120 protein-coding genes and 2 pseudogenes (1 of these 122 running past the window's edge) are annotated in these 112,379 nt (G+C 71.2%); 88 read left to right on the top strand and 34 right to left on the bottom strand.

The genetic code is table 11. The annotated features are described in order from the left end of the window. The 3 genes from AC5L35_RS16440 to lipP1 form a co-directional block, all read left to right on the top strand. Positions 1-216 carry the end of a hypothetical protein gene (locus tag AC5L35_RS16440; RefSeq protein ID WP_495060503.1) on the top strand. 678 nt of this gene lie to the left of the window's left edge, so 216 of the gene's 894 nt are visible here — the last part of the coding sequence; its start codon lies beyond the left edge, outside the window; it ends in the stop codon at positions 214-216. A gap of 243 nt (positions 217-459) precedes the next feature. Continuing rightward, complete coding sequence (locus tag AC5L35_RS16435) at positions 460-1,038, top strand: helix-turn-helix transcriptional regulator (protein WP_495060502.1); 579 nt, start codon at positions 460-462, stop codon at positions 1,036-1,038. 15 nt (positions 1,039-1,053) lie between these two features. Continuing rightward, the gene (gene lipP1, locus AC5L35_RS16430) at positions 1,054-1,986 is read left to right on the top strand and encodes a LipP1 family hormone-sensitive lipase (RefSeq protein ID WP_495060501.1); all 933 of its coding nucleotides are present in this window, start codon (positions 1,054-1,056) and stop codon (positions 1,984-1,986) included. Here lipP1 and AC5L35_RS16425 read toward each other — a convergent pair. The 9 genes from AC5L35_RS16425 to AC5L35_RS16385 form a co-directional block, all read right to left on the bottom strand. Further along, entirely contained in the window at positions 1,983-2,645 is a 663-nt protein-coding gene (locus AC5L35_RS16425; RefSeq protein ID WP_495060500.1) for a hypothetical protein, read from the bottom strand. The two genes, lipP1 and AC5L35_RS16425, sit on opposite strands and share 4 nt — an antisense overlap. 101 nt (positions 2,646-2,746) lie before the next feature. After that, positions 2,747-3,484, bottom strand: coding sequence for a thioesterase II family protein (locus tag AC5L35_RS16420; protein WP_495060499.1), 738 nt, complete (start codon positions 3,482-3,484; stop codon positions 2,747-2,749). Then, positions 3,481-4,767, bottom strand: coding sequence for a cation:proton antiporter (locus AC5L35_RS16415; RefSeq protein WP_495060498.1), 1,287 nt, complete (start codon positions 4,765-4,767; stop codon positions 3,481-3,483). Before AC5L35_RS16415 ends, AC5L35_RS16420 begins: the two co-directional genes overlap by 4 nt. Next, positions 4,764-5,567 (bottom strand): PhzF family phenazine biosynthesis protein, encoded by an 804-nt coding sequence (locus tag AC5L35_RS16410; RefSeq protein ID WP_495060497.1) that lies wholly within the window; start codon positions 5,565-5,567, stop codon positions 4,764-4,766. Before AC5L35_RS16410 ends, AC5L35_RS16415 begins: the two co-directional genes overlap by 4 nt. After that, on the bottom strand, positions 5,548-6,666 hold the full coding sequence (locus tag AC5L35_RS16405) for a fatty acid desaturase (protein ID WP_495060496.1): 1,119 nt from the start codon (positions 6,664-6,666) through the stop codon (positions 5,548-5,550). Before AC5L35_RS16405 ends, AC5L35_RS16410 begins: the two co-directional genes overlap by 20 nt. A 22-nt stretch (positions 6,667-6,688) precedes the next feature. After that, positions 6,689-7,363: an iron-containing redox enzyme family protein gene (locus AC5L35_RS16400; RefSeq protein ID WP_495060495.1), complete on the bottom strand. Its 675-nt coding sequence runs from the start codon at positions 7,361-7,363 to the stop codon at positions 6,689-6,691. Between the two features lie 7 nt (positions 7,364-7,370). Further along, positions 7,371-8,237 (bottom strand): aspartyl/asparaginyl beta-hydroxylase domain-containing protein, encoded by an 867-nt coding sequence (locus tag AC5L35_RS16395; RefSeq protein WP_495060494.1) that lies wholly within the window; start codon positions 8,235-8,237, stop codon positions 7,371-7,373. Continuing rightward, on the bottom strand, positions 8,234-9,130 hold the full coding sequence (locus tag AC5L35_RS16390) for a chlorinating enzyme (protein WP_495060493.1): 897 nt from the start codon (positions 9,128-9,130) through the stop codon (positions 8,234-8,236). The genes AC5L35_RS16395 and AC5L35_RS16390 overlap by 4 nt, the downstream gene beginning before the upstream one ends. Beyond that, positions 9,120-11,816, bottom strand: coding sequence for an amino acid adenylation domain-containing protein (locus AC5L35_RS16385; RefSeq protein WP_495060492.1), 2,697 nt, complete (start codon positions 11,814-11,816; stop codon positions 9,120-9,122). The genes AC5L35_RS16390 and AC5L35_RS16385 overlap by 11 nt, the downstream gene beginning before the upstream one ends. 298 nt (positions 11,817-12,114) lie before the next feature. Between AC5L35_RS16385 and AC5L35_RS16380 the strand changes: the two genes are divergently transcribed. Further along, positions 12,115-14,379 (top strand): non-ribosomal peptide synthetase, encoded by a 2,265-nt coding sequence (locus AC5L35_RS16380; protein ID WP_495060491.1) that lies wholly within the window; start codon positions 12,115-12,117, stop codon positions 14,377-14,379. A gap of 25 nt (positions 14,380-14,404) precedes the next feature. Here the strand turns inward: AC5L35_RS16380 and AC5L35_RS16375 are convergent, their stop codons facing one another. The 5 genes from AC5L35_RS16375 to AC5L35_RS16355 are packed head-to-tail and all read right to left on the bottom strand — an operon-like array spanning position 14,405 to position 18,889. After that, the gene (locus AC5L35_RS16375) at positions 14,405-15,082 is read right to left on the bottom strand and encodes a cyclase family protein (RefSeq protein ID WP_495060490.1); all 678 of its coding nucleotides are present in this window, start codon (positions 15,080-15,082) and stop codon (positions 14,405-14,407) included. After that, positions 15,072-16,295 (bottom strand): argininosuccinate synthase domain-containing protein, encoded by a 1,224-nt coding sequence (locus tag AC5L35_RS16370; protein WP_495060489.1) that lies wholly within the window; start codon positions 16,293-16,295, stop codon positions 15,072-15,074. The genes AC5L35_RS16375 and AC5L35_RS16370 overlap by 11 nt, the downstream gene beginning before the upstream one ends. Before the next feature lie 38 nt (positions 16,296-16,333). Beyond that, positions 16,334-17,167, bottom strand: coding sequence for an ABC transporter permease (locus AC5L35_RS16365; RefSeq protein ID WP_495060488.1), 834 nt, complete (start codon positions 17,165-17,167; stop codon positions 16,334-16,336). Positions 17,168-17,177: 10 nt separating this feature from the next. Next, positions 17,178-17,936 carry an ABC transporter permease gene (locus tag AC5L35_RS16360; protein WP_495060487.1) on the bottom strand — a complete coding sequence of 253 codons (759 nt, stop codon included), beginning with the start codon at positions 17,934-17,936 and terminating at the stop codon, positions 17,178-17,180. Between the two features lie 2 nt (positions 17,937-17,938). Beyond that, positions 17,939-18,889, bottom strand: coding sequence for an ABC transporter ATP-binding protein (locus AC5L35_RS16355; RefSeq protein ID WP_495060486.1), 951 nt, complete (start codon positions 18,887-18,889; stop codon positions 17,939-17,941). A gap of 170 nt (positions 18,890-19,059) precedes the next feature. On the opposite strand from AC5L35_RS16355, the gene AC5L35_RS16350 reads away from it, so the two are divergent. The 34 genes and pseudogenes from AC5L35_RS16350 (at position 19,060) to AC5L35_RS16185 (ending at position 42,876) form a co-directional block, all read left to right on the top strand. Beyond that, positions 19,060-20,373: a preATP grasp domain-containing protein gene (locus AC5L35_RS16350; protein ID WP_495060485.1), complete on the top strand. Its 1,314-nt coding sequence runs from the start codon at positions 19,060-19,062 to the stop codon at positions 20,371-20,373. Positions 20,374-20,483: 110 nt separating this feature from the next. Further along, the gene (locus AC5L35_RS16345; protein WP_495060484.1) at positions 20,484-21,395 is read left to right on the top strand and encodes a transglutaminase-like domain-containing protein; all 912 of its coding nucleotides are present in this window, start codon (positions 20,484-20,486) and stop codon (positions 21,393-21,395) included. A 213-nt stretch (positions 21,396-21,608) separates the two neighbouring features. Further along, the gene (locus AC5L35_RS16340; protein WP_495060483.1) at positions 21,609-21,800 is read left to right on the top strand and encodes an MbtH family protein; all 192 of its coding nucleotides are present in this window, start codon (positions 21,609-21,611) and stop codon (positions 21,798-21,800) included. A 621-nt stretch (positions 21,801-22,421) separates the two neighbouring features. After that, positions 22,422-22,756 (top strand): annotated as a pseudogene (locus AC5L35_RS16335) (30S ribosomal protein S12). Continuing rightward, positions 22,756-23,226 (top strand): 30S ribosomal protein S7, encoded by a 471-nt coding sequence (gene rpsG, locus AC5L35_RS16330; protein ID WP_169394223.1) that lies wholly within the window; start codon positions 22,756-22,758, stop codon positions 23,224-23,226. Before AC5L35_RS16335 ends, rpsG begins: the two are co-directional and overlap by 1 nt. Before the next feature lie 45 nt (positions 23,227-23,271). Beyond that, entirely contained in the window at positions 23,272-25,371 is a 2,100-nt protein-coding gene (fusA, locus tag AC5L35_RS16325) for an elongation factor G (RefSeq protein WP_495060482.1), read from the top strand. Positions 25,372-25,477: 106 nt separating this feature from the next. Continuing rightward, positions 25,478-26,671 carry an elongation factor Tu gene (tuf, locus tag AC5L35_RS16320; RefSeq protein WP_169394221.1) on the top strand — a complete coding sequence of 398 codons (1,194 nt, stop codon included), beginning with the start codon at positions 25,478-25,480 and terminating at the stop codon, positions 26,669-26,671. 310 nt (positions 26,672-26,981) lie between these two features. Beyond that, entirely contained in the window at positions 26,982-27,287 is a 306-nt protein-coding gene (rpsJ, locus tag AC5L35_RS16315) for a 30S ribosomal protein S10 (RefSeq protein ID WP_040804197.1), read from the top strand. Between the two features lie 14 nt (positions 27,288-27,301). Continuing rightward, positions 27,302-27,955 carry a 50S ribosomal protein L3 gene (gene rplC / locus AC5L35_RS16310; protein WP_495060481.1) on the top strand — a complete coding sequence of 218 codons (654 nt, stop codon included), beginning with the start codon at positions 27,302-27,304 and terminating at the stop codon, positions 27,953-27,955. Continuing rightward, positions 27,955-28,872 (top strand): 50S ribosomal protein L4, sunset domain variant, encoded by a 918-nt coding sequence (rplD, locus tag AC5L35_RS16305; RefSeq protein WP_495060480.1) that lies wholly within the window; start codon positions 27,955-27,957, stop codon positions 28,870-28,872. The genes rplC and rplD overlap by 1 nt, the downstream gene beginning before the upstream one ends. After that, positions 28,869-29,168, top strand: a complete 300-nt coding sequence (gene rplW, locus AC5L35_RS16300; RefSeq protein WP_169394218.1) for a 50S ribosomal protein L23 — start codon at positions 28,869-28,871, stop codon at positions 29,166-29,168. The genes rplD and rplW overlap by 4 nt, the downstream gene beginning before the upstream one ends. An 11-nt stretch (positions 29,169-29,179) precedes the next feature. Continuing rightward, positions 29,180-30,013, top strand: a complete 834-nt coding sequence (gene rplB / locus AC5L35_RS16295) for a 50S ribosomal protein L2 (RefSeq protein ID WP_169394217.1) — start codon at positions 29,180-29,182, stop codon at positions 30,011-30,013. 15 nt (positions 30,014-30,028) lie between these two features. Beyond that, positions 30,029-30,310, top strand: coding sequence for a 30S ribosomal protein S19 (gene rpsS / locus AC5L35_RS16290; RefSeq protein WP_169394216.1), 282 nt, complete (start codon positions 30,029-30,031; stop codon positions 30,308-30,310). A gap of 36 nt (positions 30,311-30,346) precedes the next feature. Continuing rightward, positions 30,347-30,769, top strand: coding sequence for a 50S ribosomal protein L22 (rplV, locus tag AC5L35_RS16285; RefSeq protein ID WP_495060479.1), 423 nt, complete (start codon positions 30,347-30,349; stop codon positions 30,767-30,769). Further along, the gene (rpsC, locus tag AC5L35_RS16280; protein ID WP_169394214.1) at positions 30,769-31,599 is read left to right on the top strand and encodes a 30S ribosomal protein S3; all 831 of its coding nucleotides are present in this window, start codon (positions 30,769-30,771) and stop codon (positions 31,597-31,599) included. The genes rplV and rpsC overlap by 1 nt, the downstream gene beginning before the upstream one ends. 3 nt (positions 31,600-31,602) lie before the next feature. Continuing rightward, positions 31,603-32,022, top strand: coding sequence for a 50S ribosomal protein L16 (rplP, locus tag AC5L35_RS16275; RefSeq protein ID WP_169394213.1), 420 nt, complete (start codon positions 31,603-31,605; stop codon positions 32,020-32,022). Beyond that, positions 32,022-32,267 (top strand): 50S ribosomal protein L29, encoded by a 246-nt coding sequence (gene rpmC, locus AC5L35_RS16270; protein ID WP_495060478.1) that lies wholly within the window; start codon positions 32,022-32,024, stop codon positions 32,265-32,267. Before rplP ends, rpmC begins: the two co-directional genes overlap by 1 nt. Beyond that, positions 32,264-32,551 carry a 30S ribosomal protein S17 gene (rpsQ, locus tag AC5L35_RS16265; protein ID WP_433275950.1) on the top strand — a complete coding sequence of 96 codons (288 nt, stop codon included), beginning with the start codon at positions 32,264-32,266 and terminating at the stop codon, positions 32,549-32,551. The genes rpmC and rpsQ overlap by 4 nt, the downstream gene beginning before the upstream one ends. After that, complete coding sequence (gene rplN, locus AC5L35_RS16260) at positions 32,548-32,916, top strand: 50S ribosomal protein L14 (protein WP_169394210.1); 369 nt, start codon at positions 32,548-32,550, stop codon at positions 32,914-32,916. The genes rpsQ and rplN overlap by 4 nt, the downstream gene beginning before the upstream one ends. A 1-nt stretch (position 32,917) precedes the next feature. Then, entirely contained in the window at positions 32,918-33,232 is a 315-nt protein-coding gene (rplX, locus tag AC5L35_RS16255; RefSeq protein ID WP_169394209.1) for a 50S ribosomal protein L24, read from the top strand. After that, entirely contained in the window at positions 33,232-33,795 is a 564-nt protein-coding gene (gene rplE / locus AC5L35_RS16250) for a 50S ribosomal protein L5 (RefSeq protein WP_169394208.1), read from the top strand. Before rplX ends, rplE begins: the two co-directional genes overlap by 1 nt. 1 nt (position 33,796) lies before the next feature. Beyond that, positions 33,797-33,982, top strand: coding sequence for a type Z 30S ribosomal protein S14 (locus tag AC5L35_RS16245; RefSeq protein WP_169394207.1), 186 nt, complete (start codon positions 33,797-33,799; stop codon positions 33,980-33,982). A gap of 75 nt (positions 33,983-34,057) precedes the next feature. Then, positions 34,058-34,456, top strand: a complete 399-nt coding sequence (rpsH, locus tag AC5L35_RS16240) for a 30S ribosomal protein S8 (protein ID WP_169394206.1) — start codon at positions 34,058-34,060, stop codon at positions 34,454-34,456. 12 nt (positions 34,457-34,468) lie between these two features. Further along, entirely contained in the window at positions 34,469-35,008 is a 540-nt protein-coding gene (rplF, locus tag AC5L35_RS16235; protein ID WP_495060477.1) for a 50S ribosomal protein L6, read from the top strand. Positions 35,009-35,010: 2 nt separating this feature from the next. Beyond that, positions 35,011-35,415, top strand: coding sequence for a 50S ribosomal protein L18 (gene rplR, locus AC5L35_RS16230; RefSeq protein WP_495060476.1), 405 nt, complete (start codon positions 35,011-35,013; stop codon positions 35,413-35,415). A 64-nt stretch (positions 35,416-35,479) separates the two neighbouring features. Further along, complete coding sequence (gene rpsE / locus AC5L35_RS16225) at positions 35,480-36,127, top strand: 30S ribosomal protein S5 (RefSeq protein WP_169394203.1); 648 nt, start codon at positions 35,480-35,482, stop codon at positions 36,125-36,127. Beyond that, entirely contained in the window at positions 36,127-36,360 is a 234-nt protein-coding gene (rpmD, locus tag AC5L35_RS16220; RefSeq protein ID WP_169394202.1) for a 50S ribosomal protein L30, read from the top strand. Before rpsE ends, rpmD begins: the two co-directional genes overlap by 1 nt. Then, the gene (gene rplO / locus AC5L35_RS16215) at positions 36,360-36,806 is read left to right on the top strand and encodes a 50S ribosomal protein L15 (protein ID WP_433275946.1); all 447 of its coding nucleotides are present in this window, start codon (positions 36,360-36,362) and stop codon (positions 36,804-36,806) included. Before rpmD ends, rplO begins: the two co-directional genes overlap by 1 nt. A 183-nt stretch (positions 36,807-36,989) precedes the next feature. Next, on the top strand, positions 36,990-38,297 hold the full coding sequence (secY, locus tag AC5L35_RS16210; protein ID WP_495060475.1) for a preprotein translocase subunit SecY: 1,308 nt from the start codon (positions 36,990-36,992) through the stop codon (positions 38,295-38,297). Between the two features lie 51 nt (positions 38,298-38,348). Next, entirely contained in the window at positions 38,349-38,897 is a 549-nt protein-coding gene (locus tag AC5L35_RS16205; protein WP_495060474.1) for an adenylate kinase, read from the top strand. A gap of 10 nt (positions 38,898-38,907) precedes the next feature. Continuing rightward, on the top strand, positions 38,908-39,735 hold the full coding sequence (gene map, locus AC5L35_RS16200; RefSeq protein WP_495060473.1) for a type I methionyl aminopeptidase: 828 nt from the start codon (positions 38,908-38,910) through the stop codon (positions 39,733-39,735). Positions 39,736-40,049: 314 nt separating this feature from the next. Continuing rightward, positions 40,050-41,150, top strand: a complete 1,101-nt coding sequence (locus AC5L35_RS16195; protein WP_495060472.1) for an NAD(P) transhydrogenase subunit alpha — start codon at positions 40,050-40,052, stop codon at positions 41,148-41,150. Then, positions 41,150-41,494 carry an NAD(P) transhydrogenase subunit alpha part 2 gene (locus AC5L35_RS16190; protein ID WP_495060471.1) on the top strand — a complete coding sequence of 115 codons (345 nt, stop codon included), beginning with the start codon at positions 41,150-41,152 and terminating at the stop codon, positions 41,492-41,494. Before AC5L35_RS16195 ends, AC5L35_RS16190 begins: the two co-directional genes overlap by 1 nt. Continuing rightward, complete coding sequence (locus AC5L35_RS16185; protein WP_495060470.1) at positions 41,494-42,876, top strand: NAD(P)(+) transhydrogenase (Re/Si-specific) subunit beta; 1,383 nt, start codon at positions 41,494-41,496, stop codon at positions 42,874-42,876. The genes AC5L35_RS16190 and AC5L35_RS16185 overlap by 1 nt, the downstream gene beginning before the upstream one ends. 89 nt (positions 42,877-42,965) lie before the next feature. Here AC5L35_RS16185 and AC5L35_RS16180 read toward each other — a convergent pair whose 3' ends face one another. The 3 genes from AC5L35_RS16180 to AC5L35_RS16170 all read right to left on the bottom strand — a co-directional run bounded on the left by AC5L35_RS16180 (position 42,966) and on the right by AC5L35_RS16170 (position 46,850). Then, on the bottom strand, positions 42,966-43,163 hold the full coding sequence (locus tag AC5L35_RS16180; protein ID WP_495060469.1) for a YbdD/YjiX family protein: 198 nt from the start codon (positions 43,161-43,163) through the stop codon (positions 42,966-42,968). Beyond that, positions 43,160-45,283 carry a carbon starvation CstA family protein gene (locus AC5L35_RS16175; protein WP_495060468.1) on the bottom strand — a complete coding sequence of 708 codons (2,124 nt, stop codon included), beginning with the start codon at positions 45,281-45,283 and terminating at the stop codon, positions 43,160-43,162. The genes AC5L35_RS16180 and AC5L35_RS16175 overlap by 4 nt, the downstream gene beginning before the upstream one ends. A gap of 274 nt (positions 45,284-45,557) precedes the next feature. Beyond that, a complete protein-coding gene (locus AC5L35_RS16170) occupies positions 45,558-46,850 on the bottom strand; it encodes an MFS transporter (RefSeq protein ID WP_495060467.1) in 1,293 nt (430 codons plus the stop codon). 175 nt (positions 46,851-47,025) lie between these two features. Between AC5L35_RS16170 and AC5L35_RS16165 the strand changes: the two genes are divergently transcribed. From AC5L35_RS16165 to truA, 9 genes are all read left to right on the top strand, one after another. Then, on the top strand, positions 47,026-47,490 hold the full coding sequence (locus AC5L35_RS16165; RefSeq protein ID WP_495060466.1) for a DUF1707 SHOCT-like domain-containing protein: 465 nt from the start codon (positions 47,026-47,028) through the stop codon (positions 47,488-47,490). 186 nt (positions 47,491-47,676) lie between these two features. Beyond that, positions 47,677-47,898: a translation initiation factor IF-1 gene (gene infA / locus AC5L35_RS16160; RefSeq protein ID WP_028929190.1), complete on the top strand. Its 222-nt coding sequence runs from the start codon at positions 47,677-47,679 to the stop codon at positions 47,896-47,898. An 84-nt stretch (positions 47,899-47,982) separates the two neighbouring features. After that, complete coding sequence (rpmJ, locus tag AC5L35_RS16155; protein ID WP_169394192.1) at positions 47,983-48,099, top strand: 50S ribosomal protein L36; 117 nt, start codon at positions 47,983-47,985, stop codon at positions 48,097-48,099. 188 nt (positions 48,100-48,287) lie between these two features. Then, positions 48,288-48,668, top strand: a complete 381-nt coding sequence (gene rpsM, locus AC5L35_RS16150; protein ID WP_495060465.1) for a 30S ribosomal protein S13 — start codon at positions 48,288-48,290, stop codon at positions 48,666-48,668. Next, a complete protein-coding gene (rpsK, locus tag AC5L35_RS16145) occupies positions 48,668-49,075 on the top strand; it encodes a 30S ribosomal protein S11 (RefSeq protein ID WP_346280713.1) in 408 nt (135 codons plus the stop codon). The genes rpsM and rpsK overlap by 1 nt, the downstream gene beginning before the upstream one ends. Positions 49,076-49,094: 19 nt before the next feature. Next, entirely contained in the window at positions 49,095-49,700 is a 606-nt protein-coding gene (gene rpsD / locus AC5L35_RS16140) for a 30S ribosomal protein S4 (protein ID WP_495060464.1), read from the top strand. A 102-nt stretch (positions 49,701-49,802) separates the two neighbouring features. Beyond that, a complete protein-coding gene (locus AC5L35_RS16135; RefSeq protein ID WP_495060463.1) occupies positions 49,803-50,846 on the top strand; it encodes a DNA-directed RNA polymerase subunit alpha in 1,044 nt (347 codons plus the stop codon). 2 nt (positions 50,847-50,848) lie between these two features. Further along, on the top strand, positions 50,849-51,577 hold the full coding sequence (gene rplQ / locus AC5L35_RS16130; protein WP_495060462.1) for a 50S ribosomal protein L17, sunset domain variant: 729 nt from the start codon (positions 50,849-50,851) through the stop codon (positions 51,575-51,577). Continuing rightward, positions 51,577-52,503 carry a tRNA pseudouridine(38-40) synthase TruA gene (gene truA / locus AC5L35_RS16125; RefSeq protein WP_495060718.1) on the top strand — a complete coding sequence of 309 codons (927 nt, stop codon included), beginning with the start codon at positions 51,577-51,579 and terminating at the stop codon, positions 52,501-52,503. The genes rplQ and truA overlap by 1 nt, the downstream gene beginning before the upstream one ends. On the opposite strand, the gene AC5L35_RS16120 is transcribed toward truA, so the two are convergent. After that, entirely contained in the window at positions 52,463-53,161 is a 699-nt protein-coding gene (locus AC5L35_RS16120) for an FMN-dependent NADH-azoreductase (protein WP_495060461.1), read from the bottom strand. The two genes, truA and AC5L35_RS16120, sit on opposite strands and share 41 nt — an antisense overlap. A 44-nt stretch (positions 53,162-53,205) precedes the next feature. Between AC5L35_RS16120 and AC5L35_RS16115 the strand changes: the two genes are divergently transcribed. From AC5L35_RS16115 to eccB, 6 genes are all read left to right on the top strand, one after another. Next, on the top strand, positions 53,206-54,144 hold the full coding sequence (locus tag AC5L35_RS16115) for a sigma-70 family RNA polymerase sigma factor (RefSeq protein ID WP_495060460.1): 939 nt from the start codon (positions 53,206-53,208) through the stop codon (positions 54,142-54,144). A 252-nt stretch (positions 54,145-54,396) separates the two neighbouring features. Continuing rightward, positions 54,397-54,678, top strand: a complete 282-nt coding sequence (locus AC5L35_RS16110) for a hypothetical protein (RefSeq protein ID WP_495060459.1) — start codon at positions 54,397-54,399, stop codon at positions 54,676-54,678. Positions 54,679-54,709: 31 nt separating this feature from the next. Further along, complete coding sequence (locus tag AC5L35_RS16105; protein ID WP_495060458.1) at positions 54,710-56,113, top strand: purine-cytosine permease family protein; 1,404 nt, start codon at positions 54,710-54,712, stop codon at positions 56,111-56,113. Between the two features lie 51 nt (positions 56,114-56,164). Continuing rightward, complete coding sequence (locus tag AC5L35_RS16100; protein WP_495060457.1) at positions 56,165-56,638, top strand: nucleoside deaminase; 474 nt, start codon at positions 56,165-56,167, stop codon at positions 56,636-56,638. Beyond that, on the top strand, positions 56,635-57,579 hold the full coding sequence (locus tag AC5L35_RS16095) for an isopenicillin N synthase family dioxygenase (protein ID WP_495060456.1): 945 nt from the start codon (positions 56,635-56,637) through the stop codon (positions 57,577-57,579). Before AC5L35_RS16100 ends, AC5L35_RS16095 begins: the two co-directional genes overlap by 4 nt. A gap of 60 nt (positions 57,580-57,639) precedes the next feature. Then, positions 57,640-59,079, top strand: a complete 1,440-nt coding sequence (gene eccB / locus AC5L35_RS16090; RefSeq protein WP_495060455.1) for a type VII secretion protein EccB — start codon at positions 57,640-57,642, stop codon at positions 59,077-59,079. 7 nt (positions 59,080-59,086) lie between these two features. On the opposite strand, the gene mycP is transcribed toward eccB, so the two are convergent. Next, complete coding sequence (gene mycP, locus AC5L35_RS16085) at positions 59,087-60,361, bottom strand: type VII secretion-associated serine protease mycosin (RefSeq protein ID WP_495060454.1); 1,275 nt, start codon at positions 60,359-60,361, stop codon at positions 59,087-59,089. 17 nt (positions 60,362-60,378) lie between these two features. After that, positions 60,379-61,788 carry a type VII secretion integral membrane protein EccD gene (gene eccD, locus AC5L35_RS16080; RefSeq protein ID WP_495060453.1) on the bottom strand — a complete coding sequence of 470 codons (1,410 nt, stop codon included), beginning with the start codon at positions 61,786-61,788 and terminating at the stop codon, positions 60,379-60,381. 151 nt (positions 61,789-61,939) lie between these two features. Between eccD and eccCa the strand changes: the two genes are divergently transcribed. From eccCa to AC5L35_RS16030, 10 genes are all read left to right on the top strand, one after another. Continuing rightward, positions 61,940-65,893 carry a type VII secretion protein EccCa gene (gene eccCa, locus AC5L35_RS16075; protein ID WP_495060452.1) on the top strand — a complete coding sequence of 1,318 codons (3,954 nt, stop codon included), beginning with the start codon at positions 61,940-61,942 and terminating at the stop codon, positions 65,891-65,893. Between the two features lie 25 nt (positions 65,894-65,918). After that, on the top strand, positions 65,919-67,367 hold the full coding sequence (locus AC5L35_RS16070) for a type VII secretion-associated protein (RefSeq protein ID WP_495060451.1): 1,449 nt from the start codon (positions 65,919-65,921) through the stop codon (positions 67,365-67,367). Between the two features lie 38 nt (positions 67,368-67,405). Continuing rightward, on the top strand, positions 67,406-68,503 hold the full coding sequence (locus AC5L35_RS16065) for an FAD-dependent monooxygenase (protein WP_495060450.1): 1,098 nt from the start codon (positions 67,406-67,408) through the stop codon (positions 68,501-68,503). A gap of 125 nt (positions 68,504-68,628) precedes the next feature. Further along, positions 68,629-68,940: a WXG100 family type VII secretion target gene (locus AC5L35_RS16060; RefSeq protein WP_495060449.1), complete on the top strand. Its 312-nt coding sequence runs from the start codon at positions 68,629-68,631 to the stop codon at positions 68,938-68,940. A 10-nt stretch (positions 68,941-68,950) separates the two neighbouring features. Continuing rightward, on the top strand, positions 68,951-69,238 hold the full coding sequence (locus AC5L35_RS16055) for a WXG100 family type VII secretion target (protein WP_495060448.1): 288 nt from the start codon (positions 68,951-68,953) through the stop codon (positions 69,236-69,238). Positions 69,239-69,467: 229 nt separating this feature from the next. Then, positions 69,468-69,911: a 50S ribosomal protein L13 gene (gene rplM / locus AC5L35_RS16050; protein ID WP_495060447.1), complete on the top strand. Its 444-nt coding sequence runs from the start codon at positions 69,468-69,470 to the stop codon at positions 69,909-69,911. A 29-nt stretch (positions 69,912-69,940) separates the two neighbouring features. After that, positions 69,941-70,546: a 30S ribosomal protein S9 gene (rpsI, locus tag AC5L35_RS16045; protein ID WP_495060446.1), complete on the top strand. Its 606-nt coding sequence runs from the start codon at positions 69,941-69,943 to the stop codon at positions 70,544-70,546. Between the two features lie 41 nt (positions 70,547-70,587). Then, the gene (glmM, locus tag AC5L35_RS16040) at positions 70,588-71,925 is read left to right on the top strand and encodes a phosphoglucosamine mutase (protein ID WP_495060445.1); all 1,338 of its coding nucleotides are present in this window, start codon (positions 70,588-70,590) and stop codon (positions 71,923-71,925) included. A 49-nt stretch (positions 71,926-71,974) separates the two neighbouring features. After that, positions 71,975-72,271, top strand: a complete 297-nt coding sequence (locus AC5L35_RS16035; RefSeq protein WP_495060444.1) for a hypothetical protein — start codon at positions 71,975-71,977, stop codon at positions 72,269-72,271. Next, a complete protein-coding gene (locus AC5L35_RS16030; RefSeq protein ID WP_495060443.1) occupies positions 72,268-72,633 on the top strand; it encodes a hypothetical protein in 366 nt (121 codons plus the stop codon). Before AC5L35_RS16035 ends, AC5L35_RS16030 begins: the two co-directional genes overlap by 4 nt. Before the next feature lie 298 nt (positions 72,634-72,931). On the opposite strand, the gene AC5L35_RS16025 is transcribed toward AC5L35_RS16030, so the two are convergent. After that, positions 72,932-73,759 (bottom strand): dienelactone hydrolase family protein, encoded by an 828-nt coding sequence (locus AC5L35_RS16025; protein ID WP_495060442.1) that lies wholly within the window; start codon positions 73,757-73,759, stop codon positions 72,932-72,934. 182 nt (positions 73,760-73,941) lie between these two features. On the opposite strand from AC5L35_RS16025, the gene AC5L35_RS16020 reads away from it, so the two are divergent. The 9 genes from AC5L35_RS16020 to AC5L35_RS15980 all read left to right on the top strand — a co-directional run bounded on the left by AC5L35_RS16020 (position 73,942) and on the right by AC5L35_RS15980 (position 81,711). Next, complete coding sequence (locus AC5L35_RS16020; protein ID WP_495060441.1) at positions 73,942-75,384, top strand: NAD(P)H-hydrate dehydratase; 1,443 nt, start codon at positions 73,942-73,944, stop codon at positions 75,382-75,384. Positions 75,385-75,480: 96 nt separating this feature from the next. After that, a complete protein-coding gene (gene alr, locus AC5L35_RS16015; RefSeq protein WP_495060440.1) occupies positions 75,481-76,635 on the top strand; it encodes an alanine racemase in 1,155 nt (384 codons plus the stop codon). Further along, complete coding sequence (locus AC5L35_RS16010) at positions 76,632-77,738, top strand: alpha/beta fold hydrolase (protein ID WP_495060717.1); 1,107 nt, start codon at positions 76,632-76,634, stop codon at positions 77,736-77,738. Before alr ends, AC5L35_RS16010 begins: the two co-directional genes overlap by 4 nt. Continuing rightward, complete coding sequence (tsaE, locus tag AC5L35_RS16005) at positions 77,735-78,196, top strand: tRNA (adenosine(37)-N6)-threonylcarbamoyltransferase complex ATPase subunit type 1 TsaE (RefSeq protein ID WP_495060439.1); 462 nt, start codon at positions 77,735-77,737, stop codon at positions 78,194-78,196. Before AC5L35_RS16010 ends, tsaE begins: the two co-directional genes overlap by 4 nt. 168 nt (positions 78,197-78,364) lie before the next feature. Continuing rightward, positions 78,365-78,706 (top strand): HAD family hydrolase, encoded by a 342-nt coding sequence (locus tag AC5L35_RS16000; protein WP_495060438.1) that lies wholly within the window; start codon positions 78,365-78,367, stop codon positions 78,704-78,706. A gap of 47 nt (positions 78,707-78,753) precedes the next feature. After that, positions 78,754-79,449 (top strand): tRNA (adenosine(37)-N6)-threonylcarbamoyltransferase complex dimerization subunit type 1 TsaB, encoded by a 696-nt coding sequence (gene tsaB / locus AC5L35_RS15995; protein ID WP_495060437.1) that lies wholly within the window; start codon positions 78,754-78,756, stop codon positions 79,447-79,449. Next, complete coding sequence (rimI, locus tag AC5L35_RS15990) at positions 79,446-79,910, top strand: ribosomal protein S18-alanine N-acetyltransferase (protein ID WP_495060436.1); 465 nt, start codon at positions 79,446-79,448, stop codon at positions 79,908-79,910. Before tsaB ends, rimI begins: the two co-directional genes overlap by 4 nt. After that, entirely contained in the window at positions 79,907-80,944 is a 1,038-nt protein-coding gene (gene tsaD, locus AC5L35_RS15985; RefSeq protein WP_495060435.1) for a tRNA (adenosine(37)-N6)-threonylcarbamoyltransferase complex transferase subunit TsaD, read from the top strand. Before rimI ends, tsaD begins: the two co-directional genes overlap by 4 nt. A gap of 200 nt (positions 80,945-81,144) precedes the next feature. Further along, entirely contained in the window at positions 81,145-81,711 is a 567-nt protein-coding gene (locus tag AC5L35_RS15980) for a hypothetical protein (RefSeq protein ID WP_495060434.1), read from the top strand. A gap of 50 nt (positions 81,712-81,761) precedes the next feature. Here the strand turns inward: AC5L35_RS15980 and AC5L35_RS15975 are convergent, their stop codons facing one another. After that, the gene (locus tag AC5L35_RS15975) at positions 81,762-82,694 is read right to left on the bottom strand and encodes an aldo/keto reductase (protein WP_495060433.1); all 933 of its coding nucleotides are present in this window, start codon (positions 82,692-82,694) and stop codon (positions 81,762-81,764) included. A gap of 69 nt (positions 82,695-82,763) precedes the next feature. Next, the gene (locus AC5L35_RS15970; RefSeq protein ID WP_495060432.1) at positions 82,764-84,371 is read right to left on the bottom strand and encodes an alkaline phosphatase D family protein; all 1,608 of its coding nucleotides are present in this window, start codon (positions 84,369-84,371) and stop codon (positions 82,764-82,766) included. A 376-nt stretch (positions 84,372-84,747) separates the two neighbouring features. Here AC5L35_RS15970 and groES point away from each other — a divergent pair, with 376 nt between their 5' ends. Together groES and groL are read left to right on the top strand one after the other, a co-directional pair. Beyond that, entirely contained in the window at positions 84,748-85,038 is a 291-nt protein-coding gene (groES, locus tag AC5L35_RS15965; protein ID WP_010225616.1) for a co-chaperone GroES, read from the top strand. A 95-nt stretch (positions 85,039-85,133) separates the two neighbouring features. Then, positions 85,134-86,756 carry a chaperonin GroEL gene (groL, locus tag AC5L35_RS15960; RefSeq protein WP_495060431.1) on the top strand — a complete coding sequence of 541 codons (1,623 nt, stop codon included), beginning with the start codon at positions 85,134-85,136 and terminating at the stop codon, positions 86,754-86,756. 63 nt (positions 86,757-86,819) lie between these two features. On the opposite strand, the gene AC5L35_RS15955 is transcribed toward groL, so the two are convergent. Beyond that, entirely contained in the window at positions 86,820-87,155 is a 336-nt protein-coding gene (locus AC5L35_RS15955; RefSeq protein ID WP_495060430.1) for a WhiB family transcriptional regulator, read from the bottom strand. Positions 87,156-87,284: 129 nt separating this feature from the next. Between AC5L35_RS15955 and AC5L35_RS15950 the strand changes: the two genes are divergently transcribed. From AC5L35_RS15950 to AC5L35_RS15930, 5 genes are all read left to right on the top strand, one after another. Further along, positions 87,285-88,355, top strand: a complete 1,071-nt coding sequence (locus AC5L35_RS15950) for a MerR family transcriptional regulator (protein ID WP_495060429.1) — start codon at positions 87,285-87,287, stop codon at positions 88,353-88,355. Next, positions 88,352-89,338 (top strand): hypothetical protein, encoded by a 987-nt coding sequence (locus AC5L35_RS15945; protein ID WP_495060428.1) that lies wholly within the window; start codon positions 88,352-88,354, stop codon positions 89,336-89,338. Before AC5L35_RS15950 ends, AC5L35_RS15945 begins: the two co-directional genes overlap by 4 nt. A gap of 166 nt (positions 89,339-89,504) precedes the next feature. Next, entirely contained in the window at positions 89,505-90,101 is a 597-nt protein-coding gene (locus AC5L35_RS15940) for a response regulator transcription factor (RefSeq protein ID WP_075942692.1), read from the top strand. Positions 90,102-90,452: 351 nt separating this feature from the next. Further along, positions 90,453-91,025, top strand: coding sequence for a sigma-70 family RNA polymerase sigma factor (locus AC5L35_RS15935; protein ID WP_495060427.1), 573 nt, complete (start codon positions 90,453-90,455; stop codon positions 91,023-91,025). Next, positions 91,026-92,300, top strand: a complete 1,275-nt coding sequence (locus tag AC5L35_RS15930) for an anti-sigma-D factor RsdA (RefSeq protein ID WP_495060426.1) — start codon at positions 91,026-91,028, stop codon at positions 92,298-92,300. A gap of 59 nt (positions 92,301-92,359) precedes the next feature. Here AC5L35_RS15930 and AC5L35_RS15925 read toward each other — a convergent pair whose 3' ends face one another. Then, positions 92,360-92,737 (bottom strand): DUF5319 domain-containing protein, encoded by a 378-nt coding sequence (locus tag AC5L35_RS15925; protein WP_169399143.1) that lies wholly within the window; start codon positions 92,735-92,737, stop codon positions 92,360-92,362. Positions 92,738-92,949: 212 nt separating this feature from the next. Here AC5L35_RS15925 and guaB point away from each other — a divergent pair, with 212 nt between their 5' ends. Together guaB and AC5L35_RS15915 are read left to right on the top strand one after the other, a co-directional pair. Beyond that, a complete protein-coding gene (gene guaB / locus AC5L35_RS15920) occupies positions 92,950-94,464 on the top strand; it encodes an IMP dehydrogenase (RefSeq protein WP_495060425.1) in 1,515 nt (504 codons plus the stop codon). A 36-nt stretch (positions 94,465-94,500) separates the two neighbouring features. Beyond that, positions 94,501-95,625 (top strand): annotated as a pseudogene (locus AC5L35_RS15915) (GuaB3 family IMP dehydrogenase-related protein). Between the two features lie 50 nt (positions 95,626-95,675). Here AC5L35_RS15915 and AC5L35_RS15910 read toward each other — a convergent pair. Beyond that, positions 95,676-96,560 (bottom strand): DUF559 domain-containing protein, encoded by an 885-nt coding sequence (locus AC5L35_RS15910; protein WP_495060424.1) that lies wholly within the window; start codon positions 96,558-96,560, stop codon positions 95,676-95,678. A gap of 113 nt (positions 96,561-96,673) precedes the next feature. Between AC5L35_RS15910 and guaA the strand changes: the two genes are divergently transcribed. Together guaA and AC5L35_RS15900 are read left to right on the top strand one after the other, a co-directional pair. Beyond that, a complete protein-coding gene (gene guaA / locus AC5L35_RS15905) occupies positions 96,674-98,224 on the top strand; it encodes a glutamine-hydrolyzing GMP synthase (protein WP_495060423.1) in 1,551 nt (516 codons plus the stop codon). Continuing rightward, positions 98,215-99,141, top strand: a complete 927-nt coding sequence (locus tag AC5L35_RS15900; RefSeq protein WP_495060422.1) for a methylenetetrahydrofolate reductase — start codon at positions 98,215-98,217, stop codon at positions 99,139-99,141. The genes guaA and AC5L35_RS15900 overlap by 10 nt, the downstream gene beginning before the upstream one ends. Positions 99,142-99,276: 135 nt before the next feature. Here the strand turns inward: AC5L35_RS15900 and AC5L35_RS15895 are convergent, their stop codons facing one another. Then, on the bottom strand, positions 99,277-99,519 hold the full coding sequence (locus AC5L35_RS15895; RefSeq protein ID WP_495060421.1) for a hypothetical protein: 243 nt from the start codon (positions 99,517-99,519) through the stop codon (positions 99,277-99,279). Continuing rightward, the gene (locus AC5L35_RS15890; RefSeq protein WP_495060420.1) at positions 99,512-100,753 is read right to left on the bottom strand and encodes a PspC domain-containing protein; all 1,242 of its coding nucleotides are present in this window, start codon (positions 100,751-100,753) and stop codon (positions 99,512-99,514) included. The genes AC5L35_RS15895 and AC5L35_RS15890 overlap by 8 nt, the downstream gene beginning before the upstream one ends. Positions 100,754-100,812: 59 nt before the next feature. On the opposite strand from AC5L35_RS15890, the gene AC5L35_RS15885 reads away from it, so the two are divergent. Both AC5L35_RS15885 and AC5L35_RS15880 read left to right on the top strand, forming a co-directional pair. Continuing rightward, positions 100,813-102,210: an ATP-binding protein gene (locus AC5L35_RS15885; protein ID WP_495060419.1), complete on the top strand. Its 1,398-nt coding sequence runs from the start codon at positions 100,813-100,815 to the stop codon at positions 102,208-102,210. Continuing rightward, positions 102,207-102,899: a response regulator gene (locus AC5L35_RS15880; protein ID WP_169399010.1), complete on the top strand. Its 693-nt coding sequence runs from the start codon at positions 102,207-102,209 to the stop codon at positions 102,897-102,899. Before AC5L35_RS15885 ends, AC5L35_RS15880 begins: the two co-directional genes overlap by 4 nt. A gap of 26 nt (positions 102,900-102,925) precedes the next feature. Here AC5L35_RS15880 and AC5L35_RS15875 read toward each other — a convergent pair whose 3' ends face one another. The 4 genes from AC5L35_RS15875 to AC5L35_RS15860 all read right to left on the bottom strand — a co-directional run bounded on the left by AC5L35_RS15875 (position 102,926) and on the right by AC5L35_RS15860 (position 105,683). Beyond that, entirely contained in the window at positions 102,926-104,059 is a 1,134-nt protein-coding gene (locus AC5L35_RS15875) for a hypothetical protein (RefSeq protein ID WP_495060418.1), read from the bottom strand. A 135-nt stretch (positions 104,060-104,194) separates the two neighbouring features. Beyond that, a complete protein-coding gene (locus tag AC5L35_RS15870) occupies positions 104,195-104,953 on the bottom strand; it encodes a PIG-L deacetylase family protein (protein WP_495060417.1) in 759 nt (252 codons plus the stop codon). 45 nt (positions 104,954-104,998) lie between these two features. Beyond that, entirely contained in the window at positions 104,999-105,319 is a 321-nt protein-coding gene (locus tag AC5L35_RS15865; RefSeq protein WP_211174953.1) for a hypothetical protein, read from the bottom strand. A 67-nt stretch (positions 105,320-105,386) separates the two neighbouring features. Beyond that, positions 105,387-105,683 (bottom strand): chorismate mutase, encoded by a 297-nt coding sequence (locus AC5L35_RS15860; protein ID WP_495060416.1) that lies wholly within the window; start codon positions 105,681-105,683, stop codon positions 105,387-105,389. 199 nt (positions 105,684-105,882) lie between these two features. Here AC5L35_RS15860 and pcrA point away from each other — a divergent pair, with 199 nt between their 5' ends. Then, positions 105,883-108,216 carry a DNA helicase PcrA gene (gene pcrA, locus AC5L35_RS15855; protein WP_495060415.1) on the top strand — a complete coding sequence of 778 codons (2,334 nt, stop codon included), beginning with the start codon at positions 105,883-105,885 and terminating at the stop codon, positions 108,214-108,216. Positions 108,217-108,265: 49 nt separating this feature from the next. Here the strand turns inward: pcrA and AC5L35_RS15850 are convergent, their stop codons facing one another. Together AC5L35_RS15850 and AC5L35_RS15845 are read right to left on the bottom strand one after the other, a co-directional pair. Then, complete coding sequence (locus AC5L35_RS15850) at positions 108,266-109,006, bottom strand: M23 family metallopeptidase (RefSeq protein ID WP_495060414.1); 741 nt, start codon at positions 109,004-109,006, stop codon at positions 108,266-108,268. A gap of 440 nt (positions 109,007-109,446) precedes the next feature. Next, the gene (locus tag AC5L35_RS15845) at positions 109,447-110,406 is read right to left on the bottom strand and encodes an esterase/lipase family protein (protein ID WP_495060413.1); all 960 of its coding nucleotides are present in this window, start codon (positions 110,404-110,406) and stop codon (positions 109,447-109,449) included. A gap of 225 nt (positions 110,407-110,631) precedes the next feature. Between AC5L35_RS15845 and sucC the strand changes: the two genes are divergently transcribed. Both sucC and AC5L35_RS15835 read left to right on the top strand, forming a co-directional pair. Next, on the top strand, positions 110,632-111,801 hold the full coding sequence (gene sucC, locus AC5L35_RS15840) for an ADP-forming succinate--CoA ligase subunit beta (protein ID WP_495060412.1): 1,170 nt from the start codon (positions 110,632-110,634) through the stop codon (positions 111,799-111,801). A gap of 3 nt (positions 111,802-111,804) precedes the next feature. Then, positions 111,805-112,379, top strand: a 575-nt coding sequence (locus AC5L35_RS15835; RefSeq protein WP_495060411.1) for a CoA-binding protein, incomplete at its 3' end; no start/stop codon positions are given.

Raw genomic sequence — 112,379 nt, 5'->3', positions numbered from 1 at the left:
GTCGATCCCGAACTCGCCGAGGATTTCCCGATCCGGTGGGCCCCCGGAGATCTGCCCTGCACCGGGGTGTGGTCGGAACTCGCCGACGGCCTCGAGCGGTGGACGGCAACGGGACAGCGGGTGGTACTGGTCGATTATGATCCGGTATTACGGTATCTGTCATTCTGTACGGTTGACGTGCCGCGGGGCGAGTCGGACCCGTTGGCAGGGGTGTGACAACCGATGCGGCAGCATCATGCCGTCAGCAGGTCCCGACCGTCCGCGAAATAAGCACGGTCAAGCACCGCGATCGCCTGTTAAATTAATTTTCAGCGACCACAGCGCCGTTCGTCGCCAGGGGCCGAGAATTGTTGACAGGGGACTGCGATGACTGAGGTTTCTATCGAGTACGCCCGCGCCGGAGTGGCCGGCCAGTTGGTGTACGCGCTACTCGCGGAGAACGAGGTTCTGCGCCGGGAGATGGCGGTGGTACTGCGCCGCCTGCCGGCCGTCGACGCCATTCATCAGTGCCCGGACTGGGTCGAGGTGGAGCGGTTGCTGCGCTCCACCAAGATCGATGTCCTGATTCTGACCTCCGCCGAAGGGCATCGGCTGCGGGCGTTGGGGCGTCATGACTTCCGGCCCAAGGTGCTCATGCTCATCGACGAGGAGCAGGCCGCCGATCCCGGCCCGCTGGCGGATCTCCCGGTGGACGGTTTCCTGCTGCGCCAGGAGTTGTCGGCGCGGTCGCTGCACGATGCGTTGCGGCGGATGAGGAGCGGGGAGATCCCGATGCCGACAGTGCTCACGAGGCAGTTGCTCGGACGGGTCGGTGCCCAGTCCGGGAATCTGCGCCCGGTGTCCCTGACCGCCCGGGAGAACGAGACCCTGGCACTGCTCGCCGAGGGACTGAGTAACAAGCAGATCGCGCGCCGGCTCAGGATCTCCGAGCACGGCGTGAAACGTCTGGTGGGCAGTCTGCTGCTGAAGCTGGGTTCACCGAACCGGACAACAGCCGTCGTCACGGCCATGAAGTTCGGAATCATCGACGGCATGTGACCGGAGGAAATGGTCGTGGCACTGCATCCGCAGACGGACGCGGTATTGCAACTGATGACGGCGTCCTATCCCGATATCGGCGCCGGCGTCACCGATGCCGCTGCAGCCCGGCGGATGCTGAACCAGGTCAAGCAGCCACCGGCGCCGCACCTGCCACGGGTGGAGGACCGGGTGATACCCGGTCCGCCCGATATCGCGGTGCGGATCTACTGGCCGGGGACGCAGACCGGGCCGCATCCGGTGATCGTCTACTTCCACGGCGGCGGTTTCGTCCTGTGTGGTCTGGACACCCACGACGGCCTCTGCCGGATTCTGGCGGCCGGTGTCCCGGCGATCGTGATCTCCGTCGACTACCGGCTCTCGCCCGAACACAAGTACCCCGCCGCCGTCGTGGATGCCTACCGCGCGGTGTCCTGGGCTCACAAGCATGCGGTCTCGCTCGGTGGTGATCCGAGCCGGATCATCGCGGCAGGCGACAGCGCGGGCGGGAATCTGGCGGCGGTGACCTGCCTGCGGATCCGCGACAGCGGTGGTCCGCCGGTCGCGTTCCAACTGCTGCTCTACCCGTGGGTGGACTTCCTGGCCGATCTGCCGTCGCGCCGGGACAACGCGGAGGGCTACTACCTGACCGCAGCCCACCTGCGCTGGTTCGAGCAGCAGTATCTGAACGACCCGGTCGAGGCGGCACATCCGCACGTGTCGCCACTGCGCGCGGAGAATCTCGCCGACCTGCCGCCCGCGATGGTGCTCACCGCGGAGTACGACCCGCTCCGGGACGAGGGCGAAGCCTACGGTTCCCGGCTGGCTGAAGCCGGTGTTCCGGTGCAGGTCTACCGGGCCGACGGCCTGTTCCACGCCTTTCTCGCCATGGTGGACTTCCTGCCGGGCGCCCGGGGAGCGGCCGAAGCCGTGTGTGCGGCAGTGCGTTCGGCCGTCGGGCCACGCTAGTTGGTCTGGCGTAGCTGGAGCACCGTCGTGCGGTGCTCCACCGCCGACTCCGGCGCCGGCATCAGCAGTCCCCACCGGCTGGCCAGCGCGATCGCCTCGTGCCGGTTGCGCACACCCATGCGGGCGTACAGGTCGGAGAGCCGGCGGAAGATCTCACGCTGCGAGTACCCCTCGTTGCGGGCGAGGCGGACGACCGATGTGCCCCGGGCGATGGCGCGCAGCCAGCGGATCTCGTCCTCACGGAGGGTCCCGCGCTCGGGGCGTTCGACGGATGACTCGGCCAGCGCCCGGAGGACTGGGGTCGGGAGCAGGGTCTGTCCGGCGATGGCCGCACGCACCACCGCGACGATGTCGTCGGGCTTGGAGTCCCACAGCACTCCGGCATGGGCACCGGCTCGCAGCGCGCCGCAGAAGTCCGCGATCTCCGGCGAGACCAGCACAGCCACCACGATCAGTTCCGGGAAGTCCGCGAGCAGTCCGCGGATGGCGTGCATATCGGCGGTATGGACCGTCACCACCGCAGCGTCGAGCCGGTCGTAGGACGTCCGGAAGTCAGGAGGCTCCGGTTCGGCGACCTCGAAGCCGCCCCGTTCGAGGACGGCTGCCAGCCCGGCGCGAAAGGTCGGGATGCGATCGACGACGGCTACCTTCCCGGTCACGACTTGTCTCCTTCCGAGGATGGGGGGCGTCCAGAGAGGTGGCTGCGGCGTCAGCTGTCATCAACCGCCGCGTACAAGATCTGACCCGTGAGGGACCCGCGTCAGACGCGGCTCTGGATACCCGCACACAGCGTCTCGAGCAGCTCCGGTGGCGCGTCGAGGAACCGCTCGTGGCGGCCGTCGAACAGCTCGAAGGCGGTGTCGCCGCACTTCGACCAGCCGGCCATCCGGTCGGGTCGGACCTCGTCGTCGTCGGTCCAGCCGATGGCCGTGATCGGGCAGGTCACGCGCCGGGGTTCGGGCACGACGTAGCGCCGGTTCAACTCGACGTCGGCGCGCAACATCGCGAGGTAGACGGCCACCAGTTCGCGATGCGGCTCCTTGCCCTGGCCGCGGATCGTGGACTCCAGCTCCGCGGCGAGGTCGGCGTCGTCCATGTCCAGCATCCGTCCGGCCGGACCGTCCTGCGGGGCCACTTGCGACGACACGTACAGATGTGTCGGGGACGGCCCGCCCGCGGCCTCGAGCTGCACGGTCACGTCGTACGCGATCAGCCCCGACCAGCAGTGACCGAAGAAGGCGAACGGGACGTCCAGGTAGGGCCCGAGTCCGTCGATCATGGCGTGGGCCAGTTCACCGAAGGTGCCCGGCATCGGTTCGGTGAAGCGGGTCAGTCGTCCCGGCAGCTCGACCGGCAGGAACTCGACGCCGCGCAACCGGTCGGGCCATGTGCCGAACACCGCGGCGCCGTAGCCGGCGTGGGGGAGACAGAAGACCCGCCCGGCTGCTGCCGGAGATGGTTTCCGGGGAAGCCAGGCGCTCGCGTCGATGACGGTCATGGCAGTGCCTCCGACTCGGCGATGGTGGTCCGGGGCGCCATGTCGGCACGGGCCCGCCATTCGGGGTAGACGACACGGAGCAGGACCCCGGTCATGGCGGTCGTCACCAGAGCCATCACGACCATCAGCGAGTAGAGCCCGGTGTCGATCACGTGCAACTGGAGGCCGACGGTCAGAGCGATGAGCTCGGTGAGTCCCCGGGTATTGAGGAGAATCGCGAGTACGGCCGAGTGGCGCGTCTGCAACCCGCTGAGCCGCGCGCCCGCGAACGCGCCGACCCCCTTGCCGCCGATCGCGACGAGCAGGATCAGCCCCAGGTCGAGGAGCGCGGTCCCGTCGACCTTCGACAGGTCGACGCTGGTTCCCGCGACCATGAAGAAGATCGGGAGCAGGAGCACCGAGCAGATCCGGCCGACCCGCCGCTCCGTCCACGCACGCAGCCGCACGCCATGGTCGCGGGGCATGGCCACGCCGAACAGGAAGGCGCCGAAGATCAGGTGCAGGCCCATCCACTGGGTCGCCTCCGCGGACAGCCACAGTCCGGCGGCCACGACGACCAGGACCCCGGCCCCACCGATCCGGGCGGAGACCGGACGCTGCGTCCACCCGGCCGTCTCCGCCCGGGCGGCCAGCCGGGCCAGGAGCGGCCGAACCACGAGCAGCAGAACCGCGGCATACGGCACGACCAGCAGCACCTGCCACAGACCGGCGGCCGCACCTGCCAGAGCGGTGACCACGGCGAGCAGCGACCAGGCCAGGATGTCGTCGATGGACGCGCAGGCCAGGGCCAGTGCGCCGATCGGAGTCGCGAGCAGGCCCCGGTCGGTCAGGATCCGGGCCAGTACCGGGAAGGCGGTGATCGCCATCGCGGTTCCCAGGAACAGGACGAATGCCGGTTGCTCGGCGCTGGGATGGTGGCCGAGCAGGTACAACGCCAGCGCCGTGCCCAGCGCGAACGGCAGGAGGATGGCGCAGAGCGCCACACCGGACGCGATGCGGCCTTGGCCGCGCAGCAGGTTCCGATCCAGTTCCACGCCGACGAGGAACATGAAGATGGCGACGCCGACGTCGGCGAGCATGGCCAGCCACGGCTGGACCTCGGCCGGGAACAGCGTGCGGGTGAGCGCACCGCCGAACAGGGTGGGCCCCAGCAGGATCCCGCCGAGAATCTCGCCGATCACGGCCGGCTGGCCCAGCCGTCGAGCCAGCAGTCCGAGTATCCGGGCCGCGCCCGCGACCACCACCAGATCCAGGAGGAGGACCGCGGCCGTGTGTGCGGTCACCTGGTCATCCTCGCCGGCTGTGGCGCTCGATCGTCGTGGATCCCGTCGCGAAGTACCGCCGTGCCGAGCACCTGGACCCGCTCGCCTGCGTCGCGCAACTCGAGCCGGCCACCGCGCTCGGACAACTGCACCGCGGTGAGCCGGTCCTTGCCCAGCCGCCGTCCCCAGTAGGGGATGAGCTTGCAGTGCGCAGTGACACATACCTGGTCCTCGTTCACGCCGAGGGCCGGGAAGAAGGTCCGGGAGACGAAGTCCACCCCGTCGTCGCCGCGCGCGGTCACGATGTGGCCGCGGAAGGGCTGTGCGGCCAGTGCCTCGAAGTCCGGGCGCAGGGACGCCACCGCCGTGGGCGACTCGACCTCGATCAGGACGTCGTCACCCGACACCGCGCAGGACACGGCATCCGTGCCGAGTGCGTCGAGCAGGCCGGGCGGCGGGGCGCAGTCGGTCAGCGCCGAGGTGGGCAGGTCGATGGCGATCAGGTCCTCGAGCCGCTCCGCGTGCAGCACGCCGTTGGCGGAGACGAACGTCAACCGGGTCGAGTCGCTGTCGACGAACAGGACCCGTGCACTGGCGATCGTCGCGTGCCCGCACAGGTTGATCTCCTTGTACGGGGTGAACCAGCGCACCCGGTACTCCCCGGCCCGGGCCGGCACCACGAAGGCCGTCGTCGGCAGCCCGATCCGATGTGCGGTCTGCTGCATCTCGGTGCCGGCGGGGAACTCCGAGGTCTGGACGACCGCGGCCGGGTTGCCCGCGCACTGCGTGTCGGCGAAGGTGTCAACGATGTGATGGCGCATTGCCGCGGTCCTCCTCCCGGGTGGCCAGGCTCCGGAACATCAGGTCGATGGCCGCGCCCATGCCCCAGACCTCCCGGTACGGGGGCCCTTCCGGCCCCGTGTCGATGTCCCGCTGGCGCGCGTAGGCGACCGTGGTCCACTCCGGTGTGGAGGGATACCGGTGGTGGTAGTCGTGGTTCGGCAGGTCCCCGACCACGACCAGCAGCCGCGAGGGCACGTGGTAGCAGAGGGTGGTCGCGGCCCACCGCAGACCCGCCAGCGGCCCGTCGCCGCGGGCGGGCACGGCCGACCCGCAGAACCGGGCGGAGGTGTTGGCCGCGGTGTAGAACCGATGGCCCAGGTCGGGATCGCGCGGCGCCAGCCACTCGTGTTCGCCCATCCGATCCAGCAGCGCGCTGAGCTGGGCGAACAGGATCACCGGCACGACGAACGCCAGCAGCAGTACCAGCCCGCCGTTCGGCAGCCAGAACGGCAGCGACAGCCACCACCCGATCCACGCGGCGAACATGAGGAGCCGGACCGGTCCACCCTTGAGGTTGCTGACGAACCGGCCGGCGAAGCCGTTCCAGTAGAAGACCGGCGACAGGAACACCACCCACGCCCGCCGCCACAGAGTGGTCCTGCTCAGTCCCGGCCGGAAGCCGAGGGCTTCCAGGGACTGGAATGGTGGGTCGGCCTCGGTGGCGAAGATCTCGCGCCGGTGATGGTTGTCGAAATGCTCTTCCTTGAAGTCCCGGAAGGTGTGGAACACCGAGAGCACCGTGACGACCTCACCCCAGAACGCGTCCCAGCGCTTGCTGCCCGAGAACCGCCGGTGCAGCGCCTGGTGCGCGATGACCAGAACCATGAGCCGCTCTCCGTGCACCGTGAGCAGCCAGCCCACCAGCAGCACGACGTACCACCACGGGAACATCAGTGCCACGGCGAGCGTGGATACGGTCAGCCCGGTGAGGAATACGGTGAGTGTCATGGCCAGGTAGGTGGCCCAGGTATGCCGGATCAGTGGTTTCTGCCCCGGCAGTGCCCGGCCGGTCTGCCACGTCCAGAAGTGCTGTGTCCAACCGGGAAAACGCAGGTAGCTGGCCCGTACATCGTCCATGACACACCTCGATCAGATCGGATCAGACGCCGACGCCGGTCTCTGTGGCGAGCCGGTCGAAGAACGCCGTCCAGAGCCCCCACATCTCGTCGGCCGTGCGCAGAACGGTGTCCTCCTGCTCGGCACTCATGCCGGTCAGCAGCGCGTGGTTGGCCTGATCGACGTGATCGGGTTCCTGCTGCACGTGGATCGTGACCCACGCGTTGTCGGTGACGCCGGTGGTGCGCTCGACGGCCTTGCCGATGCTGGACACCATGAGCAGGTCGGTGTTCTCGGTGGCGAAGATGAACCCGAGCGCACTCTCCGGCGCCTCCGAGGCCCGGCGATATCCCTCCACCAATGCGGCGGTCTCCGGGTACGGCGCGGTCCCGGTGACCCGGTCGGCGTCGAATCCGCACTTGCGCATCGAGTCGACGTAGATCACCTCGTGCGCCCTGGCCGCCTTGCCACCGCCCGCCTCCTGGTTCAGGATCTTGGTGATCGCGCTCTTGGCGGCGATGTCCGGAAGCACGGATACGCAACGGGCGAGGAACGTCGGGAAGTAGTGCAGCGGGTGCCACCATTGCTCGATGAGAACGGCGGCCTGCTCCTGGCTGAGTTCGGCGCTGTCGACGCCCGCGAAGAACGGGTGTTCGCGGAAGCGCTGGTACACCGGGCTGGCGTCGAGCCGGTCACCCACCGTCAGTGTCGTGGTCATTCTGTTCCTACTCCTTGATGTCGGATCGATCGAGGGTGAAGTAGCTCAGCAGTTCGAGGGCGTGTGACAACACGGCCGGGTCCTTGCTGGCGCGGGCGAGCTCGGTGATGGTGTTCCAGGCGAAGTCCTCGCCGCCGTCCCAGCGAAAGTGCGTCTTGATGACGATGCTGAAGATCTCTCCGAAGTTGTCCATCGTCAGCAGGTCCGCCAATCGCAGCAGTTCTGCGCGATGGGAGTCGGGCAGCGGTGGCCGCGCCACCCGGGACCGGGCCGGGATCCGGTCGTCGGTCTCGGCCTGCGCCACGTTCACCAGCGGCCCGGCACCCGCCCGATCGGCGAAGTCGAGCATGAGATGGATGCGCGGAGTACGGGTCAGCGACACCACCGAATGGATCTGCGCCGCATCGAAGAACCAGACCTCGCCCGTCCGCATCCGGTACACGACGTTGTCCGCGCTGAAGAAACAGCTGTCGTGCGTGACGAGCGGAATGTGCATCCGGTGGGCCGGCTTCGCGTCCTCGGGCACGTCGTCCAGCTCGAGGTAGTCGCGATGCGGCATGATCACGCTGTCGGTGACCTCGACCAGCCGGACGAACTGCAGCCGGTCCAGATCGGCCAGGTCCGAGATGAGCTCCTGGAGATAGGGGAGCTGAGTTCCGTACTCGGTGAAGGTCGGCCGCTGGTCGTAGGTGTATTCGGTGACCAGGCCGCTCCCGATGTCCCCGCCGGCCGCCCACAGGATGGCGTTCTTCCACGGGCCGCCGATGAGGTAGTTGCTGTAGGCCTCGGAGTAACGGAACGACTCCGCCTGCGCGAGGTCCTTCGCCAGTCGCTCCTCGTCGAGCGGAATGTTCGCAACATACTGGGTTTTCATTGGACTACGATTCCCTTTTCCACGGGAGTGAACGGCTCGCCCCAGGCGTTCTCGTGCGCCATCCGGTTGAGCCCGTACCTGTCCTCGCCCGCCACCAGGACACTGCCGTGGCGGTCGAGTTCGAAGTGGTGGCCGAACTCGTCGAACTCGGTCATCCCGCCGTAGACCCGGACATGGGTGGGCACCACGCGGATGGCGAAGCCCATCCGCTGGCGGCGGCTGACGTTGGGGGTGGAGCCGTGGATGCAGCGCGCGGTGAAGATAAAGAACTGACCGGGCCGCATCTCCAGGTAGCGAACGTCCTCCTGCTCCGGATCCCAGTTCTTGTCGATCTTGATGTCGTCGTAGTTGTAGCCGAAGAACGAGTTGTTCTTGGCGGCGTTGTTCCACTTCATGGGCGCGTGCTCGTCGTAGCGCCACTTCCGGTGACTACCGGGGATCACCTTCATGCAGGCGTTCTCCTTCGCCGCCTCGGTGAACGCCACCCAGCAGGTCAGCTCCGTCGGAACGCCGGGCGAATGCTCGGTCGCCTCGAGCATGCCCTGACTGGTCTCGCCGATCGCATAGGTTTCCACCTGATGCCAGCCGGTACCGGCGTCGCCCGGGTTCTTCGGGAAGAACTCGGTGCGCCAGCAGAGGATGTCCGGCCCGATGAGCTCCTGCATCCGCCGGACGATCTCCGGTTCGGTGATGAGCTTGCTCAGCCCGGGGATGTCCAGGTGCCGGTCGTAGTTCACCGGGTTGTCGAAGACCTTGCGTGCGCTGGCCTCCGGGTTGAGCAGCGCCTTGCGCTGTTCCTTCCACCACGCGGTCATCTCGTCGGGCTCGAACAGGGTGAACGGCCCGATGTACCCCTGTTCGGCGAATGTCTTTGCGTTGTCCTCAAGATCCATACCGTGTGCTCCCTTCCGCGCCGACCCGTTCCAGCGCAGCGTCGAGCCGCGCCGCCGCCTCGGCGACGTTTTCTCCCCTGATGAAAGTCGAGTGCTCGCCGGTGATCGGAATGACCGTCAGCGGGCCGGTGCACAGCCCGCGCATGACGGATGTCAACGTCGCGCGGAGTTCCGGCTCGGTGCCTGCGGCATCGAAGAGGTGGACCGGCCCGGAATACGGTTGGGGCTCGTACCGCATCGCCGCGTTCATGCAGGTCCGTGCGGTGTCCAGGACCTTGCGCAGATATGCGCTCGACGCTTTCGCCGTGATGGGCGCGCCCATCAACTGGAGCCAGGTCGGTCCGGACGTCAGTTCGACCAGGTCCTCGTCGGTCGTGGCCGGGTCGTCCAGCCGGGCCGCCACGGTGTCCAGCATGTGCAGGAACGGGGTCTCCGCCATCGGGAGGCCGGTGATCGGATCGACGACCGGGTTGGCATCGAACAGACCGAGGAACTGCACATCGGCCCCCGCGGCGCGCAGTTGCTGCGCCATCTCGTAGGCCAGGACACCACCGAACGACCAGCCGGCCAGCCAGTACGGTCCGTCCGGTTCGACGGTGCGCACCTGCTCGACGTGGGTCCGCGCGAGGTCGGTCAGCGTGCTGCCGAACTTCGGCGGGTCGCCCGTCCAGCCGACCCCGAGCAGCCGGGCGGGCGCGCTGGAGGCGTGGGCCAGCTCCCGATAGCCCAGCAACTCGCCGCCGAGCGGGTGCACGAAGTAGACGCCGCGGCCGGACGGGCCCGGGCGGAGCGTGATGACCTGCGACGACCGGTGCCGTGTCGGCGGTGCGGAGGCGGAGCCGAGCTCTTCGGCCAGCTCGTCGACCGTGGTGTAGTCCAGCAGCAGCGACAGCTCGACCGGACGGCCCAGGAGCTGCCCGAGCTCGGCCACCACCCAGGTGGCCAGCAGCGAGTCGCCGCCGACGTCGAAGAAGTCCTCGTCGCCGGCGAACTCGTCGTGGCCGAGTACCCGGGCCCAGATGTCGGTGATGGTGTCGGTGAGCGAGGCCGCGTCCGCGACCGGCGTGTCCCCCTGTCCGGCAGGCAGTTCCAGCTCGGCCAGGGCGCGCCGATCGACCTTGCCCGTCGTGGTCCGCGGCAGCGCCGCCACGGGGACGTACCGGGCCGGGATCATGTAGGCGGGGAGCAGGCCGCGCAGGTGTTCGGTGATGTCCCGGTGCGCCACCGGGCCATGGGTCTGCACGTATCCGATCAGCACCGAGACGCCGTCGGCGACCTCGCGGAGATCGATCGCGGCCGCGTCGATCCCGGGGTGGCGCAGCAGGGCTTGCTCCACCTCGCCCGGTTCCACGCGGAAACCGCGAACCTTGAGCTGTCCGTCGGCGCGACCGACGAACTCGTAGTGGCCGTCGGCGGCCACCCGGACCAGGTCGCCGGTGCGGTACAGCCGCTCACCGGCGTCGAACGGGCTGGCGATGAACCGTTCCGAGGTGTGGGCCGGGTCGCCCAGGTACCCCTGGGCCAGGCCGGTCCCGCCCACGTACAGCTCCCCGACGCTCCCGTCGGACAGGGCGCGCAACTGCTCGTCCAGCACCCGGCAGACCACTCCGTCCACCGGCGCGCCGATGCTCGGCATCTCCGGCCATCCGGTCGGGTCGGGGGGCAGGGTCAGGCTGGTGACCAGGTGCGCCTCGGTCGGGCCGTAGTGATTGTCCAGCCGGCAGTCGGGCAGGGCGGCGAACAGGTCGCGGATGGCCGGCGTGACGATCAGCCGCTCGCCTGCCGTCACGACGTGTCGCAGCGAGTCCGGGGCCACGCCCCGGCGACCGGCCTCGACGGCCAGTAGCTGCAGGGCGACATACGGCAGGAACAGCCGTTGCACCCGGTGGCGCACGATCGCATCCAGCAGCGCGGCGGGGTCGCGGCGCACGTGCTCCGACGCCACCACGAGGCAGCCGCCCCCGGCCAGGGTCGAGAGCACCTCCTGGAACGTCACGTCGAAGGAGGTCGCGGTGAACTGCAGTGTCCGCAGCCCGGTTTCACCGTCGGCGAGCTGCCAGGAGATCAGCCGGGACAGGCCGCGATGGGTCATCCCGACGCTCTTGGGTACGCCGGTGGATCCCGAGGTGTGCATCACGTACGCGAGCGCGTCCTGGTCCACCGGTGTCGCGGGGAAGGCTTCCGGCGGCCCGGCGGGATCGACGACGGTGACTCCGGCCGGCAGCCGTTCCGCGCCTGCGCGGTCGGCGATCGCCACCCGGCAGCCGAGGCGCTGCACCATCGTCGCCGTGCGCGCGTCGGGGGCGGTGATGTCCAGCGGGCAGTAGGCGCCACCGGCGGTGAGCACCGCCAGCATGGCGACCACCGTGTCGGCCGAGCGCTCGAGAAGCACCGCCACGGGGTCCTGCGGCCCGGTACCGGCGGCGCGTAGCCGTCCCGCCAACGCGTCGACCCGGTCGATCAGCGCGGCGTAGGTCAGCGACTCGCGCTCGTCGACCAACGCCTCGAGGTGCCCGGCGGCTCGGGCCCGCGCACGGATCAGATCGACGGGGAACGAGGTTTCCGGGCTGTCGGTCACCGATCGTGTCACGGTTTCCATGCATCGCCTTCCGATCGGACCCGCTACGGCACATCTGCCAATTGCTCGCCCGACGTTAAATTCCCGGGATTCTGAAACGGCAGTCACGTGATCAGGTGACGTCGCCCTGCGTCGCAGGTCGCCCAGGTGCTGTCCACTGAATGCGGGACAGGAAATTTCGAAGCCGGCAGAGGAATCTGGCAGCGTCGCTTTGTCCGTCGAGGACCAGGAAGCCCGGCCCCTTGGAGCGTTCATGACATCCGACTCCACCACGGCGACAGCATCGCCATCCGTATCGCCATCCGTGCCGACCGGCCCGCGTCTCGAGGGGAATGGCGATGGGAGCGCGACGGCTCCTCCGGAATGTGCCGGTCCGGTCTCGATCCCGGCGGACCTGCCGGGCCGGTTGCACCGCCTGGCCGTCGCCGCACGGACGGAGGACTTCGTAGCGCTGTCGATCGGCGCAACGGTGCTGGCGCAGCGGCTGTCCCGGCTCGGTGCCACCCGCCGGGTCCGGGTGGTCCGGGGACACCGGGAGGCCACCACTCCGGTGCCTGCCGACCTGGACGGCAGCTTCCGTGCGGCGTTGCGCGAGGCCGGTGAACCGCGGAACGCGCCGGCTCCGGCGGAGAGCAGTGACGAGCGCGTCGACGTCACGATCGTGGTCTCGCAGGACGGTACGCGGCTGTACGCGGAGAGCATGGTCAACTCGGCCGACGCCCCGTCCGCCTTGTGCTGGGCGCGGACGTTCGTGCAACTGCTCACCGGCTTGGCGCGTGATCCCGACGCACCGATGGCCACGCACCCGCTGATCGATGCGGTCGAGCGTGAGCGGATCCTGCACGGTCTGAACCCGTATCAGCGGCCCGAGATCCGGCACCGCACGATGGCCGAGCCGTTCGAGGAGCAGGTGGAACGCACCCCCGACGCCGTCGCGCTGCTGGACGAGTCCGGCACCGCTGTCGGCTACCGGGAACTGAACGTGCGCGCGAACCGGCTGGCGCACTTCCTGATCCGCCAGGGCGCGGGGCCCGGCACCCGCGTCGGCATCTGCCTGCGGCCCGGCATCCCGCAGATCGTCGCCATCTATGCGGCGGTGAAAACCGGCGCCACGTACGTGCCGCTGGACACCGAACTGCCCGATGCCCGCCTGGCCTACATACTCGACGACACCGCGCCGACGCACATTCTGACCGATGCCGCCTGCCGGGACCGGGTTCCCGACGGCGCCTGGCACCTCGTCGATGTCGAGCGCGAGCCCGACGATTGCGCCACCACCAACCCGATCGTCGCCGCCTCACCGACAGGGCTGCTTCACATTCTGTACACCTCCGGTACCACCGGCCGTCCGAAAGGTGTCGCATACCCCACCGTGGGCGCGCTCGCCAATCTGGCCTGGATGCAGGGCAAATACCCGTTCGAGCCCGACGACTGCGCGCTGTTCAAGACCTCGGCCGCATTCGACGTTTCCATCTGGGAGATCTTCTGGCCGCTCTACCACGGCGCGTGCCTGGTGATCTGCCGGGACGGCGGGCACCGGGACCCGCGTCATCTCGCGCGGCTGGTCGAGACCTACCCGATATCGATCCTCTTCCTGCCGCCGACCGTGATGAGCCCGTTCCTGGAACAGGTCTCGGGCGAGCGGGCCCGTCTGCGCTGGACACTGTGCGGCGGTGAGCCGGTTACCCCGCGGATCCGCGACACCTTCTACGCCACCCTGCCCGACACCACGCTGCTCAACTGCTACGGGCCGACCGAGGCGAACAGCGTCACCGACATGCCGCTGCCGGACGAGCCGGGAACCCCGGTGCCGCTCGGCCGCCCGGCCGCCAACTTCCGGGTCACGATCCTGGACGAAGACCTCGAACTGGTGCCGGTCGGCATGCCCGGCGAGGCGTACATCGGCGGCGAGATCGGTGTGGCGCAGGCGTACTGGCGAGCACCGGGCCGGACCGCGGAGCGGTTCGTCCCCGATCCGTACGGGCCGCCTGGATCCCGCATGTACCGCACCGGTGATCTGTGCCGCTACCGGATGGACGGCGTACTGGAACACCTCGGCCGGATCGACCGGCAGATCAAGATCCGGGGACTGCGCATCGAGCCAGGGGAGATCGAGTCGGTGCTGGCCAGCCACCCGGCGGTCGCCGACTGCGCAGTCATCGCGCACGACACCCCGGTCCGGCTGCTCGCCTTCGTGGTTCCCGCTGCCGGGACCGCCGTCGACGACCTCGACGTCGGTGCGATCGAGCAGTTCGCGGCCCGGTTCCTGCCCGACCACATGCGGCCCGAGCAGATCGTGCCGATGCCCCGCATCCTGACGGACGTCAACGGCAAGATCGACAATCGGGCACTGGTCGCGGCGTGGCGGGACCGCGCCGACCGCGAACACGGGTTCGTTCCGCCTGCGGACGACCTGGAGGCGGCCGTGGTCGAGATCTATCGCCGGGTCCTGGCGACCGGGTCGGTCAGCGTCCTGGACACCTTCACCCAACTCGGCGGCAACTCCATGCTGGCGTTCATCCTGTTCGACGAATGCCGGCAGACGCTCGGTGCCCAGCCGGGGCCCGTGGAACTGCTCACCGGCACCGTCCGGGAGGTCGCGGAGGCGATCCGGAATGCGCAGTTCTCCGGCGCGTCAGCGAGCGGTTCGCCGGACGTGGCCGGGAGCTGAATCGCTCGACGAGCAGGTACTGCTGCTACCCGCCGTGACCCACCAGCGCGTACGCCCGGATGGGAAAGGTCCCCATCCCGGCGACGGCGATCGGCGCGCCATGGAACCGGAAGTGCCGGTCCGGCAGGCGGTCGAGTGCCGTCAGGTGCTCGATGATGGGGATCCCGGCCGCCAGCAGTCCGGTGTGCGCCGGCCGGGACAGGTCGGCCATGTCATCGATGTTCACCGAGTCGATGCCGACCACGGCGGGCCGGAGCGCGGCAAGGAACTCCGTGGCTTCTGCCGTGAGATACGGATGGCTCGGATCGGCGTACTTCGCGGTGCCCCAGTGCCGGTCCCAGCCGGTGTGCACGAGAACGGCCCGACCGGCGACCACATCTCGGTACGGGGACAGGTCCGCCGGGCCGATGGCCCGGCCTCCGGCCCGGATCACGACTCCGTCGAGATCCACCAGGCCCGACAACGGAACTCCGGCCAGGTCGGCGCCGTCGCCGAAGCGATGAAACGGTGTGTCCAGATAGGTCCCGGTGTTCGCGACCAGCGAGATGCGTCCGATCTGGAACTCGGTGCCGGGGGCGTACCGGCCACGGGAGTCGGCGCGCGACAGGTGATCGGTGATCTCCGGACCCGGCAGGCCCGGATAGGTGGTCATCCCGTCTTCGACGATGTGACTGAGATCGACGACTCCGGTCTCACTGCCCATTGCGACCGCTTCGGACCGCATCCGTGATCGTCGTGTGGGTCAGCCAGGGGCCGTAGGAGTAGTCGCTCATCCACTGATCGAACTTCTCGCGGAAACGCGAGTAGTAGAGCCCGTGCTCGGACCGGAGCCGCAGCACCTGCATCGTGCCCCGCGCCAGGCGCAGCCGGACCGTGCCCGTCAAGGGTTCGTCCAACTTCTCCAGGCACTGCGCCAAGCTCTGCGCCAGATGTCCGTACCAGCCACCGTGCACGACCAGGTTCGTCCATTCCTGGGCGAGCGTCGCGCGGATCGAGTGCTCCCGCATGCCGAACACCGCGTTGGCCAGCGCGCGGTGCGCCGTCGTGATCACCGCGGCCGCGGGCGCCTCGCGCACCTCGTGGTTCTTCACGCCGAACGGGAGGTCCTCCAGACCGGAGAAGCGACCGATGCCGTGCAGCCCGCCGAGTGTGTTCAGCGTCGACACCAGATCGCCCAGCGCCATCGGTTGACCGTCCATCTCGGATGGCAGGCCGCGGTGGAAGGCGATGTCGATCTCGACGCCGTCGTCGGGGCAGTCCTTGATGTCGCGCGTCAAGGTGAAGACGGTCTCGTCGAGGGTGTTCTCCGGGTTCTCCAGGGGGCCGGACTCGATGACACGGGCCCACGGGTTCGCGTCGACGCTGTAGATCCCCGTCTCGAAGGAGATGCCGGCCTCGCTCAGCAACTCCACCTTGATGTCGCGGGGAACCTGGGACCCGAGGAACGGCGCGGCGATGACGACATCCCGGTCGAGAGCGGCGATCGACCCGCTGAGCCGCAGCGAACTGTTCTGCGTGTAGGTGGCCGTGTGCGCCACGGTGTCGCAGCCGAGCCGGCGGGCGGCGTCCACCGCGACCTTGGCCATGAGCGGTCGGGTCAGGGTCGAGCCCACCGGAAACTGACCCTGGTAATAGGCATCCGCATGGATTGCCGCGGGCAGGAAGTCGGCGAAGAACTCACGGGAGGCGTCGACGGCGTGCAGGCTCACCCCGAACTTGGCGGCACGCCACTTCGCGACGTCGGAGTCCACCTCACCGGCATCGCCGAAGCGGACCTGCAGTGCCGTCACCTCGATACTCCGGCGCGCCAGCCAGTGCAGCAGGTAGGTGCCGTCCACGCCCCCTGAGTAGAGCAGCAGCACGTGCCGCGGGGCGCAGCTTTCCAACTCGTCCAGCGAACTGACGAAAGGAAGCATCGGTCCTCCTGTCGGAAGTGGTTTCCACATGTGTGCCGTCATCGGCCGAGATCCCTGCTCAGGCGCCGCACGGAGAACAAGAGCCCGGCCACGACCATGAGGAGGAGGTAGCCGATGGGCACGACCAGGGCGATCCCGTGGTCGCCGATCGTCAGCGCGCGAAGAAGTGCGATCGACTGGTACAGCGGACTGAGCTGGACTATCACCTGCAGCCACGACGGGTACTGCTGGATCGGAAAGAACGTGCCCGAGAACAGGAACAGCACGGTTTGTGCCACGGTGATGATGTCGAAGTCCTGCCACCCTCGCAGCAGGGTGCTGAGGCCGATGCCCACGGCGGCGAAGGCCGCGATGACCAGGATCGTCGCCACGAACGCGACGAGGGCGTTGGCGATGCCGACGACGCCGGCCACCACCATGACCGCGACGAAGATGGCGCTGAGCATCGTGACCCGGATGATCTCCCAGAGCCAGTCCGCGACGACGACCTCGGCCGGGCTGACCGCGGCGGTCGAGATCATCGTGAACATGCCGAGATGCCGGTGCCGGGTGTAGAAACTGAAGATCGATGCCGAGATCGCGCCGGACATGCAGGACACCGCGAGCATGGCGGGGGCCACGAACTGGATGTAGCTCAGCTGATGGCTGTCGACCGGGATCGTGCTGTCGATGAGGCTGCCCACGCCGAGGCCCATGGCCAGCAGGTAGAGAACCGGTTCGGTGACTGCGGTCAGCCAGATGACGCCCAGGAGCGTCAGCGCTTCCCGGGTGCGGAAGCTGTAGGTGAAGAAGTACTCCAGTACGGCGAGCACGCGCGCCGCCGAGACGGGGGACGCGGCCGGTGTCGGAGTCGAGACGTCGGTGGTGACCATGGCTCCAGAATCAATCCGTGAGGCGCCGTCGATAGCTGAGGTTCGCCAGGAACCAGCTGGCGACTATCCACACCAGGAGGTAGGTGAAGTGCAGTGCGCTCGTCGTCAGTGAGGCTGTTCCGAAGGTGAAGTCCCGCATGAGATCGACAGCGTGGGTCAGCGGTGAGAGATACGACAGCGGCTGGATCCATGCGGGGAGTTGGCTGATGGGGAACAGCACGCCGGAGAACAACGTGGCGGGCAGGATGATGAACCGGGCCAGCACCAGGAACCAGTCCTGGTCATTGATCGCGGCGGAGAAGGCCGTTGTCGGTGTCGCGATGGCGAGGGAGACGACACCACAGACGATCGGCGCGGAGATGGCCAGGCCCGGGGAAAGCGCACCGGCCAGCCATGTGACGAGCAGGAAGGCGCCGACCGCCAACTCGGTCGCGATCAGGACATAGATCAGCCATCCCCGGATCATGTCCTGAATGCGCACCGGCGTCGAGCGCATGGCCTTGATTCCGCCCACCCACTCGAACTCGCTCAACACGCCGTAGGTGGACTCGTTCGCGCCGGTCTGGAAGGCCGTGGATGCGATCAGGCCCGGCGCTATCCATTGCAGATAGTCGTGCCCGTCGATCTCATGGATGTAGCCACCGACGCCCAGCCCGATACTGGTGAGGAACAGCACCGGGAGGATGAACAGGGAGAACGCGGACGCCCGCCACAGCCGTTGGTAGAGCAGTACGTGGCGTTCGAGGACCGTGATCGTTGGATTCGCCATGGTTACTCCGCCAGGGTCCGTCCGGTGAGGCGCAGGAACACGTCCTCCAAGGTGCTTCGGCGAATCGTCAGACGCTCCGGCGACAGGCCACGGCGGTGCACCTCTTTCGCCGCTTCCTCACCGTTCGCCACATAGAGCACGATGCGGTCGGCCAATACATCGAACTGCTCGGTGATCCCACTCAGTGGAGCGGCGGTCTCCTCGGTCGGAGTATCGGAGAACCACAGTTCGACGATCTCCTGGCTGACGTTCTCCTTGATGAGCGTCTGCGGGGTGCCCTCGGCCACGATGTGACCGTGATCCATGATGACGATCCGGTCGCAGAGCTGTTCCGCTTCCTCCATGTAATGTGTGGTCACGACCAATGTCGTGCGCCTCTGCTTCAGTTCGAGCAGGCGCTGCCACACCACATGCCGCATCTGGGGGTCCAGGCCCGTTGTCGGTTCGTCCAGGAACACCATTTCGGGGGAGTTGACGAGGGCCCGGGCGATCGCCAGCCGTCGTTGCATGCCGCCCGACAGTTCGCCTGCCTTGCTCACCGCCTTCTGCTCCAGCTGGGCGAACTCCAGCATCTCCGCCGCGCGCCGCCGGCACTCGGCCCTGGAGAATCCGAAGTACCGGGCGTAGGTGGTCAGGTTCTCGACCACCTTGATGTCCAGGTCCAGATTGTTCTCCTGGTGCACGATGCCCAGCCTGGCGCGGATCCTGGCCGCCTCCCGGCGGGGGTCCGTCCCGAGCACGGTGAGCGCTCCGCTGGTCGGCTGCGAGATGCAACTCAGCATCCGCATCGTGGAGGACTTCCCGGCCCCGTTCGGCCCGAGGAGCCCGAAGCACTCGCCCGAATACACGTCGATATTGATCGCGTCGACGGCGGTGAACTCCCCGAAACATTTGGTCAGGTTCCGACCGAGGACGGCCATGTCGTCGAGCGGTGGCCCGAACTCCGTATCCAAGTCACGTCCTCCTTAGCGGTCATGCGGAATCGTCCTCAGGGAGCGCCTAATGCGGAGGATAGGGGCGAGCCGGTCTGTGGGAAAGTCACGGTAACGGAAAGTCCGAACGAATGGCCATGCCCGAGTGCTCAGTTACTCGGGCGGCGGCGTGTCTGGCAGGATTTCATGGCATGTCGGACTCGGTCGATCTCATTGTCCCCAACGTTTCGGAGTTCAACGTTCGGAATTTCTCGACTCGCCCGCGGAAGGAGGTGGAGCGCAGCTTCGTCGCCAACGGGGACATGTTGTCGGACCAGGCGGTCTTCTGGAGCGTCGCACCCCGGGTCCTGATCCTCCCCGGCGGTTTCGATGAGGACTGGTTCGCCGACGTTCACCGGGTACTGGGCGTGGAGCGACCGCCGGTCATCAGCCCGATGCCCCGCACGGGTCGGCTGATAGCGGATCTGCTGGCCGATGACGCCGCATCGGCGCGGTTACGCGCCGTCCTCGGCGAACGTCGAACGCGGATCATGTGTTTCGGCGTCACCCCGGGCGTGTATCAACTGCTGGCTGCGGTGGAGGCCTGGGGCGTCGATGTGGAACTCGAGGGCCCCCCGAAGCAGGACTACTGGTCGAGTCTGTACCTGGACAACAAGCTGAGCTGTCTCGATCTGGCCGGTCGGGTGGCCGGCTTCCGGGTGCCGCCCGGCATCACGGTGACCACGCCGGAGGAACTCGAGGGCGCGTTGCGTGCCGTGCTCGCCCGCGGTGACCGCGCGATCGTGAAGAGCATGCACGGCATCAGCGGTGACGGGTCGATCGTCGTGCATCGCGACGAGGTCGACGCCTTCTGGGGCAACATCTACCACGACCACTTCCTCCATACGTTCCCCCTGTTCGTTCAGCCCTACATCGGGCACGCGGAGGACGCCGGCTGCCCCGCCGTCGACGTCCGGGTCGGCGACGGCGGGGTCGAGACGGTCGTGTCGAGCACGATGACCGTCGACGTGAAGCGTTATCTGTCGGTCTCCGTCGGAGAGCGTTTCGTGCCGCCCGACATCACGGATCGGCTGCGCGCTCTCGGGAACGCCGTCGGCTCGGCGGCTCACGCTCTCGGCTTCCGAGGCTGGTTGTGTGCGGATTGCATCGTCGACCGGAATCGCGAACTGTACGTCACCGAGATCAACGCCCGGCGCAGCGGCGCCATGCATCCCATCGCGCTGCTGGCGCATTTCGGTGGCGAGTCGCGAGGCCTGGTGGCCCACTCCCATGACAGCATTCCCGTGCGTGCGGAGGGCGGCCCCGTTTCTTATGGCGCACACATCCGCCCGCTCTTCGAGGAACTGTGGTCGCAAGAAATCACGGCTCTGCCCACCGCGGTACGCGGGCTGAGCCGGTCGGCTCCGATCTTCGCCGCGACCACGGTGACCGACAGTCCGGAGACGGCTCGGGCCGTCATCACGGATATCGAAGCAAGTGCGTGCGGTGAACGAATGCTCCGATAAGGACGAGCAGTCCGTCGCGGATCCAGGGACTGTGCCGACACCCCGGCGGGTGGGCGCGAATCGCCGGGCTCTCGGTTGACACCCGGCGCCCAATTTCGTAGAACGGCGAGGTGACCGAGACCGCGTCGACGTTCTACACACCCCAGAGCCGTTTCACCGATCCGGGGGCGATGGCGTGGTGGCTCGACGGTGTCCGGTCCGATTTGCCCGGTATCCATGCGGCAGCCGCCCGGCTGGTGTTCCACTACACGGCCCAGGGCGATATCACCCAACATGGTTTCGCCGCGGGGCGCATCGCCGAGATCGATGAGCGATATGCGGATGTCCTGCTCACCAGGCTTCACGAATTGGACCCGGCGCCGCTGGGAAGTGACCGCGAGCCGACCGACCGCGTGGTGGGCTGCTGCCGTGATTCCACCCTGCTGCTGGTCGCGCTGGCCCGGCACCACGGCATACCGGCCCGGGCCCGGGTGGGGTTCTCGATGTACCTCGAGCCGGAGTGGGCGATGGATCATGTGGTCGGCGAGGTGTGGGATCGCGACGAGGCCCGCTGGCGCCTGGTCGACGCCCAGTTTGCGGAGCGCGGTGCGGTCGATGTGCTGGACGTGCCGAGGGAGCTGTTCCTGACCGGACCGGAGGCATGGGCACAGTGCCGCGCCGGCCTGCTGGATCCGGACCGCTTCGTGGTGTCGCCGAACCGGAAGGAGCGGTTCCTGCGGGGCTGGCCACAGCTGACGCACAACCTCGTGCAGGACCTCGCGGCGTTGAACAAGCACGAGATGATCCTCTGGGACGTGTGGGGTCTGCTCGACGACGAAGCCGTCGACGCCGAGGAACTCGCCCCGAAACTCGATGCGCTGGCCGACGTGCTGCAAGAACCGGACCTGACGCTGAAGCGGATCGCCGGCCTGTTCGACGATGCCGACTGGCGAGTGCCGGGGACGGTGATGAGCTCTTCTCCGGCAGGGCTCGGGCCGGCTCCTGTCACCCTGCGCCCCGAGCGGCACGCCATCAGGTCGTAGCCGGTCGGGCGCCGCGTCGCATGTTTCGGCGACTCCATCCCGAGGGGCGCCGCTCCTACCATTCAGGCTGCAGGCGGAGGGCTCGGCCGGAGGTGGCGATGGTCGGCAGCGACGTGCTCGTCGGGGGGCGCCGTGAGGTCTGTGCCGCGGCGACCGGTCCGTTTCGACGCACGCCTGACGTCACCGTTGTCCGATCCCGTTGAGGAGCCGCTCATGAACCCGTTCGACGACCCCGACGGCACGTTCCTGGTGCTCGCCAACCACGAGGACCAGCACTCGCTCTGGCCCGCCCGCATCGCCGTGCCCGGCGGCTGGCGCGTGGTGCACGGCGAGGCCGACCGCCGGTCCTGCCTCGACCACGTCGAGGAGCACTGGACAGACCTGCGTCCGCTCAGCGCGCGGTGACGGCGACGACATGACCCCCGGACTCCGGCGCTGACGCCGCGCCGGATCCGGCGCCCCGCCGCCGTCCCGCCGGTCGGCGGGCTTCCCGGCGATCCCTGACGCCGAGCCGGCCGACGTGCTCGAGCGCTCCGGGGCGCCCGGCGGGAATCTTCGGCCACGTAGTGGCGTTGTACTGGCCGCTACGGGGGGATCTCCAGCGCCGCGCGGTTGCGGCGAGCGGGGGTTTCCCAGCGGCGAGCGGCGCGTCCTCTTGCGGGGCGCGTCACGTTGCGGCACCCTGCTCCTACCGGCAGGGCGCCGACGAGGACCCGTTTTGACCCCCTTCCTGTGGGGCGGGTACTCTGTTGTCTTGCGCTCGACCACGGTCGGGCCGATCTGCGTGCCCTGTGGTCGCCGATCCCGCACTACGTGCGAGAACGGTCCGCGGGGCCCGTGGGCCCCCCGGCCCCTCGTGAGGTCCCCGATCTCATCGCTCGGTGCCCGGGCAGCAGTACGTCCGATCTTGGGACACGCCCGACCTCGGGGGAGGGCGGCCGGTGCGAATCGGCCTCTTCCCGCGAGTGGCACGAGACGCACCACCAGCACCGATAGAGCACACCGACGGGAAGAAGCAGACGGTTCATGCCCACGATCCAGCAGCTGGTCCGCAAGGGCCGTCAGGACAAGGTCGGCAAGACCAAGACCGCAGCGCTCAAGGGAAGCCCCCAGCGCCGCGGGGTGTGCACGCGCGTGTACACCACGACGCCCAAGAAGCCGAACTCCGCGCTGCGCAAGGTCGCGCGCGTGCGGCTCAGCAGCGAGATCGAGGTCACGGGATCGTGCTGGTGCGTGGTGGCCGGGTGAAGGACCTTCCCGGTGTTCGCTACAAGATCATCCGCGGTTCGCTGGACACCCAGGGTGTCCGTAACCGCAAGCAGTCCCGCAGCCGCTACGGCGCGAAGAAGGAGAAGAGCTGATGCCCCGTAAGGGTCCTGCTCCGAAGCGGCCGCTGGTCTCCGACCCGGTCTACAGCTCGCCGCTGGTCACCCAGCTGGTGAACAAGGTCCTCCAGGACGGCAAGCGCTCGCTGGCCGAGCGCATCGTCTACGCCGCGCTGGAGGGCACCCGGGAGAAGACCGGCACCGACCCGGTGGTCACGCTCAAGCGCGCGCTGGACAACGTGAAGCCGGCCCTCGAGGTGCGCAGCCGCCGTGTCGGTGGCGCCACCTACCAGGTGCCGATCGAGGTCCGCGCCGTCCGCCAGACCACGCTGGGCCTGCGCTGGCTGGTGTCCTACGCCGGGCAGCGGCGCGAGAAGACGATGGTCGACCGGCTGATGAACGAGCTGCTCGACGCAAGCAACGGACTGGGCGCCAGCGTGAAGCGGCGCGAGGACATGCACAAGATGGCGGAGTCGAACCGAGCCTTCGCCCACTACCGCTGGTGACGGGCCGATCGTCCGCGCCAACCTGCTGAGGGAAGCGAGCTAACAGTGGCACGGGACGTGCTCACGGACCTGACGAAGGTCCGCAACATCGGCATCATGGCTCACATCGACGCCGGCAAGACCACTACCACCGAGCGGATCCTGTACTACACCGGGATCAACTACAAGATCGGTGAAGTGCACGACGGCGCGGCCACGATGGACTGGATGGAGGAGGAGCAGAAGCGCGGCATCACGATCACCTCCGCCGCCACCACCTGCTTCTGGAAAGACCACCAGATCAACATCATCGACACCCCCGGTCACGTCGACTTCACGGTCGAGGTCGAGCGGAACCTGCGGGTGCTCGACGGCGCTGTTGCGGTCTTCGACGGCAAGGAAGGGGTCGAGCCGCAGTCCGAGCAGGTCTGGCGGCAGGCCTCCAAGTACGACGTCCCGCGCATCTGTTTCGTCAACAAGATGGACAAGCTCGGCGCGGACTTCTACTTCACCGTGCAGACGATCCAGGACCGTCTTGGTGCGAAGCCGCTGCCGCTGCAGCTGCCGATCGGCTCGGAGAACGACTTCATCGGGGTCGTCGACCTGGTCCAGATGCGCGCGCTCACCTGGCGCGGCGAGGTCGCCATCGGCGAGGACTACACCATCGAGGAGATCCCGGCCGATCTGGTCGAGCGCGCGGCCGAGTACCGGCTGCAGCTCGTCGAGGCCGTCGCCGAGACCGACGACGCCCTGATGGAGGCCTACCTCGGCGGCGAGGAGTTCACCACCGAGCAGATCAAGCACGGCATCCGCAAGATCGTGAACGATCGTGCGGCCTACCCGGTGATCTGCGGTTCGGCGTTCAAGAACAAGGGCGTCCAGCCCCTGCTCGACGCGGTGATCGACTACCTGCCGTCGCCGTACGACCTCCCGCCGGTGGAGGGCACGCTGCAGGACGGGGAGACCCCGGCCAGCCGCAAGCCCATGAAGGACGAGCCGTTCTCGGCTCTGGCCTTCAAGATCGCCGCGCACCCGTTCTTCGGCAAGCTGACCTACATCCGGGTCTACTCGGGTCGGGTCGCTGCGGGTTCCCAGGTCATCAACTCGACCAAGGACCGCAAGGAGCGCATCGGGAAGATCTTCCAGATGCACGCCAACAAGGAGAACCCGGTCGACGAGGCCCTGGTCGGGCACATCTACGCCGTCATCGGCCTGAAGGACACGACCACGGGCGAGACGCTCAGCGACCCGCAGGCGCCGATCGTGCTCGAGTCGATGACCTTCCCGGACCCGGTCATCCAGGTCGCGGTGGAGCCGAAGACGAAGGCCGACCAGGAGAAGCTCGGCATCGCCATCCAGAAGCTCGCCGAGGAGGACCCGACGTTCCAGGTCCACCTGGACCAGGACTCGGGCCAGACCATCCTGGCGGGCATGGGCGAGCTGCACCTCGAGGTGCTGGTCAACCGGATGAAGAGCGACTACAAGGTCGAGGCCAACATCGGTAAGCCGCAGGTGGCCTACCGCGAGACGATCCGCCGCACGGTGGACAAGTTCGAGTACACCCACAAGAAGCAGACGGGTGGCTCGGGCCAGTTCGCGCGCGTGATCATCAAGCTGGAGCCGCTCGACACGGCCGACGGTGCGCTGTACGAGTTCGACAACAAGGTCAGCGGCGGTCGCGTGCCGCGGGAGTACATCCCGTCGGTCGACGCGGGCGCCCAGGACGCCATGCAGTACGGCATCCTTGCCGGTTATCCGCTGACCGGTATCAAGCTGACTCTGCTCGACGGCCAGTACCACGAGGTCGACTCGTCCGAGATGGCCTTCAAGGTCGCCGGCTCGATGGCGCTCAAGGAGGCTGCGCGCAAGGCCGACCCGGCCCTGCTCGAGCCCATGATGGCCGTCGAGGTCACCACGCCCGAGGACTACATGGGCGACGTGATCGGCGACCTCAACTCTCGCCGTGGCCAGATCCAGGCCATGGAGGAGCGGGCAGGTGCTCGCGTCGTCAAGGCGCTGGTGCCGCTCTCCGAGATGTTCGGTTACGTCGGCGACCTGCGGTCGCGGACCCAGGGCCGGGCGAACTACACGATGGTCTTCGACTCCTACGCGGAGGTTCCGTCCAACGTGGCCAAGGAGATCATCGCCAAGGCCACGGGCGAGTAAGAGGCGCGTGCCGCGGACGAGTACCGTCCGCGGCTCGTACCGGCACCACCCCACATACCTGCCGTCAGCACGGCGGACAAGTACACCAGTCCAGGAGGATTCCCCAGTGGCGAAGGCGAAGTTCGAGCGGACCAAGCCGCACGTCAACATCGGCACCATCGGTCACATCGACCACGGCAAGACCACGCTGACGGCGGCAATCACCAAGGTTCTGCACGACAAGTACCCGAACCTCAACGAGGCTTCGGCGTTCGACCAGATCGACAAGGCTCCCGAGGAGCGTCAGCGCGGCATCACGATCTCGATCGCGCACGTCGAGTACCAGACCGAGAAGCGCCACTACGCGCACGTCGACTGCCCCGGGCACGCCGACTACATCAAGAACATGATCACCGGTGCGGCGCAGATGGACGGCGCCATCCTGGTGGTCGCGGCCACCGACGGCCCCATGCCGCAGACGCGTGAGCACGTGCTGCTCGCCCGTCAGGTCGGGGTGCCCTACATCGTCGTGGCGCTCAACAAGGCCGACATGGTCGACGACGAGGAGATTCTCGAGCTCGTCGAGCTCGAGGTCCGCGAGCTGCTGTCGTCGCAGGAGTACCCGGGCGACGACCTCCCGATCGTGCGTGTCTCGGCGCTGAAGGCGCTCGAGGGCGACGCCGAGTGGGGCGCCAAGCTGCTCGAGCTCATGGACGCCGTGGACGAGAGCATCCCGGAGCCGGAGCGCGACATCGAGAAGCCGTTCCTCATGCCCGTCGAGGACGTCTTCACGATCACTGGCCGCGGCACCGTGGTCACGGGCCGCATCGAGCGCGGCATCGTCAAGGTGAACGAGGAGGTGGAGATCGTCGGCATCCGCGAGAAGTCGACCAAGACCACCACCACGGGCGTCGAGATGTTCCGCAAGATCCTCGACGAGGGGCGCGCGGGCGAGAACGTCGGCCTGCTGCTCCGCGGCATCAAGCGCGAGGACGTCGAGCGCGGCCAGGTCGTCGTGAAGCCCGGCTCGATCACCCCGCACACGGAGTTCGAGGGCCAGGTCTACATCCTGTCCAAGGACGAGGGTGGCCGGCACACGCCGTTCTTCAACAACTACCGGCCGCAGTTCTACTTCCGCACCACCGACGTGACCGGTGTGGTGACGCTGCCCAGCGGCACCGAGATGGTCATGCCGGGCGACAACACCACCATGAGCGTTTCGCTGATCCAGCCGATCGCCATGGAGGAGGGCCTGCAGTTCGCCATCCGCGAGGGTGGTCGGACCGTCGGCGCCGGTCAGGTCATCAAGATCAACAAGTAGCAACCCCCCGGTCGAGGGTGCCGCACGAGCGTGTGGCATCCTTGACGGGTTGTGCGTAGGGCGTCGGTGCGCGCGGAGATGTATGTCCGTGCGCACCGGCCCCGGACGCCGACCCTCGAGCACAGCGACCCCCCCGGGGTGTCGCGGGTGATCCGGGAACTGGTCTGCGAGTAGGGCGCGACACGCCCGACCTCGTGGACCGGAGCCACGTGGGGTGAGACCCAACCGACGGAGGGCGGGGCTCCTCCACGCGTGCCCCACCCGGAGCGCGCGTACATGAGCGGCAGGAAGAAGAGGACGACCGACGACCATGGCGGGACAAAAGATCCGCATCAGGCTGAAGGCCTATGACCACGAGGCCATCGACGCCTCCGCGCGCAAGATCGTCGAGACGGTCACGCGCACGGGTGCTCGGGTCGTCGGGCCGGTGCCACTGCCGACGGAGAAGAACATCTACTGCGTCATCCGTTCGCCGCACAAGTACAAGGACTCGCGCGAGCACTTCGAGATGCGCACCCACAAGCGGCTGATCGACATCCTCGACCCGACGCCCAAGACGGTCGACGCGCTCATGCGCATCGACCTGCCGGCCAGCGTCGACGTCAACATTCAGTAGGGCTGACCGAGAAGATGACCGAGAGGCAGATCACCGGGATCCTGGGCACCAAGCTCGGGATGACCCAGGTCTTCGACGAGAACAACCGGGTGGTCCCGGTCACCGTGGTCCAGGCGGGCCCGAACGTGGTGACGCAGGTCCGCACCCCTGAGAGCGACGGCTACAAGGCCGTCCAGCTCGCGTACGGGGCGATCGACCCACGCAAGGTCAACAAGCCGCGCACCGGCCACTACAGCAAGGCGGGCACCACGCCGCGCCGGCACCTGGTCGAGCTGCGCACCTCCGATGCTGGCGAGTACACGGTCGGCCAGGAGATCACGGCGGCAGTGTTCGACGCCGGCTCCGTGGTGGACGTCGTGGGCACCAGCAAGGGCAAGGGCACCGCGGGTGTCATGAAGCGCCACGGCTTCAAGGGCCTCGGCGCCAGCCACGGCACCCAGCGCAAGCACCGCTCGCCGGGTTCCATCGGCGGGTGCGCCACCCCGGGCCGGGTCTTCAAGGGCGTCCGGATGGCGGGCCGTATGGGCAACGCGCGCATCACCACGCAGAACCTCACGGTGCACCGTGTCGACACCGACAACGGTCTGCTGCTGATCAAGGGCGCGGTCCCCGGTCCCCGCGGCGGCCTCGTCGTCGTCAAGTCGGCCGCGAAGGGTGGTGCGAAGTAATGACCAGCGTCGAGATCCGTACCCCTGAGGGGAAGGCCGACGGCACCGTCGAGCTCCCCGCGCACGTCTTCGACGTGTCCGCGAACGTGCCGCTGATGCACCAGGTCGTGGTGGGCCAGCTCGCGGCCGCCCGGCAGGGCACCCACGACACGAAGACTCGTGGCGAGGTCCGCGGCGGCGGCAAGAAGCCGTACCGCCAGAAGGGCACCGGTCGGGCCCGTCAGGGCTCCACCCGCGCTCCGCAGTTCGCCGGCGGTGGCGTCGTCCACGGGCCCACGCCGCGTGACTACACGCAGAAGACCCCGAAGAAGATGAAGGCCGCCGCGCTCCGCGGCGCGCTCTCCGACCGGGCCAGGGCCGGCCTGGTGCACGTCGTCACCTCCCTGGTCACCGGGGAGACCCCGTCCACGAAGTCGGCGCGCACCGCGCTGGCCGCAGTGGCCGGCGACGCCGACACCCGCGCCCTCGTGGTCGTCGGGCGCGAGGACGAGGTCACCTGGCTCAGCCTGCGCAACCTCCCCACCGCGCACGTGATCGCGCCCGACCAGCTGAACACCTACGACGTGCTCGTCAACGACGTCGTGGTCTTCACGCAGGAGGCGCTCGACGCCTTCCTCGCCGGTCCCATCGCGGTGCCCACCAGGGCGTCCGGTGCCCGGGCCACGGCCCGCGAGAGCGAGCTCGCCGACATCGACGAGCAGGCACCGTACGGATCGCAGAGCCACGCTCCGCTGGCCGACGGCTCGCAGCCGGAGGGTTTCCCGGTCAAGGGCAACACCGACTCGATGCTCTACCACGTGCCGGGCAGCTCGTTCTACGCCCGCACGGAGGCCGAGGTCTGGTTCGCCTCCGCCGAGGCGGCCGAGGCGGCTGGGTTCCAGCAGCCGTCGTCGCAGCGCAAGGAGGCTGACAAGTGATCCCCGATCCGCGCGACATCCTGCTCGCGCCGGTGGTCTCGGAGAAGAGCTACGGGCTGCTCGACGAGCGGCAGTACACCTTCATCGTCCGACCGGACGCGAACAAGACACAGATCAAGATCGCCGTGGAGAAGGTGTTCGGGGTCAGGGTGCTCAGCGTCAACACGCTGAACCGCCCGGGCAAGCGCAAGCGCTCCCGCACCGGATACGGCAAGCGCAAGGACACGAAGCGCGCGATCGTGACGCTCTCCGAGGAGAGCCGCTCGATCGACGTCTTCGGTGGCCGGGCGAGCTGAGGGGCTGACCGATGGGCATCCGCAAGTACAAGCCGACGACTCCGGGCCGTCGTGGCTCGAGCGTCTCCGACTTCGCCGAGATCACCCGGTCCACGCCGGAGAAGTCGCTGGTCCGGCCGCTGCACAGCAAGGGCGGCCGCAACGTGCACGGGCGGGTCACCACCCGGCACCAGGGCGGCGGGCACAAGCGCGCCTACCGCCTGATCGACTTCCGGCGTAACGACAAGGACGGTGTGCCGGCCACGGTCGCGCACATCGAGTACGACCCGAACCGCACCAGCCGGATCGCGCTGCTCCACTACGCCGACGGCGAGAAGCGCTACATCATCGCGCCGGCGAAGCTCAAGCAGGGCGACAAGGTCGAGGCCGGTCCGCGGGCCGACATCAAGGTCGGCAACAACCTGCCGCTGCGCAACATCCCCACCGGCACCGTGGTGCACGCGATCGAGCTCCGCCCCGGCGGTGGCGCGAAGATCGCTCGCTCGGCCGGTTCGGGCGTGCAGCTCGTCGCCAAGGACGGCCCCTACGCGCAGCTGCGCATGCCGTCCGGCGAGATCCGCAACGTCGACGTGCGCTGCCGCGCCACCGTCGGCGAGGTGGGCAACGCCGAGCACTCCAACATCAACTGGGGCAAGGCAGGCCGCATGCGGTGGAAGGGCAAGCGCCCGACCGTCCGCGGTGTCGCCATGAACCCGGTCGACCACCCGCACGGTGGTGGTGAGGGTAAGACCTCCGGTGGTCGCCACCCGGTCAACCCGGCGGGTAAGCCCGAGGGCCGCACCCGTCACCGCAAGGCAAGTGACGCCATGATCGTCCGTCGCCGTCGCACCGGCAAGAAGCGCTGAGCAGGGAGGTAACCAATGCCGCGCAGCCTGAAGAAGGGCCCGTTCGTGGACGACCACCTGCTCAAGAAGGTGGACGTGCTCAACGAGGCCGGCAAGAAGACCGTCATCCGGACCTGGTCCCGGCGGTCCACCATCATCCCCGACATGATCGGCCACACGATTGCGGTGCACGACGGCCGCAAGCACGTGCCGGTGTTCGTGTCGGACTCGATGGTCGGCCACAAGCTGGGGGAGTTCGCACCTACGCGGACGTTCCGAGGCCATATCAAGGACGACCGTAAGGCGCGCAGGCGCTGAGCGGCTCGAGTAGCGACAAGGGAAGGGTGAGAGGACATGGCTGACACCAGCCAGAGCCCTGCCACCGCGCTCGAGCCGGTTCGGGCGCGCGCGGTGGCGCGGTACGTACACATGTCGCCGACCAAGGTCCGGCGCGTCGTTGCGCTGATCAAGGACCGGTCGGTGCAGGAGGCTCTCGACATTCTGCGGTTCTCGCCGCAGGCCGCCGCCGAGCCGCTGTTCAAGGTGGTCGCAAGCGCTGCTGCCAACGCTGAGAACAATCTCGATCTGGACCGCGACACCCTCGTGGTGGCCGCGGCCTACGCCGACGAGGGGCCGACGCTGAAGCGCATCCGGCCGCGCGCCCAGGGGCGTGCGTACCGCATCCGCAAGCGCACGAGCCACATCACCGTCGAGGTCGAGTCGCAGCCGGCGAAGGCCGGCCGTGGCGCACGCGGTGCGAAGGGGAGGACCCGCTGATGGGTCAGAAAATCAACCCGCATGGGTTCCGGCTCGGCATCACCACCGACTGGAAGTCGCGCTGGTACGCAGACAAGCAGTACGCCGAGTACGTCAAGGAGGACGTCGAGATCCGCAAGATGCTCTCCAAGGGCATGGAGCGGGCCGGCATCTCCAAGGTCGAGATCGAGCGCACCCGGGACCGCGTGCGGGTGGACATCCACACCGCTCGCCCCGGCATCGTCATCGGTCGCCGTGGCGCCGAGGCCGACCGCATCCGCGGCCAGCTCGAGAAGCTGACCAAGAAGCAGGTCCAGCTCAACATCCTCGAGGTCAAGAACGCCGAGTCGGACGCCCAGCTCGTCGCCCAGGGTGTGGCGGAGCAGCTGAGCAACCGCGTCGCCTTCCGGCGCGCGATGCGTAAGGCCATCCAGTCGGCCATGCGCTCGCCGCAGGTCAAGGGCATCCGCGTGCAGTGCTCCGGCCGCCTCGGCGGTGCGGAGATGTCGCGCTCGGAGTTCTACCGCGAGGGTCGCGTCCCGCTGCACACGCTGCGCGCCGACATCGACTACGGCCTGTTCGAGGCCCGCACCACGTTCGGGCGCATCGGCGTCAAGGTGTGGATCTACAAGGGTGACATCGTCGGTGGCCGTCGTGAGGGCGTCGCCGCGGCGGCTCCCAGCGCCGACCGGGCTCCCCGCCGGGAGCGCCCGCAGCGTCGCCGTTCGGGCGCGTCGGGCACCACCGGCACGAGCACCGAGGCCGGGCGCGCCGCGGCCGAGCAGTCGGCCGGTGGCTCCACCGCCACCGCCACGGTCGAGACTCCGGCCGAGACCGGCGGGGAGGGCTGACCCATGCTGATTCCTCGCAAGGTGAAGCACCGCAAGCAGCACCGCCCGCACCGCACCGGCGCTGCCTCCGGCGGCACCAGCGTGACCTTCGGTGACTTCGGTATCCAGGCTCTCGAGCCTGCCTACGTGAGCAACCGGCAGATCGAGTCGGCCCGTATCGCCATCAACCGGCACATCCGCCGTGGTGGCAAGGTCTGGATCAACGTCTTCCCGGACCGCCCCCTCACCAAGAAGCCTGCCGAGACCCGCATGGGTTCCGGCAAGGGTTCGCCGGAGAAGTGGGTGGCCAACGTGAAGCCCGGCCGCGTGCTGTTCGAGATGAGCTACCCCAACGAGCAGACCGCTCGCGAGGCACTGCGCCGCGCGATCCACAAGCTGCCGATGAAGTGCCGGATCGTGACCCGTGAGGGTGGTGACATCTGATGGCCGCCTCGACGACGACTGCCGCCGAGCTCCGCGAGCTCACCGACGAGGAGCTCACGCTTCGCGTGCGGGAGGCCAAGGAGGAGCTGTTCAACCTCCGCTTCCAGATGGCCACCGGGCAGCTGGACAACAACCGGCGGCTGCGTACCGTCCGGCACGACATCGCGCGGATCTACACGATCATGCGCGAGCGCGAGCTGGGCCTCTCTGCCGCCCCGAGTGAAGACAACGAGGGCGCGGCATGAGTGACGCAGGCAAGACGCCGCCGAAGACGGTGGAGCGGGCGGAGCGCAAGGTCCGGGAGGGCCTTGTCGTGTCCGACAAGATGGACAAGACGATCGTGGTGTCCCTCGAGGACCGCGTGAAGCACCCGATGTACGGCAAGGTCATCCGCCGGACGAGCAAGGTCAAGGCGCACGACGAGGCCAACACGGCCGGCGTCGGCGACCGCGTCCGGCTGATGGAGACCCGACCGCTGTCGGCCACCAAGCGCTGGCGGCTGGTCGAGATCCTGGAGAAGGCGAAGTGATCCAGCAGGAGTCGCGGCTGCGCGTCGCCGACAACACCGGTGCCAAGGAGATCCTCTGCATCCGGGTGCTGGGCGGATCGGGTCGGCGCTACGCCGGAATCGGCGATGTCATCGTGGCCACCGTGAAGGACGCGATCCCCGCTGCCGGGGTGAAGCGCGGTGACGTCGTCAAGGCGGTCATCGTGCGCACCGTGAAGGAGCGGCGTCGGCCGGACGGTTCCTACATCCGGTTCGACGAGAACGCCGCCGTGCTGATCAAGCCGGACGGCGAGCCGCGGGGGACCCGCATCTTCGGACCCGTCGGTCGCGAGCTTCGCGACAAGCGGTTCATGAAGATCATCTCCCTCGCGCCGGAGGTGCTCTGACATGAAGATCAAGAAGGGCGACACCGTCCAGGTGATCGCAGGCAAGGACAAGGGCGCGAAGGGCAAGGTCATCCAGGCCTACCCCGACCGCGACCGTGTGCTGGTCGAGGGCGTGAACCGGATCAAGAAGCACACCCGGATCAGCCAGAACCAGCGTGGCGCGCAGTCCGGCGGAATCGTCACCCAGGAGGCGGCGATCCACGTCTCCAACGTGATGTTGGTCGACGGTGACGGCAAGCCGACGCGGGTGGGCAAGAAGACCACCGACGAGGGCAAGCGTGTCCGCGTCTCCCGGCGTTCCGGGAAGGAGATCTGATGACCACGACTGAACGAGTGGCACCGCGTCTCAAGCAGCGCTACTCCGACGAGATCGCCGGTCAGCTCCGCGAGGAGTTCTCCTACGGCAACGTCATGCAGATTCCGGGCCTGGTGAAGGTCGTCGTCAACATGGGTGTCGGCGACGCCGCCCGCGACGCGAAGCTCATCGACGGCGCGGTCCGCGACCTGGCCACGATCACCGGCCAGAAGCCGCAGGTCCGCCGGGCCACCAAGTCCATCGCGCAGTTCAAGCTGCGTGAGGGCATGCCCATCGGGGCGAAGGTGACGCTGCGGAACGACCGCATGTGGGAGTTCCTCGACCGGCTGCTGACCATCGCGCTGCCCCGCATCCGCGACTTCCGCGGTCTGTCGCCCAACCAGTTCGACGGGCGGGGCAATTACACGTTCGGTCTGAACGAGCAGTCGATGTTCCACGAGATCGACCCTGACTCGATCGACCGGCCGCGTGGCATGGACATCACGGTCGTCACAACGGCCACGACCGACGAGGAAGGCCGGGCGCTGCTTCGCCGGCTCGGCTTCCCCTTCAGGGAGGCGTGAGATGGCCAAGAAGGCGCTCATCATCAAGGCGGCGGCCAAGCCGAAGTTCAAGGTCCGTGGCTACACCCGTTGCCAGAGGTGCGGTCGGCCGCGTGCCGTGCTGCGCAAGTTCGGCCTGTGCCGCATCTGCGTGCGCGAGATGGCGCACGCCGGCGAGCTGCCGGGCGTGCACAAGAGCAGCTGGTAGTAGTCGCAAGCACGAAGTGCAACACAATCGCCACAGGCCCTCCGGGGAACCAGGCGGGAAAGTAGTGACGTCACTATGACGATGACCGATCCGATCGCAGACATGCTCACGCGTCTGCGCAACGCCAACTCGGCGTACCACGACCGCGTGGTCATGCCGCATTCCAAGCTCAAGGTGTCGATCGCCGAGATCCTCCAGCGGGAGGGCTACATCGCGTCGCACACCGTCGAGGACGCCGAGGTCGGCAAGTCCCTGGTCATCGAGCTGAAGTACGGGCGCAACCGTGAGCGCAGCATCGCGGGCCTGCGCCGGGTGTCCAAGCCCGGTCTGCGGGTTTACGCGAAGTCCACCAACCTGCCACGGGTCCTGGGTGGCCTCGGCGTCGCGATCATCTCGACGTCGAACGGTCTCCAGACCGAGCGGCAAGCGCACAAGAACGGCGTGGGCGGAGAAGTCCTCGCCTACGTCTGGTGAGGGGTTAACACCATGTCCCGCATCGGGAAGCTGCCCATCGCCGTTCCGTCCGGCGTCGACGTGAACATCGACGGCCGCACGGTGACCGTCAAGGGGCCCAAGGGCACCCTGTCGCACACCGTGATCGAGCCGATCACGATCGAGCGCGACGAGACCGGCACGGTCGTCGTCAAGCGACCGGACGACGAGCGCCGGAACAAGGCCATGCACGGCCTGTCCCGCACTCTCGTCAACAACCTCGTCGTCGGTGTCACCAACGGCTACGAGAAGAAGATGGAGATCTACGGCGTCGGTTACCGCGTGGCGCTGAAGGGCTCCTCGCTGGAGTTCGCGCTCGGGTACAGCCACTCCATCACGATCGAGGCGCCGGAGGGCATCACCTTCAAGGTGGACACCCCCACCCGGTTCTCCGTCTCCGGCATCGACAAGCAGCTGGTCGGCGAGGTCAGCGCCAAAATCCGCAAGTTGCGCAAGCCCGACCCGTACAAGGGCAAGGGCGTGCGTTACGCCGGCGAGGTCATCCGCCGCAAGGTCGGAAAGACGGGTAAGTGACCATGGCCGAGACGATTTCCGCCAACGCCAGGAAGCGCACTGCTTCCCAGGTGTCGAGCAAGCGCCGCACCTCGCGCACGCGTCGGCACGCCCGGCTTCGTAAGAAGGTCGCCGGCAGCGCCGAGCGTCCGCGCCTGGCGGTCAACCGGAGCTCACGCCACATCGTCGTGCAGCTCATCGACGACCTGGCCGGCCACACGCTGGTCTCGGCGTCGACGATGGAGGCCGACGTCAGGGCGCTCGACGGAGACAAGAAGGCCCGCGCGGCCAAGGTCGGCGAGCTGGTGGCCGCCCGTGCCCGCGAGGCCGGCGTCACCGCAGTGGTGTTCGACCGGGGTGGCTACCGCTACCACGGCCGTGTCGCCGCGCTGGCCGACGCCGCTCGCGAAGGCGGGCTCGAGTTCTGATGGATGGAACACAGACGACCTGCTTGCAGGGTCGGACAATCAACACAGCGGAAGGAAACCTCTGATGCCGGGACGCGCACGGCGTGACGGCGGGGGCCCTAGCACCGGGCCCGGTGGCGAGCGCAGCAACAGCGGCGACCGCCGGGACCGCCGCGACGGAGGCCGCGGCGGGGGCGGCCAGGACAAGACCCCGTACATCGAGCGACTGGTCACGATCAACCGCGTGGCCAAGGTCGTCAAGGGTGGTCGGCGCTTCAGCTTCACCGCGCTGATGATCGTCGGCGACGGCGACGGCCTGGTGGGCGTCGGCTACGGCAAGGCCAAGGAGGTGCCGGCCGCGATCGCCAAGGGCGTGGAGGAGGCGAAGAAGAACTTCTTCCGCGTCCCCCGCATCGGCGGCACGATCGTGCACCGCGTGCAGGGCGAGGCCGCTGCCGGCGTCGTGCTGCTGCGTCCGGCCAGCCCCGGTACCGGTGTCATCGCCGGTGGTCCGGTGCGTGCCGTCCTGGAGTGCGCCGGCATCCACGACGTCCTCTCGAAGTCGCTGGGCAGTGACAACGCGATCAACGTCGTGCACGCCACGATCGCCGCGTTGAAGATGATCCAGCGTCCGGAGGAGGTGGCGGCCCGTCGCGGTCTGCCCCTCGAGGACGTGGCGCCTGCCCAGATGCTGCGTGCGCGTGCCGCCGCGGCGCAGGGTGCGAGGTCGTGATGGCTGCGACGTCGAGCGATGCCACCGCGCAGAGCACCCCGACCAGTGACACCAAGCTCGTCGTGACCCAGGTGCGCAGCACCATCGGGGTCAAGGCGAACCAGCGTGCCACGCTCAAGTCGCTGGGGCTGCGCAAGATCCGCCAGTCGGTCGAGCGGGCAGACACCCCGCAGATCCGCGGCATGATCCACACCGTCCGCCACCTGGTGACGGTTGAGGAGGTCGGCTCCTGATGAGCACGATCAAGATCCACCACCTGCGCCCGGCGCCCGGGTCCAAGACCGCGAAGACCCGGGTCGGACGCGGTGAGGGCAGCAAGGGTAAGACCGCGGGCCGCGGCACCAAGGGCAGCAAGGCCCGCAAGAACGTGCCCGTCGGTTTCGAGGGCGGGCAGATGCCGCTGCACATGCGGCTGCCCAAGCTCAAGGGATTCAAGAACCGCTTCCGCGTCGAGTACCAGGTGGTGAACGTGGGCGACCTCGCCCAGCTGTTCCCCTCCGGTGGCACGGTGGGCCCGGACGAGCTGGTCGAGGCCGGCGCTGTCCGGCGCAACCAGCCGGTCAAGGTGCTGGGCAACGGAGACATCGACGGTGTCACGCTCACGGTGAGCGCGCACGCCTTCTCCGGTAGCGCCCGCGACAAGATCACGGCCGCCGGCGGCACCGTCACCGAGCTGTAGTTCGGTGCCCGTTCGGTGCGGACCGGCGCCATTGCGCCGGTCCGCGCCGTGGGGGCGACACGGCCGCTGTTAGAGTCGTCTCCGCCCGGTTCCACTCAGGCCGGGTGCGCGCCACGCTCGCGGGCGCTGTCCGCCCGGGCGGGTCCGCGCCGGAGCGGGCCACCAGTACAGGAGGATCACCGAGTGCTCAGCGCTTTTCGGTCGGCACTGACCACGCCGGATCTCCGCAAGAAGATTCTCTTCACCCTCGGGATCGTGGCTGTGTATCGCCTCGGTGCCACCATTCCGTCGCCCGGGGTGTCCTACCCCAACGTGCAGGAATGCATCCGTCAGGTCGAGGGCAGTGAGAACTCCGGCGTCTACTCCCTGATCAACCTGTTCTCCGGCGGCGCGCTCCTGCAGCTGTCGATCTTCGCGCTCGGCATCATGCCGTACATCACCGCGAGCATCATCGTCCAGCTGCTCACCGTTGTCATCCCGCGGTTCGAGCAGCTGAAGAAGGAAGGGCAGTCGGGTCAGAACAAGCTGACCCAGTACACCCGGTACCTGACGATTGCGCTGGCCGTCCTGCAGGCCACGGGAATCGTCGCACTGGCCGATAGAGGCCAGCTGTTCGCGAACTGCTCCCTGCCGGTCATCCCCGACTCCAGCGTCTACCAACTCTCGATCATCGTCGTCGTCATGACGGCGGGCACCGCGGTCATCATGTGGCTCGGTGAACAGGTCACCGAGCGCGGTGTCGGCAACGGCATGTCGCTCCTCATCTTCGCCTCGATCGCGGCCCGGATCCCCGCTGAGGGCGCCAACATCCTGAACAACGGCGCCCTGGTCTTCATCGGCGTCTGCATCTTCGGCCTCGCGATCATCGCCAGCGTGGTCTTCGTCGAGCAGGGCCAGCGCCGCATTCCCGTGCAGTACGCGAAGCGCATGGTCGGCCGCCGCATGTACGGCGGCACCTCCACGTACCTGCCGCTGAAGGTCAACCAGGCCGGCGTCATCCCGGTGATCTTCGGATCGTCGCTGCTCTACCTCCCCGACCTCGTCTCGCGGTTGGCCGGGAGCACCGGCGGCGGCTTCCAGCAGTTCGTTCAGACGTACCTGGTGGACCAGTCCAGCTGGGTGCACATCGTTCTGTACATCGCACTCATCATCTTCTTCACGTACTTCTACGTCGGCATCACGTTCAACCCCGAAGAGCGGGCCGACGAGATGAAGAAGTTCGGTGGTTTCATTCCCGGCATCCGGCCCGGTCGGCCGACTGCCGAGTACCTGAACTACGTGCTCTCACGCATCACGCTCCCCGGTTCGTTGTACCTGGGCATCATCGCCGTGTTGCCGAACTTCTTCCTCGGCATCACCGGTAGCGGCCAGAACCAGAACTTCCCGTTCGGTGGCACGGCGGTGCTGATCATGGTCGGAGTGGGGCTCGACACGGTCAAACAGATCGAGAGCCAGCTCATGCAGCGTAGGTACGACGGGTTCCTTCGCTAGCGTCGGCGATCGGTTTGTCGTGGTGGGGTTCGAGTTCAGGAGGTCGGTCGCGTGCGTCTCGTTCTGGTTGGTCCGCCGGGAGCGGGGAAGGGCACCCAGGCGGTGCGTCTCGCCGAGCGTCTGGATGTTCCCCATATCTCCACGGGTGATCTCTTTCGGGCGAATCTGAAGGAAGAGACCGACCTCGGGCGCGAGGCGAAGCGGTACATGGACGCCGGCGAGCTCGTCCCGGATGAGGTCACCGTTGCGATGGTGCGCGACCGGCTCACCCACGACGACGCCACCAAGGGGTTCATCCTCGACGGCTTCCCGCGCACCCGGAGCCAGGCGGCATCGCTCGGCGATCTCCTGGAGGAGCGGGGCGAGCAGATCGACGCCGTGGTGGAGTTCCAGGTACCCGAGGACGAGTTGGTGCGCCGGCTGATGGGCCGGGGCCGCGACGACGACACCGAGGACATCATCCGCCGCCGTCAGCAGGTCTACCGCGACGAGACGGCTCCGCTCCTCGACCACTACAGCGACCGGCTCGTCAGTGTCGACGCCGTCGGCACGGTCGAGGAGATCACCGACCGCGTTGCCCAGGCGCTCCGCGCCAGATGAGAGGTTCGCAATGAGCGGGGGACGCAGCGGCGTCCGGGGAATCCTGGACCGCTGGCGGGGCCGGGACATCGAGCTGAAGACCCCGGGCGAGCTGGAGGCCATGCGAGCTGCCGGCGCGCTGGTCGCCGGCACGCTCGCGGCCGTCATCGAGCTGGCCCGGCCGGGTGTCAGCACCGGTGAGCTGGACGCGCTGGCCGAGCAGGCCATCCGCGACGCCGGTGCGGTGCCCTCCTTCCTGGGGTACCACGGCTACCCCGCCTCGATCTGCGCCTCGGTCAACGACCAGATCGTGCACGGCATCCCGTCGGCCACCCAGGTGCTCGCCGACGGCGACCTCGTGTCGGTGGACTGCGGAGCCATCCTCGACGGCTGGCACGGCGACGCGGCGGTGACGATCCGGGTCGGGTCGGTGTCCGACGCGGACCGCGCTCTGTCGGCGGCCTGCGAGGCCGCGCTGTACGCCGGCATCGACGCCGTGCAGCCGGGCGGCAGGCTGTCCGACATCTCGCACGCCGTGCAGGTGGCCTGCGAGCAGGCCGCCAAGCGCGACGGCGTCGACTACGGGATCGTCGCCGAGTACGGCGGCCACGGCATCGGCACCTCGATGCACATGGATCCCTTCCTCCCCAACTTCGGCGACCCGGGGCAGGGCCCCCGCCTGGTGCCGGGGATGGCGCTGGCCGTGGAGCCGATGCTCACGGCAGGCGACCCGGAGACCCGTGAGCTCGAGGACGGCTGGACCGTGGTCACCGCCGACGGCGGCCGGGCCGTGCACTGGGAGCACACCGTCGCCATCACCGACGACGGGCCGCGCATCCTCACGCTCCCGATCGGCTGAGCCACGCTCCCGATCGGCTGAGCCCAGGCGTCTGAGAAGGTCAGTGGGCGGTCCCGTCAGCGGACGGGCCGCCCCTCCTCGCGCTCTCGCGGGCCACGAAATAGGCGGTCGGCCTCACCCCCGAACGGGTGACGTTCGGTGCTTCCGTGGCCCCTGGGTCGGTGCCATCGGCACTGCTCGGGGCATCTGAATCGGTCGATCGACGCGAATCGGCACGGACCCCGTCACAGGTATCTCCTGATTACCCGATCCCTGGGCTAGGCTCCGGTGTTGTGAATACAGAATCCACAGTACCGCGGCGCACGACCGTGGGGGTGCCTCGCGAGTCTGCCGCCGGTGAGCGCCGTGTCGCCCTGGTGCCGAAGGTCGTCGAGAAACTCCGGTCGCGGGGTGTGGAGATCGTCGTCGAGGCCGGTGCCGGTCTGGGCGCGCTGATTCCCGATGAGCTGTACACCGCGGCCGGAGCCACGATCGGTGACCCGTGGTCGGCCGACGCCGTGGTGAAGGTGGCGCCCCCCACGGCCGAGGAGGTGGGGCGGCTACGGCCGGGCACCACCCTGATCGGGTTCCTCGCGCCGCTGACGTCGGCCGAGACGATCGCCTCGCTCAAGGCCGCAGGCGTGCAGGCGTTCGCGATGGAGGCGATCCCGCGGATCTCGCGGGCCCAGTCGATGGACGCGCTGTCCTCGCAGGGGAACGTGGCGGGCTACAAGGCGGTGCTGCTGGCCGCGGAGAAGTCCACCCGGTTCTTCCCGATGCTCACCACAGCGGCGGGCACCGTGAAGCCGGCCACGGCCCTGGTGCTGGGCGTCGGGGTCGCGGGGCTGCAGGCCCTCGCCACGGCGAAGCGCCTCGGCGCGCGGACCACCGGCTACGACGTGCGCCCCGAGGTGGCCGACCAGGTGCGGTCGCTCGGTGCGCAGTGGCTGGACCTCGGCATCGAGGCGGTCGGTGAGGGCGGCTACGCGCGTGAGCTCACCGAGGACGAGCGGGCCGAGCAGCAGAAGCGGCTGGAGGAGGCGATCACCGGATTCGACATCGTGATCACCACCGCCAACGTCCCCGGGCGGAAGGCGCCCACGCTCGTCACGGCCACGGCGGTGCAGGGCATGCGGCCCGGCAGTGTCGTCGTGGACCTGGCCGGGGAGAGCGGCGGCAACTGCGAGCTGACCGAGCCGGGCGAGACCGTCGTCAAGCACGACGTCACCATCGCGTCGCCGCTGAACCTGCCCGCGACGATGCCCGAGCACGCGTCGGAGCTGTACTCCCGCAACGTGTCCGCGTTGCTGGAGCTGATGCTGTCCGGCGACGACGGTGCGGTCGCCCTCGCACCGGACTGGAACGACGAGGTGCTCGCAAAGTCCTGCGTCACCCGTGATGTGGCTGACGCCACCGTGAACGGGGGAGATGCGTGATGGAGACCGGACTACTGGCGAACCTCGCGATCCTGGTGCTGGCCGGCTTCGTCGGCTTCGCCGTGATCTCGAAGGTGCCCAACACGTTGCACACCCCGCTGATGTCGGGCACCAACGCGATCCACGGCATCGTGCTGCTGGGCGGCCTGATCGTGCTCGGCCACCTGGAGAACCCGTCGGTGGTCGACCAGATCCTGCTGGTCATCGCCATCGCGTTCGGCATGATCAACGTCATCGGTGGCTTCCTGGTGACCGACCGGATGCTCGGCATGTTCAAGGCCAAGCCGGAGGCACGGCAGGCGCCTGACGCCGACAAGGTCGCCACGAACGGGAAGGGCCACTGATGGACACGCTCGTCCCGATTCTCTACATCATCGCGTTCGCGCTGTTCATCTACGGCCTGATGGGCCTGACCGGCCCGAAGACGGCGGTGCGCGGCAACCTGATCGCCGCGGTCGGTATGACGCTCGCGGTGGTGGCCACCCTGCTGGAGGTCCGGCACAACTGGGTGCTGATCATCGTCGGCCTCGTGATCGGTGCGGCGCTGGGCATCCCGTCGGCGCGCACGGTCAAGATGACCGCGATGCCGCAGATGGTGGCGCTGTTCAACGGCGTCGGCGGTGGCGCGGTGGCGTTGATCGCCTGGTCGGAGTTCCGCACCTCCACCGGCTTCCTGGACGAGCCCGGCTACGTGGTCGTGGCGTCGATGTTCGCGGCCATCGTCGGGTCGATCTCGTTCTGGGGCTCGCTGATCGCGTTCGGGAAGCTGCAGGAGATCCTGCCGGGCCGCCCGATCGGGCTGGGCAAGGCGCAGCAGTTCGTCAACGGGATCCTGCTGCTGGCCGCCGTGGCGTGCGCCGTGGTTGGCGGGATGGGCGGAGCGCCCCAGATCTGGATCGTCGGGCTGCTGGTGCTCGCGGCCGTGCTCGGCGTGCTGGTGGTGCTGCCGATCGGCGGCGCCGACATGCCGGTGGTGATCTCGCTCCTCAACGCCATGACCGGGCTGTCGGCCGCGGCGGCGGGGCTCGCTCTGAACAACACCGCCATGATCGTGGCCGGCATGATCGTGGGTGCGTCGGGTTCGATCCTCACCAACCTGATGGCCACCGCCATGAACCGGTCGATCCCGGCGATCGTCGCGGGCGGGTTCGGCGGCACCGCCACGCTGCCCGGTGCGGACGACGGCATCGACCGCACCGTCAAGTCCACCAGCGCCGCGGACGCGGCCATCCAGATGGCGTACGCGTCGCAGGTGATCGTCGTGCCCGGTTACGGGATGGCGGTGGCGCAGGCCCAGCACGCCGTGAAGGACATGGCCAAGCTGCTGGAGGCCAAGGGCGTGGAGGTCAAGTACGCCATCCACCCGGTGGCGGGCCGGATGCCGGGGCACATGAACGTGCTGCTCGCCGAGGCCGACGTCTCCTACGACGCGCTCAAGGAGATGGACGACATCAACGGCGAGTTCTCCCGCACCGACGTCACGCTGGTGATCGGGGCCAACGACGTCACCAACCCGGCGGCGCGCACCGACCCGAGCTCGCCGATCCACGGGATGCCGATTCTCAACGTCGACGAGAGCCGCTCGGTCATCGTGCTGAAGCGCTCGATGAGCAGCGGCTTCGCCGGCATCGACAACCCGCTGTTCTACGCCGAGAACACCTCGATGCTCTTCGGTGACGCGAAGAAGAGCGTCGCCGCGGTGACGGAGGAGCTCAAGGCCCTGTAGTCGCGCGAGGCCCCTGGTTGCAGGAAAGCCACGTTCACGCAACGACGTTGCATGAACGTGGCTTTCCTGCAACGGGGGCCCGGGAGCCCTCAGCAGCAGCGGCTGCCCGGGGTGGCGTCCTTCGCGTCGATGCGGCGCCGCTCGAACTCCCGCCGCGACAGTGGGGCCGTGCCCGCGTGCTCCCGCTCGTGCCGCTCGAGGTAGCGCTCGTACTGCGACTCCCCGGTGAGCTCGCGCAGGTACCAGCGCACCCCCTGCCAGATCGCCCCCGGCCCGACCGTGGTCACGTCCGGTCTCCCGCACCGGCGAGTGCGCGCTTCTCGTCGGCCGTGGGGATGAGCCCCGACGGCGCCACGATCTGCGACTGGACGGCGGGCGCCTCCGTGCTGGGCAGCGGCTCGGACGAGGTCAGTGCCCGGTACCAGACGACCAGTGCGTTGGCGATCACGACGATGATCAGGACCGCGAACAGGGCGGCGAGCACGCCGTCGACCGTGGAGTTGGTGACGACGGTCTGCATCTCGCCGATGTTCTTGGCCGGGGCGAGCACCTGCCCCTGCTCCAGCGCCGCGGCGTACTTGTCCCGCTGCGCGAAGAACCCCAGCGTCGGGTCCGGGGAGAACACCTTCTGGTAGCTCGCCGTGAGCGTGACCGCCACGTCCCAGGCGAGCGGGATGCCCGTGACCCAGGCCCACTTCGCGCGCCCGCTCTTGATCAGCAGCGTCGTGCAGACCGTGAGCGCCACGGCGGCCAGCAGCTGGTTGGCGATGCCGAACAGCGGGAAGAGCTGGTTGATCCCGCCGAGCGGGTCGGTGACGCCCGCGTAGAGGAAGTAGCCCCACGCGCCCACGACCACGGCGCTGGTGAACCACATGCCGGGCTTCCAGTTCACGTCGGCCATCGGCTTGTACACGTTGCCGAGGGTGTCCTGGAGCATGTAGCGCCCGACCCGGGTGCCCGCGTCCACCGTGGTGAGGATGAACAGCGCCTCGAACATGATCGCGAAGTGGTACCAGAACGCCTTGAGCGCATCGCCGCCGAACGCGCCGGAGAAGATCTCCGACATCCCGACGGCCAGGGTGGGCGCGCCACCCGTCCTGGCGACCAGGGTGCTCTCCTGCACCGACGCGGCAGCGGCCGCGAGCGCCTCCGGGGTGATCGTGAACCCGAGGTTGTTCACCGCCTGCGACGCCGACTCCACCGTGGTGCCGAGCAGCCCGGCGGGGGCGTTCATCGCGTAGTAGAGACCCGGATCGAGGATGCTCGCCGCGATCAGCGCCATGATCGCCACGAAGGACTCCATGAGCATCGCGCCGTAGCCGATGAGCCGGACCTGCGACTCCTTCTGGATCAGTTTGGGCGTGGTGCCCGAGGCGATGAGCGCGTGGAAGCCGGAGAGCGCGCCACAGGCGATCGTGATGAAGACGAACGGGAAGAGCGACCCGGCGAACACCGGCCCGTTGCCGGCGAGCGCGAACTCGGTGACTGCCGGGTTCTGCAGCACCGGCGCGGTGATGAGCACGCCGAGAGCCAGCAGGACGATCGTGCCGATCTTCATGAACGTCGAGAGGTAGTCGCGCGGCGCGAGCAGCATCCACACCGGCAGCACCGATGCGGCGAAGCCGTAGATCACCAGGCAGATCACCAGGGTGCGCGGGTCGAGGGTGAACGCGTCCGCCCAGGACGAGTCCTGCACCCAGCCGCCCGCGACGATGGCGAGCAGGAGGAGCACGACCCCGATCACGCTGGTCTCGATGACCCGGCCCGGCCGGATCACGCGCATGTAGTAGCCCATGAACAGGGCGATGGGGATCGTCATCGCGATGGAGAACGTGCCCCACGGCGACTTCGCCAGCGCGTTGACGACGACCAGCGCGAGCACGGCGAGCAGGATGATCATGATGGCGAACACGGCGATCAGCGCGGCGATGCCGCCGATCGGGCCGATCTCGTCACGGGCCATCTGGCCCAGGCTCTTGCCGTCGCGGCGCATCGAGAAGAACAGCGTGACCATGTCCTGCACGGCGCCGGCGAAGATGACACCGACGATGATCCAGATCGTGCCGGGCAGATACCCCATCTGAGCCGCGAGCACGGGCCCGACCAGCGGGCCCGCCCCGGCGATCGCCGCGAAGTGGTGCCCGAACAGCACCCGGCGGTCCATGGGCTGGAAGTCGGTGCCGTTGTCCAGCCGCTCGGCGGGTGTCGCCCGGCTGTCGTCGACCCGCAGCACCTTCTTGACGATGAACCGCGCATAGAACCGGTAGGCGATGGCGTAGGACCCCAGCGCGGCCGCCACCAGCCAGATCGCGGAGATCTCCTCCCCGCGGGAGAGGGCCAGCACCCCCCAGGCCACGGCACCGATCAGGGCCACCACGGACCAGATCAGCACCGAGCGGGGATTCATGCGTGATCGCGCTTCCTTGAGCGTCATGCGGCACCTCCCCGGGCCGCCCCGCCACACCGGGTGCTCCTGCTCTGCAGCATCGCGACCATCAGTTCTCCTCGCGCCCTCCGCGGCGTCGTCGCCGCGGTTGTCGATGCAGTAGGTGCCGACGTCCTCCGTTCGGTCGACGTCCGCGCGGGAGATTCTGCGCTGTCTTGCGACTTTTGGACACATCTGGCTGTTCTGTGCCGCTCCGGTTGCGCCGCATGTGTCCGCGGAGCCCCGTGCGGCGTGTTCACGCCGTGACGGTGGGGCTGTCGAGGGGGTGCGCGATCTCGTCGGCAGGCAACCGCCATCCCACGATTGCCGCCACGGCGAGGAACACGGGGATCGCACCGGCCAGCACGAACGTCATCGGGACGCCGAGCCACTCCCCGACCGGCCCGGCGAGCGCCATCGACACCGGCATCAGGGCGAGTGACACGAAGAAGTCGAGGCTGGACACGCGTCCCAGGAGGTGCGGGGGGACCCGGCGCTGCAGCAGCGTGCCCCAGATGACCATCGCCATCGCGCCGGTGAACCCGACCGCGAAGCTCGCCGCAGCCATGACCCACAGATGTGGGGTGATGCCGATCAGCATCAGCGGGGCCGCCCCGGCGCCCCAGAGCAGGATCATCGCCGTCAGGTAGCGGCGGGGGAGCCGCCACGAGGACACGATGATCGATCCGAGTGCCCCGCCGATCCCGAACGCGGCCAGTACGAGCGCGAAGCTGCTCGCGCCACCACCGGTCTGGTCACGCACGGCGAACGGCAGCAGCACCTCGATCGGGCCGATGAGCACCAGCACGTAGAACGAGGCGAAGGCCAGCGAGGCGAAGAGCCACGCGGTGCGGAAGAGGTAGCGGAAGCCCTCGGCCAGATCGGCGAGCACGGAGGTGCGCGCCTCCGTGCTCACGGCGACGGGTGCCACGCGCATGGCGAGCAGCGCGACGAGGGCGAGCGTGTAGATCCCGGCCGCGACCAGTAGCGCCATCCCGGGGAGGAACGCGCCGACCAGCACTCCCGCCAGCGCCGGACCGAGGGCCTGCTGCGCGATCGGCCGCAGGGTGCCCTCCACGCCGTTGGCGGCGAGTAGCTCCTCCGGGGGGAGCAGGGTGGGCAGGATCGCGGAGTAGGCGGGATAGAAGAAGGCCTCGGCCGCACCCATGACGAACGCGATGGCGGCGAGGTGCCACAGCTGCAGCGCGCCGGTGACCGCGAGCGCGCCCGCCCCGCCTGCGGAGACGATCCGGACGACCTCCACCCCGATCATGACGGCCCGCTTGGGCAGCCGGTCGGCGGCCACGCCCCCGATCAGCACGCTGGCCAGCATCCCGACGCTCGACGCGGCGGCGACGACGGACAGCTCGGACGGGCCGCCGCCCATCGAGATGACCTGGTAGACGATCGCGACGAGCCAGAGTCCGCTCGCGAACAGCGAGGCGGCCATCGACGTCACCAGCAGGCGGTACTCGCGGTGGCGGAAGGGGCGCAGCGGGCGGGGCAGTCGGCCGGTCGGGGTGGTGGATCCTGCTGGCTGTTCGGTCATCACCGTTCCAGGGAACAACGTGAACCGGACTTCAGGGCAAGACCGGATCGAAACGGGCGGAATCGAGAACCCTAGCCGGGCGGCTGTGCCCGGAGCGCGCGATTTGCCCGTATCGGTGCGGTACGGGACCGCTCGACCGGTGGCCACAGCGGGCTCGGTGGAGCACCATGAGGACGTGGAGGAGACGGCGGAGCCCGGCTCGCCGCACGTGCGCCCCGAGGACATGCGGGCAGGCGACGCCGACCGTGAGCACGTGCTCGGCCGGCTGCGCGCGGCCCACGCCGAGGGCAGGCTCGATCTCGAGGAGTTCGACGAGCGCATCACCGCCACGCTGGCCGCGCGCACCTACGGGGATCTCCGCGCACTCACCGCCGACCTCCCGGGCGAGCCGCCGTCACCCCCTGTGGTGCTGCCGGCCGCCCCGTTGCCCGCCCTCCGGGATCAGGACGCGATGCTCGACCGGGACGCGCACGGGGCCGTGATCGGCTGGGCGGGCGCGGGCGTCACGACGATCGCGATCTGGGCGATCAGCTGCGTCGCCACCGCGTCGTTCGTGTACCCGTGGTGGATCTGGGTGGTCGGCCCGTGGGGGCTCGTGCTGCTGTCCACCTGGCTGAGGGAGCGGCGTCGGCGCCCCTGAACGGGTGCCGGGCGCGGCACGGCACGTACCCCATGTGCGTGCCCGCGCGCAACGGTCGTACACTGGGAGTTCGGCGCGCCATAGGCGCCGGTTCCGTCGTGCCTCCCGCACCCCACGGTCCCGGAGCAACGACGTGCCTACGCACGGAACCGAGAGTACGCACACCTGTCACGGAACGCGGAGGATATGGCCAAGAAGGACGGGGCGATCGAGGTCGAGGGCCGGGTGGTTGAGCCCTTGCCGAACGCGATGTTTCGCGTGGAGCTCGAGAACGGACACCGGGTTCTTGCCCACATCAGCGGCAAGATGCGCCAGCACTACATCCGAATCCTCCCCGAGGACCGCGTTGTGGTCGAGCTGTCGCCGTACGACCTGACCCGCGGCCGCATCGTCTACCGCTACAAGTGACGGAGCCTGCGCCGTCACGATCGACAGTGACGGAGCTCGTGAAGTCACGTCGAAACAGCACCGACAACTGAGAGAGCGACGGACGTGAAGGTCCAGCCGAGCGTCAAGAAGATCTGCGACAACTGCAAGGTGATCCGCCGTCACGGGCGGGTCATGGTGATCTGCTCCTCGAACCTGCGCCACAAGCAGCGCCAGGGCTGATCACGGGTGTCCGTCGTCGCAGACGACGCGCCACCCGAGCACCACGGCAACACAGAGGAACCCGACGCACCTGCCGGGCCACACGGGCCCGGTCCACCCCCGGAACCAGGCCGGGGCCCGGACGACCAGTGGTCCGGGACGGGCGTCGGGCAGACCTGGCTCAGCACAACAGAGGAGTACCCCGCCGTATGGCACGACTTGCCGGCGTCGACCTTCCCCGCGACAAGCGGATGGAGATCGCGCTCACCTACATCTTCGGGATCGGCCGCACGCGGTCCCTCCAGATCCTCGAGGCCACCGGTATCGACCGCGAGCTGCGGTCGAAGGACCTGACCGACGAGGACCTCACCGCCCTCCGCGAGTACATCGAGACCAACTACCGCGTCGAGGGTGATCTGCGCCGCGAGGTGCAGGCCGACATCCGTCGGAAGATCGAGATCGGCTGCTACCAGGGGATCCGGCACCGCCGGGGCCTGCCGGTGCGTGGCCAGCGCACCAAGACAAATGCCCGCGGCCGCAAGGGACCGAAGAAGACGGTCGCCGGCAAGAAGAAGGCAGGTAAGAAGTAATGCCGCCCCGCACCCGCTCCGCGTCCGGACCGAAGAAGGTCCGCCGCAAGGAGAAGAAGAACGTCGCGCACGGACACGCGCACATCAAGAGCACCTTCAACAACACCATCGTGTCGATCACCGACCCGACCGGTGCCGTGATCGCGTGGGCCTCCGCAGGCCACGTCGGTTTCAAGGGCTCGCGCAAGTCCACGCCGTTCGCCGCGCAGATGGCCGCCGAGAGCGCTGCCCGCAAGGCCGCCGAGCACGGCATGAAGAAGGTCGACGTGTTCGTCAAGGGTCCCGGCTCCGGTCGTGAGACCGCGATCCGTTCACTGCAGGCAGCCGGCCTCGAGGTCGGCACCATCTCCGACGTCACCCCCCAGCCGCACAACGGCTGCCGGCCGCCCAAGCGGCGCCGGGTCTAGGGAAAGGGAGTAACCAGACATGGCTCGTTACACCGGACCCATGACCCGCAAGTCCCGCCGACTGAAGGTCGACCTCGTCGGCGGCGACCAGGCGTTCGAGCGCCGTCCCTACCCGCCCGGCCAGCACGGCCGGATCCGGATCAAGGAGACGGAGTACCTCCTGCAGATGCAGGAGAAGCAGAAGGCCCGCTTCGCCTACGGCGTGCTGGAGAAGCAGTTCCGGCGCTACTACGAAGAGGCCAACCGTCGCCAGGGCAAGACCGGCGACAACCTGCTGCAGATCCTCGAGACGCGTCTCGACAACGTCGTCTACCGGGCCGGGCTCGCCCGCACCCGGCGGATGGCGCGGCAGCTGGTCAACCACGGCCACTTCATCGTCAACGGCCACAAGGTCGACATCCCCAGCTACCGCGTCTCGCAGTACGACGTCATCGACGTCAAGCCGAAGTCGCTGGGCACCGACCCGTTCATCATCGCCAAGGAGCTGGTGGGCGACCGCCCGATCCCTGGCTGGCTGCAGGTCGTTCCCTCGAGCCTGCGCATCCTGGTCCACCAGCTGCCCGAGCGTGCGCAGATCGATACGCAGGTCACCGAGCAGCTGATCGTCGAGCTCTACTCGAAGTAGTCCGCGAGTAGCGGCTCGACACCCCCGGTCCCGTAGGGAGGGGCCGGGGCTTGCTGCGGCATCAAATAGCGGTTGCCGCAGGCCTGAAGGAGGCACACACCCATGCTGATCTCTCAGCGCCCCACCCTGACCGAGGACTCGGTCGTCGACACCCGCTCCCGGTTCGTCATCGAGCCGCTGGAGCCGGGCTTCGGTTACACGCTGGGCAACTCGCTCCGGCGCACCCTGCTCTCCTCCATCCCGGGATCCGCGGTCACCAGCATCCGCATCGACGGCGTGCTGCACGAGTTCACGACCGTGCCCGGGGTGAAGGAGGACGTCACCGACATCATCCTCAACCTCAAGGAGCTCGTCGTGAGCTCCGAGGAGGACGAGCCGGTGACGATGTACCTGCGCAAGCAGGGCCCCGGTCCGGTCACGGCAGGCGACATCGTGCCCCCGGCCGGCGTCACCGTGCACAACCCGGACCTGCACATCGCCACGCTGAACGACAAGGGCCGCCTCGAGGTGGAGCTCGTCGTCGAGCGGGGTCGTGGCTACGTCCCGGCCATGCAGAACAAGGCCACCGGCGCCGAGATCGGCCGCATCCCGGTCGACTCGATCTACTCGCCGGTCCTCAAGGTGACCTACAAGGTCGAGGCCACCCGCGTCGAGCAGCGCACCGACTTCGACAAGCTGGTGCTCGACGTCGAGACCAAGCCCTCGATCACGCCGCGGGACGCGCTGGCCTCGGCCGGCAAGACCCTCGTCGAGCTGTTCGGGCTCGCCCGCGAGCTCAACGTCGACGCCGAGGGCATCGAGATCGGCCCGTCGCCGCAGGAGGCCGACACCATCGCGGCCTTCGCAATGCCGATCGAGGAGCTGGACCTCACGGTCCGCTCGTACAACTGCCTCAAGCGCGAGGGCATCCACACCGTGGGAGAGCTGGTGGGCCGCAGTGAGGCCGACCTGCTCGACATCCGCAACTTCGGTGCGAAGTCCATCGACGAGGTCAAGATGAAGCTCGTCGGCCTCGGGCTCGCGCTCAAGGACAGCCCGCCCGGATTCGACCCGTCGGCTGCGGCCGTCGAGTACGGCTCCGACGGGTTCGACCCCGAGACCTTCGGGGACGACGGCCAGGACTACGCAGAAACGGAGCAGCTGTAGCCATGCCTCAGCCCACCAAGGGGCCCCGTCTCGGCGGGTCGCCGGCGCACCAGCGGCTGATCCTGGCCAACCTGGCCACCGCGCTGTTCGAGCACGGCCGGATCACCACCACCGAGGCCAAGGCACGGCGGCTCCGGCCCTACGCCGAGCGCCTGATCACCAAGGCCAAGCGTGGCGACCTGCACAACCGTCGCGAGATCCAGAAGGTGATCCGCGACAAGACGGTCGTGCACCGGCTCATCGCCGACATCGGCCCGTTCTTCGCCGACCGCGAGGGCGGCTACACCCGGATCACCAAGACACTGCCGCGCAAGGGCGACAACGCCCCCATGGCCGTGATCGAGCTGGTCCAGCAGAAGACGGTCACCGACGAGGCCGAGCGCGCCCGCCGCGTCGCGTCCTCGCAGCAGCGGGCCACCCCGGCCGCGGCTCCGGCCGAGGAGGCCGAGGCCACCACCACGGCCACGGCCACCGACGCGGAGGAGAGCACCTCCACCGCCGACGCGCCGTACGGCGAGGGCAGTCACGCCCCGCTGGACGACGCATCGGAGGCCCCGGAGGGGTTCCCGATCAAGGGCAACGAGAGCTCCAAGCTCTACCACGTGCCCGGGTCCCCGTCGTACGACAGCACGGTGCCCGAGGTCTGGTTCGCCACCCCGGAGGCCGCCGAGGCCGCCGGGTTCGAGCTGCCCCGGTCGCAGCGTGAGGACGACTCCACCGAGGAGTCCTGATAGTTCCGCAGCACCCGCACCACCCCGGCGAGCCCGCCGTCCTCCGTGACGGCGGGCTCGCGGGCGTTCCGGGGGAGCTCGACCCCGAGGAAGGGGCGACTCGCGGGCGGGAGACGGGCGACTCGCGGAGGTTCCGTCTCGACCTCGGGTACGACGGCACCGACTTCTCCGGGTGGGCGATCCAGCCGGGGCGGCGCACCGTGTGCGGTGTGCTCACCGAGGCTCTGTCGACGGTGCTGCGGGAGCCCGTGGCGCTGACCGTCGCGGGCCGCACGGACGCGGGAGTGCACGCCACCGGGCAGGTGGCGCACGCCGACCTCCCGGCCGAGCTCGACGCGGCCTGGCTGGTGCGCAGGCTGGCCCGGCTGCTGCCGCCCGACGTCCGGGTGCGGGCGGTGACGCCCGTGCCGGAGGCCTTCGACGCACGGTTCTCGGCGTTGCGCCGGCACTACCGCTACCGGGTGGCCACCGCCGCCCACGGCGCGGAGCCCCTGCGGGCCCGGGACACCCTGTCCTGGCCGCACCCGCTGGATCTCACCGCGGTGACCGCCGCGTCCGATCTGCTGCTCGGCGAGCACGACTTCGCCGCGTTCTGCAAGCGCCGCGAGGGCGCCACCACGGTCCGGGCGCTGCAGCGGCTGTCCTGGACCCGCGCCGAGGACGGGGTGGTCGAGGCCGCCGTGTCCGCCGATGCGTTCTGCCACTCGATGGTGCGCAGCCTGGTCGGGGCGCTGCTCGACGTCGGGCGCGGGCGCCGGACGGCGAGCTGGCCCGCGCAGCTGCTCACGCGCGGCGAGCGCGCGAGCGAGGTGCCCGTCGCCCCCGCCCACGGTCTCACGCTCGTGGCCGTCGACTATCCGCCCGACACCGAGCTGGCCGCCCGCGTCACCGCCACCCGTCGCCGTCGGGTGCTCGGCGGGCAGTGAGCGCCGGCGTCCGCCCGGCGTGCTCGGCGGCGGTGGCCCTGGCCCGGGCGAGCGCGTCAGCGCGGGACCGCGCGGCCGGCAGCCTCAGCGCGGCCATGGCGGGATCGGTGTCGGCGGCGGTGAGTTCGGCGATGATCAGTGTGACCTCGGCGCCGAACACGTCCCCGAAGATCCGCTCCAGGTACGGGGTGGAGTGGTCCCACCCCTCGCGGGGCGATCCTGGGCCGTATCCGCCACCGCGGGCGATGACCAGAGTCAGCGGGACACCGGCCAGGGACCGGCCGAGCGGCGTGTGCCGGGGGTCGAAGCGGGGATCGGTGATCAGCAGGTCGATCCACGACTTCAGGGCCGCAGGGACGCCGAAGTTGTACAGCGGTGCGCCCACGGTGATGGCGTCGGCAGCGAGCACCTCGTCCGCGGCGCGGCAGACGGCGGCCCTGGCCTCCCGCATGGCCTGGGTCCGCAGGTCCGGGGGAAGGAACCCCTCGTAGGTGGCGAGCTGCCACGTCTCGAGCCGGGCGGGGGTCGCGGCGAGGTCGAGGTGGACGACCTCTGCGTCCGGGTCGGCCGCCAGCCAGGCCTGCTCCACGGCATCGGTCAGCTCACGACTGACCGAGTCCTCGTCGCGGATGCTGGAGTCAACGCGTAGGAAAGTCATCTGCTGTTCCCTGTCCCATCAGGTGCGTCCGTTTCGTCATCCCTATGACGGAGCCCGCCGAGCAGAGGGGACAGATGGACCAGCAGGACCGGCTCGCCCAACGGTTCGAGACGCATCGCGACCACCTGCGGGCTGTCGCGTACCGGATGCTCGGTTCGCTCGGAGAGGCGGACGACGCCGTGCAGGAGGCCTGGATCCGGCTCAGCCGCTCCGACAGCGGCGCGGTCGACAACCTGGCGGGCTGGCTGACCACGGTCACCGCTCGCGTGTGCCTGGACATGCTGCGCTCCCGCTCGGCGAGGCGGGAGCACCTTGTGGGGTCGCGGTTGCCGGAGCCCGCTGACGGCCCGGGGGGCACCGATCCCGCACACGAAGCACAGGTGGCCGACGCGGCCGGCCGTGCGTTGCTGGTGGTCCTGGACAGGCTGGCCCCGGCGGAGCGGGTCGTCGTCGTGCTGCACGACGTGTTCGCCGTGCCGTTCGACGAGATCGCTCCCATCGTGGCGCGCTCGCCGGCGGCAGCCAAGAAGCTCGCAGGCCGGGCCCGCCGCAAGGTCCGCGGCGGAGCCGTCGTCCCGGCTGCCGGGCTCGTCCGGCACCGGCAGGTCGTCGACGCCTTCCTCGCGGCCATCCGTGTCGGCGACATCGACGCGCTGGTGGAGGTGCTCGCCCCCGACGTCGTCCGCCGGGCCGAGCGCGCCGTCCTTCCATCGGGCGTGGCCACCGAGATCCGGGGTGCGAGAAGCGTGGCCGAGGAGGCGCGTCTCCTCTCGCGGGCACGTGCCGCCCTGGCCGAGCCGGTGCTGGTGAACGGCGGCGTCGGAGCCGTGGTGGCCCCGCACGGTCGGTTGGTCGTCGCCCTCACCTTCACGATCGCGAACGAGAAGATCGCCGGGTTCGAGGTGATCGCCAACCCTGCCCGCCTGCATCTGCTGGACCTGGCGCTCTTCGACGATCAGGGAATGTTCGCGGACGGCACATGAGCTCCCCGGCCGCCGGGGCGATCGTCCGGTGGCCTCTTCTGCGCGGGTCTGGCGCTGGCGCTCCTCGGCCGTCACACTGACGGCCCGCCCGGCCCCTGATCGTTCTCCTGTCAACTCTGCGTAACTCCCACGGGGAACCGTCTCCTCGCAATGGGAACGAATCCCCCACGCCCGTACCGTGATCCAGAGGGCGCGGCCGGCACACCGGACGCGCCCTTCACACCCGTGCCTGCTGATCAGAACGGAGATGCCGTGCTCACCTCGCCCCCCACGCGGCTGCCCGACCCCGTCGAGACCCCGGTAGCCGCAGCCCCCGCCGCGGCCGCCGCCCCGCACGCCACGATCACGCTGCCGGTACAGGGAGAACTCACGGCCACGACTGCGGCGGACGCGACGGTGACGAGGATGGTGACCGCGGAACAGGTGCAGCGCGCGGTGCTCCAACTGCGGGAACGACCGGGGAAGACCGCGGTGGAGCAGATGCAGGCGGTGTTGCAGGCACTGGGCCTCACCGTGGCGCCACCGCAACGCTGACCCGGCCCGAGCGCGCATCCGAGGAGCGTCCATGACTGCGGATCCCGTCCGGCCGGTCTCCGCCGACCGTGACTACGGCGAGCGCGTGATCGCCGTCGAGCCGGGCGGGAACGAGCCGATCCCGGCCGCCGAGCGCCACGGCCGCCCGCGGCAGCTCTTCTGGACCTGGACCTCCCCGAACCTCGAGTTCGCCACCGTGTTCGTGGGCGTTCTCTCCGTGCAGGCGTTCGGGCTCACGTTCCCCCAGGCCGTGGCGGCCGTGCTGCTCGGCAACGGGCTGGCGGCGCTCGCGCACGGCGTGCTGTCGGCCCGTGGGCCCGCCGCGGGCGTGCCGCAGATGGTGCTGGGCAGGCTCGCCTTCGGCTACCGGGGCAACGCGCTGCCGGCCGGGCTCATGACGATCACGTCGGGCTTCGGCTGGTTCGCGGTCAACAGCGTCAGCGCGGCGTTCGCCTTGAACTCGCTCACCGGACTGCCGGCGGCGGCCTGGCTCGTGGTGGTCGTACTCGTGCAGATCGGCGTCGCCTTCGTCGGGCACAACCTGGTGCAGGTCTTCGAGCGGTTCGCCTTCCCGGTGCTCGCGGTGGTGTTCGCGATCGCGGCGGTGATCGTGCTGGCTCGCTCCGACCCGTCGGCCGTCCCCGCCGGTGGCGGCACCGGCGGCGTCGGCGGGTTCCTGCTCACCGTCGGCGCCGTGTTCGGCTACACGGCGGGCTGGAGCCCGTACGCGGCCGACTACGCCCGCTACCTGCCTGCCGAGTCCTCGCGGCTGCGCACCGGGCTCGCCGCCGGGCTCGGGCTGTTCGGCTCCACCACCGCGCTCATGGTGGTGGGCGCGGCGTCGGTGAGCGCCACGGCGGCGGCAGGGGTGGGGTCCGACAACCCCACCACCGCGTTCGTCGGGGTGCTCCCCGGCGTGCTCGCGAGCCTCACGCTGCTGGCCATCGCACTGGGCGCGATCGCGGCCAACGTGCTCAACGTCTACTCGGGCGCGATGGCCTTCCTCAGCATGGGCGTGGACGCCCCGTTCCGCTGGGCGCGGGCCGTGGTCGCCGCCGCGTTCGGCGTGGTCGGCTTCCTCATCGCGCTGATCGCACTCCCGGACGCGGCCCACAGCTACGAGGGGTTCCTGCTCGTCATCGTCTACTGGATCGGGCCGTGGCTGGGCGTGGTGCTCACCGACCAGTACCTGCGCCGCGGCAGCCTGCCCACCGAACTGCTCTACGACCGCGGCCACCGCAACCTCGCGGGTGTGGTGGCCCTCCTCGTGGGCATCGTGGTGTCGGTGCCGCTGTTCTCCAACCAGGTGCTGTTCGTCGGGCTGGTGCCGCGGCTCCTCCCCGGCGTGGGCGACGTGACGTTCCTCGTCGGAATCGCGCTCTCGGCCGCGGTGTACGCGCTGCTGTTCCGGCGGCAGGCCGCTCACGCCGGGTGAGACGTCCCGCGGCGCTTGCGGGACGGACGGCTCGCCCCGCAGAGTGAGGACGTGACCACCCTGCCCGACCCGGCGGTGACCGATCCGGCCGTGCTGCTCGACGTCGCGCTGGGCGAGGCGAGGGCCGGCCTGGCCGAGGGAGGCATCCCGATCGGGGCGGCGCTGTTCGCCTCCGACGGCACGTTGCTGGGGCGCGGGCACAACCGCCGCGTCCAGGACGACGACCCCTCCATGCACGCCGAGACGGCCGCCTTCCGCGCGGCCGGGCGGCAACGCGACTACCGCTCGACGATCATGGTGACCACGCTGTCGCCGTGCTGGTACTGCTCCGGGCTGGTACGCCAGTTCGGGATCGGTGCGGTGCTCGTCGGAGAGGCCCGCACCTTCCACGGCGGCCACGACTGGCTCGCGGAGCACGGCGTCTCGGTCACCGTGCTCGACGACGGTCGCTGCGTCGACCTCATGACCGACTTCATCGCCGCCCGCCCGGACCTGTGGCACGAGGACATCGGAGAACCCTCATGATCCCGACCGTCGACCTGGCAGCGTGGCGGGGCGGTGCCGCCGGTATCGGTCCTGCCGTCGACGAGGCACTGCAGCAGGCCGGCTTCCTGCTGGTCACGGGCCACGGGGTGGACGCCGCACTGCGCGCCGAGGTGCGGGCGGCGGCGCGGGCCTTCTTCGCCCTGCCCGCCGAGGTGAAGGCGCGGTACGCCGTGCGGATCGGTGGGCGTGGCTGGCTCGCCCCCGGGGTGGAGGCGAACGGGAACGTCGAGGGCGCGGAGACGCCGCCCGACCTCAAGGAGTCCTTCGCCGTCGGGCCGGACACGCCGACCGGCGACCCCGAGGTCGACGGCGTGTGGTTCCCGCCGAACGTGTGGCCGCCCGAGGTGCCGCAGCTGGAGAACGCCGTGGACCGCTACGCGGCCGCGATGACCGCGGTGTCACGCGAGCTGCTGGAGCTGTGCGCGGACGCGCTCGGCCTGTCCCGGGAGACGCTCACCAGCCTCGCCGGCCACCCGACCTGGACGTTCAACATCAACCGGTACCCGCCGCTCACCGAGGTCGGGCCGCCCGTCCCCGGCCAGTTCCGGATCGGATCGCACACCGACTTCGGGACGGTCACGGTGCTGGACCGCGAGCCGGGCGCCGGTGGCCTGCAGGTCGACATCGAGGGCACCGGCTGGGTCGATGCGCCGTACGACCCGGCCGCGCTCACCGTCAACATCGGTGACCTGCTCGCGCACTGGACGGGCCTGCGCTGGCGCTCCGGGCGGCACCGGGTGCTGCCGCCGCAGCCGGAGGCACCGCACGAGGAGCTCGTCTCGCTGGTGTTCTTCTTCGAGCTGGACCACGACGCTCTGGTCACGCCACTGACCCCGCCGATCGGCCGCCGGAACGACCTCGCGCCGGTGGTCTCCGCGCCGTTCCTGCGGGAGCGGCTGGACGCGATCTCCGTCGAGTAGACCGTCCCCAGTTCTGCCGAACGCCCACGGGGCGGTGACCTGCAGAGCTAGCGTCGGGCCGTGTCGCGACCGAGCGCCGTGCGGGCCCCCGCCACCCGCGACCAGGTGGACGCGTACCGGTTCGGCCTGCGCCGGCTCGAGGCGGCCCTGGTGCGCGGCGACCCGGTGCCCCTGCACGAGCAGATCCGGTCGCAGCGCCGCGCGGCGCTGGCCGGGGTGGTGCTGGGGCTGCTCGGACTCTGCGGCGCGGCGGTGTCCGCAGTGGTGGTGCCCAGGCCCACGTGGAACCAGCAGGCCGTGGTGATCGGCGCCGGATCCGGCGCGATGTACGTGGTGGCGCACGGGCCCGACCGGCTCGTGCCCGTCGCCAACCTCCCCGCCGCCCGGCTGGTGCTGGCGGCGCTGCGCACGGGCGGCAGCACCGGTGCCGACCCGGCCACCGCCACCCCCGTCACGGTGCCGGACGCCGCCCTCGCCACCGCGGCGCGCACTCCCACCGCCGCGGTCCCGGGGGCGGTCGCGGTGCAGCCGGGCGGTCCGGTGCTCCCACCCCGGTGGGCGGTGTGCGACCGGACCACGGCCGACGGCACCATCGTCGGCACCACCGTGGTGGCGGGCGCGGGGGTGCCGGAGCCGATGCCGCCGGGCGACGGGGTGCTCCTCGACGGTCCCGACGGCGTCACCTGGCTGGTCACGGCGGGCCGCCGGCACCGCGTCGACACCGGTGACGGCCGGGTGCTCGCCGCGTTCGGGCTCACCGGCCGGATCCCCCGCGCCGCCGCACCCGACGTGGTGTCACTGGTGCCCGAGGGCGCGGCACTGGCCACTCCGGAGGTCACCGGTCGTGGTGGCACCGCCCCCGCCGGGCTGCCGGGGCGGGTCGGCGACGTACTGGTCACCACCCCGGTGGGCGGAGCGCCCCGGCACTTCGCCGTGCTGGCCGGCGGGCTGCAGGAAGTGCCCGACGTCGTGGCCGAGCTGCTGCGGGTGGCCGCAGGGCAGGCACAGGATCTGCCGGTCGGGGCCTCCGAGCTGGCCGCGGCGGCGCTCGTCGACGACCTGCCGGTCGACGGCTGGCCCGCAGGCGCGCCGCTGCTGCGCGAGCCCGCCGAGTCGCCCGTCGTCTGCTGGACCTGGACGGCGGACGGGGAGCCGTCCGGTGCGGTGTGGGCGGGTGCGGCGGAGCCGCTGCCCACGGCGGCCCCACCGGTGGCACTGGCCCAGGCCGACGGCCCGGGCGCCCGCGTGGACGCCGTGGCCGTGGGGCCCGGCGGCGCGGTGCGGGCCACTGTGCCGGGACGCCCACCGGGCACCGGCCCGTTGTGGCTGGTGGCCGCCACCGGCGTCGGCTACGGGGTCGCCGACGACGCCACGGCCGCCGCCCTGGGGATCACCGCCGCCGAGCCCGCTCCGGAGGCGGCACTGCGCCTGCTGCCGGCCGGTCCGGCCCTGGACCTCGCCGCGGCGGGCCGGGTGGTGGACGTGCTGCCGGCCGGCTGAGCCCGGGTCAGCGCGTCCGGCGGGGGCGGCGGCGCAGCAGGATCGCGGCCGCCGCACCCGCCAGCAGCAGCAGGCCGCCCGCCACGAGGTCGACCGGCAGGCCCGGCGAGGGCGCCACCGGGCGTGGCGCGGTGCCGGGGAGCTCCGCCACCGCGGCCACCGCGGCAGGCGGTTCCGGGGGCGGGTGGAGCACGGCGGGCACCGCGGTGAGCGCGGCGACCGGGTCGATCACGCCATGGCCCACCCGGTCGTCACGGCCGTGGGCAGGTGGGCGGGCCGTGGCGAGGATGCGGTCGGTCACCTGCTTCGCGGTGAGCTCCGGATAGCGTTCCCGCACCAGCGCGGCCAGCCCGGACACCCACGGTGCCGCGAAACTGGTGCCCTCGACGCCGGAGGAGGTCGTGCCGCCTCCGACGGCCAGCGAGCGCAGCCCGGTGCCGGGGGCGGCGACGTCCACCCACGGTCCGGGCACCGTGAAGGCGGCCGGGGCGTCGTCCTGGCCGACGGCGCCCACTGCGAGCAACTGGTCGTCGTACCAGCCGGGGAGCGACACCTGGCCCGCGGCGGGCTCGATGCACGAGCCCGATCCCACGTTGCCCGCCGCCGCGACGACCACGACGTCGGACTGGGCGGCGTAGCGGAGCGCGGCCTGCAGGTCGGCGCCCGCCGTGGCCGCCTGGGCGGCGCTCAGGCACACGGCCTCGGAGATGTTGACCACGTCGGCGCCCTTCCGGACGGCCAGCACGACCGACTCGGCCAGCGTGCGGGTGTCACCGGCCGGACGGGTGGTGCCACCCGGCCCGGGGACCTCGAACGACGGGCTCGACTGGCGGATCGCGAGCAGCCGCGCGCGGGGCGCGATCCCGATGGGCGTGGCGGCCCGGCCGCGAGAGCCCGGTTCCGCTGCCGCGGCGAGCAGGCCCGCGACCGCCGTGCCGTGGCCGTCGCAGTCGTCGAGGCCGTCGCCCCCGGTGAGGTAGTCCCCGGCGCCGCGCACCCGGTCGCCGAGCAGCGGGTGCGGGTACACCCCGGTGTCGATCACCGCGACGAGTTGGCCGCGGCCGGTGGCCAGCCGGTGGAGCTCGGGCAGTCGCAGCCGGGTGGCGATGGGGCCGGCCGCGGGCGCCGCGTCGGCCGCGGGCGGGGTGCAGCGGCTGGGCGCGCGCAGGCCGGGAGTGGATCCGGGCGGGTCACCGGCGGGCGGCGGGACCGCGATCGGGGGCGGCACCGGGTGGGCCATGGCGGGAGCCGCCTGCCCGGTGAGCGCGAGCGCCGTGGCCACCGCGCATGCCGCCCGCCTCACAGGCCCTGGACCAGCCTGAACAGGTCCATCGCCGCGAGTGCCAGCGGGATCGAGGCGGCGACGAGCAGGCCCTCCAGCAGGTCGACCGCCCGCCGGGAGACGGGGGACCCCGCCGGCCGGGTGCGCCCGAGCGCGAGCGAGCCGGCCGCTGCCGCCACGAGCAGGGCAGCCGCGACTCCGAGCCGGGCGCCGGGACCCACCTGCGCGGCGACCAGTACGGCCAGCCCCACACCCGCGGCGATGGCGCTCCCGAGCAGGACACGGGCCGGGCCGCGGTCGGCGAAGCTGCGGGCCCGCAGGGCGAGTACGGCCACGGAGACCGCCGCGAAGGCCGGCCCGGCCCAACCGCCCGCCGCGGCGACCGGGAGCGCGGCGGCGGCCGCGACGACCGCACAGCCGCCGACCAGACCGGCGAGAAAACCTCGCGCGAGGTCCGCCCGCTCCGCGAGCTCGGCAGGCGGCAGCAGGTCGGGGCCGTCGTCGGCGTCCACCAGTTCGGCACCGTCGGCCGGCACGACCGGCTGGGGCAACCCGGCGAGCCGCAGCGCGACCCGCGGCAGCACGGGACCGACGGCGAGCGCGACCACGCCGACGGCGGCCGCCGCGGCAGCCGGGGCGACACCGAACCGCAGGACGACGACCGCGGCCACCCCCACCGGGACCGCGGCCACCACGATGCCGACGAGCACGGGGGCCACCACCCGCAGCGCGATCTGGGCCAGCGCGGCCGCGATGCCCGCTGCCGCCGTGGCCAGCAGCAGCTGCGCCGTCCCGCCTGCGGGCGACAAGGCCGCCCAGCCGGCCGCACCGGCAAGGGGAACGGCCGCCAGCGCCGCCGTGCTCGCCGCCCGCTGCCTGGCCGCCGCGTCGAGGGCCTCGACCCGAACCGCCCCGTCGGGCGCCTCCACCGTGCGGGCCAGCCGGGCGGCGTGCGCCACCGCGGCGACGGCCGCCAGCGCCGCGACCGCAGCCGCCCACGGCGTCCCGGTCGCTCCGGGCCAGCCGGCAAGCAGCGCTGCCGCGGCGACGGCCACGGCGAGCACCGCTCCCGCCCCGAACCGGCGGTCGCCTGCCGCGGCGGTGGCCGCGGTGGCCGCCAGCGCGTCCACGGGGTCGTCGAAGACCGGAGGAACGGGCGCCGGGCCCTGGGGGGCGAGCCGCAACAGCTCGCCGTCGAGCACGCCGAGCTCGCCGAGGGTGGCCTCGGTGGGCAACGGGCCGCCCACGGCGCCGGACAGCCGCCACGGGAGCGGGCGCAGGCCGAACACCGGTTCCCCGACCAGCTCGAGGACCATCGGCACCAGCTCGGCGACCGGCACGTCGGCAGGCAGCGCGACGTCGACCCTGGCGCGGGGGGCGAGCACCGTGAGCCGGCAGTAGGCCGCGTCGGCGGCAGCGGCACGCACGTGGTGTCTCCCTCCGTGAGCGACGGGACGACTTCTCCGGAACGGCCCCGGTAGAGCCCGTCGGCTGCCTAGCATCGCAGCGCCGGGGTCGCGGGCGGGCCGGTTCGGCAGAACTCGTTCGGGGCCGGTTGAACGGCGGGAAGGGGTGCCGGTGGGAACTGTCGGAGTGGTGCGGTCGCGGCGGCTGCCACCGCGGATGCCCGGTGGGGAGCTCACGCTCGAGCCTCCCCCCGAGCCGGAGCGGATCGTTCCCGCGGGGATGCTGGCCCGGCTGCTGCCTGTCGTGATGCTGCTCGGTTCGGTGGGCTTCATCGCCGTGCTCGGCCCGCGCAACCCCACCTCGTGGCTCTTCGGGGGCATGTTCGCGATCTCGACGCTCGCCATGATGATGACCGGCGCCGGGCGCGGGGGCGGCAACCGCTCGGCGAGCCTCGACGAGGACCGCCGCGACTACCTGCGCTACCTGTCGCTGCTGCGCGGCCGGGTCCGCGGCATCGCGGCCGAGCAGCGTGCCGTGCTGGAGTCGCTGCACCCGCACCCGGCGGCGTGGCCGGCGGTGCTCGCGGCGGGCCGGCTCTGGGAACGCAGGCCTGCCGACCCGGACTTCGGTCAGCTGCGCATCGGGCGGGGCGCCCAGCGGCTGGCCACCCGGCTCGTGGCGCCGCAGACCGGGCCCGTCGAGGGCCTGGAACCGGTCACGGCGCTCGCGCTGCGCCGGTTCCTGCTGGGGCACGCCGTCGTTCCTGACCTGCCGGTGGCCCTGTCGCTGCGTGCGAGCTCCACGGTGTGGCTCGAACCGGCCGACCCCGCGGAGGGGCTCGGGCCCGCTCGCGCTCTCGCCCGCGCCATCGTCGCCCAGTACGCGCTCTGGCACAGCCCGGCCGACGCGCTGCTCGCCGTGGTCGCACCGCCCGCGCTCGCCACCGAGTGGGAGTGGGTCAAGTGGCTCCCGCACGTCGCCCACCCCCGCCGGTGCGACGCCATCGGCCCGCTGCGGATGGTCTCCGGCGACGCCGACGACGTCCGCCGCTGGTGGGTGGCCGAGCTGGCGGGCAGACCGGTGGGCCCCGGCACCGGTGAGCCGCACCTGCTCGTCGTCGTCGACGATGTGGCCGAGGGGCCGGGGCCGTGGGCGGGCGTCGCGGGGGTCACGGTGCTGCGCGTGGGGGCACCGCCGGGACGGCGACCAGGTCCGTCGGTCGTGCGGCTGCTCGTGGGTGCGCACGGGCTGCACCGCGTCGGCCCCACCGACCGGCAGCACGGCGACCTCGCTCCCGACGACCAGCAGCCGGCTCCGATCGGGCACCCCGACGGGCTCGACGTGGCCGAGGCGAGAGCACTCGCGCGGCGGCTGGCCCGCTACCGGCCAGGCGGCGCCGCGCCGGGAGGGGACGCGACCCCGCGCCGGGCGCCCGGGTTGCCCGCGCTGCTCGGGCTGGAACCGGACCCGGCCGGGATCGCCGCGCTGCGCGCCCGCTGGACCCGCGCCGACACCGACAGGCTGCGCGTCCCGATCGGCGTCGACGAGCGCGGTGGGCCGGTCGTGCTCGACCTCAAGGAGTCCGCGCAGGGCGGGAGCGGACCGCACGGGCTCTGCGTGGGCGCCACCGGATCGGGCAAGAGCGAGCTGCTGCGCACCCTCGTGCTGGGTCTGGCGGCCACGCACTCACCCGCGGAGCTCAACCTGGTGCTGGTCGACTTCAAGGGCGGCGCCACGTTCCTCGGACTCGCCGGGCTGCCGCACGTCTCGGCCGTGATCACCAACCTCGCCGACGAGCTGACACTGGTGGACCGGATGGCCGACACCCTGGCCGGTGAGGTCACGCGCCGCCAGGAGCTGCTGCGCGCCGCAGGCAACCTGGTGGGCGTCGCCGACTACGCCGCGGCCCGCCGGGCGGGAGCCGACCTGCCGCCGCTGCCCGCGCTGTTCGTCGTGGTCGACGAGTTCTCCGAGCTGCTCGCCCAGCGCCCCGAGCTGATCGAGCTGCTCGTCACCATCGGACGGCTCGGGCGCTCGCTGGGGATCCACCTGCTGCTCGCCTCGCAGCGCCTCGAGGAAGGGCGGCTGCGCGGCCTGGAGTCGCACCTGTCCTACCGGATCGCGCTGCGCACGTTCTCCGCCTCGGAGTCCCGCGCGGTGCTCGGCGTGCCCGACGCCCACCAGCTGCCGTCGGCGCCCGGTTCGGCCTTCCTCGCGACGGGCACCGACGAGCTCGTGCGGTTCCGCGCCGCCTACGTGTCGGGCCCCGGCACCACATCGGCGCCGCGGGCCGGTGCCGCAGCGGGACGGCCCCGTGCGTACCCGTTCCGGGTCGGGCCCGTGCCCGTGGTCGCGCCGTCGGAGCCGGTCACCGCCCCCGAGGCCGAGGGCGCGGACGGCCCCACCGTCCTCGACACCGTGATCGCCGCGATGGCGGGTCAGGGCCCTCCGGCGCACCGGGTCTGGCTGCCACCCCTGGACACTCCACCACCGCTCGACGAGGTGCTCGGCCCCGTCCACGCCGGGCCTGGCCAGGGTCCGCTTGCTGCCCGGGTGGGCCTGCTCCAGGTGCCCGTCGGCCTGATCGACCGGCCCTACCAGCAGCGGCGCGACCCCTTGATGATCGATCTGGGCGGCGGTTCCGGGCATCTGGCCGTGGTGGGCGGCCCGCGGGCCGGCAAGTCCACCGCGCTGGCCACCACCGTGCTGGGCCTCGCCCTCACCCACACCCCGGACGAGCTCGGCGTGCACGTTCTCGACTTCGGTGGCGGCGCGCTCGGCCCGCTGGCCGCGTTGCCGCACGTCGGCACCGTCGCCGGGCGCCAGGAGGTCGACCTCGTCCGGCGCACCGTCGCCGAGCTCATCGCCGTGCTCGCCCGGCGCGAGCGGCTCTTCCGCGAGGCCGGGATCACCTCGGTCGAGGAGTTCCGGGCGCGCCGGGCAGCCGGAGCCCACCCCGGCGAGCCGAGCACCGACCTGCTGCTCGTCGTCGACGGGTACCTCACGCTGCGCAGCGACTTCGACGACCTGGATGCGCGCCTGCTGCCGCTGGCCGCGCAGGGCCTCTCCTACGGGCTGCACCTGGCGATCTCGGCCGGCCGGTGGAGCGAGCTGCGTCCGGCGCTCAAGGACCTGCTCGGTGGCCGCATCGAACTGCGGCTGGGTGAGCCGGCCGAGTCCGAGGTGGACCGCCGCCGGGCTGCGGAAGTGCCGTCCCGGCCCGGCCATGGGCTCGCGCCCGACGGCGCCCCGGCCGTCGTCGCCGCCCCCCGGCTGAGCACCGGCGCCACCGACCAGGCCGCGCTCGTGGCGATGATCGCGGAAGCGTGGCCCGGCGCCGGGCTCCCCCCGGTGCGGCTCCTGCCCGAGCGCATCGACCTCCATCGGCTCCCGGCTGCCGGTCCCGGGTCCACCGGAATCCCGATCGGCGTCGACGAGGAACGGCTCGCCCGCGTGGAGCTCGACCTCGCCGCCGACCCCCACCTGATGTGCTTCGCCGACGCGGAGAGCGGCAAGACCAACCTGCTGCGGCTCGTCGCACGCGGGATCACCGGCCGGCACGGACCGGAAGCCGCCCGGCTCGTGGTCGTCGACCACCGCCGCACGCTGCTGGGCGTGGTCCCGGACACCCACCTGATCGGCTACGCCAGCACGGCCGACGCCACGGCCGAGGCGGCCCGCGAGGTGGCGGCATCGCTGCGCAGGCGACTCCCCGGCCCGGACGTCACGCCGCGGGCTCTGCGCGAGCGCAGCTGGTGGACCGGACCCGAGGTGTACGTGCTCGTCGACGACTACGACCTCGTCGCGCCCGGTGGGGGCGCGCAGCACCCGCTCATGCCGCTGGTGGAGTTCCTCGCGCAGGCCAAGGACGTCGGCCTGCACCTGGTCGTGGCCCGGCGCTGCGGCGGTGCCGGGCGGGCGCTGTTCGACCCGCTGCTCGGGCGGCTGCGCGAGCTGGCCGCACCCGGGCTGGTGATGAACGGCAGCCCCGACGAGGGTGCGCTGGTCGAGTCGGTCAAGCCGGCGTCCCTGCCGCCGGGGCGCGCCTCTCTCGTCGACCGGCGGCGTGGCGCCCGCCGCGTCCAGCTCGCCTGGCTGCCGCCGGACACCGAGGACGACCCGTGACCGGCCGGCACAGCGGGGGAGGACGGTGAGCGGCACACCGGTCCGGGTCGCCGTCCAGCTGGGGGCGGCCACGGCGCGGGTGGCCGCAGCAGGTGCCGACGGTGAGCCGTGGCTGGTGGCGCGGACGCCCGCTCGCGGCGCCACGGTGGCGTCGCTGCTGGCGGAGCTGGCCCCCGGACCGGAGGAGCTGGTGCTGGTCCATCCGCCGGGCTGGCCCGCGCCGCGCACGGCGTCCTGGGTGGGCCGGTGCGCCGGTCTCGCCGGGCGGGTCCGTGCCGTCCCGGCGCCGGTCGCCGCGGCCGGGTGGAGGGACGTGGCCGTGCTCGACGTCGGGCACGGGGCCGCGGAGGCCACCCGGGTGGACTCGGCGGGCAACGTGCTCGCCGTTCGGTCCAGCGCGGTGGCCGGAGCCGCACTGGACGCGGTCCTGGCGGAGCTGCTCGGGCTGCCGTCGGACGACCCGGCGGCCGTTCACGAGGCGCGGCGAGTACGTGAGGCGCTCTCTCTGCTGCCGGCGGTCGCATCCGAGCCGGTGCTGGTGAGGGCGAGCGAGGTTCGCCCGTTGCTGGCGCGGCAGCTCGCCGTCGCGGTCGACGCGTTGCGCGAGGTGCTGCAGCAGACCGGACCTGCCCCGGTGCTGCTCCTCGGCGGTGTGGCACGGACCCCGCTCCTCGCGGAGCTGGTGGACGAGGCGGGCGTCGCGGACGTCGTCGTGGCCCCGCGGCCGGACGTCGCCGCGGTGCTGGGGGCGTTGGTGCTGCCCGACACCGGCGGTCACCCAGGGTCGATGCAGATGGCGGGTGCCGGGTGGACTCCGCGCCGCGGGTCGACCGGCGCGGGGCCGTTCTCGGCTCCCGGCACCGGGCCGGAGCGCAGTGCCGCCCCGGTCGTCCGCAGACTGCCCCCGCCGCCGGTCCGGGCCCGCAGCCTGCCGCGGATCGTCCTGCCGGCCGTCGCGGCTGCTGTGCTCGTCGCTGGCCTCATCGGCCTCGGTGCCATCCTGCCCTCGCAGCGGCCGGCTGCCGCGGTGCCTGCCGGGGTGCTCGTGCAGTACGGCTACCGGCTCGACGTCCCGGCGGGGTGGGAGCACACCGGTGGGTTGCCGGAGCGGCGCCGCACCCTGCTCACCCCGGCCGGGGCGCCGGAGGGCAGCGATCTCATCGCGGTCGAGCGCAGCCCGCTCGGCTACGACACCGGCGCCGAGCCCGAGCGGGCCCGGGCCGAGCTGCGCGCCGAGTTCGAGTCCGCGGTGGCGGCCGGTTCCGCGTTGCGCGGCTACACGACCACCACGCTCGCCGGGCGCGAGGTGGCGACCTACCGCCAGCGCGGGGAGGACGGCCGGACCGTCGTCGACTGGTTCGTGCTCCTCGACGGGGACGCGCAGCTCAGCGTCGGCTGTCGGCACACGGCAGCGGGCAGCACCGCGGTGCGGGCCGCCTGCGATCTGGTCGTCGCCTCGGTGCGACGGGCCTGAGCCCGGCCGTCCGGGCCGCGATCACTACCGTCACGCGCGTGCGCGGAAACGGGATGAAGGTCCTGATCGTCGGTGCGGGCATCGCGGGGCTCGGAGTGGCGCGTGCCCTGCGTGAGTGGGGCGCCGAGATCGACCTCGTGGACCGGGCGGCCGGCCCTGAGCTCGGAGGGACCGGCATCTACCTGCCCGCCAACGCCGTGCGCGCCCTGGGCATGCTCGGGCTCGAGGAGCAGGTCGTCGACCGGGCCTGTCGCATCGACCGGCAACGCGTGGCCAACCAGACCGGGCGCGTGCTCTACGAGGTGGACACCCGCTCGCTGTGGGGCGGGGTCGCCGCCAGTGTCGCGGCGCGCCGCGCCGACCTGCATCGGGTGCTCCTCGGTGGCGTCGACGGGCTGCAGGTCCGCTACGGGCGCAGCCCCCTTGCGGTCGAACCGCGCGACTCGGGTGCCACCGTCGAGTTCGACGACGCCACCCGGGAGCGCTACGACCTGGTCATCGGCGCCGACGGCGTCCGCTCGGCGGTCCGGAGGCTCGTATTCGGCGACGGTGGTCTGCGGCCGTCCGGGCTGCACGCCCGCCGCTTCCTCGGGCCCCGCCACGACGACGCGCCGGTCTGGTCGGCCCTCTTGGGCCGTGGCGTGTCGTTCCTGACGATCCCGCTCGGACCGGACGAGGCGTACTACTACTGCGACACGTCCACGGCCGAGGCCGATCGCGGCCTGACCGACGTGCTGGCCGGATTCGCGACGCCGGCCGGGGAGATCGCCGGAGCCGCGGAGGCGGTGCAGGGCGGGCCCGTCGAGGAGGTGGTGCTCGACGGCTGGAGCCGCGGTCACATTCTCCTGCTGGGCGACGCCGCGCACGCGACACCGCCGAACATGGCACAGGGGGCCGCCATGGCCCTGGAGGACGCACTGGTGCTGGCGCAGACCCTGGACTCGGCCGGCACGGTCGCCGCCGCGCTGCGGGCGTACGAGGCCCGCAGGCGCCCGCGCGTGGAGTGGGCACAGCAGCAGACCCGCAAGCGCGACCGCGCGCGTGCGATGGCCCCGGTCCTGCGTGACGTCGTGATGGGCGCGGCCGGCGAACGGATGTTCCGCGCGAACTACCGGCAGCTGATCCCGGCCCCCTGAGCGGTCCCACAGCCCCTCCGCGTTCGCACCCGCACACGATCCCGCCGGTTCGGCCCCGCACGGGCGCGCTCCCTGCGACGGTGGCCCGACAAGCAGACCGCAGGCACGGGACAGGGGTGATCGGCATGGCCGACGGGTTCGGCACCACCGTCGAGGAGATGCAGCGGGCCGGGCGGCACGTGTTCACGGTGAACGACACCGTGCAGGCCGACCTGGCCACGTTGCGCGGCAGGCTCGCCCCGTTGGCCGGGGCGTGGCGGGGAGAGGCGGCCACGGCGTTCACCGCGTTGATGGCCCGGTGGGATACCGACGCCCGCGCCCTGAGCGAGGCTTTGCGCACCATCGGCGAGGCGATCGAGGGCACGGGCGCGAGCTACCGCGCGCAGGAGGAGCAGCACACCGGCGACCTGTCCGCGATCCGCGCGGCGCTGGGCTGAAGGGGGATCCATGTCTGAGATCAAAGTCACGTTCGGGGCGCTGGAGGCGGCGCGGGCCGACGTCGGGGCCACCGCGGGCCGCATCTCCGGCCAGCTCGAGGAGCTCAAGCGGTTCCTCGCGCCCATGGTCGCCACCTGGGAGGGGCAGGCGGCCACGGAGTACCAGGCCACGCAGCGCAAGTGGGACACGGCCGCAGCCGACCTGGCAGCGGTACTGGCTCAGATCGGGGTGGCGCTGGGCACAGCCAACGACAGCTACCAGCAGGTCGAGCGGGCAAACGCGGCCCGCTGGCGGTAGTTGCCGGGGCTGCGGGCGAGGGCTACCCGGCGGTTGGAGGGGGCGTTTTGACCCTGCTTCGGACCGGCGGGTACCCTCGTTCTTCGACGTGCGGTGGGTGAAGACCCGCGGTCGCTTGACGGCGGCCCGCATGGTCCGTCCGCGGGCCCGGCGCCTTGCTCCCGCACCCGCGCACCGAAGGCAGCTCACGAGTTTCTCGACGAGCACAAGACAGCGACGAGGTAGGTCCGTGCCCACGTATAGCCCCAAGCCCGGCGAGATCACCCGCGCCTGGCACGTGATCGATGCCACGGACGTGGTGCTCGGCCGCCTCGCCACGCATGCAGCCACGCTCTTGCGTGGCAAGCACAAGCCGACGTACGCCCCGCACATGGACACCGGCGACTTCGTCGTCATCGTCAACGCGGAGAAGATCGCCGTCTCGGGCAACAAGCGGACGGACAAGTTCGTCTACCGCCACAGCGGCTTCCCGGGCGGTCTCAAGCAGCGCTCGGTCGGTGAGATGATCGAGAAGCACCCCGACCGTCTCGTCGAGAAGGCGATCAAGGGCATGCTGCCGAAGAACCGTCTCGGCCGGGCGATGAGCAAGAAGCTCAAGGTGTACGCCGGGCCCGACCACCCGCATGCCGCGCAGCAGCCGGCCGCGTTCGAGATCACCCAGGTCGCTCAGTGACCACCCCAGAGAACGAAGAGGGACAGCCCGTGACCACCCCCGAGCCCGGGACCGAGGCTGCCGAGACCGCGGCCGCCGAGATCGAGGCCGTCGAGGAGGCCGCGCTCGAAGCCGACGCCACGGACCTCGCCGACGCCGACACCGAGACCGATGTCGCCGACAGCGACGCCGCCGACGAGTACGACACCGACGTCGATGTCGACATCGACACCGACATCGACGTGTCCGCCGTCCCGGCTGTGTTCTCCGACCGGCCGATCCAGACCGTCGGGCGCCGCAAGGAGGCCGTCGTCCGTGTCCGGCTCATGCCGGGCACCGGATCGTTCCGCCTCAACGGGAAGACTCTCGAGGAGTACTTCCCCAACAAGCTGCACCAGCAGCTGATCCGTGAGCCGCTGGTCACCGTCGAGAAGACCGAGCGCTTCGACATCTTCGCCAACCTCCACGGTGGCGGCACGTCGGGCCAGGCCGGTGCGCTGCGCCTGGCCATTGCGCGCGCGCTGATCGAGGCCGACTCCGAGGACCGCCCGCCGCTCAAGAAGGCCGGCTTCCTCACCCGTGACCCGCGCGTCATCGAGCGCAAGAAGTACGGCCTCAAGAAGGCCCGTAAGGCTCCTCAGTACAGCAAGCGCTGATCTTGGATCTGCCTGCTGGCGACCGTGCAAGCTCGGTCGCAGTGCGACGCCTGTTCGGCACCGACGGCGTTCGCGGACTGGCCAACGGCGAGCTCCTCACTCCGGAGCTCGCCGTAGCCCTTTCCGCGTCCGCCGCTCGTGTGCTCGCGGAACGTGACAGGTCCCGGCGTCCGGTGGCCGTCGTCGGCCGGGACCCGCGGGCGAGCGGGGAGATGCTCGAGGCCGCGGTCGTCGCCGGCCTGACATCGGCCGGGGCCGACGCGGTGCGGGTCGGAGTGCTGCCCACCCCCGCGGTCGCCTATCTGGTCGCGTCGCTCGGTGCCGACTTCGGCGTGATGATCTCCGCATCGCACAACCCGATGCCGGACAACGGCATCAAGCTCTTCGCGGCGGGCGGCCACAAGCTCCCCGACGCGCTCGAGAGTGCGATCGAAGACGGCCTCGGCACCCGTCACGAGCGTTCGACCGGAAAGCGCATCGGCCGGGTCCACGATCTCGTCGACGCCGCCGAGCGCTACCGCGACCACCTGGTCACGGCCACGCCCGGCTCGCTCGCCGGGCTGCGGGTCGTGGTCGACTGTGCCCACGGGGCCGCGTCCGCCGTCGCGCCGGAGGCGTATCGCAGGGCCGGTGCCGAGGTCATCGCGATGCACGCCGACCCCGACGGGCTCAACATCAACGACGGCGTGGGGTCCACCCACCTGGGGCCGCTCCAGAAGGCCGTCCGCGAGCACGGTGCCGATCTCGGCATCGCCCATGACGGCGACGCCGACCGCTGCCTGGCCGTCGACGCCAGCGGCGCGGCGGTCGACGGCGACCAGATCATGGCGGTGCTCGCCCTCGCCATGCTGGAGTCCGGCGAGCTCGCCCACGACACCCTGGTCGCCACCGTGATGAGCAACCTGGGCCTGCACCTGGCGATGCAGGAGGCCGGTATCGCGGTGCGCACCACCCAGGTCGGCGACCGGTACGTGCTCGAGGAGCTGCGGACGGGCGGGTTCAACCTCGGTGGCGAGCAGTCGGGCCACGTCGTGCTCCCGCAGCACTCCACCACCGGCGACGGCCTGCTCACCGCGCTGCAGCTGATGGCCCGGATGACGGCCACCGGTTCGTCTCTCGCCGGGCTGACGTCGGTCATCACGCCGCTGCCGCAGGTGCTCCGCAACGTGCAGGTGGCCGACAAGGCCGCGGTCGCCGGGTCAGTAGCTGTGCGGGAGGCCGTCGAGGCCGCTGAGGCGGAGCTCGGCGCCACCGGTCGCGTGCTCCTGCGCCCGTCCGGCACCGAGCAGTTGGTGCGGGTGATGGTCGAGGCGCCCACCGCCGAGCAGGCGGACACCGTGGCGCTCCGGCTGGCCGAGGTCGTCGCCGCGGCGAGCTGATTCGCCCGTTCCGCCTCGCTCCACCGCCTCCGTACTGCACCATCAGGCCATGCCGCCCGAGCTGCGCCTGCACCCCGATCGGCTCCGCTCCCACGCCGTCACTGCCGCGGGCCTCTCCGAGGACCTCCGGGCAGCCCTCCGGTTCGCGCCCGGCCCCGTGGGCGGCCACGCTCTGGCGGCGGAGCACGACCGGTTGAGTGCTGCCGTGCTCGTCGCGGTCCGCGAACTGGCCGAGCTCAGCGCCGCACTCGCTGATGCCGCCTCGGGAGCGGCGAGCGCAGACGAGACCGTCGCCGGGGTGCTGCGCCGGATCCAGGACGAACTCGCCGGCGAGGAGCACCCGTGACCCGTGCCGATGCCGATGCCGATGCCGAGGCACTGTCCGGTGCGGGGCAGTGGTGGACCGGGCTCGCCGACGCGCTGGCCGAGATCGGGCGGCGGGTCGGCAGGCTGTCGGCGGAGATCACCCAGGACTGGCCGGACGGCCGGGGCCAGGAATGGGTGGAGCGCACCGCGCATCTGGGCCACGATCTCGGCCGCGAGGCCAGGGCCGCCGCTGAGCTGGGCGAGTCATACGCGCGGCAAGCTGCAGACCCGTATCGATGGGACCCACCCCCCGCCCGCCATACCGGCGTCCGCCTGGGCAGCACGGAAGCCCGTCGCACGGACGACGAGCGCGGAATGAGAATCGCCGAACTCCCGGACTGACCCTGCGCCCCCACTATGGAGCCGACTGCTGCTGAAAGACCCCCACAACAGCATTACGGCTCCGAATTGCTGGTTGGTGCAGGGGTGGTCCGCGAGTCGTCCGTTCTGGAGGCGCGAGTCGCCCGTCTTGGGTGTGGCCCACCTGGCTCGGGCGCGGCTCCCGGCCCCCGGCTGCATGACCCGCCGCTCGCGATTCGTGCGCCCGGATCGGGCGACTCGCGCGCCGAAAGCGGGCGACTCGCGGGCGCGAATCGGGCGACTCGCGTACCGGAAGCGGGCGACTCGCGGGTGTGTGTGGCTAGTGGCGGTCGGCGAGGGTGGTGCCGGGGACTTTGCCGTCCACGAGGACGTCGACGCGGTCCTCGTCGCAGAGGTGGTGCAGCAGGAACGCCGTGACGAGGGCGCGGGTGAGGCGGCGGGTCTTCGCGTCGGGGCTGCCGGAGAGCACGAAGTCGCTCCAGTGCACGCCCTCGAGGAACCCGGTGTGGGTGGCCTTGGTCAGCGTCCGCAGCCACACCGGTCCGCCTGCCGACGCGGCGATGGGCTCCGCGTGCCCGGCGGCGGGGGCGACGGTGTCCTTCGCCGCGGCGAGGTGCAGCACGGGCACCGTCAGGGCGCGGGAGGAGTCGACCGCGGACGGCCAGGTCTGGGCGACGGCGATCGTGACCACGGCGCGGAGGCGTGGGCGGTCCTGCGCCGCCAGCAGGGCGATGCCGCCACCGATCCCGTGGCCGGCCAGTGCGGTGCGGCGGGAGTCCACGCTGATCCGGCCGTCCCCGAGTCGGACGCCAGCGCAGACATCGAGTGTGGTGCGCAGGTCGGCGGCGAGGCCGACGTGGCTCGGGAGCGGGCCGCGGTGGCTCGACGGGGCGGCCGCGACGATGCCCCAGGACGCGAGGTGGCGCAGGAGGTCGGCGTAGCGCCCGGCGGGCTGCAGCCAGTCGTGGGCGAACGCGACGGCGGGCAGGCCGAGGCCTTCCTCCGGTGCGAACACGACGCCCGGGATGCCGACCATGCCGAGGTCGCCGCGCAGCACCTGGTGCGGGCCGGGCCGGGAGAGCTGTTCCACAGCGTCCTTGGCGTTGCGCACCTCGGGTGGCCGGGGGAACTGGCGGGTCCGGGTCACAGCGCAGCACCGTAGTCCTTGCGGCGCCGGGCGAGCGAACGCAACGCGGGGCAGACGCCTCGCGGTCGCCGATCATGTCGGGGCGACGAGAACCGCCGGCACGGGTGCCGTCGGCCGCGGGTCGTCCGGCGGTGGGCGCTCCCGGCGCCCTACGCTCCGACGATGGCAGCGAGGGACGGTCGATGAGGGGCGTCTGGACGGCCCAGCAGGTGCGTGACACCGAAGCTGTGCTGCTGGACCGCACTCCCGACGGCGCGCTGATGCGCCGCGCCGCGTTCGGGCTCGCGGTGCACGCGCGCCGGATGCTCGCGGGTGACGGGCGGCAGGTGGCCGGGCGGCGGGCGGTGCTGCTCGTCGGGGCGGGCAACAACGGCGGGGATGCGTTGTGGGCCGGGGTGGAGCTGCGCAGGCGCGGGGTCGGCGTCACGGCGGTGCTGCTGGACGCGGCGCGTGCGCACCCGGCGGGGCTCGCCGCGCTGGGTCGCGCGGGTGGCCGTTTCGTGGACGCGGACGCGGGGCTGGTGGCGGCGTTGGGGGCCGACCTGGTGATCGACGGCATCGTCGGCATCTCCGGGCACGGTGCCCTGCGTGAACCCGCGGCCCGTCTGGTGGCCGCGGTGGACCACGCCGGGGTGCCCGTGCTCGCCGTCGACCTGCCCAGCGGGGTCGACCCCGACACGGGGGCCGTCGACGGTCCCGCCGTCACCGCGGCCGCGACCGTCACGTTCGGCGCGCTCAAGCCCGTGCACGTGCTCGCGGCGCACCGGTGCGGCGAGGTCCACCTGGTCGACATCGGGCTCGGGCCGTTGCTGCCCGATCCGCACGCCGTGGTGCTCGACGTGGCCGACGTGGGTGGGCGCTGGCCGGTGCCGGGGCCGGGGGACGACAAGTACACGCAGGGGGTGGTGGGCATCGCCGCGGGCTCGGCGACGTACCCGGGAGCCGCCGTGCTGGCCGCCGGTGCCGCGACGCTCGCGACCAGCGGCATGGTCCGGTTCGCCGGCAGCGCCGCGGCCGGTGTCCGGGACCACTGGCCGGAGGTGGTCGCCGCCGACTCGATCACGGACGCCGGTAAGACGCAGGCCTGGTCGGTCGGTCCCGGCATCGGTGTCGACGACGCCGGCCGGGCCGTGCTGGCGGAGGCCATCGCCCGTGAGGTGCCGCTCTGTGTGGACGCCGACGGGATCTCGCTGCTCGCCGAGCACGCCGACCTGCGGGCCGCGCTGCGGGGCAGGCCGGTGGTGGTCACACCGCACGACCGGGAGTTCGCACGTGTCGCGGGCGAGGTCGGCAGTGACCGGATCGCCGCCGCGCGCCGGGCCGCGGCCGAGTTGGGTGTCACGGTGCTGCTCAAGGGCAACGCCACGGTCGTCGCCGATCCGGACGGGCGTGCCCTCGTGCACCCGTCCACGTCCTCCTGGGCGGCCACCGCCGGGTCCGGTGACGTTCTCACCGGGATCATCGGGTCGCTGCTGGCCGCCGGGTTCGAGCCGTGGTGGGCGGCCGGGTGTGCGGCCCACGTGCATGCGCTCGCGTCCGACCTGGCCGCGCAGGGCGCGCCTGCGCCCGCGTCGCGGCTGCAGGCCGCGATCCCATCGGCGATCCGGTCGGTCCGAGGGGTGTGAGCGGCGCGGTCCCGATTTCGCAGCGGTGACGCCCGAGGTGGGCGCCGCCGGTCGCTCTGTCCACGATGGGACGAGTGTGGATGAGATGATGCGGGCGTGGTTGATCCGCCGGGTGGAGCGCGTGCCGAGGCCGTCGTCGATCTGGACGCGGTACGGCACAACGTCGAGGTTCTGAGGGCCAGTGCCCCGGGCGCCGGTGTGATGGCCGTGGTCAAGGCCGACGGGTACGGCCACGGCGCGGTGCCGGTCGGGCGCGCCGCCCTGGAGGCGGGTGCCGCCTGGCTAGGGGTGTGCACGCTCGAGGAGGCCATGGAGCTGCGGCAGGCCGGCATCACCGCTCCGGTGCTGTCCTGGCTGCACCTTCCCGACGACGACTTCACCGACGCGGTGGCGGCGGACGTCGACCTGTCGGTGTCGTCCCGGGGCCATCTCGCCGCGGTGCTCGCGGCCGCGCGCCGGGCGGGACGGCCTGCCCGGCTGCACCTCAAGGTCGACACGGGGCTCAGCCGCGGTGGCGCGCAGCCCGCGGAGTGGCCCGACCTGCTCGACGACGCCACGAAGGCGGCGGCCGACGGGCAGGCGGAGGTCGTCGCGGTGTGGTCACACCTCGCGTACGCGGATGTGCCGCACCACCCCACGATCGACCGGCAGGCGGCCCGGCTCACCGTGGCCTGGCAGGAGGCGGTCGACCGCGGCCTGAACCCGATCCGCCACCTCGCCAACTCCGCGGCCACGCTCAGCCGCCCCGACGTGCACTTCGACCTCGTGCGCCCCGGCGTCGCCGTCTACGGGCTCGACCCGATGGACCGGCCGTCTGCGGAGAGCCCCCTGCGGCCCGCGATGACGCTCCGGTGCCGGGTGGCGCTGGTGAAGCGCGTGCCGGCCGGGGAGGGCGTCTCGTACGGGCACGAGTGGACCACGCCGTGCGAGACCACGCTCGCGCTCCTCCCGATCGGGTACGCCGACGGGGTGCCGCGCAGGCTCGGCTTCAACGGGCGGATGCGGGTGCTGCTCGGTGGCGTGGTGCGGCCCGTCGTCGGGCGGGTCAGCATGGATCAGGTGGTGGTGGACTGCGGCGACGACCCGGTCCAGGAAGGGGAGCTCGCAGTGCTGTTCGGTCCCGGTGACCACGGCGAGCCGACCGCCCAGGACTGGGCGGACGAGCTCGGCACCATCCACTACGAGGTCGTCACGGGCGTGCGCGGGCGCCGCGTCGTCCGCACCGTGGTCGGAGGCGGGTCCTCGTGGTGAACCGGGGGCAGATCTGGGGTGCGGTCGCCGGGGCCGCGGGGGCCGCCGCGGCCACCGGTGTCGCGGTCGGGGTGGCCGTCCGCAAGCGCTCGCAGATCGCGGCCGAGCGGCGCCGCCTGGCCACGCAGCTCACTGAAGGCCCCCCTGAGCCGGGCCCGACGCCGGTGAGCGAGTCGTCCTCGGTCACGGCGGACGACGGGGTCCGGCTGTCGTGCGAGGAGATCGAGGCACCGGGCGGGAACGCCGCGCTCACCGTCGTGCTCGTGCACGGGTTCGCGCTCGACCGCCGCACCTGGCACTTCCAGCGGCGGTCCCTACCCGCGCTCAACGATCCGGTCATCCGGGTCGTGCTCTACGACCAGCGCAGCCACGGTCGCTCCGAGCGTGCCCCCAAGGAGAGCTGCACGATCGAGCAGCTCGGCCACGACCTCGACGCGGTGATCAGGGCGCTCGCGCCCGAGGGCCCTCTCGTGCTGGTGGGGCACTCGATGGGCGGCATGACGATCATGGCGCTGGCGGAGCAGCACCCAGCGCTGTTCGCCGAACGGGTGGCCGGCGTCGCGTTGGTCTCGACGTCAGCCGGCGAGGTGGGCAGTACTGGGCTCCACGGCGCCCTGCTGTCCCGGCACAACCCCCTCACGCGTGGCGTCGGGCTGCTCGCGCGGCTTCAGCCGAAGCTCGTGGAGGGCGTGCGGAAGGTGGCGGGGGAGGTGATCTGGGCGATCACGCGAAGCCTCGCCTACGGCGACCGCAACGTCGAGCCGTGGCTGGTCGACCTCGTCGACACGATGATCAGCACGAACGCCGTCGATGCGCTGACCGACTTCGTCGACACGGTCGGCAGCCACGACCGGATCGCCGCGCTCCCGGCTCTTGCAACCTGTGAGGTGCTCGTCGCGGCAGGTGACGCCGACCGCGTCATCCCCGTCTCGCACAGCGACGTGATCGCGGCGGAACTGCCGGATGCCACGCTCGTGCGCTTCGAGGGTGCGGGCCACCTGCCGATGCTGGAGCAGCCCGTGCGCATGGACGAGGCGCTGGCGGACCTGCTGCGCCGCAGCGTCGCCCGGAGCGCCCCGAACGGGCTGCGACGGCGCGCGTGACCCCCCCGATCGAGCTCGACGTCGAGCTGGAGCTGCCGGAGGCCTCCGACACCGAAGCGCTCGGCGAGCGGCTGGGCGCCGGGCTCGGCCCTGGCGACCTGGTGGTGCTGTCGGGGCCGCTGGGGGCGGGCAAGACCGTCTTCGTGCGCGGTCTGGCACGGGGGCTCGGGGTGGCCGGACCGGTCACGTCACCGACCTTCGTGATCGCCAGGGAGCACCGCCCGCTCCCCGGCGGGGCGGGCGTGCCGCTCGTCCACGTCGACGCCTACCGGCTCGGTGGCGCCGCGGAGCTGGACGACCTCGACCTCGACACCGACCTCGCCGACGCCGTGGTGGCCGTCGAGTGGGGCGAGGGGGTGGCCGAGCGGCTCTCCGCGCGGCACCTGCTCGTGCGCCTCACCCGCCGCCCCGACGACGTGCGGGTGGCGAGCGTCCACCGCGTGGAGGAGCGCCCGTGATCGAGGCGGTGATCTTCGACTGGGGCGGCACGCTCACCCCGTGGACGACGGTCGACCACCTCGCCGGCTGGCGGCGCCTCGCCGACGTCCTGCACGCCGACGACCCCGGCACCGCCGAGGTGCTCGCGGCCGCGCTACTGGTTGCCCGACGACGCGCGCTGGAGGACCGTGCGGGACGAGCACCGCGCCTTCACCCTCGCCCACGTGCTCGCCGACGCCGCGGCCGGGGCCGACCCCTGTGTCTGGACCAGCGAGCTGCCCTGGACCAAGCCGCACCCCACGGCCTTCCGGGCCGCGATGGCCGCGGTGGGCGTCACCGACCCGAGCCGCTGCGTGTACGTCGGCGACCGGCCCTACGACGACATCAGCGGCGCCAAGGGCGTGGGCATGCGCGCGGTGTTCGTCCCGCACTCGGAGATTCCCGCGGTGCAGCAGGTACCGGTCGACGTGCGGCCCGACGCGGTGATCCAGGGCCTCGGCGACCTGCCGGAGCTGCTCGCCGGCTGGTGAGCGGCCCCGTCCCTCCGCCCGCCGCTGCACGCTCGTAGGCTCGTGACGTGCTCGTGCTCGCCCTGGACACCGCCACGCCCGCCGTCACGGCGGGCGTCGTCGAACTGACCGACGCAGGCCCCGTCGAGCGGTCCGTGCGGGTCACCCTCGATGCCCGCAAGCACGCCGAGCTCCTCATGCCCGGTGTGCTGGCCGCGTGTGCCGACGCGGGGGTGGCATTACGCGATGTCGACGCCGTGGTCACCGGCACCGGCCCCGGACCGTTCACCGGCCTGCGGGTCGGAATGGTGACCGCCGCGGCGCTCGGTGACGCCCTCGACGTCCCGGTCCACGGCGTCTGCTCGTTGGACGCGATCGCGGCGGACTCCCTCGCCGCCGCTCCGACCGCCCCGGGCCGGCTGCTCGTCGCCACCGACGCCCGGCGGCGGGAGGTCTACTGGGCGCTCTACGACGGCGCTCTGCACGACGGGGCGCCCCGGCGGGTCGACGGCCCGCACGTCGGGGCTCCCGCCACGCCGGCTGCCCGCGTGGCCGAACTGGGGGCCGTCGCCGCTGCCGGGGGCTCGGCCGCCGCGGTGGGACTGCCCGAGCGGGAACCGGCGTCGCCGTCGCCCGCCGGGCTCGTCGCGGTGGCCGCCGTCGCGTTGCGGTCCGGCGTGCGGCCCGGCCCCCTGGAGCCGCTGTACCTGCGCCGTCCCGACGCCGTGGAGCCCGGTGCGCGCAAGCGGGTGAGCGCCGGATGACCGCCACCGTGCCGATCGACGCGCTGCGCGAGTCCGACGTGGAACGCTGCGCCGAGCTGGAGAAGATGCTGTTCCCCGGCGACGACCCGTGGAGCGCGCGGGCGTTCCGTGACGAGTTGCGCGCCGGCCACCACTACCTCGCCGCGCGGGTCGGCGACGAGCTGGTGGGCTACGCCGGGATCGCGTTCGTGGCAGGTCCGCCGCACGCCGAGGCGGAGATCCACACGATCGGGGTGGATCCCGCGCACCGGCGGCGCGGGATCGGGCGGGAGTTGCTGCGCGGCCTCCTCGCGGTGGCGGACGCCGAGCACGCCACGGTGTTCCTCGAGGTGCGCACCGACAACGACGCCGCCCGGCTGATGTACGAGGCCGAGGGCTTCGCCGTGGTCGGCCTGCGCAGGCGGTACTACCGACCCAGCGGCGCCGACGCCCACACGATGCGGCGGGAGCCGACACGATGATCGTCCTCGGGATCGAGACCTCCTGCGACGAGACCGGCGTGGGGGTCGTGCGCGCCGAGCCCGGCGGGGCCGTCACGTTGCTGGCCAACGAGGTGGCGTCCAGCGTCGACGAGCACGCCCGGTTCGGCGGGGTGGTGCCGGAGGTCGCGTCGCGGGCGCACCTGCAGGCGATGGTTCCCGCCGTGCACCGCGCGCTCGCCACCGCCGGGGTCACCGGCCGCGACGTGGACGCCGTGGCGGTCACGGCGGGCCCGGGGCTCACCGGTGCCCTGCTCGTGGGGGTGGCGGCGGCCAAGGCCTACGCCGCGGCATGGGACGTCCCGCTGTACGGGGTGAACCACCTCGCCGCGCACGTGGCCGTGGACACGCTGCAGCACGGTCCGCTGCCGCCGTGCCTGGCGCTCCTGGTGTCCGGGGGCCACTCCAGCCTCCTCGACGTCCCCGACATCGCAGGGCCCGTCACGCCGCTCGGCGCCACCATCGACGACGCGGCGGGCGAGGCGTTCGACAAGGTCGCGCGGCTCCTCGGGCTGCCGTTTCCCGGTGGGCCCCACATCGATCGCGTGGCACGGGACGGCGACCGTGCGGCGGTGGCGTTCCCGCGGGGCCTCACCGGCCCGCGCGACGCACCGTTCGACTTCTCCTTCTCCGGCCTGAAGACGTCGGTGGCGCGGCACGTCGAGGCGCTGGAACGGGCCGGTACCACCGTGCCGGTTGCCGATGTCGCGGCGAGCTTCCAGGAGGCCGTGGTCGACGTGCTCACGGCGAAGGCCGTGCGTGCCGCCCGCGAGCGGGGGATGGACACGCTGCTGCTCGGCGGCGGCGTCGCGGCCAACTCACGGCTGCGGGAGATGGCGCAGGAGCGCTGTGCCGCGGCGGGTGTCCTGTTACGCGTCCCGCGGCCGGGGCTGTGCACCGACAACGGCGCGATGGTGGCCGCGTTGGGGGCCCACCTGGTGGCGTCGGGCGCGACGCCGTCGTCGCCGGAACTGCCGGCCGACTCGTCGCTGCCGATCACCGAAGTTCTGGTCTGATCTCCCCATCATGAGGGTGTTCCCGGGTCGGTTCGCACCTTTTGCGGTAAACCCGGATCGGTTCGAAATCAGGCTGTTGTTTTCCTGACCGATAGGTCACATCCCCTCCCGGGCGACGTGGGTCGCATCGGCTTGACGCATCGGTTCGCCCAGCTACCGTTGGTGATTCAATGCTCAACCAATCTTCCGGAAGGTAAGATGTGAGTGCTGTCCTGAATGCCGACAACATGCGCGGAACCAACTCCTACATTCCGGCGGGATGGTCACTGCGCCGGCTGCATGGTGCCGCGGTGGTGCGAATCATCTTCGGCGTGCTGTGGGCGATCGACGCGATATTCAAGTGGCTTCCCGGGTGGATCCACGGCCAGACGCTGGGCAAGGAGCTCGATCCGACCAAGGTTCCGACGCCGATGCTGCACGGCTGGATCCAGCTCTGGCACGACGTCGCGGGAGCAAGCCCCGGGACGTTCGCGCTGATCACCGCCATCGTCGAGTCCATGCTCGCGGTGGCCCTGATCCTGGGGGTCTTCTCCAACCTCGCCTTCATCGCCACCGCGATCTGGTCCATCGGTATCTGGACCTCCGCCGAGCACATGCACATCCCGTACATGACCGGCCAGACGGACCTCGGCCCGTCGATCGGCTACGTGTTCGCCGCTCTCGCGCTGTTCTATGCGGCGGCCGGTGCCACCTGGAGCGTGGACGCCGTGATCCGACCCCGCCTCGGCAGGCTCGCGCCGCTCGCCGGCTCGGTGCCGGGGGCCTGACGGCGGGTTCGTGGCCGGCGGCGCTGCCGACCACGAACCTCACCAGTGCGTCATTCGCTGACGTGCCGCAGCAGCCGCAGCTCGTCGTCGGTGAGCTGCAGCTCCAGCATCGGGAGCAGGTCGGCCAGCTGCTCCGTGGTGCGTGCACTGGCGATGGGGGCGGCCACCGTGGGCTGGTCGGCCAGCCAGGCCAGCGAGACGGCGGCGACGGGCACCTCGTGGCCTGCGGCGATCTCGTCGAGCACCGTCAGCACCCGCAGCCCGCGGTCGTTCAGGTACTCCCGCGCCCCCTCGGCGCGCACGCTCTCGACCTCCGTGTCCGCCCGGTACTTGCCGGTCAGGAAGCCCTTCGCCAGCCCGAAGTACGGCAGGCAGGCCAGGCCCTGCTCGGCGAGCAGCGGGGCGAGCGCCGTTTCGAACTCGGCGCGCTCCAGCAGGTTGTAGTGCGGCTGCAGCGCCACGTACGGCGTGAGCCCGTCGCGGGCGGAGATCTCCAGCGCCGAGCGCAGCCGGTCCGCCGTGAAGTTGGACGCCCCGATCGCGCGGACCTTGCCCGCCCGCACCAGCCCGTCGTACGCGTCGAGGGTCTCCTCCTGCGCGGTGTCCGGGTCGTCGCGGTGGGAGTAGTAGAGGTCGATCCGGTCGGTCTGCAGCCTCCGCAGGGAGTCCTCCACCGCGGCGGTGATGTTGGCGCGCGACAGCCCCGGCCGCTGCGGCCACGAGCCGACCTTGGTGGCGATCACCATCGCGTCGCGGTTCCCGCGCGCCGCCATCCACTCGCCGATGATCGTCTCCGACTCGCCGCCGGAGTTGCCCGGCGCCCGCCACATGTAGGAGTCGGACGTGTCGACGAAGTTCCCTCCGGCCGCCACGTACGCGTCGAGGACGGCGAACGAGGCGTCCCGATCCGCTGTCCAGCCGAACACATTGCCGCCCAGGCATAGCCGGGACACGTCGAGGTCGCTCGAACCGATCTTAGGCATGCTAAAACCCTACGACGTGCGCGGACACGAGTGGGCTCTCGTGTCCGCGCACGCCGCACCAGGCCAGGGTCAGGCCAGGCTCAGGCCCGGTTTCCGGTCCTGCACGACGAAGGTGCCCCGGTTCTCGACGGGTGCTCCCGGCCGCTGCACGAAGGGCACCACGCGGAAGTCGGCGGTCACCTCGGTGGGCGTGAACTTCGTGCGCACGTAGCCGCGCCGGTTGTTGTAGAAGCGGATGTGCGGGTTGTCCGCCAGCGTCGAAGCGGTGTCGGGGCGCGTCTCCGAGCCGTCGCCGCCGGAGGTGATCGAGCTGGACACCAGCTCGGAACCGATGACCGGAGCCGCCGGGTCGTCGAAGCGCTGCTTGATGTCGGCGGCCCAGTGCGCGTGCACGTCGCCGGTCAGCACCAGCAGGTTGCGCGCCTTGGAGGCGGTCCAGGCGTCCACCACGCGGTCCCGGGATCCGGGGTAGCCGTCCCAGGCGTCGGGGTTGAAGCCGCGTCCGGCACCGGGGGTGAAGTCGACCTGCGAGAAGAACACCTGCTGGCCGAGCACGTCCCAGCGGGCCTGGGAGCGCCGGAACTCCTCGGCGATCCACTTCTCCTGCGTCGAGCCCGGCAGCGAGCGCGCCGGGTCGGTGCGCCCGGTGCAGTCGCTGTTGAACTTGTCGTCGCACGGCTGGTCGCCGCGGTACTGGCGGGTGTCGAGCATGTGGAAGTTGGCCATCCGGCCCCACGACACCGTGCGGTAGAGCCGCATGTCGATGCCCTTGGGCCGCTGGGCCCGGCGCAGCGGCATGTTCTCCCAGTAGGCGCGCAGTGCCGCCTCCCGCCGGGCGAGGAAGTTCGGCTGCGGGGTCTCCGGGTGCTCGGGCACCTCGTCGGCCCAGTTGTTGTCGACCTCGTGGTCGTCGAAGACGACGAGCCACGGCGCGACGGCGTGGGCGGCCTGGAGGTCGGGGTCGGTCTTGTACTGCGCGTAGCGCTGCCGGTAGTTGCCGAGGGTCTCGGTCTCCGGGCCGACGTGGTTGCGCGGGTTGCCGCCGGGGGCCACGTAGTCGCCCGCGGCGTACTCGTACTGGTAGTCGCCGAGGTGCAGGACGAGATCCGGCTCCTCCTCGGCGAGCCGGGCGTAGGCGGTGAAGAAGCCGTGCTCGTACTGGGAGCACGACGTGAAGCACATGCTGAGCGGCTGCATCGCCGACGCGGGCGGCGCGGTGCGCGTGCGGCCTGCGGGGGAGAGCTCCTTCCCGGCACGGAACCGGTAGAAGTACTCCCGTCCCGCGTTCAGCCCGGCCAGCTCGACGTGCACGCTGTGCCCCAGCTCGGGGCCGGTGGTCTCCTTGCCCCTGCGGACGATCTTCCGGAACGCCTCGTCGGTGGCCAGCTCCCACTCCACCTCGGTGTTCCGCCCGCCCATGCCGCCCAGGCCGTCCTCGGCGAGCGGGTCGGTGGCGAGTCGCGTCCACAGCACCATCCCGTCCGGTGCGGGCTCCCCGGACGCGACGCCGAGGGTGAAGGGGTTGCCGGGAGGGGCGGTGGGTGCGGCGGACGCGGCGCCTGCGAGCCCGGTGAGCACGGTGCCGGGAACGGCGAGGACGGCGGAGGCGGTCAGGCCGGCCCGTAGCACGCGGCGCCTGCTGTGCGTCGAGGTGGTGGGAGGAGCGTCTGTGGTCACGGGCTCAGGGTTGATCACCCTCCCGTGCGGCGAGTGGCGCCGCGGGCACCGGCCGGTGAACGGTAGGCGAGGTTTCCGACGGTCTGACGATCTTCGTGAGGTCTGCCCTGCTCGGGCCTGCTTGTGCGTCCCCGGCACCCGCGCAGCGGGCCTCGCTCGTGACCAGCGGCGATACCGGGGTTGTCCGGCAGAAGTCGGCATCGGTACCGCTTCGGGTCATAGCGGCCACCGGCGTTGAGGCGTTGGCACTCTCATGGGTAGAGTGCCAACGGCACGGCCAGGATGTTCCGGCACCCGCGACGACGGGGCGTCCGATGGCTGTCATCCCTGAACATGTAGGCGAAGGCACGTACCCCAGGAAGGGGAGGTCATCGGCGTGGCAAACATCAAGCCGCTCGAGGACAAGATCGTCGTCCAGGCCAGCGAGGCGGAGACCACCACCGCTTCCGGCATCGTCATCCCGGACACCGCCAAGGAGAAGCCCCAGGAGGGCAAGGTCCTTGCGGTCGGCCCGGGCCGGGTCGACGACAACGGCAACCGCGTCCCGCTCGACGTGGCCGTCGGCGACGTCGTCATCTACTCGAAGTACGGCGGCACCGAGGTCAAGTACAACGGCGAGGAGTACCTCATCCTCTCCGCGCGCGACGTCCTCGCGGTCGTCAACTGACGCAGGCAGTTCTGTAGCCGCCGCCCCGGTGGTCCCTCGACCGAGCGGGCCACCGGGGCGGTGTGTTTTCCCCGGAGAATCAAGAGAGGCAGGACATGCCGAAGCAGATCACCTTTGACGAGACGGCGCGCCGCGCGCTGGAGCGCGGGGTGAACCAGCTGGCCGACGCGGTCAAGGTGACCCTCGGCCCGCGCGGCCGCCACGTTGTGCTGGACAAGAAGTTCGGTGGGCCGACCGTCACCAACGACGGTGTCACCATCGCGCGCGAGATCGACCTCGAGGACCCGTTCGAGAACCTCGGGGCCCAGCTGGCGAAGTCCGTCGCCACCAAGACGAACGACGTCGCCGGTGACGGCACCACCACCGCCACCGTGCTCGCCCAGGCGATGGTGGCCGCAGGCCTGCGCAACGTCGCGGCCGGCGCCAACCCCACCGCACTCGGCGTGGGCATCTCCAAGGCGGCGGACGCGGTCTGCGAGCTGCTCGCGAAGAAGGCCATCCCGGTCGACGACAAGGAGCACATCGCTCAGGTCGGCACGATCGCCTCCCGCGAGGCCGAGATCGGCAACCTCATCAGCGAGGCGCTCAAGACCGTCGGCAAGGACGGTGTGATCACCATCGAGGAGGGCTCCACGCTCGCCACCGAGCTGGAGATCACCGAGGGCCTGCAGTTCGACAAGGGCTACCTCTCGCCGTACTTCGTCACCGACGCCGAGTCGATGGAAGCCGCGCTGGAGGACGCCTACGTCCTGCTGCACCGCGACAAGATCAGCGCCATCGCCGACCTGCTCCCGCTGCTGGAGAAGGTGCTGGCCGACGGCAAGCCGCTGCTGATCGTGGCAGAGGACCTCGAGGGTGAGGCGCTCTCCACGCTGGTCGTGAACTCGATCCGCAAGACCATCAAGGTCGCCGCGGTCAAGTCGCCGTTCTTCGGTGACCGCCGCAAGGCCTTCATGGACGACCTGGCCATCGCCACCGGCGGCACCGTCATCAACCCGGAGGTCGGGCTCAAGCTGTCCGAGGCCGGGCTGGACCTGCTGGGCACGGTGCGCCGCGTCGTCATCACGAAGGACGCCACCACCCTCGTCGAGGGCGGCGGCACCAAGGACGCCATCGACGGCAGGGTCGCGCAGATCAAGGCCGAGATCGAGTCCTCCGACTCGGACTGGGACCGGGAGAAGCTGCAGGAGCGGCTGGCCAAGCTGTCCGGCGGCGTCGCCGTCATCAAGGTCGGCGCAGCCACCGAGACCGCCCTCAAGGAGCGCAAGCACCGCATCGAGGACGCGGTGTCCGCCACCCGGGCCGCGGTCGAGGAGGGCATCGTGCCGGGCGGAGGCTCCGCGCTGGTGCACGCCGCCGTCGCGCTCGAGGGCAACCTCGGGCTGACCGGCGACGAGGCCACCGGTGTCGCGGTCGTGCGCAGCGCGCTGCGGGCTCCGCTGTTCTGGATCGCCGCCAACGGCGGTCTCGAGGGCGCTGTGGTGGTCGGCAAGGTTGCCGACCTGGAGTGGGGCCAGGGCTTCAACGCCGCCACCCTGACCTACGGCGACCTGATGGCCGACGGGGTCGTCGACCCGGTCAAGGTCACCCGTTCCGCGGTGGTCAACGCCGCGTCGATCGCACGGATGGTGCTCACCACCGAGAGCGCGGTCGTCGACAAGCCGGAGCAGGCCGAGCCGGCCGCTGCGGGTGGCCACGGCCACGGCCACGGGCACTGATCGAACAGCCACACACGAACGGCGGGCCGACCCCCAGGGCGGCCCGCCGTTCGTCGTTCCGCATCAGTGCGTGTTGCGCACCTGCGGCCGTTGCCTCCGGCCACCGGCCATCCGCAGCGTCCGGTCGTGGCCGCGGATGATCTGGTCGCGCTCGGACTCCGACAGGCCGCCCCACACGCCGTAGGGCTCCTGGGCCGAGAGCGCGTGCAGCCGGCACTGCTCGAGGACGGGGCACCCACGGCAGACGCCCTTCGCCCGTGCCTCGCGGTTGGCGCGAGCCGGTCCGCGCTCACCCTCGGGATGGAAGAAGAACGCACTGTCCATCCCGCGGCAGGCTCCGTGCATCTGCCAGTCCCAGATTTCCGTGACCGGCAGCGGAAGCCTTCGGGTGTCCGCCACGTGCCTCACCTCGCCTGTTCCGACGCCCTCATCGACGAAAGTCGGTATGCCCATCATAGACCGCGTCAAACCTTGTTCAAGGCGTCCTTTCGGTTTGCCCCGTCCGCCCCGGACCAGCACGATGAGCAGGTGCAGCTCGACGTGTCGCCGCCGGATCGTGGAGTCCGCCACACGCCCGGGCCGTCCGTATCCGCGGTGATCGCGCCGACCGCTGTCACCGAGCCGTGGGTGAGCGTCGCGGCCGCCGCCCGCAGGCTCGGCGTCGCCCCCGCCACGCTCCGTACCTGGGACCGCCGCTACGGGATCGGCCCCACGGCGCACACTCCCGGCCGGCACCGGCGCTACTCGCCGAGGGACCTGGCCCGTCTCGAGCTCATGCAGCGCGCACTCGTGCGTGGTGCGTCGCCCGCTGACGCCGCGGCGTACGCGCTGTCGGCCGCCGCCGTCGGGGCCGCCGCTGTCGTCCTGCCGGTCCTGCCGGTGCCGGCTCAGGTCCGGGAGGACGACGGCGCGTCTCCCGTCGAGCGGCTCGGGGAGGGGAGCGACGGCCGGGTCCGCGTCGGCGGCCGGGTCCTGCGCCTGCCCGGAGCGAGCCGTGCGGCCCGTGGGCTCGGCAGGGCGGCGCTGACCCTCGACGCCCCCGCGGTGCACCGGCTGATCGAGGAGTCGATCGCCACCTCTGGCGTCGAGTACGCGTGGGACGACGTCGTCCGGCCCGTGCTGGCCGCTGTCGGCGAGCGGTGGGCGCACAGCGGCGTCGGCGTCGAGATCGAGCATCTCGTCACCGAGTGCGTCCGGCCGGCCTTCGGTGCGAGGGCCGCGGCGCTGCAGCCCGTGGCCGACGCGCGTCCGGTGCTGCTGGGCGCGATGCCCGACGAACAGCACATGCTCCCGCTGGTGGTGCTCGCGGCCGCGCTGGCCGAACGGGGCATCCCCTGCCGCGCGCTGGGTGCCGCCCTGCCCGGCACGGCGCTCGTGGCCGCGATCCGGCGCACCGCGCCCGTCGCCGTCGTGCTGTGGGCCCAGTTGCCGCAGGCGGCCGATGTGGACCTCCTGGAGTCGTTGCCACAGACGCGCCCGCGGTTCCGCACCTACGCCGCCGGACCGGGCTGGGACGGCCTCGCCCTGCCCGAACGGACGGGGCGGCTGCTGTCCCTGCGGGCGGCGACGGCGACGATCAGCGACGCGGTACTGGTGTGACCAGCACGCTCCCGCTCCGGGGGGTCGCTGCGCCTGGCGCCGAGGCGGCGGCGTTCGGTGCCGACCCGGGTGCCCCCGTACGGGTACGGCCCGGCTCGTCGGCGATCGAGCGCTGGTACGTGGCGGTCGCGCTCGGCGGGCAGGGCCGCTATGCCGCGGCGGCCGCCGTGCTGGAATCCCTGCTGGTGCGTCCCGGTGTGCCGGTCGCGGTCGCGGCGCACGCGGCGATCACCCTTGCCTCCCACCGCCGTCAGCTCGGCGGGCACGCTGCCGCGCGTAGGTATGACGCACTTGGCCTGCGCCTTGCCTCCTCGGTAGCGTGTGACGCGGCAGCGGACCTCTATGGCAGCGGTCTGCTCGCCGCTCGTATCGACGCACTGGTGGGGCTGGCCGCCGACGCCGTCGGCACCGGCGCTCCGGACACCGCGCAGCGCCTGCTCGACACGGCGGAGTCGCTCCTTTCGGCAGGGGGAGTGAGGGGCCGTCGGTGGCGGCCGTTCGTCCGGCTGGGTTGGGTGCGCGCCGAGCTGGCTCTGGTGCGCGGGGACGCCGCCGGGGCCGTCGAGCCCGCCCGCAGGGCTCTGGAGTGCGCACGAAGCACGGGCTCGGTGCGGCACGTGCTCAAGTCCCGGATCGTGTTGACCGTTGCCTCGGCCGTCGCGGGCGCCGAACCGGTGGCAGCGGTGGTCGAGCTCGATGCGGCGGCGGCCGAAGCGGAACGAGCGGGATTGCTCCCGCTTGTGTGGCCCGCTCGGCTGGCTGCTGCTGATCTTCTCGAGCGCGGCGCGGGAACGTCCTCGAACGCAAACGACGCGACTCGGGCAATCTCTGGAGAATCGGTGAACGACCGGGTCGGCGGTCCGGCACGCCGACGACACGCCGCGTTGGCCACGTTGAGCGTCATCGAAGAGAGGAGTCACCCTCTTGGCAAGCGCCTCTTGGGGGACTCTGGCAGGGTGCCTGTTCCACCCCCGGTAATGTAATTAGTCCATTCGGTCTTACGTCACCCACATGACCAGTGCCACTCGGCGCAACTCTCCCGAATGGAGGGCACAAACCGGCCCTGATCGTGTCAAGGTGAGCCTGTCGCCCGCCGATGAGGGGGGTGACACATCACCCGGCTGCAGGAAGCTGCAGGAAGGAATCGTCGTGACGACGGTACTCATCTGCGACGATCGTCGCAGCGTCCGCGAAGGCCTGACCCGCGTGATGTCCGCGGTGCCGGGGGTGCACCGGATCGATTGCGTTGCTCATGGGGACGAGTTGCTGGCCCGGTTCTCCCGGCAGCCGGTGGACGTGGTCCTGGTCGGCACCCAGCGGGCAGTGCCCACTGGGGTCGAGGCCACGAGGCGGCTTGTCGCCGCTCACCCACAGGCGAACGTCATCGTGTTCGGCGCCCCCGACGACGCGGGCAGCATCGCCGCCGCAATCGCCGGCGGGGCACGGGGCTACCTCCGCTGGGACGCCTCGCGCCCAGAACTGGTGGCCGCGCTCGCGCACACTTTGGCGAGCACAGCCGTGCCCACGCCCCGGGCCCCCACGGATCCGGGTGTGCAGCTCACGGAGCGTGAGCTCCAGGTGCTGCGCGGCATGAGCCAGGGCAAGAGCAACGGCCAGATCGGACGGGAGCTCTACCTGTCCGAGGACACGGTCAAGACTCACGCCAGGAGGCTCTTCCGCAAGCTGGGTGTGCGCGATCGCGCCCAGGCGGTCGCCCACGGGTTCCGGCGCGGCCTCGTCTCCTGAGCGTCCTGACCCGCGCCGTCCCAGCGCGCCCCCAGGCTCTCCGCACCACCCCGGACCTGCGTCCGGGCTGACTCAACGGGCGACGTGGCTGCCTGCAGTGCAGCCACGCGCCCAACCGCCGCGGTGTCAGCTCCCGCGGCGACGTAGGCCGCCATTCGGGTGGTTAACATCCTGAGCATGCATCTGCCGGTCGTCCGGCACGTCTCCTCCCATGGGGAGGACCCATCCAGGACCGCCCTTCTCCTTCGCTACGGTGGTCCGCACTGAGGACACGGTTGAGCACTGTCCGTGATCAGCCTCACGAACGGATGATGACGAACATGTTCAGTAACACCTGGGCAACTGTGCGCGATGAGTGAGACGACAGACGTTCCCGATGAACTGGTGAGCCGCGCCATGGCCGGCGAGCCAGAGGCCGTCGGGCGCGTGATCGCCATCATCCGGCCCATGGTCGTGCGCTACTGCCGGGCGCGCCTGGGCCGGATGGACCGGTCGTCGGTCTCGGCCGACGACGTCGCGCAGGAGGTGTGTTTGGCCGTGCTCACGGCCTTGCCCGGGTACCGAGTCCAGGGCCGTCCGTTCTTGGCGTTCGTCTACGGCATCGCGTCACACAAGGTGATCGACGCCCACCGTGCCGCCACGCGCAACCGGTCCGAGCCGGTCGCCGACGTGCCCGACTCGGTGGAGTCGGCGGACGGCCCCGAACAGCGTGTACTTCGCGTCGAGTTGTCCGGCGAGATGGGCCGGCTACTCGACACGCTCCCCGAGAAACAGAGAGAGATACTCGTCCTGCGCGTGGTCGTCGGGCTGTCCGCCGAGGAGACGGCGGAAGCCGTCGGATCCACGCCGGGAGCCGTCCGTGTGGCCCAGCACCGGGCGCTTTCCCGCTTGCGTAGGTCGATGCCAGAAGAGGAGGTGGTGTGAGTGCGTCACGACAGCAACGACCCCGGACGCAACCCGTTCGAACACCGCCACCGGCGGCCCAACGGCGGCAGCAACGGCCATCGCCCCCCCGGCATGAACACGCGCCCTGTCCCGCTCGACGAGGTGAGCGAACCGCTCGACCTGGTCGCGGTCCAGGCGGATGACGAGCTGATCAACGCGCTGTCCGCCGGCATGATGGTGTCGTCCCCCGGTCGCTCCGGCTACGACACCGACGACCGGGTCGCCGCGATCCTCGCGGCCTGGAAGGCCGACGTCGACGTCGAGCCGATCCCCGAGCTCGTCGACGTCGACACCGCCGTGGCCACCGTCATGGCTGCCCGGCGGCCGGTCCGGCGCACCCGGCGGCTGGCCCCGGTGGCCGCGGCTGCGGCGTTCGTCGTACTCGCCGTCGGCGGTGTGTCCGTCAGCTCCTACAACGCCCAGCCCGACGACGCGCTGTGGGGTGTGTCGAAGGTGCTGTACAGCCAGCGCGCCGAGTCCGTCGAGGCGGCGGTCCGCGTCGAGGCCCGCATCACGAAGGCCAAGGAGGCCCTCGTCGCCGGGCAGCCCGTGGTCGCGGCGCAGGAGCTCGCCCAGGCGAAGGACGACCTCACGGTCGTGCGCCCCGAGGAGGGCAAGGTCGAGCTCGCCCAGGTGCAGGAGTTCCTCGTCGCGAAGGCGGCGGAGACACCTCAGGGCACGCCCACCGACCCGGGCACCCCGCTGTCCACGCAGCCGTCCCGACCGGTGCCTCCGGGTGCCGCGGTGCGGGAGTCGCCGAGCTCCGGGCGCACGGCGCCGGTGGCACCCGCACCCGTGTCCGGTACGGAGGCTCCGACGTCGGTGACCCCGGCGCCGACGTCCGTTGCGCCTCCTCCCTGGCGTTCGTCCGACCCGCGGGACCCACGGGACCCGCGTTCGCATGACCCCCGCAGCTCCACGGCCGACCCGCGCCGGCAGCATGCCCCGGCTCCTGACGGCGGCACGAGCCAGAACCCGCCGGCCGGTCCTCAGCAGTCGTCCGGCACCCCGACGCCCCAGCCTCCGCCGACCACCACCCGCAACCCGGGCGGCGGCGGGACGGGCAGTCCTGCCGGTCCGACCTCCGGTCCGCAGACCCCACCCGCGACCGCGGAGGGCCAGCCGGGCGGGGGCGCCGCCACACCGGGGCAGAGCATGGGTGCCACCACCCGCTCCACCCCGGGCGCCGAGGGAAGCACGGGCGCAACGGCTGCCGGTTCCGGCACGCCGCCACCCTCCGCCACCACGAGCTGACCTGTAACGACGACGGCCCCCGATCCTCGGATCGGGGGCCGTCGCCGTGTGTGGCAGCGTCAGGAGTCGGAGAGCACCGCGTCGGCGTAGCCGCGGCAGTACTCCCAGGTGACGTAGCTCGTGGGGTCGGGATCGAAGGCGGGCTCGTGCGGCCGCATCTGGCCCTCCTCCAGCAACTGCTGGAGGCTTGCCCGCAACAGGCTCCACTCGTGGAAGTGCTGCTCGCCGCAGTCGCCGCAGTCGACGACGATGCCGCGGACGCCGCGGGCCTCCAGCAGGGCCTGGTAGACGGCGAGGTCGGCGAGATCGGCCACCACCTCGTCGCGCTCGGCCTCGCTCAGCCCATCCTGCTCGCCACCCTCAGGCCCCTCGAGGGACAGGGCGGGATCATGCGGGTCACCGGCGAAGGGGTCCGGTGGCAAGGCATCAGGTGACACACTCCCACGATACCCGCACCGTGCCCGTGACGAGTCGTGAGCGTCGGGTTCACGGCGGGCGGGACGGCGGTGATGGACCGGACTGTGGTGATGGACTCGGCGCGGGCGTGCCGACTGTCGCGCCACCGCGGATACGATGTCGGGAAACCTCCCCGCCGCCCGTACCGACGTTCTACGGAGGATGACGGGCAGGGATCGACAGGATGGTGGCAATGACCAGCGAGGCCGCAGGACTGCCCCCGAAGTTCGCGATGCTGGGCCTGACGTTCGACGATGTACTGCTGCTCCCCGCCGAGTCCGATGTCGTGCCCAGCGCGGTCGACACCAGCACGCAGGTCACCCGCCGGGTGCGGATCCGCGTGCCGCTCGTGTCGTCGCCGATGGACACGGTCACGGAGTCCCGGATGGCGATCGCCATGGCCCGCGCAGGCGGGCTCGGCGTGCTGCACCGGAATCTGTCCCCCGAGGAGCAGGCCGCCCAGGTGGAGGTCGTCAAGCGCTCCGAGGCCGGGATGGTCACCGACCCGGTCACCTGCAAACCCGACGCCACCCTGGCCGACGTCGACGCGTTGTGCGCGAAGTTCCGCATCTCCGGTGTCCCCGTCACCGACGCCGGCGGGCACCTCGTCGGGATCATCACCAACCGCGACATGCGGTTCGAGATGGACCACAGCCGGCCCGTCCACGAGGTGATGACGCACGCCCCGCTGATCACCGCCAGGGTCGGCGTCACCGCGGAGGCGGCGCTCGGCCTGCTGCGCCGCCACAAGCTGGAGAAGCTGCCGATCATCGACGGCGACGGCATCCTGCGCGGGCTCATCACGATCAAGGACTTCAACAAGACCGAGAAGTACCCGCTCGCCACGAAGGACCCCGACGGGCGCCTCGTCGTGGCCGCGGCCGTCGGCGTCGGCGAAGAGGGCTACGCGCGTGCGATGCAGCTCGTCGAGGCCGGTGTCGACGTCGTCATGGTCGACACGGCGCACGGGCACTCCCGCCGGGTGCTGGAGACCGTGGCGAAGCTGCGCGCCGAGGTCGGCCACAACGTCGACGTCGTGGGCGGCAACGTGGCCACCAGAGCGGGTGCCCGGGCGCTCGTCGAGGCAGGCGCGGACGCCGTGAAGGTGGGGGTCGGCCCGGGGTCGATCTGCACCACCCGGGTCGTCGCCGGGGTGGGTGCCCCGCAGATCACCGCGATCTACGAGGCCTCGCTGGTCTGTGCGGACGCCGGCGTACCGGTGATCGGCGACGGCGGCATCCAGTACTCCGGTGACATCTCCAAGGCCATCGCCGCCGGTGCGTCCACGGTGATGCTCGGCAGCCTGCTCGCCGGCACCGCCGAGTCGCCCGGCGACCTGATCCTGGTGGGCGGCAAGCAGTTCAAGACCTACCGGGGCATGGGGTCGCTCGGAGCGATGCGCTCGCGGGGCGGGGAGGGCGGCGGCAAGTCCTACTCGAAGGACCGCTACGCCCAGGACGACGTGCTCAGCGAGGACAAGCTCGTGCCCGAGGGCATCGAGGGGCGCATCCCGTTCCGCGGTCCGCTCAGCCAGGTCGTGCACCAGCTCGTCGGCGGGCTGCGGTCCGGGATGGGCTACGCGGGTGCGCAGACGATCGAGCAGTTGCAGCAGGCGCAGCTCGTGCGGATCACCGCGGCCGGGCTCAAGGAGAGCCACCCGCACGACATCACGATGACGGTCGAGGCGCCCAACTACGTGGCCCGTTAGGAGCGCGCACGGCGGGGCTGTCTACGCTGGTCACCCGTGCGTGACCTCGTGGAGATCGGGATGGGCCGATAGGCCCGTCGCAGTTACGACCTGTCGCAGGTCGAGATCGTGCCGTCGCGGCGGACCCGCAGCTCCCAGGAGGTTTCCACCGCCTGGCAGCTCGACGCCTACCAGTTCGAGATCCCGCTGGTGACCCACCCGACCGACGCCATCGTGTCGCCGGCCAGCGCGGTGCGGGTCGGGCAGCTGGGCGGTCTGGGTGTGCTCAACGCCGAGGGCCTGTGGGCGCGGCACGCCGACGCCCAGGGCGCCCTGGAGCGGGTGCTCGACGCCGCGGCGTCCGACGACCCCACGGCCGCGGTGCGGTTGCTGCAGGAGCTGCACGCCGCACCGATCCAGCCCGCGCTGCTCACCGAGGCGCTCAAGACGGTGAGTGCGGCCGGCATCACGGTGGCCGCCCGTGTGAGCCCCCAACGGGCCCGCGAGCTCACCCCCGACCTGCTCGCGGCCGGCGTCGAGATCCTCGTCGTGCAGGGCACGATCATCTCCGCCGAGCACGTCTCGGGCGGGGAGCCGCTCAACCTCAAGGAGTTCATCAACTCCCTCGACGTCCCCGTCGTGGCCGGTGGGGTGGGTGACTACCGCACCGCGATGCACCTCATGCGCACCGGTGCCGCCGGCGTGATCGTCGGGTACGGGGAGTCGTCCGCCACCACCACCGACGACGTGCTCGGGATCGGTGTGCCGATGGCCACCGCGATCGTCGACGCCGCCGCGGCCCGCCGCGACTACCTCGACGAGACCGGCGGCCGCTACGTCCACGTGATCGCCGACGGAGGCATGGCCGGCTCGGGTGACATGGCGAAGGCCATCGCCTGCGGGGCCGACGCCGTGATGCTGGGCGAGCAGCTCGCCGAGGCGTCCGAGTCGCCGGGGCAGGGGCTGTACTGGACCTCGGCGGCGGCCCACCCCTCCCTCCCGCGCTCGGAGGTCACCGGCTTCGCGCCGGGCGACCGGGACCTGCAGTCGGTGCTCTTCGGCCCCGCCGACAGCCCCTACGGCACCGTGAACCTGTTCGGCGCCCTGCGGCGGGCGATGGCGAAGACGGGCTACTCGGACCTGAAGGAGTTCCAGCGCGTCGGGCTGACGGTCCGCGGCTGACCACGAACGTGCACTGGTTCATGCGCGCTCATGAACCAGTGCACGTTTGATCATGCGCGTGCTCCGCGTGCCATGAGCTCGTGGCGAACCCGCGCAGCGATCGTTCGCGGATGGTGCAGGGCGCTGGCGGCGCGGAAGCGGATGATGCGCCAGCCGGCAGCCACGAGAAGCTGCTCCCGTTCGAGATCTCGCAGAGCGCGGTCCGGGCGCAGGTGCTCCGCCCCGTTGTACTCGATCCCGAGCTGCGCCTCGGGATAGGCGAGGTCGAGGAGGAACGTCCGCCCCGCCACCGCCACGGGGTGTTGGGACACCGGTGCGGGAAGCCCGGCGAGGACGATCGCCATCCGGATCCGTGACTCCATCGGCGACTCCGCCAGCTGGTCGGCCAGAGCCATGACCTCGGGCAGCCGCGCCGCGCCCCGGATCCCGGGTGGAATGTCCCGCATGATCATGGCGGGGTCGAGCCGGCACGCGTGGCACAGAGCGTCGACGGCGACAACGGCGTCGGTCAGGCTGGGCGCCCACCGCGCGAGGTCGGTAGCCGTCCGCTCCGGGGTGGTGAGCCGCATCCCGTCGACGCCGGTGATCTCGTGCCGGCCGACGGCATCCAGATGGACGACGAGCATCGGGCCCGCCCGGCGGCGGTACCCGTCGAGCAGGAGCAGCTCCGCCGGCGCTCCCTCGGGCGCGCAGGATGCCCCGTGCAGCTCAGCGGCCGAGTAACCGGCGAGCACCCCGCAGGGGGCGACGAGTTCGTGCGCGGCGCGTGACCAGGTGACGAGATCGAGCGGGGCCGCCGCTGCGACGTGGATGTCGGGGTAGAGCCGCCTGTAGCCGGGGCCGTACAGCGCGCCCCGCGTGACTGCGCCGGCAGCGACGGCGGTGGATCCGCGGAACGGGCGGGTGAGATCCATGCGCCCATCGACGACAGCCACGCACCTCCGGTTCCACCGCCGGCCGAACGCGCACTGGTTCATGTCGGAACCGGAACCAGTGCACGCTCGCCGGGATCAGTGGGCCGCTGCGGGGGCCGACTATCGTGGTACGGGTGCAGCCGCCCACTGTCCTTGTCGTCGACTACGGGGCCCAGTACGCCCAGCTGATCGCCCGGAGGGTGCGGGAGGCGCAGGTGTACTCCGAGATCGTGCCGGGCGACACTCCCGTCGAGGAGATCGTGGCGCGGAAGCCCGCCGCGCTGATCCTCTCCGGCGGCCCGTCGAGCGTGTACGAGCCGGGCGCGCCGAGCGTCGACCCCGCCCTGTTCACCTCGGGGATCCCGGTGCTCGGGCTCTGCTACGGCTTCCAGGCGATGGCGCAGTCGCTGGGCGGGGAGGTGGCACCGGACGGCACCCGCGAGTACGGGCGCACCGAGCTGACGGTCTGTGCCGCGCCCGGCGCCCTGCACGACGGGCTGCCTGCCCGGCATCCGGTGTGGATGAGCCACGGCGACTCGGTGGTGCGCGCGCCGGAGGGGTTCGCGGTCACGGCGTCGTCCGAGCGGGCCACGGTGGCGGCGTTCGAGGACACCGAGCGGCGCCTCGCGGGCGTCCAGTACCACCCGGAGGTCGGCCACTCGCCGTACGGGCGGGAGGTGATGCGCCGGTTCCTGCACGACATCGCCGGAATCGCTCCGGGCTGGACCACCTCGTCGATCATCGCCGACACGATCGACGCGGTGCGTGCCCAGGTGGGCGAGGGCAGGGCGATCTGCGGGCTCTCCGGCGGTGTCGACTCCGCGGTGGCGGCGGCGCTCGTGCAGCGGGCGATCGGCGATCGGCTCACGTGTGTGTTCGTCGACCACGGGCTGCTGCGGTCCGGTGAGCGGGAGCAGGTGGAGCGCGACTTCGTGGCCGCCACGGGCGCGAAGCTGCACACCGTCGACGCGAACAAACGGTTCCTCGACGCGCTCGCCGGGGTCATCGACCCGGAGGAGAAGCGCAAGGTCATCGGCCGGGAGTTCATCCGCGTCTTCGAGGCGGCCACTGCGGAGGTCGCGGCCGAGGAGCATGTCGGCTTCCTCGTGCAGGGCACCCTCTACCCCGACGTCGTCGAGTCCGGCGGTGGCTCCGGCACGGCCACGATCAAGAGCCACCACAACGTCGGCGGGTTGCCGGACGACATCGAGTTCGATCTGGTGGAGCCGCTACGCGCGCTGTTCAAGGACGAGGTGCGCAAGGTCGGCGCCGAGCTCGGGCTGCCCGAGGCGATCGTGGAACGCCAGCCGTTCCCCGGCCCCGGGCTGGGGATCCGGATCATCGGCGAGGTCACCCACGACCGGCTCGAGACGCTGCGGGCCGCCGACGCGATCGCGCGCGAGGAGCTCACCGCCGCCGGGCTGGACCGCACCATCTGGCAGTGCCCCGTGGTGCTGCTCGCCGACGTCCGCAGCGTGGGGGTGCAGGGCGACGGCCGCACCTACGGCCACCCGGTGGTGCTACGCCCGGTGTCCAGCGAGGACGCGATGACCGCCGACTGGACGCGGCTGCCCTACGACGTGCTGGAACGGATCTCCACCCGGATCACCAACGAGGTCGCGGAGGTCAACCGCGTGGTTCTCGACGTCACCAGCAAGCCGCCGGGCACCATCGAGTGGGAGTAGCGATCCCGGCGGAGCGGCCCGGCCGTCTCGCCGACGCCTTACGCACCGGACGGTTCGCCGTCACCGCCGAGATCGGGCCCCCGCGGGGCGCCGACGTGGACGAGATCCGCGAGTCCGCGGCATTGTTGCGCGACTGGGTCGACGCCGCGAACGTCACCGACAACCAGGGCGCCCAGGTGCGGGTGTCGAGCTTCGCCGGCAGCATCGTCGCGCTCGCCGAGGGCCTCGAGCCGGTCATGCAGATGACCTGCCGCGACCGCAACCGCATCGCCCTGCAGTCCGACCTCCTCTCGGCGGGTGCTCTCGGTGTCCCCAACCTCGTGCTGATGACCGGTGACCGGCCCGAGCGCGGTGACCACGCCGACGCCACCCCCGTGTTCGACCTGAGCTCGAGCGGCCTGATGAACGTGGCGCGCACGCTGCGGGACGAGGGCAGGCTGATGTCCGGCCGGGCCATCGACCCGGCTCCGCAGTACCTGCTCGGCGCGGTCGACACGGGTGCGGGTGTGCCCGACCGGCTCGAGCAGAAGGTCGCCGACGGGGCCGAGTTCGTGCAGACCCAGTTCGTGTTCGACGTCGACGACTTCGTCGTCTGGATGCAGAAGGTGCGCGACCTCGGGCTCGACGGCCGGTGCGGGATCCTCGCGGGCGTGGGGCCGATCCGGTCGCTGCGGGCGCTCGAGTTCATGGCGGGCATCCCCGGCGTCGTCATCCCGCCCGCGTTCGAGCGGAGGCTCCGCGGGGTGCCCGCGGACCGGGTCGCCGCAGAGGGCATGGCCGCGTGCGCGGAGATCGTCGCGGCGTTGCGGGAGGTCCCCGGCGTGGCCGGGGTGCACGTGATGTCCGTCGGTTACGAGCGGGGCGTGCCGGAGATACTCGAGGCCGCCGGGCTGGAGCCGACCCGCCGCCAGGCCTGACTCGCCGCACCGGAACGCGACGAGGGCGGCACCGGGGCGTCGAACCCCTGGTGCCGCCCTGCGCGGCCGCCGCTCCCCCGAGCGCGACCTCCGGTGCCGGCCACTCCCCGTCGCCGGTCCCGGTCGTCCTGTCGATCAGCTGGTGCTGCGTCCCCGGAGGCTCCCGACCAGCAGCAGCAGCCCGATCACCGTGGCCCCTGCGGCGAGCAGCCACCGGGGGTCGAGCCCGGCCAGCGACGGCACCTCACCCACGAACGCCGCTGACGACATTCCCAGCGCGAGCACCCCCACCAGGAGCATCAGCAGGTCCGGGCCGCGGCGCCGGGACGCGGTGGCGGTCGTTCCGGTCGCCGGCTGGTCGTTCCACTTGTCAGCCACGGTGCACCTCCACGCTCCCTGCGCCCGTCTCGATCGTCATGACGAGCGGTCGTCCGGTGGGGACGCCGTCGGCGCCCAGGTCGTCGGTGACGGCGAGGTGTGCGCCGGGGCCGGACTCCGACCGGCCGTCGAACTCCACGTCGCCCACGCCGGTGGTGCTGGTCAGGGTGAGGTCCGCGTTCGGAGGCACCCAGACCTCGACGTCACCGACGCCGAGCGTGATGGCGGAGCGCACCGGGCTCGCGTTGCCGCCAGGGGGCACCGACAGGTCGAGGTTGCGCAGGTCGAGCGCGATCTCACCGGCGGTGCGCTGGTAGCTGGGCTGCAGTGCCGCCACGGTGGTGGGGGCCGCACGCAGTTCGCCGATGCCGTTGCCCTGCCAGCGGTCCAGCGGTGCGGCCACCGACGCCCAGGTCAGCACGCCGAGCAGCAGGGCCACCGGGATCAGGCCGCGGCCGGAGCGGACGAATGCGCCCAGCACCAGCCCGGCTCCGATCACGGCGAGTGTCACGCCGAGGAGCACCGGCAGGTTCGCCAGGGTGAGCGCCCCCGCCAGGAGCATGATCACGGCGGTGATGCCGCCGGCGAGCAGCGCGAGACCGAGGGTCACCGAGGTGACGGGCAGCCGTCGCGGCGCAGGTGCAGGCGGCGGCCCGACCGGCGACGGCTCCGGGAGGTCCCAGGCGAACGGGGCAGCCCCCAGCGGGTCCCATGCAGGGGGAGTCGTGGCTCCCGACGTGGTCGTGACGCCTGGGGCCTCCTTGGACAGGGAGACGCCGCTCGGCGTGATCGTGGTGGGAGCTTCGGCGCCGGCCTGCGCCACACCGCCCGTTCCGCGATGGCCCCGGCTGCGGTGCAGCAGGAACAGCAGGATCGCGACGGCCAGCGTGGGGAGCAGGATGTTCCGGTTGTCGCCGCCGAAGATGGAGCCGAGGCTGATCACGGCTGCGATCGCCAGCCCGATGACCACGATCGCCTTGGGCGGCCGCGACTGTGAGGGTGCGGCGGGGTCGGCAGGCTGCTCGGGGAGCAGGAACCAGCCGGCGATGTAGAGCGCGGCGCCGATCCCCGTGAAGGCCGCGACGACGAAACCGACGCGCACCAGCGTCGGGTCGATGTCGTAGCGGCGAGCGATCGCGGCCGCCACCCCCGCCACCTGCCGGTCGTCGCGTGGTCGCGCAGGCCGGGTGTCCCACATCTCCCGCAGCGTGGTGTGCACGTCTGTCCGGTTCATTGTTCTGCTGCCTCCATGGGACAGAGCTTGCTGGGCGTACCGGCTCGCCGGTATGGGGGATGGCCCGGAGTGATCCCGGAGGTTTCCCCGATGTCAGTCCTGTGCCCACATGTGACGATGGACGCGTGACCACGGTCCCTGAGGCGACGCCGCCGCCCGCGCCGCCGCCGAGCGCGGCGGCTGCCGGCACGCCGCCACTCGTCCGCAGGCGCAGCGGCCGGTTCCTCGCCGGGGTGGCCGGGGGCGTCGCGGATCACCTCGGTGTCAACGTCCTCTGGGTGCGCACGGCGTTCGTCCTGCTCGCCGGGGTCGGCGGGGCGGGGGTGCTGGCCTACGGGCTGCTCTGGATCTTCCTGCAGCAGGAGCAGACCGACGTCACGCGGCCGCTCGGGCGCGCCGAACGTCAGCAGGCGATGGGCCTGGCCGCGCTCGGTATCGGCGCGGGCCTCGCCGCCGCGGCGGTGGGCAACACGGTCGTGGGCTGGGTGGTCGGGCCGCTCGGGGTGGCGGCGGTCGGTGCCGCCGTGGTGTGGCGCGAGGCCGACGAGACGCAGCGCCGCCGCTGGACGGCGGGCGCGCGCTCGGGGGTCACCGGCATCGCGGGCGGCGGACGCACCGCGCTGCTGCGGGTGATGGCCGGAGCGGCGTTCGTCGCGAGCGGGATCGGTGTGTTCCTGATCGGCAACCTCGATCTCTCCCAGGTGCAGTTCGGGCTGTTGGCCATCTTCGCGACACTGCTCGGGGTGGGTGTGCTGACCGTCCCGTGGTGGGTGCGGTTGATGCGCGAGCTCGGTGAGGAGCGCCGTGAGCGCATCGTCGAGGCGGAACGCGCGGAGATCGCCGCCCACCTGCACGACTCGGTGCTGCAGACCCTCGCTCTCATCCAGCGCCAGTCCGACCAGCCGCGTGAGGTGCTGCGGCTGGCCCGGGGCCAGGAGCGCGAGCTCCGGCACTGGCTCTACGGCCCCACCGGCTACGGGCGCTCCGCGCGCGCGTCCGGTGAACCCACCCTCGACTCCGGGCTCGCCGCCGCGATCACGGCGGCCGCGGCCGAGGTGGAGGACACCTATGCGATCAACGTCCGGCCCGTCGTGGTCGGCGACCGCCCGCTCGACGACGGCCTGCGGGCTCTCGTGCTCGCCGCTCGCGAGGCGATGGTCAACGCGGCGAAGCACGCCAAGGTCGACGAGGTGAGCGCCTACGTGGAGGTCGAACCCTCCGAGGTGCACGTGTTCGTCCGCGACCGGGGCGTCGGGTTCGACCCGGACGCGGTACCGGACGACCGGCACGGTCTCGCCGACTCGGTACACGGCAGGATGAGGCGGCACGGCGGTGCGGTGCGCCTGCGGAGCGCGCCCGGTGAAGGCACCGAGGTGCACCTGAGCATGCCGGTGGACGAACCGGCCGACACGGAACCCGAGCCGGAGGCCCGGGCCCAGGAGGAAGCGACGCCATGACCGACACCCCCGACGAGACTCCGGGTGCCCCGGTCCCCGCGCCGATCCGGGTCTTCCTGGTCGACGATCACGGACTGTTCCGCTCAGGGGTGCGTGCGGAGCTCGACCGCCACGTCCCCGATGTCACGGTGGTGGGCGAGGCGGGCTCCGTGGACGAGGCGGTTGCCGCCATCCGGCACCTGCGGCCCGACGTCGTGCTGCTCGACGTCCACATGCCCGACGGCGGGGGCGCGGAGGTGCTGCGTCAGCTGCGGCCGGAGCTGCCCGACGTGGTCTTCCTGGCGTTGAGCGTGTCGGACGCCGCGGAGGACGTCATCGCGGTGATCCGGGCCGGCGCGCGCGGGTACGTCACGAAGACGATCTCGGGCAGTGAGCTCGCCGACGCCGTGCGGCGGGTGCGGTCGGGTGACGCGGTGTTCTCCCCGCGCCTGGCGGGGTTCGTGCTCGACGTGTTCTCCGAGCGGCCGGGTGCCGCGCCGCCCGGTGACCCCGAGCTGGACCTGCTCACCCGGCGGGAGCGGGACGTGCTGCGGCTGCTCGCGCGCGGCTACGCGTACAAGGAGATCGCCGGGGAGCTGTTCATCTCGGTGAAGACGGTGGAGACGCACGTGTCGAGCGTGCTGCGCAAGACGCAGCTGTCCAACCGGTACGAGCTGTCGCGGTGGGCGTCGGACCGGCGGCTGGTGTAGCCACCACCGGTCCGCTCCCCGGGCGGTCAGCCGCCGAGGAGGCCCGCGGCGACCTTGCCGACGCCGCCGAGGAGGCCGCCCGAGCCGCCGCTGTCGCTGTTGTTCTTGCCACCGTTGTCGCTGCGGTCGTTGTCGTCGCTGCGGCTGTGGCGGCTGTCCTTGTCGTCGTTGTCGCTCGACGACTCCTTGTCAGCCTGCTGGGGAGCGGAGGTCCTGGCGGAGCTGTCGGTGCTGAGCAACGAGACGACCGGCCCGGTGACCGGGGAGAGCTTGTCGGTGACCGGCGCGGTGACCTTGTCGAGCGCGTTGCCGGTGTCCTTGACGGTGTTGCCGAGGCCCTTGGCCGTCTCCCCGACCGGGCCGCCGAGGGTGTCGCCGACGTTCTCGACGCCGCCGCCGAGGGTGTTGCCGACCTTCGCGACGGTGTTGTTGCCGGGGTTGGCGTCGGCGGTGGGCGGGGCGGGGGGAGCCTGGTTCTCGGTGGTCCGGGCAGCGGAGGCGCCGGTTGCGGGGGCACCCGGGGCGAAGCTGGAGCCCGCCGTGCTCTGGGAGCCGCCGGCCGCCACGCTGCTCGGTGCGCCGTTCGCTGCGGCCAGCACCGTGGGCACACCCGCGATCGCGGTGGGGAACGCGACGGGCACCCAGGACGTGGGTGCGGCCGTGCCCGCGTCGAGTGAGTCGGTGGCGGCGGAAGGGTCGATCACGCTCGCGGTGGGGAGCACGGGCGCGGCGGAGCTCTTGTCGAGCCGGCCCTGCCCCGCCCAGCCGTCGCCCTGGGCGCCCTGCGCCTCGGTGCCGGTGGGTGCGACCTCGGTGAGCGCGGCGGCGCCGAGCACCGACCCCACGGCCAGGAGCGCCCCGGCCGCGACTGCGCCTCGCTTGACGATCGTGGTCTTCGCCACGGGCTCCACGACGGCATGGACCGTGGTGGGCTCGTCGGCGTCCTCGAACTCCTGGTGGGCCCGGGGCTGCACGGGCCGGTCGAGCGCGTGCGGGGAGCGACCCTCACGACGCAGCAAGCTGCCGACCGAGACGCCGGTACCGGTTTCGTTGACTGCGAGCTTGGTGGTCGCCGGAGCGTTGCGGCTCAGTAGATCGGCGACCGTGACCACGCTGACCGGAGTCAGCCGCGAGCCGCCGCGAGACACCATCTGAGCCACTGCAACGTCCTCCCTTTGAGTGAACGGACGTCCGAATGTCTACCGGATGTGGTTCTGGTTAACCAAGGGTCATTCGTCCGCCCAGCATTTTTCACCCGAATGGAGTATTTCCGTTCGTCGACGGGCAGCTACCGCTCAGCCAATAGTGACGACCTGGAAGGCCTCTGCCAGCCGATTTCCCGGGAAGTCGAACCGCTGCGCCCAGCGCTGGGTCATGCCCCGGAGACGGGTCTCCAGGTCGTCCATGTGGGACGTCTGCGAGCGATGCGCGCGCAGCGCGGCGATCTTGCGGTCGAAGGTGTCGGTCACGTCCACGGCATGGTCGATGCGTTCGTCCGGCGCACCCATGACCCACAGCTCGCCGACCGACCACGCCTGGAGCCCCTCGTCGGCGAGCAGTTCGGGATGGGCGAACGGGTTGCGCGCGTCGGGGTAGACCGCGGCGAGCGCCGCCTCCCCCGCCGCCCGGTGGTCGGGGTGGGACACGCCCAGGCGGGTCCAGTAGATCTCCGGGGACTGCGTCAGAACGCGGTGCGGCCGGACCTTCCTGATCTCGCGGCTGATGTCACGGCGCAGGTCGAGACTGGGTGTCAGCCTGCCGTCCGGGTACCGGAGGAAGCGGACGTCCTGGACGCCGACCGCGGCTGCGGCAGCCCGCTGCTCGGCCTCCCGCAGCGGGCCCATCGCGTCGCGCGGGGTGTCGTCGTAGCCGCCGGCGTCGCCGGACGTACAGATGCAGTAGGTGACCTCGATGCCGGCCGCCGTCCAGGCGGCGACCGTGCCGGCTGCCCCGAAGTCGACGTCGTCGGGATGGGCGGTGACGACGAGGGCGCGCTCGACGTCGGTCCGCACACCGGCGCGAGGCCGGACGGTTTCAGGGAGGGGCGTGGTCACCGGCGAACTCTAAGGGCCGGGTGCCCCGCCGACCGCGTCAGACGGTCAGGGCAGGCTGCGGAAGCGTGACCGCGTGGAGTCGAGCGCCTGCTTCGCGTAGAGCCCTGCCCCGCCGCCGAGCAGCAGGCCCACCAGGTCGATCGGCACCGAGTCGGACGACGTCATCAGCAGGGCGAGGAGCGCGACCCCCGCAGTGCCGCCCGCGACCTTCCACCGGCTGTTGACGTAGTCGGTGGTGGTGCCCCCGGACAGCCCGCGCTTCTTGGCGGCGTTGTTGAGCATGGCGAGGTAGCCGACGTGTCCCAGTGCGGCGAGGAGCCCGACCAGAGCGACAACCGCTGCGACGATCCCGAACACGGTGCCCATGTCGTCAACAGTGCCACGAAACGGCAGCCAGGGGGTGGATCCGACAGGGGGACCCGCGGCGGGAAGCTCAGCGACCGCCGAGCCTGCCGCGTCCCAGCCGCAGCAGCAGCATCCCGAGCTCGCGGCCCTCGGAACCCAGGTCGCGGAACCGGGCGAGCACCGCCATCTCGCGGTTGTAGACGATCCGCGGGCCACCCGCGGCCATCCGGGCCCTGCCGATGCGCTGCGAGACCTCGGTGCGCCGCTGCACCAGCCGGAGGATCTCGGCGTCGAGACGGTCGATCTCGACGCGCAGGTCCTGGATCTCGTCCTCGGCGGGGATGTCGTCGGCGGGTTCGGTGTTGTCGCCGGTGGTCACGGTCATGATCTCCTCCAGGTCGGGGGTCCTGGGCCCGTGACGCGAGAACGCCCCGGGTCCTGAGGACTCCGGGGCGTCGTGGGGGCTGGTCAGCAGGCCACGGGAACCGGTGTCCGGTACCCGTAGAAAAATCGCCTGCTCAGTCGCACGTTCTGAGTGTGCCACAGCAGGGCGTGTCAGAAGCCGCCGGTACTCTTCGAACACGATGAGCGCGCTGTTCGAACTACCCGCCCGCACCGTCCAGCCCCGCACCGCCCGCGGCGCGGCGTTGCTGGAAGGTCTCAACCCGCGCCAGCGCGAGGCGGTGGTCCACGAAGGGTCCCCGCTGCTGATCGTCGCCGGCGCGGGCTCGGGCAAGACCCGGGTGCTCACCCACCGCATCGCCTGGTTGCTCGCCGAGCGCGGAGCGCACCCCGGCGAGATCATGTCGATCACGTTCACCAACAAGGCCGCCGCCGAGATGAAGGAGCGCGTCGACGCGCTGGTCGGGCGCCGCGCCAACGCGATGTGGGTGTCCACCTTCCACTCGATGTGCGTCCGGATCCTGCGCCGCGAGGCGCAGCACCTGGGGGTGCGCAGCGCGTTCTCCGTCTACGACGCCGACGACACCCGCAGGCTCGTCGGCCTGGTCGGGCGCGACCTGGAGCTCGACCCGAAGAAGTTCGCCGCCCGGGGGCTGGCCGCGCAGATCTCCAACCTCAAGAACGAGCTGCTCTCCCCGCAGGACGCAGCCGAGCGCGCCACCAACGAGTACGAGCGCAAGGTCGCCGAGGTCTACGGCGTCTACCAGGCCCGGCTGCGCACGGCCAACGCGTTCGACTTCGACGACCTCATCATGGAGACGGTCGCGCTCCTGCAGCGCCTGCCCGCCGTGGCGGAGTACTACCGGCGCCGCTTCCGGCACGTGCTCGTGGACGAGTACCAGGACACCAACCACGCGCAGTACGCGCTGGTGCGCGAGCTGGTGGCGCCCGCTGTCGAGGGTGCGGCGCCCGCCGAGCTGTGCGTGGTGGGCGACTCCGACCAGTCGATCTACGCGTTCCGCGGCGCCAGCATCCGCAACATCATCGAGTTCGAGCAGGACTATCCCGACGCCCGCACGATCCTGCTGGAGCAGAACTACCGCTCCACCCAGCGCATCCTCACGGCCGCCAACGCCGTGATCGCGCGCAACCCCGACCGCCGCGACAAGCGGCTGTGGTCGGAGCAGGGCGACGGGCAGAAGGTCGTCGGCTATGTCGCCGACAACGAGCACGACGAGGCCGCGTTCGTCGCGCAGGAGATCGACCGGCTGGTCGACTCCGGCGAGGTGCGCAACTCCGACGTGGCCGTGTTCTACCGCACCAACTCCCAGTCCCGCGTGTTCGAGGACGTGTTCCTGCGGGTGGGGCTGCCGTACAAGGTCGTGGGCGGGGTGCGGTTCTACGAGCGCCGCGAGGTCCGCGACGCGCTGGCCTACCTGCGGGTGCTGTCCAACCCGGAGGACACGGTCAGCCTCCGGCGCATCCTCAACGTGCCCAAGCGGGGCATCGGCGACCGCGCCGAGGAGCTGGTGGCCACCTACGCCGACCGGGAGCGCATCTCGTTCGCCGCCGCCCTGCGCACCGCTGCGGAGCAGCCCGAACGCGTCCCCGGGCTGGCCACCCGCTCGCAGCGCTGCATCGCGGCGTTCGTCCGCATCCTCGACGACCTCGCCGAGCTGGTGGAGCGCGGCGAGGAGACCTCCGAGCTGCTGGAGGCCGTCTACGCGAAGACGGGGTACACGGCAGAGCTGGAGGCCAGCGAGGATCCGCAGGACGGGTCGCGGCTGGAGAACCTCGCCGAGCTCGTCACCGTGGCCCGGGAGTTCGCAGGCGACGCCGCGGTGGCCGATCTCGACGACTCCGACGTGGCCGTGGGCGCGCCCCCGCCCGGCTCGCTGGCCGCGTTCCTCGAGCGGGTCGCCCTGGTGGCCGACGCCGACTCGATCCCGGACAACGACGAGGGCATGGTCACGCTGATGACCTTGCACACCGCCAAGGGCCTGGAGTTCCCCGTCGTGTTCCTCACCGGCTGGGAGGACGGGGTGTTCCCGCACATGCGCGCCATGGGCGACCCCGCCGAGCTCGCCGAGGAGCGGCGCCTGGCCTACGTCGGCATCACCCGGGCGCAGGAGCGGCTGTACCTGACCAGGGCGATGATCCGTTCGACGTTCGGGCAGCCCAACGCCAACCCGGCGTCACGGTTCCTCGCCGAGGTCCCCGACGACCTGGTCGAGTGGCGCCGGTCGGAGCCGGAGCGTTCGGCACCGGTGGGCAGTTTCGGGTTCGGCCGTCGTCCCGCCGCCACCGACCGTGGCAGCTGGAACGTGCCCCAGCGCTCGCTCGCCCCCACCATCAGCCTCGACGTGGGCGACCGCGTCAACCACGACAAGTACGGCCTCGGCACGGTGATCGCCTCCGACGGTGCCGGCGCGCGGGCCACCGTCACGATCGACTTCGGGAGCGCAGGCACCGTGCGGCTGATGCTCATCGGCGGGGTGCCGCTGCAGAAGCTGTGAGCGCGGGCCCCCGGACGCCCGGCGTCCGGGGTGCCGGTGGTCACCCGGTCTAGAAGTCGATGCCGCGCTTCCGCAGCCACGGGATCGGGTTGATCTTCGTGCCGCCGCTGTCCCAGATCTCGAAGTGCAGGTGTGGCCCGGTGGAGTAGCCGCGGTTGCCCATCTCGGCGATTTCCTCGCCCGCCTTCACCTTCTCGCCCACGTGCACGAACATGCGGTTGACGTGGCCGTACACGCTCTGCGAGCCGTCGGTGTGGCGCAGCACCACCCAGAGGCCGAAGCCGCTGGCCGGTCCCGCCTCCTCGACCACGCCGTCGGTGAGCGCGTAGATGGGGGTGCCGATGGGGCCGGCGATGTCGATGCCGTTGTGGGAGACGCCCCAGCGGGAGCCGAAGACCGAGGTGAGGCGACCGAGGGTCGGGCGCACGAACGCGAAGTCGCCGTACAGGTGCGCCTCGGGGGCGCCGTTGGCGAGCGCGGCCTCGATCATCGCCGCCTGGCGGGCCAGCTCGCGGCCCAGGTCCACGGCCTTCGCCAGGTTCTGGACGTCGACCTGGGAGGCGGGGTCGAGCGAGCCCAGCGCGAACGGGTCGGGCAGTAGCTGGTCGCCGCCGATCGCGTCGACAGCGGGGTTGGCCTCGGTGGCGTGGCTGACGTCGGCGACGGGGACCAGTGCGCCCACGGCCTGCGGCGCGATGTCTGCGCCACCGAGCAGCGGCGAGACGAGCGTCTGTCCGGCCGCTACCGCTGCACCTGCGGCGACCGCGGCGACGGTGGCTCGGCCGCGCAACGATGCGGTGGGTGGCGCCGGCAGGCGGTGCCCGTGGGGGACCGCGACGACGCGCCCAGGAGCCGGACGGCGGGGATCGGCCGCAACGGCCCGGCTGCGTACCGGTGCGGCAGGTGGTGCCGGAACCGGTGCTGCGGGTGGCGCCGGAAGGCGGTGCCCGCTCGGGACCGCGACGACACGCTGGGGCGTCGCGCGATCGGGGTTGTCCGCCTGGGCGCCGCTTGGGGAGCGGTGGCGCGCCAAGTCCTGCCCTTCTCGACGTCTAACCGGTGGTGCCCGCATCGGGCCATGACCGCGCGGGCTGGGGAAACCCGCAGTGGCGATCGGGGTCGCCACCGCTGCTGTCGTGACCGGCCTGTGATCCGGACGGGCGAAACGTAGCGTCGGTGTGGTCAGCGGGCAAATCTGGCGCGGCGTGTCGCGGGTGAATCCCGCGGCGCTCAGGATGCGGGCGAGGCGGGGTGACCGAACGTGTCGCCCAGGGCCGGTCGTCGGCGTTGACCTCGGATCAACGGGTGAGGCCGGTGGTCCGAACGGGCGAGGGCGGTGGCTACCCAGTGCACCGTTCGAGGATCGATCGGCATGGACAAGTGACCGACATCACGTAGTTCGAGCTCTTCAATGTCGAGGTCCGGATGTATCAGGCGGCCGTTGCGCTGGGGAACCACCATCTGATCCATGCGGCTCCACACGACGAGGAACCGGGTCGGGCAGCCGGGTGAGGGCCTGTCGAGCTCCTCGAGCAGGTCCGAGCCCGGCCGGAGCTGGCGGGCCAGCGGGGTCGGCACCAGGTGCGCCGTGAGGGTGCCGCCGTGCGGGCTGCCCAGCGTCACGAGCGTGTCGACGACCGCCGCCCCGCCCATGCGCTGCACGTAGTACCGGGCGATCACGCCGCCCAGCGAATGCCCGACGATGTGCACCTTCTCGGCGCCGGTCCGCTCCCGCAGTTGCTCCACGTGACGCCCGAGCTGGTGGGCCGCGGTGCGGATGTCGCCGGTGAGGAGGCTGTAGTTCACCGCGTGCACGGCGCCGAAGCCGCGGCGGCGCAGGGACCTGCGGAACATGGTGAACACCGACCGGTTGTCCATGATCCCGTGCACCAGCAGGATCGGAGTGCCGGCGGCTTCCAGATCGGTGACGAGGAGGCTGCGCCGCACCGGCGGGAGCGAGTCGGTGCGGTAGCCGCCGGAGTCGGCGAGCTGCTCGCGCAGGAGACCTGCGGGGTAGACCACGAGATGGGCCGCCAGCCAGGCCCACTCGATGGCGAGGCCACGGAGTCCGGCCGGGGCGCCGAATGTGCGTGCGGCATACGCGCCCGCTCGACCGATTTCGATCGCGGTCGTCTGCGCCGCCGCGGCCACCGTGGCCAGGCGGCCCAGTCCCGCCCGGACGAGCGCCATGGAACGACGGTAGGTGACAGACGCCGATGGCGCCGGTTCCGGATCGTCACGAAGGCCGTCGAATCGGGCGCCGAGGCCGTGACTGCGGTCACCAGGGCAGGTCAGGGGCGGTACGCCGGGCGTCGCTAGTGTCGCCTTTCCTCGACACTAGGGTCGCGTCGGCAGGTGATGGCGCGGGCTCCAGGCCCGCAGCGGCACGGCGCAGTGGGGATTTAGGGAGAGCCAGTGGACCTGTACGAGTACCAGGCGAAGGACCTCTTCGCCGCCCACGGAGTCCCGGTGCTGCCGGGCCGGACGGCGGAGACGGCGGAGGATGCGGCTGCGGTCGCGGCCGAGCTCGGCACCGCCGTGGTGGTCAAGGCGCAGGTGAAGACCGGCGGCCGGGGCAAGGCGGGCGGCGTCAAGCTCGCGAAGACTCCGGAGGAGACCAAGGAGAAGGCCGAGGCGATCCTCGGCATGGACATCAAGGGCCACACGGTGCACCGCGTGCTGATCGCCGCGGCCAGCGACATCGCGGAGGAGTACTACTTCTCCTTCCTGCTGGACCGGTCCAACCGCACGTTCCTCGCCATGTGCTCGGCAGAGGGCGGCATGGAGATCGAGCAGCTCGCCGTCGAGCGCCCGGATGCGCTGGCGCGCGTGCCGGTCGACGCGATCGCGGGTGTCGACAAGGCCAAGGCGGCCGAGATCGTGGCGCAGGGCAAGATCCCGGCGGCCGTCGCCGACCAGGCGGCCGACGTGATCGTGAAGCTGTGGGAGACATTCGTCTCCGAGGACGCCACCCTCGTGGAGGTCAACCCCCTCGTGCGCGACCCGCAGGACAAGGTCATCGCGCTCGACGGGAAGGTCACGCTCGACGAGAACGCCGGTTTCCGGCACCCCGGCCACGCCGACCTCGTCGACCAGCGCACCGAGGACCCGCTCGAGGCGAAGGCGAAGGCCAAGGACCTCAACTACGTCAAGCTCGACGGCGAGGTCGGCATCATCGGCAACGGTGCGGGCCTGGTCATGTCGACCCTCGACGTGGTCGCGTATGCGGGTGAGAAGCACGGCGGTGTGAAGCCGGCCAACTTCCTCGACATCGGCGGCGGCGCATCGGCCGAGGTCATGGCGGCCGGCCTGGACGTCATCCTGGGCGACCCCGCGGTGAAGAGCGTGTTCGTCAACGTCTTCGGCGGGATCACCGCGTGCGACGCGGTGGCCAACGGCATCGTCGAGGCGCTGAAGATCCTCGGCGACGCCGCCACGAAGCCGCTGGTGGTGCGGCTGGACGGCAACAACGTGCTCGAGGGCCGCCGGATCCTCGACGAGGCGAACCACCCGCTGGTCACCCAGGTGGACACGATGGACAACGCGGCCGACCGGGCCGCCCAGCTTGCGGCTGCGGGGGTCTGAGTCATGGCGATTTTCCTGAACGAGAACAGCCGGGTGATCGTGCAGGGCATCACCGGCGGTGAGGGCACCAAGCACACCGCGAAGATGCTCGCCGCGGGCACCAACATCGTCGGGGGTGTCAACGCCCGCAAGGCCGGCACCACGGTGACGATCGGGGGCAAGGACCTCACCGTCTTCGGCACCGTCGAAGAGGCGATGAAGGAGACCGGCGCCGACGTCAGCGTCGTGTTCGTCCCCCCGAAGTTCGCCAAGGACGCGGTGATCGAGGCGATCGACGCGGAGATCCCCCTCGCGGTGGTGATCACCGAGGGCATCCCGGTGCACGACTCCGCCTACTTCTGGGCGCACGCCGTGGCGAAGGGGAACCGGACCAGGATCATCGGCCCGAACTGCCCAGGGATCATCAGTCCCGGAAAGTCCAACGCGGGCATCATCCCGGCCGACATCGCCGGCGCGGGCCCGATCGGACTCGTGTCGAAGTCGGGCACGCTGACCTACCAGATGATGTACGAACTGCGCGAGATCGGGTTCTCCACCGCGATCGGAATCGGTGGTGACCCGGTCATCGGCACCACCCA

This window comes from Pseudonocardia sp. OZ21 (assembly GCF_059359135.1).
The sequence above is the reverse complement of the archived record's forward strand: the minus strand, read 5'-3'. Positions and strand labels throughout refer to the sequence as shown.

What these genes read in the sequence shown, in the direction of transcription:
- infA (WP_028929190.1), top strand. Translation starts at nt 47,677, where the DNA reads ATGGCCAAGAAGGACGGGGCGATCGAGGTCGAGGGCCGGGTGGTTGAG.
- AC5L35_RS16105 (WP_495060458.1), top strand. Translation starts at nt 54,710, where the DNA reads ATGACTGCGGATCCCGTCCGGCCGGTCTCCGCCGACCGTGACTACGGC.
- AC5L35_RS16055 (WP_495060448.1), top strand. Translation starts at nt 68,951, where the DNA reads ATGTCTGAGATCAAAGTCACGTTCGGGGCGCTGGAGGCGGCGCGGGCC.
- rpsC (WP_169394214.1), top strand. Translation starts at nt 30,769, where the DNA reads ATGGGTCAGAAAATCAACCCGCATGGGTTCCGGCTCGGCATCACCACC.
- rplQ (WP_495060462.1), top strand. Translation starts at nt 50,849, where the DNA reads ATGCCTCAGCCCACCAAGGGGCCCCGTCTCGGCGGGTCGCCGGCGCAC.
- rplV (WP_495060479.1), top strand. Translation starts at nt 30,347, where the DNA reads ATGGCTGACACCAGCCAGAGCCCTGCCACCGCGCTCGAGCCGGTTCGG.
- rpsE (WP_169394203.1), top strand. Translation starts at nt 35,480, where the DNA reads ATGCCGGGACGCGCACGGCGTGACGGCGGGGGCCCTAGCACCGGGCCC.
- rpsM (WP_495060465.1), top strand. Translation starts at nt 48,288, where the DNA reads ATGGCACGACTTGCCGGCGTCGACCTTCCCCGCGACAAGCGGATGGAG.
- rplR (WP_495060476.1), top strand. Translation starts at nt 35,011, where the DNA reads ATGGCCGAGACGATTTCCGCCAACGCCAGGAAGCGCACTGCTTCCCAG.
- AC5L35_RS15885 (WP_495060419.1), top strand. Translation starts at nt 100,813, where the DNA reads ATGGCCCGGAGTGATCCCGGAGGTTTCCCCGATGTCAGTCCTGTGCCC.
- AC5L35_RS16245 (WP_169394207.1), top strand. Translation starts at nt 33,797, where the DNA reads ATGGCCAAGAAGGCGCTCATCATCAAGGCGGCGGCCAAGCCGAAGTTC.
- AC5L35_RS16410 (WP_495060497.1), bottom strand. Translation starts at nt 5,567, where the DNA reads ATGCGCCATCACATCGTTGACACCTTCGCCGACACGCAGTGCGCGGGC.
- AC5L35_RS16340 (WP_495060483.1), top strand. Translation starts at nt 21,609, where the DNA reads ATGAACCCGTTCGACGACCCCGACGGCACGTTCCTGGTGCTCGCCAAC.
- AC5L35_RS15890 (WP_495060420.1), bottom strand. Translation starts at nt 100,753, where the DNA reads ATGAACCGGACAGACGTGCACACCACGCTGCGGGAGATGTGGGACACC.
- rpsS (WP_169394216.1), top strand. Translation starts at nt 30,029, where the DNA reads ATGCCGCGCAGCCTGAAGAAGGGCCCGTTCGTGGACGACCACCTGCTC.
- rplO (WP_433275946.1), top strand. Translation starts at nt 36,360, where the DNA reads ATGAGCACGATCAAGATCCACCACCTGCGCCCGGCGCCCGGGTCCAAG.
- rpsH (WP_169394206.1), top strand. Translation starts at nt 34,058, where the DNA reads ATGACGATGACCGATCCGATCGCAGACATGCTCACGCGTCTGCGCAAC.
- AC5L35_RS16120 (WP_495060461.1), bottom strand. Translation starts at nt 53,161, where the DNA reads ATGACTTTCCTACGCGTTGACTCCAGCATCCGCGACGAGGACTCGGTC.
- rplD (WP_495060480.1), top strand. Translation starts at nt 27,955, where the DNA reads ATGACCAGCGTCGAGATCCGTACCCCTGAGGGGAAGGCCGACGGCACC.
- AC5L35_RS16400 (WP_495060495.1), bottom strand. Translation starts at nt 7,363, where the DNA reads ATGACCACGACACTGACGGTGGGTGACCGGCTCGACGCCAGCCCGGTG.
- rplE (WP_169394208.1), top strand. Translation starts at nt 33,232, where the DNA reads ATGACCACGACTGAACGAGTGGCACCGCGTCTCAAGCAGCGCTACTCC.
- AC5L35_RS16350 (WP_495060485.1), top strand. Translation starts at nt 19,060, where the DNA reads ATGTCGGACTCGGTCGATCTCATTGTCCCCAACGTTTCGGAGTTCAAC.
- AC5L35_RS16035 (WP_495060444.1), top strand. Translation starts at nt 71,975, where the DNA reads ATGCCGCCCGAGCTGCGCCTGCACCCCGATCGGCTCCGCTCCCACGCC.
- tsaD (WP_495060435.1), top strand. Translation starts at nt 79,907, where the DNA reads ATGATCGTCCTCGGGATCGAGACCTCCTGCGACGAGACCGGCGTGGGG.
- pcrA (WP_495060415.1), top strand. Translation starts at nt 105,883, where the DNA reads ATGAGCGCGCTGTTCGAACTACCCGCCCGCACCGTCCAGCCCCGCACC.
- AC5L35_RS15865 (WP_211174953.1), bottom strand. Translation starts at nt 105,319, where the DNA reads ATGGGCACCGTGTTCGGGATCGTCGCAGCGGTTGTCGCTCTGGTCGGG.
- rplP (WP_169394213.1), top strand. Translation starts at nt 31,603, where the DNA reads ATGCTGATTCCTCGCAAGGTGAAGCACCGCAAGCAGCACCGCCCGCAC.
- AC5L35_RS16020 (WP_495060441.1), top strand. Translation starts at nt 73,942, where the DNA reads ATGAGGGGCGTCTGGACGGCCCAGCAGGTGCGTGACACCGAAGCTGTG.
- AC5L35_RS16370 (WP_495060489.1), bottom strand. Translation starts at nt 16,295, where the DNA reads ATGCTTCCTTTCGTCAGTTCGCTGGACGAGTTGGAAAGCTGCGCCCCG.
- AC5L35_RS16360 (WP_495060487.1), bottom strand. Translation starts at nt 17,936, where the DNA reads ATGGCGAATCCAACGATCACGGTCCTCGAACGCCACGTACTGCTCTAC.
- rplX (WP_169394209.1), top strand. Translation starts at nt 32,918, where the DNA reads ATGAAGATCAAGAAGGGCGACACCGTCCAGGTGATCGCAGGCAAGGAC.
- rimI (WP_495060436.1), top strand. Translation starts at nt 79,446, where the DNA reads ATGACCGCCACCGTGCCGATCGACGCGCTGCGCGAGTCCGACGTGGAA.
- AC5L35_RS15860 (WP_495060416.1), bottom strand. Translation starts at nt 105,683, where the DNA reads ATGACCGTGACCACCGGCGACAACACCGAACCCGCCGACGACATCCCC.
- AC5L35_RS16190 (WP_495060471.1), top strand. Translation starts at nt 41,150, where the DNA reads ATGGAGACCGGACTACTGGCGAACCTCGCGATCCTGGTGCTGGCCGGC.
- AC5L35_RS16095 (WP_495060456.1), top strand. Translation starts at nt 56,635, where the DNA reads ATGATCCCGACCGTCGACCTGGCAGCGTGGCGGGGCGGTGCCGCCGGT.
- rplF (WP_495060477.1), top strand. Translation starts at nt 34,469, where the DNA reads ATGTCCCGCATCGGGAAGCTGCCCATCGCCGTTCCGTCCGGCGTCGAC.
- AC5L35_RS16390 (WP_495060493.1), bottom strand. Translation starts at nt 9,130, where the DNA reads ATGGATCTTGAGGACAACGCAAAGACATTCGCCGAACAGGGGTACATC.
- map (WP_495060473.1), top strand. Translation starts at nt 38,908, where the DNA reads ATGAGCGGGGGACGCAGCGGCGTCCGGGGAATCCTGGACCGCTGGCGG.
- AC5L35_RS16375 (WP_495060490.1), bottom strand. Translation starts at nt 15,082, where the DNA reads ATGGGCAGTGAGACCGGAGTCGTCGATCTCAGTCACATCGTCGAAGAC.
- guaB (WP_495060425.1), top strand. Translation starts at nt 92,950, where the DNA reads ATGACCAGCGAGGCCGCAGGACTGCCCCCGAAGTTCGCGATGCTGGGC.
- AC5L35_RS15935 (WP_495060427.1), top strand. Translation starts at nt 90,453, where the DNA reads ATGAGTGAGACGACAGACGTTCCCGATGAACTGGTGAGCCGCGCCATG.
- AC5L35_RS16185 (WP_495060470.1), top strand. Translation starts at nt 41,494, where the DNA reads ATGGACACGCTCGTCCCGATTCTCTACATCATCGCGTTCGCGCTGTTC.
- AC5L35_RS15845 (WP_495060413.1), bottom strand. Translation starts at nt 110,406, where the DNA reads ATGGCGCTCGTCCGGGCGGGACTGGGCCGCCTGGCCACGGTGGCCGCG.
- rpmD (WP_169394202.1), top strand. Translation starts at nt 36,127, where the DNA reads ATGGCTGCGACGTCGAGCGATGCCACCGCGCAGAGCACCCCGACCAGT.
- AC5L35_RS16435 (WP_495060502.1), top strand. Translation starts at nt 460, where the DNA reads ATGGCGGTGGTACTGCGCCGCCTGCCGGCCGTCGACGCCATTCATCAG.
- AC5L35_RS16170 (WP_495060467.1), bottom strand. Translation starts at nt 46,850, where the DNA reads ATGACCGAACAGCCAGCAGGATCCACCACCCCGACCGGCCGACTGCCC.
- rplB (WP_169394217.1), top strand. Translation starts at nt 29,180, where the DNA reads ATGGGCATCCGCAAGTACAAGCCGACGACTCCGGGCCGTCGTGGCTCG.
- rplC (WP_495060481.1), top strand. Translation starts at nt 27,302, where the DNA reads ATGACCGAGAGGCAGATCACCGGGATCCTGGGCACCAAGCTCGGGATG.
- AC5L35_RS16115 (WP_495060460.1), top strand. Translation starts at nt 53,206, where the DNA reads ATGACGGAGCCCGCCGAGCAGAGGGGACAGATGGACCAGCAGGACCGG.
- AC5L35_RS16405 (WP_495060496.1), bottom strand. Translation starts at nt 6,666, where the DNA reads ATGGACGATGTACGGGCCAGCTACCTGCGTTTTCCCGGTTGGACACAG.
- AC5L35_RS16420 (WP_495060499.1), bottom strand. Translation starts at nt 3,484, where the DNA reads ATGACCGTCATCGACGCGAGCGCCTGGCTTCCCCGGAAACCATCTCCG.
- groL (WP_495060431.1), top strand. Translation starts at nt 85,134, where the DNA reads ATGCCGAAGCAGATCACCTTTGACGAGACGGCGCGCCGCGCGCTGGAG.
- rpmC (WP_495060478.1), top strand. Translation starts at nt 32,022, where the DNA reads ATGGCCGCCTCGACGACGACTGCCGCCGAGCTCCGCGAGCTCACCGAC.
- rpsQ (WP_433275950.1), top strand. Translation starts at nt 32,264, where the DNA reads ATGAGTGACGCAGGCAAGACGCCGCCGAAGACGGTGGAGCGGGCGGAG.
- rpsG (WP_169394223.1), top strand. Translation starts at nt 22,756, where the DNA reads ATGCCCCGTAAGGGTCCTGCTCCGAAGCGGCCGCTGGTCTCCGACCCG.
- AC5L35_RS15880 (WP_169399010.1), top strand. Translation starts at nt 102,207, where the DNA reads ATGACCGACACCCCCGACGAGACTCCGGGTGCCCCGGTCCCCGCGCCG.
- AC5L35_RS16175 (WP_495060468.1), bottom strand. Translation starts at nt 45,283, where the DNA reads ATGAATCCCCGCTCGGTGCTGATCTGGTCCGTGGTGGCCCTGATCGGT.
- rpsD (WP_495060464.1), top strand. Translation starts at nt 49,095, where the DNA reads ATGGCTCGTTACACCGGACCCATGACCCGCAAGTCCCGCCGACTGAAG.
- AC5L35_RS15975 (WP_495060433.1), bottom strand. Translation starts at nt 82,694, where the DNA reads ATGCCTAAGATCGGTTCGAGCGACCTCGACGTGTCCCGGCTATGCCTG.
- AC5L35_RS16135 (WP_495060463.1), top strand. Translation starts at nt 49,803, where the DNA reads ATGCTGATCTCTCAGCGCCCCACCCTGACCGAGGACTCGGTCGTCGAC.
- rpsK (WP_346280713.1), top strand. Translation starts at nt 48,668, where the DNA reads ATGCCGCCCCGCACCCGCTCCGCGTCCGGACCGAAGAAGGTCCGCCGC.
- AC5L35_RS16395 (WP_495060494.1), bottom strand. Translation starts at nt 8,237, where the DNA reads ATGAAAACCCAGTATGTTGCGAACATTCCGCTCGACGAGGAGCGACTG.
- AC5L35_RS16365 (WP_495060488.1), bottom strand. Translation starts at nt 17,167, where the DNA reads ATGGTCACCACCGACGTCTCGACTCCGACACCGGCCGCGTCCCCCGTC.
- AC5L35_RS16060 (WP_495060449.1), top strand. Translation starts at nt 68,629, where the DNA reads ATGGCCGACGGGTTCGGCACCACCGTCGAGGAGATGCAGCGGGCCGGG.
- rpsJ (WP_040804197.1), top strand. Translation starts at nt 26,982, where the DNA reads ATGGCGGGACAAAAGATCCGCATCAGGCTGAAGGCCTATGACCACGAG.